This is a genomic window from Nostoc sp. FACHB-152, from assembly GCF_014697475.1.
Classification (GTDB): domain Bacteria; phylum Cyanobacteriota; class Cyanobacteriia; order Cyanobacteriales; family Nostocaceae; genus Nostoc_B.
On record NZ_JACJRV010000001.1, the window covers coordinates 346,029 to 461,371 of the forward strand.

At 39.6% G+C, this 115,343-nt stretch carries 94 protein-coding genes and 3 pseudogenes (2 of these 97 cut by a window edge); 63 read left to right on the forward strand and 34 right to left on the reverse strand.

Going from position 1 to position 115,343, the window contains the following annotated elements; genetic code table 11:
* The 4 genes from H6G76_RS01350 to H6G76_RS01360 form a co-directional block, all read left to right on the forward strand.
* Positions 1-1,197, forward strand: the final stretch of a protein-coding gene (locus H6G76_RS01350) for a GTPase (protein WP_190694482.1). 1,335 nt of this gene lie to the left of the window's left edge; the window shows 1,197 of its 2,532 coding nt (coding positions 1,336-2,532); its start codon lies off the left edge, out of view; its stop codon occupies positions 1,195-1,197.
* A gap of 10 nt (positions 1,198-1,207) precedes the next feature.
* Entirely contained in the window at positions 1,208-2,197 is a 990-nt protein-coding gene (locus H6G76_RS36835; protein ID WP_242056283.1) for a GTPase, read from the forward strand.
* Between the two features lies 1 nt (position 2,198).
* Positions 2,199-2,972: a LeoA/HP0731 family dynamin-like GTPase gene (locus tag H6G76_RS36840; RefSeq protein ID WP_242056284.1), complete on the forward strand. Its 774-nt coding sequence runs from the start codon at positions 2,199-2,201 to the stop codon at positions 2,970-2,972.
* A gap of 187 nt (positions 2,973-3,159) precedes the next feature.
* Positions 3,160-4,455: an APC family permease gene (locus H6G76_RS01360; RefSeq protein WP_190694485.1), complete on the forward strand. Its 1,296-nt coding sequence runs from the start codon at positions 3,160-3,162 to the stop codon at positions 4,453-4,455.
* A 12-nt stretch (positions 4,456-4,467) separates the two neighbouring features.
* Here the strand turns inward: H6G76_RS01360 and H6G76_RS01365 are convergent, their stop codons facing one another.
* Positions 4,468-5,091 (reverse strand): Uma2 family endonuclease, encoded by a 624-nt coding sequence (locus tag H6G76_RS01365; protein WP_190694486.1) that lies wholly within the window; start codon positions 5,089-5,091, stop codon positions 4,468-4,470.
* 366 nt (positions 5,092-5,457) lie between these two features.
* Here H6G76_RS01365 and H6G76_RS01370 point away from each other — a divergent pair, with 366 nt between their 5' ends.
* The 4 genes and pseudogenes from H6G76_RS01370 (at position 5,458) to H6G76_RS01385 (ending at position 9,815) form a co-directional block, all read left to right on the forward strand.
* A complete protein-coding gene (locus tag H6G76_RS01370) occupies positions 5,458-6,318 on the forward strand; it encodes an HNH endonuclease (protein WP_190694488.1) in 861 nt (286 codons plus the stop codon).
* A 217-nt stretch (positions 6,319-6,535) separates the two neighbouring features.
* A complete protein-coding gene (locus tag H6G76_RS01375) occupies positions 6,536-7,510 on the forward strand; it encodes a GTP-binding protein (protein WP_190694490.1) in 975 nt (324 codons plus the stop codon).
* 100 nt (positions 7,511-7,610) lie between these two features.
* Positions 7,611-8,654, forward strand: a pseudogene (locus tag H6G76_RS01380) (WD40 repeat domain-containing protein); the annotation flags it as partial.
* 171 nt (positions 8,655-8,825) lie between these two features.
* The gene (locus H6G76_RS01385) at positions 8,826-9,815 is read left to right on the forward strand and encodes a metal ABC transporter solute-binding protein, Zn/Mn family (RefSeq protein ID WP_190694496.1); all 990 of its coding nucleotides are present in this window, start codon (positions 8,826-8,828) and stop codon (positions 9,813-9,815) included.
* 89 nt (positions 9,816-9,904) lie between these two features.
* Here the strand turns inward: H6G76_RS01385 and H6G76_RS01390 are convergent, their stop codons facing one another.
* From H6G76_RS01390 to H6G76_RS01405, 4 genes are all read right to left on the reverse strand, one after another.
* Positions 9,905-10,378 carry a tryptophan-rich sensory protein gene (locus tag H6G76_RS01390; RefSeq protein WP_190694499.1) on the reverse strand — a complete coding sequence of 158 codons (474 nt, stop codon included), beginning with the start codon at positions 10,376-10,378 and terminating at the stop codon, positions 9,905-9,907.
* Between the two features lie 103 nt (positions 10,379-10,481).
* The gene (locus tag H6G76_RS01395) at positions 10,482-11,054 is read right to left on the reverse strand and encodes a CAP domain-containing protein (protein WP_190694501.1); all 573 of its coding nucleotides are present in this window, start codon (positions 11,052-11,054) and stop codon (positions 10,482-10,484) included.
* Between the two features lie 224 nt (positions 11,055-11,278).
* Positions 11,279-12,481 carry an MFS transporter gene (locus tag H6G76_RS01400; RefSeq protein ID WP_190694503.1) on the reverse strand — a complete coding sequence of 401 codons (1,203 nt, stop codon included), beginning with the start codon at positions 12,479-12,481 and terminating at the stop codon, positions 11,279-11,281.
* Positions 12,482-12,499: 18 nt separating this feature from the next.
* A complete protein-coding gene (locus H6G76_RS01405; RefSeq protein ID WP_190694505.1) occupies positions 12,500-14,050 on the reverse strand; it encodes an iron uptake porin in 1,551 nt (516 codons plus the stop codon).
* A gap of 365 nt (positions 14,051-14,415) precedes the next feature.
* Between H6G76_RS01405 and H6G76_RS01410 the strand changes: the two genes are divergently transcribed.
* The 9 genes from H6G76_RS01410 (at position 14,416) to H6G76_RS01450 (ending at position 23,070) form a co-directional block, all read left to right on the forward strand.
* Positions 14,416-15,633 carry an ABC transporter substrate-binding protein gene (locus H6G76_RS01410; protein ID WP_190694507.1) on the forward strand — a complete coding sequence of 406 codons (1,218 nt, stop codon included), beginning with the start codon at positions 14,416-14,418 and terminating at the stop codon, positions 15,631-15,633.
* Positions 15,634-15,640: 7 nt separating this feature from the next.
* Positions 15,641-16,591 carry a branched-chain amino acid ABC transporter permease gene (locus H6G76_RS01415; RefSeq protein WP_190694509.1) on the forward strand — a complete coding sequence of 317 codons (951 nt, stop codon included), beginning with the start codon at positions 15,641-15,643 and terminating at the stop codon, positions 16,589-16,591.
* A 5-nt stretch (positions 16,592-16,596) separates the two neighbouring features.
* Positions 16,597-17,535, forward strand: coding sequence for a branched-chain amino acid ABC transporter permease (locus H6G76_RS01420; RefSeq protein WP_190694510.1), 939 nt, complete (start codon positions 16,597-16,599; stop codon positions 17,533-17,535).
* Positions 17,536-17,643: 108 nt separating this feature from the next.
* Positions 17,644-18,435 (forward strand): ABC transporter ATP-binding protein, encoded by a 792-nt coding sequence (locus H6G76_RS01425; protein ID WP_190694513.1) that lies wholly within the window; start codon positions 17,644-17,646, stop codon positions 18,433-18,435.
* Between the two features lie 107 nt (positions 18,436-18,542).
* Positions 18,543-19,289, forward strand: a complete 747-nt coding sequence (locus H6G76_RS01430; protein WP_190694515.1) for an ABC transporter ATP-binding protein — start codon at positions 18,543-18,545, stop codon at positions 19,287-19,289.
* Positions 19,290-19,746: 457 nt separating this feature from the next.
* Positions 19,747-20,394: a histidine phosphatase family protein gene (locus tag H6G76_RS01435; protein WP_190694517.1), complete on the forward strand. Its 648-nt coding sequence runs from the start codon at positions 19,747-19,749 to the stop codon at positions 20,392-20,394.
* Positions 20,395-20,514: 120 nt separating this feature from the next.
* Positions 20,515-21,543, forward strand: a complete 1,029-nt coding sequence (locus H6G76_RS01440; RefSeq protein WP_190694519.1) for a glucokinase — start codon at positions 20,515-20,517, stop codon at positions 21,541-21,543.
* Positions 21,544-21,586: 43 nt separating this feature from the next.
* Positions 21,587-22,189 carry a hypothetical protein gene (locus H6G76_RS01445; RefSeq protein ID WP_190694521.1) on the forward strand — a complete coding sequence of 201 codons (603 nt, stop codon included), beginning with the start codon at positions 21,587-21,589 and terminating at the stop codon, positions 22,187-22,189.
* Positions 22,190-22,248: 59 nt separating this feature from the next.
* Entirely contained in the window at positions 22,249-23,070 is an 822-nt protein-coding gene (locus H6G76_RS01450; RefSeq protein ID WP_190694522.1) for a methyltransferase domain-containing protein, read from the forward strand.
* Here H6G76_RS01450 and H6G76_RS01455 read toward each other — a convergent pair.
* Together H6G76_RS01455 and ilvN are read right to left on the reverse strand one after the other, a co-directional pair.
* Positions 23,067-23,216 carry a hypothetical protein gene (locus tag H6G76_RS01455; protein WP_190694524.1) on the reverse strand — a complete coding sequence of 50 codons (150 nt, stop codon included), beginning with the start codon at positions 23,214-23,216 and terminating at the stop codon, positions 23,067-23,069. The two genes, H6G76_RS01450 and H6G76_RS01455, sit on opposite strands and share 4 nt — an antisense overlap.
* An 11-nt stretch (positions 23,217-23,227) precedes the next feature.
* Positions 23,228-23,746, reverse strand: a complete 519-nt coding sequence (ilvN, locus tag H6G76_RS01460) for an acetolactate synthase small subunit (protein WP_190694530.1) — start codon at positions 23,744-23,746, stop codon at positions 23,228-23,230.
* Between the two features lie 278 nt (positions 23,747-24,024).
* On the opposite strand from ilvN, the gene H6G76_RS01465 reads away from it, so the two are divergent.
* Positions 24,025-24,387, forward strand: coding sequence for a BON domain-containing protein (locus tag H6G76_RS01465; protein WP_190694532.1), 363 nt, complete (start codon positions 24,025-24,027; stop codon positions 24,385-24,387).
* Between the two features lie 54 nt (positions 24,388-24,441).
* Here the strand turns inward: H6G76_RS01465 and H6G76_RS01470 are convergent, their stop codons facing one another.
* On the reverse strand, positions 24,442-25,371 hold the full coding sequence (locus H6G76_RS01470; RefSeq protein ID WP_190694534.1) for an alpha/beta fold hydrolase: 930 nt from the start codon (positions 25,369-25,371) through the stop codon (positions 24,442-24,444).
* Positions 25,372-25,889: 518 nt separating this feature from the next.
* Between H6G76_RS01470 and infC the strand changes: the two genes are divergently transcribed.
* Both infC and H6G76_RS01480 read left to right on the forward strand, forming a co-directional pair.
* Complete coding sequence (gene infC / locus H6G76_RS01475) at positions 25,890-26,423, forward strand: translation initiation factor IF-3 (RefSeq protein ID WP_190692985.1); 534 nt, start codon at positions 25,890-25,892, stop codon at positions 26,421-26,423.
* A gap of 317 nt (positions 26,424-26,740) precedes the next feature.
* On the forward strand, positions 26,741-29,761 hold the full coding sequence (locus H6G76_RS01480) for an MFS transporter (RefSeq protein ID WP_190694536.1): 3,021 nt from the start codon (positions 26,741-26,743) through the stop codon (positions 29,759-29,761).
* A gap of 26 nt (positions 29,762-29,787) precedes the next feature.
* Here the strand turns inward: H6G76_RS01480 and H6G76_RS01485 are convergent, their stop codons facing one another.
* A complete protein-coding gene (locus H6G76_RS01485) occupies positions 29,788-30,984 on the reverse strand; it encodes an FAD-dependent oxidoreductase (protein ID WP_190694537.1) in 1,197 nt (398 codons plus the stop codon).
* A 413-nt stretch (positions 30,985-31,397) separates the two neighbouring features.
* Here H6G76_RS01485 and H6G76_RS01490 point away from each other — a divergent pair, with 413 nt between their 5' ends.
* Complete coding sequence (locus H6G76_RS01490; protein WP_242056285.1) at positions 31,398-32,009, forward strand: pentapeptide repeat-containing protein; 612 nt, start codon at positions 31,398-31,400, stop codon at positions 32,007-32,009.
* A 206-nt stretch (positions 32,010-32,215) separates the two neighbouring features.
* A complete protein-coding gene (locus H6G76_RS01495) occupies positions 32,216-33,682 on the forward strand; it encodes a pentapeptide repeat-containing protein (RefSeq protein WP_190694541.1) in 1,467 nt (488 codons plus the stop codon).
* A gap of 136 nt (positions 33,683-33,818) precedes the next feature.
* On the opposite strand, the gene H6G76_RS01500 is transcribed toward H6G76_RS01495, so the two are convergent.
* The 8 genes and pseudogenes from H6G76_RS01500 to H6G76_RS01530 form a co-directional block, all read right to left on the reverse strand.
* On the reverse strand, positions 33,819-36,143 hold the full coding sequence (locus H6G76_RS01500) for an NACHT domain-containing NTPase (protein ID WP_313934735.1): 2,325 nt from the start codon (positions 36,141-36,143) through the stop codon (positions 33,819-33,821).
* 423 nt (positions 36,144-36,566) lie between these two features.
* Positions 36,567-37,745 carry a response regulator gene (locus tag H6G76_RS01505; RefSeq protein ID WP_190694543.1) on the reverse strand — a complete coding sequence of 393 codons (1,179 nt, stop codon included), beginning with the start codon at positions 37,743-37,745 and terminating at the stop codon, positions 36,567-36,569.
* A 189-nt stretch (positions 37,746-37,934) separates the two neighbouring features.
* The gene (locus tag H6G76_RS01510; protein WP_190694545.1) at positions 37,935-39,152 is read right to left on the reverse strand and encodes an EAL domain-containing response regulator; all 1,218 of its coding nucleotides are present in this window, start codon (positions 39,150-39,152) and stop codon (positions 37,935-37,937) included.
* Positions 39,145-42,678, reverse strand: a complete 3,534-nt coding sequence (locus H6G76_RS01515; protein WP_397333973.1) for a PAS domain S-box protein — start codon at positions 42,676-42,678, stop codon at positions 39,145-39,147. Before H6G76_RS01515 ends, H6G76_RS01510 begins: the two co-directional genes overlap by 8 nt.
* Positions 42,658-44,253, reverse strand: a pseudogene (locus H6G76_RS38195) (PAS domain S-box protein); the annotation flags it as partial. The pseudogene H6G76_RS38195 and the gene H6G76_RS01515, both read right to left, overlap by 21 nt.
* A gap of 398 nt (positions 44,254-44,651) precedes the next feature.
* Positions 44,652-47,384, reverse strand: a complete 2,733-nt coding sequence (locus H6G76_RS01520; RefSeq protein WP_190694550.1) for a family 10 glycosylhydrolase — start codon at positions 47,382-47,384, stop codon at positions 44,652-44,654.
* Positions 47,385-47,481: 97 nt separating this feature from the next.
* A complete protein-coding gene (locus H6G76_RS01525; RefSeq protein WP_190694552.1) occupies positions 47,482-48,822 on the reverse strand; it encodes a TIGR03279 family radical SAM protein in 1,341 nt (446 codons plus the stop codon).
* Positions 48,823-48,950: 128 nt separating this feature from the next.
* On the reverse strand, positions 48,951-49,904 hold the full coding sequence (locus H6G76_RS01530) for an undecaprenyl-diphosphate phosphatase (protein ID WP_190694812.1): 954 nt from the start codon (positions 49,902-49,904) through the stop codon (positions 48,951-48,953).
* A gap of 438 nt (positions 49,905-50,342) precedes the next feature.
* On the opposite strand from H6G76_RS01530, the gene H6G76_RS01535 reads away from it, so the two are divergent.
* Entirely contained in the window at positions 50,343-51,122 is a 780-nt protein-coding gene (locus tag H6G76_RS01535; RefSeq protein ID WP_190694554.1) for a DUF3120 domain-containing protein, read from the forward strand.
* A 3-nt stretch (positions 51,123-51,125) separates the two neighbouring features.
* Here H6G76_RS01535 and H6G76_RS01540 read toward each other — a convergent pair whose 3' ends face one another.
* The gene (locus H6G76_RS01540) at positions 51,126-51,299 is read right to left on the reverse strand and encodes a hypothetical protein (protein ID WP_190694556.1); all 174 of its coding nucleotides are present in this window, start codon (positions 51,297-51,299) and stop codon (positions 51,126-51,128) included.
* A gap of 379 nt (positions 51,300-51,678) precedes the next feature.
* On the opposite strand from H6G76_RS01540, the gene H6G76_RS01545 reads away from it, so the two are divergent.
* The 4 genes from H6G76_RS01545 to H6G76_RS01560 all read left to right on the forward strand — a co-directional run bounded on the left by H6G76_RS01545 (position 51,679) and on the right by H6G76_RS01560 (position 59,402).
* On the forward strand, positions 51,679-51,864 hold the full coding sequence (locus H6G76_RS01545; protein ID WP_190694558.1) for a hypothetical protein: 186 nt from the start codon (positions 51,679-51,681) through the stop codon (positions 51,862-51,864).
* Positions 51,865-52,116: 252 nt separating this feature from the next.
* Positions 52,117-52,686, forward strand: coding sequence for a hypothetical protein (locus H6G76_RS01550; RefSeq protein WP_190694560.1), 570 nt, complete (start codon positions 52,117-52,119; stop codon positions 52,684-52,686).
* 58 nt (positions 52,687-52,744) lie between these two features.
* Positions 52,745-54,805, forward strand: coding sequence for an SIR2 family protein (locus H6G76_RS01555; RefSeq protein WP_190694562.1), 2,061 nt, complete (start codon positions 52,745-52,747; stop codon positions 54,803-54,805).
* Positions 54,806-54,809: 4 nt separating this feature from the next.
* Positions 54,810-59,402, forward strand: a complete 4,593-nt coding sequence (locus H6G76_RS01560; RefSeq protein WP_190694564.1) for a hypothetical protein — start codon at positions 54,810-54,812, stop codon at positions 59,400-59,402.
* A gap of 8 nt (positions 59,403-59,410) precedes the next feature.
* Here the strand turns inward: H6G76_RS01560 and glgX are convergent, their stop codons facing one another.
* Positions 59,411-61,546 carry a glycogen debranching protein GlgX gene (gene glgX, locus H6G76_RS01565; RefSeq protein ID WP_190694566.1) on the reverse strand — a complete coding sequence of 712 codons (2,136 nt, stop codon included), beginning with the start codon at positions 61,544-61,546 and terminating at the stop codon, positions 59,411-59,413.
* Positions 61,547-62,130: 584 nt separating this feature from the next.
* Here glgX and psbU point away from each other — a divergent pair.
* Both psbU and nadB read left to right on the forward strand, forming a co-directional pair.
* On the forward strand, positions 62,131-62,559 hold the full coding sequence (gene psbU / locus H6G76_RS01570) for a photosystem II complex extrinsic protein PsbU (protein ID WP_190694568.1): 429 nt from the start codon (positions 62,131-62,133) through the stop codon (positions 62,557-62,559).
* Positions 62,560-62,758: 199 nt separating this feature from the next.
* On the forward strand, positions 62,759-64,420 hold the full coding sequence (nadB, locus tag H6G76_RS01575; protein ID WP_190694570.1) for an L-aspartate oxidase: 1,662 nt from the start codon (positions 62,759-62,761) through the stop codon (positions 64,418-64,420).
* 151 nt (positions 64,421-64,571) lie between these two features.
* Here the strand turns inward: nadB and H6G76_RS01580 are convergent, their stop codons facing one another.
* The 4 genes from H6G76_RS01580 to btpA all read right to left on the reverse strand — a co-directional run bounded on the left by H6G76_RS01580 (position 64,572) and on the right by btpA (position 70,414).
* Complete coding sequence (locus H6G76_RS01580) at positions 64,572-64,850, reverse strand: hypothetical protein (RefSeq protein WP_190694572.1); 279 nt, start codon at positions 64,848-64,850, stop codon at positions 64,572-64,574.
* Between the two features lie 820 nt (positions 64,851-65,670).
* Positions 65,671-67,866 (reverse strand): CHASE2 domain-containing protein, encoded by a 2,196-nt coding sequence (locus H6G76_RS01585; RefSeq protein ID WP_190694573.1) that lies wholly within the window; start codon positions 67,864-67,866, stop codon positions 65,671-65,673.
* Between the two features lie 577 nt (positions 67,867-68,443).
* Positions 68,444-69,430 (reverse strand): vitamin K epoxide reductase family protein, encoded by a 987-nt coding sequence (locus H6G76_RS01590; protein WP_190694575.1) that lies wholly within the window; start codon positions 69,428-69,430, stop codon positions 68,444-68,446.
* Positions 69,431-69,565: 135 nt separating this feature from the next.
* Positions 69,566-70,414 (reverse strand): photosystem I biogenesis protein BtpA, encoded by an 849-nt coding sequence (gene btpA / locus H6G76_RS01595; protein WP_190694577.1) that lies wholly within the window; start codon positions 70,412-70,414, stop codon positions 69,566-69,568.
* A gap of 655 nt (positions 70,415-71,069) precedes the next feature.
* Between btpA and rimO the strand changes: the two genes are divergently transcribed.
* Complete coding sequence (rimO, locus tag H6G76_RS01600; RefSeq protein ID WP_190694579.1) at positions 71,070-72,389, forward strand: 30S ribosomal protein S12 methylthiotransferase RimO; 1,320 nt, start codon at positions 71,070-71,072, stop codon at positions 72,387-72,389.
* Between the two features lie 55 nt (positions 72,390-72,444).
* Positions 72,445-73,980 (forward strand): DEAD/DEAH box helicase, encoded by a 1,536-nt coding sequence (locus tag H6G76_RS01605; protein ID WP_190694581.1) that lies wholly within the window; start codon positions 72,445-72,447, stop codon positions 73,978-73,980.
* 177 nt (positions 73,981-74,157) lie between these two features.
* Here the strand turns inward: H6G76_RS01605 and H6G76_RS01610 are convergent, their stop codons facing one another.
* The 3 genes and pseudogenes from H6G76_RS01610 to H6G76_RS01615 all read right to left on the reverse strand — a co-directional run bounded on the left by H6G76_RS01610 (position 74,158) and on the right by H6G76_RS01615 (position 75,911).
* Positions 74,158-75,108, reverse strand: a complete 951-nt coding sequence (locus tag H6G76_RS01610; protein WP_190694583.1) for an aldo/keto reductase — start codon at positions 75,106-75,108, stop codon at positions 74,158-74,160.
* A gap of 87 nt (positions 75,109-75,195) precedes the next feature.
* Positions 75,196-75,354, reverse strand: a pseudogene (locus H6G76_RS38200) (DUF6887 family protein); the annotation flags it as partial.
* Between the two features lie 221 nt (positions 75,355-75,575).
* A complete protein-coding gene (locus tag H6G76_RS01615) occupies positions 75,576-75,911 on the reverse strand; it encodes a hypothetical protein (protein ID WP_190694585.1) in 336 nt (111 codons plus the stop codon).
* 509 nt (positions 75,912-76,420) lie between these two features.
* Here H6G76_RS01615 and H6G76_RS01620 point away from each other — a divergent pair.
* The 5 genes from H6G76_RS01620 to H6G76_RS01640 all read left to right on the forward strand — a co-directional run bounded on the left by H6G76_RS01620 (position 76,421) and on the right by H6G76_RS01640 (position 81,111).
* Positions 76,421-76,693: a hypothetical protein gene (locus H6G76_RS01620; RefSeq protein ID WP_190694587.1), complete on the forward strand. Its 273-nt coding sequence runs from the start codon at positions 76,421-76,423 to the stop codon at positions 76,691-76,693.
* Positions 76,694-76,923: 230 nt separating this feature from the next.
* Positions 76,924-78,357, forward strand: coding sequence for a BCD family MFS transporter (locus H6G76_RS01625; protein ID WP_190694588.1), 1,434 nt, complete (start codon positions 76,924-76,926; stop codon positions 78,355-78,357).
* An 89-nt stretch (positions 78,358-78,446) separates the two neighbouring features.
* The gene (locus H6G76_RS01630) at positions 78,447-79,253 is read left to right on the forward strand and encodes an inositol monophosphatase family protein (RefSeq protein WP_190694589.1); all 807 of its coding nucleotides are present in this window, start codon (positions 78,447-78,449) and stop codon (positions 79,251-79,253) included.
* Positions 79,254-79,460: 207 nt separating this feature from the next.
* Positions 79,461-80,030: a hypothetical protein gene (locus tag H6G76_RS01635; protein ID WP_190694592.1), complete on the forward strand. Its 570-nt coding sequence runs from the start codon at positions 79,461-79,463 to the stop codon at positions 80,028-80,030.
* A gap of 124 nt (positions 80,031-80,154) precedes the next feature.
* Positions 80,155-81,111: an alcohol dehydrogenase catalytic domain-containing protein gene (locus tag H6G76_RS01640; protein ID WP_190694814.1), complete on the forward strand. Its 957-nt coding sequence runs from the start codon at positions 80,155-80,157 to the stop codon at positions 81,109-81,111.
* A 52-nt stretch (positions 81,112-81,163) separates the two neighbouring features.
* Here the strand turns inward: H6G76_RS01640 and H6G76_RS01645 are convergent, their stop codons facing one another.
* The 4 genes from H6G76_RS01645 to H6G76_RS01660 form a co-directional block, all read right to left on the reverse strand.
* Positions 81,164-81,451 carry a hypothetical protein gene (locus tag H6G76_RS01645; RefSeq protein WP_190694594.1) on the reverse strand — a complete coding sequence of 96 codons (288 nt, stop codon included), beginning with the start codon at positions 81,449-81,451 and terminating at the stop codon, positions 81,164-81,166.
* 314 nt (positions 81,452-81,765) lie between these two features.
* Positions 81,766-82,815, reverse strand: coding sequence for a chlorophyll synthase ChlG (gene chlG, locus H6G76_RS01650; RefSeq protein ID WP_190694595.1), 1,050 nt, complete (start codon positions 82,813-82,815; stop codon positions 81,766-81,768).
* 138 nt (positions 82,816-82,953) lie between these two features.
* On the reverse strand, positions 82,954-84,054 hold the full coding sequence (locus H6G76_RS01655; protein WP_190694597.1) for an ArsA family ATPase: 1,101 nt from the start codon (positions 84,052-84,054) through the stop codon (positions 82,954-82,956).
* Positions 84,055-84,140: 86 nt separating this feature from the next.
* On the reverse strand, positions 84,141-84,332 hold the full coding sequence (locus tag H6G76_RS01660) for a DUF2862 domain-containing protein (RefSeq protein ID WP_190694599.1): 192 nt from the start codon (positions 84,330-84,332) through the stop codon (positions 84,141-84,143).
* A gap of 116 nt (positions 84,333-84,448) precedes the next feature.
* On the opposite strand from H6G76_RS01660, the gene H6G76_RS01665 reads away from it, so the two are divergent.
* The 15 genes from H6G76_RS01665 to H6G76_RS01735 all read left to right on the forward strand — a co-directional run bounded on the left by H6G76_RS01665 (position 84,449) and on the right by H6G76_RS01735 (position 99,631).
* Entirely contained in the window at positions 84,449-85,177 is a 729-nt protein-coding gene (locus tag H6G76_RS01665; protein ID WP_190694601.1) for a Uma2 family endonuclease, read from the forward strand.
* Between the two features lie 10 nt (positions 85,178-85,187).
* A complete protein-coding gene (locus H6G76_RS01670) occupies positions 85,188-85,943 on the forward strand; it encodes a Uma2 family endonuclease (protein ID WP_190694603.1) in 756 nt (251 codons plus the stop codon).
* A gap of 315 nt (positions 85,944-86,258) precedes the next feature.
* Positions 86,259-87,107, forward strand: coding sequence for an ABC transporter permease (locus tag H6G76_RS01675; protein WP_190694605.1), 849 nt, complete (start codon positions 86,259-86,261; stop codon positions 87,105-87,107).
* 92 nt (positions 87,108-87,199) lie between these two features.
* A complete protein-coding gene (locus tag H6G76_RS01680) occupies positions 87,200-88,390 on the forward strand; it encodes an ABC transporter ATP-binding protein (RefSeq protein ID WP_190694607.1) in 1,191 nt (396 codons plus the stop codon).
* A complete protein-coding gene (locus tag H6G76_RS01685; RefSeq protein WP_190694608.1) occupies positions 88,387-89,226 on the forward strand; it encodes a glycosyltransferase family 2 protein in 840 nt (279 codons plus the stop codon). Before H6G76_RS01680 ends, H6G76_RS01685 begins: the two co-directional genes overlap by 4 nt.
* Positions 89,223-90,650 (forward strand): hypothetical protein, encoded by a 1,428-nt coding sequence (locus tag H6G76_RS01690; protein ID WP_190694610.1) that lies wholly within the window; start codon positions 89,223-89,225, stop codon positions 90,648-90,650. The genes H6G76_RS01685 and H6G76_RS01690 overlap by 4 nt, the downstream gene beginning before the upstream one ends.
* A gap of 39 nt (positions 90,651-90,689) precedes the next feature.
* The gene (locus H6G76_RS01695) at positions 90,690-91,649 is read left to right on the forward strand and encodes a glycosyltransferase family 2 protein (protein WP_190694613.1); all 960 of its coding nucleotides are present in this window, start codon (positions 90,690-90,692) and stop codon (positions 91,647-91,649) included.
* Position 91,650: 1 nt separating this feature from the next.
* Complete coding sequence (locus H6G76_RS01700) at positions 91,651-93,000, forward strand: glycosyltransferase (RefSeq protein WP_190694615.1); 1,350 nt, start codon at positions 91,651-91,653, stop codon at positions 92,998-93,000.
* Positions 92,990-93,955 carry a bifunctional 2-polyprenyl-6-hydroxyphenol methylase/3-demethylubiquinol 3-O-methyltransferase UbiG gene (locus tag H6G76_RS01705; RefSeq protein ID WP_190694617.1) on the forward strand — a complete coding sequence of 322 codons (966 nt, stop codon included), beginning with the start codon at positions 92,990-92,992 and terminating at the stop codon, positions 93,953-93,955. The genes H6G76_RS01700 and H6G76_RS01705 overlap by 11 nt, the downstream gene beginning before the upstream one ends.
* A gap of 97 nt (positions 93,956-94,052) precedes the next feature.
* Entirely contained in the window at positions 94,053-94,982 is a 930-nt protein-coding gene (locus H6G76_RS01710; RefSeq protein ID WP_190694619.1) for a glycosyltransferase, read from the forward strand.
* Positions 94,983-95,057: 75 nt separating this feature from the next.
* Positions 95,058-95,603 (forward strand): dTDP-4-dehydrorhamnose 3,5-epimerase, encoded by a 546-nt coding sequence (gene rfbC, locus H6G76_RS01715; RefSeq protein ID WP_190694621.1) that lies wholly within the window; start codon positions 95,058-95,060, stop codon positions 95,601-95,603.
* On the forward strand, positions 95,596-96,480 hold the full coding sequence (gene rfbD, locus H6G76_RS01720) for a dTDP-4-dehydrorhamnose reductase (protein ID WP_190694623.1): 885 nt from the start codon (positions 95,596-95,598) through the stop codon (positions 96,478-96,480). The genes rfbC and rfbD overlap by 8 nt, the downstream gene beginning before the upstream one ends.
* A gap of 5 nt (positions 96,481-96,485) precedes the next feature.
* On the forward strand, positions 96,486-97,562 hold the full coding sequence (locus H6G76_RS01725; RefSeq protein ID WP_190694625.1) for a glucose-1-phosphate thymidylyltransferase: 1,077 nt from the start codon (positions 96,486-96,488) through the stop codon (positions 97,560-97,562).
* The gene (locus H6G76_RS01730) at positions 97,559-98,413 is read left to right on the forward strand and encodes a glycosyltransferase (protein WP_190694627.1); all 855 of its coding nucleotides are present in this window, start codon (positions 97,559-97,561) and stop codon (positions 98,411-98,413) included. The genes H6G76_RS01725 and H6G76_RS01730 overlap by 4 nt, the downstream gene beginning before the upstream one ends.
* Positions 98,414-98,515: 102 nt before the next feature.
* On the forward strand, positions 98,516-99,631 hold the full coding sequence (locus H6G76_RS01735) for a glycosyltransferase family 1 protein (protein ID WP_190694629.1): 1,116 nt from the start codon (positions 98,516-98,518) through the stop codon (positions 99,629-99,631).
* Positions 99,632-99,671: 40 nt separating this feature from the next.
* Here H6G76_RS01735 and H6G76_RS01740 read toward each other — a convergent pair whose 3' ends face one another.
* The gene (locus H6G76_RS01740) at positions 99,672-99,884 is read right to left on the reverse strand and encodes a helix-turn-helix transcriptional regulator (protein WP_190694630.1); all 213 of its coding nucleotides are present in this window, start codon (positions 99,882-99,884) and stop codon (positions 99,672-99,674) included.
* Positions 99,885-100,039: 155 nt separating this feature from the next.
* Between H6G76_RS01740 and H6G76_RS01745 the strand changes: the two genes are divergently transcribed.
* A complete protein-coding gene (locus H6G76_RS01745) occupies positions 100,040-100,525 on the forward strand; it encodes a hypothetical protein (RefSeq protein WP_190694816.1) in 486 nt (161 codons plus the stop codon).
* Positions 100,526-100,590: 65 nt separating this feature from the next.
* Here the strand turns inward: H6G76_RS01745 and H6G76_RS01750 are convergent, their stop codons facing one another.
* Both H6G76_RS01750 and H6G76_RS01755 read right to left on the reverse strand, forming a co-directional pair.
* Positions 100,591-101,493 (reverse strand): S1 RNA-binding domain-containing protein, encoded by a 903-nt coding sequence (locus tag H6G76_RS01750; RefSeq protein WP_190694632.1) that lies wholly within the window; start codon positions 101,491-101,493, stop codon positions 100,591-100,593.
* A 103-nt stretch (positions 101,494-101,596) separates the two neighbouring features.
* Entirely contained in the window at positions 101,597-102,340 is a 744-nt protein-coding gene (locus H6G76_RS01755; RefSeq protein ID WP_190694634.1) for a dienelactone hydrolase family protein, read from the reverse strand.
* Positions 102,341-102,736: 396 nt separating this feature from the next.
* Here H6G76_RS01755 and H6G76_RS01760 point away from each other — a divergent pair, with 396 nt between their 5' ends.
* A complete protein-coding gene (locus tag H6G76_RS01760) occupies positions 102,737-103,720 on the forward strand; it encodes a GntR family transcriptional regulator (RefSeq protein WP_190694636.1) in 984 nt (327 codons plus the stop codon).
* A gap of 38 nt (positions 103,721-103,758) precedes the next feature.
* Here the strand turns inward: H6G76_RS01760 and H6G76_RS01765 are convergent, their stop codons facing one another.
* Positions 103,759-104,295 carry a nucleotidyltransferase family protein gene (locus tag H6G76_RS01765; protein WP_190694637.1) on the reverse strand — a complete coding sequence of 179 codons (537 nt, stop codon included), beginning with the start codon at positions 104,293-104,295 and terminating at the stop codon, positions 103,759-103,761.
* 609 nt (positions 104,296-104,904) lie between these two features.
* Between H6G76_RS01765 and H6G76_RS01770 the strand changes: the two genes are divergently transcribed.
* From H6G76_RS01770 to H6G76_RS01815, 10 genes are all read left to right on the forward strand, one after another.
* Positions 104,905-105,174 carry a hypothetical protein gene (locus H6G76_RS01770; RefSeq protein WP_190694639.1) on the forward strand — a complete coding sequence of 90 codons (270 nt, stop codon included), beginning with the start codon at positions 104,905-104,907 and terminating at the stop codon, positions 105,172-105,174.
* A 412-nt stretch (positions 105,175-105,586) separates the two neighbouring features.
* Positions 105,587-106,207: a hypothetical protein gene (locus tag H6G76_RS01775; protein ID WP_190694641.1), complete on the forward strand. Its 621-nt coding sequence runs from the start codon at positions 105,587-105,589 to the stop codon at positions 106,205-106,207.
* Positions 106,208-106,224: 17 nt separating this feature from the next.
* Positions 106,225-106,608: a hypothetical protein gene (locus H6G76_RS01780; protein ID WP_190694643.1), complete on the forward strand. Its 384-nt coding sequence runs from the start codon at positions 106,225-106,227 to the stop codon at positions 106,606-106,608.
* On the forward strand, positions 106,556-109,303 hold the full coding sequence (locus H6G76_RS01785; protein WP_190694645.1) for a hypothetical protein: 2,748 nt from the start codon (positions 106,556-106,558) through the stop codon (positions 109,301-109,303). The genes H6G76_RS01780 and H6G76_RS01785 overlap by 53 nt, the downstream gene beginning before the upstream one ends.
* A 198-nt stretch (positions 109,304-109,501) precedes the next feature.
* Positions 109,502-110,350, forward strand: coding sequence for a hypothetical protein (locus H6G76_RS01790; protein WP_190694647.1), 849 nt, complete (start codon positions 109,502-109,504; stop codon positions 110,348-110,350).
* Between the two features lie 374 nt (positions 110,351-110,724).
* Complete coding sequence (locus tag H6G76_RS01795; RefSeq protein ID WP_190694648.1) at positions 110,725-111,768, forward strand: hypothetical protein; 1,044 nt, start codon at positions 110,725-110,727, stop codon at positions 111,766-111,768.
* A 37-nt stretch (positions 111,769-111,805) separates the two neighbouring features.
* Positions 111,806-112,618, forward strand: a complete 813-nt coding sequence (locus H6G76_RS01800; RefSeq protein WP_190694650.1) for a hypothetical protein — start codon at positions 111,806-111,808, stop codon at positions 112,616-112,618.
* 112 nt (positions 112,619-112,730) lie between these two features.
* On the forward strand, positions 112,731-113,411 hold the full coding sequence (locus H6G76_RS01805; protein ID WP_190694653.1) for a hypothetical protein: 681 nt from the start codon (positions 112,731-112,733) through the stop codon (positions 113,409-113,411).
* Positions 113,412-113,433: 22 nt separating this feature from the next.
* The gene (locus H6G76_RS01810; RefSeq protein ID WP_190694655.1) at positions 113,434-114,972 is read left to right on the forward strand and encodes a TrbI/VirB10 family protein; all 1,539 of its coding nucleotides are present in this window, start codon (positions 113,434-113,436) and stop codon (positions 114,970-114,972) included.
* 230 nt (positions 114,973-115,202) lie between these two features.
* Positions 115,203-115,343 carry the start of a hypothetical protein gene (locus H6G76_RS01815; RefSeq protein ID WP_190694657.1) on the forward strand. 435 nt of this gene lie beyond the right edge of the window, so only the first 141 of its 576 coding nucleotides appear in the window; it begins with the start codon at positions 115,203-115,205; the stop codon falls past the right edge of the window.

The following is a 115,343-nucleotide window of genomic DNA, read 5'->3' on the forward strand; positions in this document are numbered from 1 at the left end:
ATTATTCCGATCATGCTTCTAGCAGCGCAAATGTCCCGCGAACCAGAACATGAAGAGATTAAAGACAAGCTATTTCAATCAAGTCAGATGCAAAAATTTTTAGACTCTATTCGCTTGTCTTTAGTTGAGTATGGCAAAATTAGGCGATCGCAAACTTTATTAGGTTCTACGGTAGGTTCAATTGACAAACCTCATCAATGGGTAATACAACAAGAGCAAGTTTACCAACAGCTAGTAACTACCCTCAAAGATAAGTATAAAACTGTCCGCAAAGATATCCAAAAAGCTGTAAGAGATAACCAACAGCATTTGCTACAGCAAATTGAAGCTATTTTCCAAGATGTATCTAATTCTATTCCTTCTTTTGCTGAAGAATTTTGGGATGCAAATGATAATCGCTTAAATCAAGGATGGGAACAAAAATTAAAAGCAATTCGATTTGAGCAACGTTTAAAAACTACTTATGAAGAAAGTAGCCATAACTTTAATAAAGAAATTCAAGAAATTCTTGAGGAAGTAGGAAATGAACTACAAATTGTTACTAAATTGATTAATAGTAATTTTAAATTAAAAGAGCAGGATTCCAATTCCTTATTTCATGACTTCATGAAAATAGGCGGAAATATCCTTACGATAGCAGCACCTATTGTAGGTTTATTAGTTCCTACTATTGCTCCAATAGCAGCAGTTATAGGGATTATAGGTTTTGCTATTAACCAGATGTCTGGCTGGGCAAAGTCTAAAGAACAAAAGCGCCGCGAAGCTGTACAAAATATCTGTCAATCATTGTCTAATCAACTGATCAATCAGCAACAAAATACTATCCAGCAAGCAAAAACAGACTTCAATAAATATACTGATGCTGTATCTAGCAGTATTAGTGTTTATTTTGAAGAAATGATACAAGGATTAGAAATAATTTCTAATCAGCTTGAAACAGCCAAAAATAGATTAAACGAAAAAACTAATTATCTTAATCGTGCCTATGCCAAGCGCATAATCGATTGGTGTACTGATAAGTACGAACCTCTAAATGATGAAGTAATTATCAATACAATAAGCAAAGTAACCCGTGATTTTGGAAAGAGTATGGTAATTTCAACGAAAGTTGAATTACAGCTACGTAAATCTTCAAAAGATATTGCAAGAATTCTACAAGAAGAAGTATCTATTCAATCTACTGTCGCAACCAAATAGGAGCAAAAATATGAGCCATCAAACACAAGGTTTTAACGCTGCCCTTATCAATGATAAGTTTAAGAAGACTTTAGTAAAATTTGATGAAATTCTATCTGAAGGTAAACATCCTGAATTTTCAGCTATTCGTAAGAAGCTGCGAGAGGAATTAAAAGCTCATCACCAAGAAGGAATTCTGTCGGTAGCTTTTGTTGGTCAATATAATGCAGGCAAATCTACCACAATTTCTGCTCTGACAGGAAGACGGGATATTCGCATTGATTCTGATATTGCTACAGATACAACTGCTAGTTATGACTGTAACGGTATCAAAATTATTGATACCCCTGGACTTTTTACAGACCGTAAAGACCATGATGCGATAACTTATGATGCTATCAATAAAGCTGATTTGCTAGTGTTTTGCTTGACATATATGCTGTTTGATTCCGTAACGGTAGCAAATTTTAAAAAATTAGCCTACGAAAAAGGCTATCGTTGGAAAATGATGCTTGTTATCAATAAAATGTCTGATGAAGCAGGAGAAGAAGCCCAAAAGATTGCTAACTATCGTCACAGTCTAGAAGAAGCGATTAAACCTCATAGACTTGATGAATTTCCTGTATGTTTTATTGATGCTAAAGACTATTGTGAGGGAGTAGATCAAAGTGACGAATTTTTAATTGATATCAGTCGCTTCCAAACTTTTCTGCATGAACTGAATAAATTTGTTAAAAGCCGTTCAGTCTTAGCTCGTTTTGATACGCCTATCCGAATAGTACTCAGTTGTGTTGATGAAGCTCAGTTAAGTTTTACACGCAACTCTAACCAAGACTCGGCTTTTTTAGAAGTATTAACACGCTTATCTCGCACAGTACGTAAAGAACGCGATCGCCTGCGAATTACAGTTAAAAATATAGCTCTACAAATAAATGTCAGCAGGAGTCGCCAAGGAAGGGACAAACCTTGCTACTGCTGTAGGAAGCGATCAAGATTTTACTATCTTGAACCAGCAGACTGAGATGAATGTGCAACAGCACTATGAAAAAGCAGAAAAAAAACTGCAAGATGCTATTAACACAGCAGTAGGAGATATTCGGCAAGAAGTTGAAGAAGTACTGCAAGGTAATCTAGTACAAACTTTCATAACTTGCTTAGAAAAAAATCAAAATATCTCTGCTAGTAATGTCAATGCTGATATAGATGTAGACCGAATTAAAGGTCAAATTAACTGGCTAAAAGATATCGGCGAGAAAGCAGGAGTCGAGTTAAGCAATTTTGCCAAGCGAGAATTCATATCTACGGCTAGTAGTAGCGGTGGTTTTCTACGTTCTATGGATGTAGCAGGTAGCGGTTTACATCAGACTGTTTTAGCAGTAGGAAAATTTGTTGGCTTTGATTTTAAACCTTGGCAAGCAGTTGGGATAGCTAAAAATCTCGGTAATGCAGCTATGTTTCTTGGGCCTGCACTGGCACTTGTCTCATTAGCGTCAGATGCTTATACAGCCCAACAAGAACAGCAGCGAGAAAAACAAATGGCAGATATTCGTAGTGATATTACCAGCCAGTTTCAAGCAATTGCTAAAAACTTAGAAAATCAGATGGAATTGCAATTACGTGAATTTGAACAACAGGTCTATGGAGAGATTGAACAACAAATTATCAATGCTCGTCAACAAGAAGAAAATGCGATCGCAGCTTCAAATACTTGGGTTAAAAGAGTTTTAGAAATCCGCCAAGATTTTGAATTAATGCTTCGCTACATAACAAAGGCAACAGAAAATCCTGGAACTTAAAGAAAAGCTAATAGCAAGCGATCTCACTACATGAGACTTTAGAGATGGGCGATCGCAGATCATAAAATTAATCCTCTTGGCAAAATACCTAGTGAATTAGACTTTTTGTTTTTGTATCGCCGCCACTATCGACCAATCTTGATGTAGTGATATCCTTTCTATCAATCTAAATCAGGAGATCTCAAAGATGTCCGTTAGCAATTCACCGCCCCAACTTAAACGCGAGTTAGGGGTTTTTGGTGCAACCTTAATGGGATTAGGTTCAATTGTTGGTACGGGTGTATTTGTCAGTATTGGTATTGCTGCGGGGATAGCTGGGCCAGCCGTAATTCTGGCGGTGATAATAGGGGCAATTGTGGCGACTTGTAATGGACTGAACAGCGCCCAGTTGGCTGCTAATCATGCTGTTAGTGGTGGTACATATGAATATGGCTATAAATACCTGACTCCCGCCTTTGGTTTCACCGCAGGTTGGATGTTTTTAGTAGCGAAAACTGCTTCCGCAGCTACCGCCGCTTTAGGTTTTGCTGGGTATTTCCTGAATATTTTGGGGTGGAATAGCAGTTGGGTTGTACCTGTGGCTGTATTAGCTGTGGTAGTTATGACCGTGATTGTGTTAAGTGGGATTCGACGGTCTAATATAGCTAATACGGTAATTGTTTCAGTAACTTTACTATCTTTAGGTTTATTTATTTTGATTTGTTTGCCCCGTGCTGCGACTACGGGTATGGCAAATTTGACACCTTTTTTTACTACTTCTCCGGGGGCAATACTTCATGCTAGCGCGCTGATGTTTGTTGCTTACACTGGATATGGTCGCATTGCCACAATGGGAGAAGAAGCGCGATCGCCTAGAGATACAATTCCTAAAGCGATGATTATTTGTTTGCTGCTGACAATGTTGTTATATATAGTTGTCGCAACCGTGGGAATTGGGGCTGTTGGTGTAGATTTTTTAACTAACGCTACAGAACAAACAAAAGCAGCACCGTTAGAAGTGGTAGCCCGCAGTGTAGGGGGTTCAGGTGCAGCTTTGGTTTTAGCTGTTGGTGCAATGACAGCTATGTTGGGTGTGCTATTAAACTTGATTTTAGGATTATCTCGCGTGTTATTAGCAATGGGTCGTCGTGCGGATGCGCCCAGATTTTTAGCTAGATTAAACCGCGAACAAAATTCACCATACTGGGCTGTAATTGTGGTGGGAATGGCGATCGCTTTTTTAGTATTGATAGGTAATGTAAAAACTACTTGGTCGTTTAGTGCGTTTAGCGTTTTAATTTATTACGCCATTACCAACTTAGCTTCTCTCAAACTGAATTCATCTGAAAGACTATATCCTGCATGGATAGGCTGGTTGGGCCTGTTATCTTGTTTATTTTTAGCCTTTTGGGTAGAGTCTGCTATCTGGCAAGTTGGTTTAGGATTGATTGTGGCTGGGTTAATTTGGCATAAAGTTCGACGGGCTACATCATCGGTAGTGTAAAAAGCCCAAAGATTAAGATACCAAACCAGCTTGAAAAATTTGGCTTGGGGTAAGATTCAATTCGGTAAAAGTTTGAGAGATAATACGCTCATCATCTCGAAACTTACTGATTTGATATTCCCCATCTACTAAGTTACAAACAGAGATTGTCGGTTGTTTGGGATTACCGATAAAATTACGTCCACCCAACGCCGCATAATCTATAATCCAATATTCGGGTATACCCATTTCTTCATAATCAGCATATTTTATGTAATAGTCATCCCGCCAGTTAGTTGATACAACCTCAATTACCAAAGGTATTGATGCACCTAAACTGATGGTAGATGCTTTTTTCCATAATGGTTCATTTGCAAGATTTGCCTGATTTAGCACCAAAACATCGGGAAAATAACCAGAATCTTTTTCCAGAGGTCTAACCATAGCTTGATTAGGGACAATGTAGGGTAGTCCTAAACGTTTAATTTCAAAAGGAATTTCGATACCTAAAAACCCTTTGACTTCCTCGTGGTCTCCTACTGGTTGTGCCATTTCAACAATACTTCCATTATGCAGTTCGTAGCGTACCCTGGAATTTTCAGGTAGCCAATCGACAAATTCCTCAAAAGTTACTAACTTGGGTATGGCTTGAGTCATAAATATTTAGAGAATTGCTGCTTTAGAAATGCTAGCTATTTGACGTAAAAACGCCAAGTCCAATCTTAATTAGCTTTGAGATATTTTCTTTTTAATGCGAGTGAGCAAACTTAGACCATGATTGACATATTTTTATTCGAGCAACAGTTTCAACGATTCAGAGAACAAGTCATAAAAGAAAGTGGATTAGATTTGACATCATTTAGTTCAAATCCATATACAGAGAGGGAAGAAGGTTATAAATCTGATATCTATCATACTGCCAGAAAATTAGTACAATTTGAAACTTGGTGAGAAGCAGATATCGGGAAAGGAAGTATTTCTCGTTCTGTTATTGCAGCAATTGAGTTACCTAATAACAATTTAGTGCAATGGCAGTCAAGATATGGTGACGAAAAAAGACCACATCACAATTTACATACTGCTTTTGAAGATTTAACAAACATTGCCGCTTATGATTTAACATTTTACTCCTTGTATCGCAAGTCTGATGACCTTAATGCTTTTGAGAATTTAGTTAACCTGTTTGGTCGTAAATATGCATTGATTGCATACTTACTATTTCTCAAGGATCGAACTCGTTATATGCCGATAGCTCCTAAGTATTTTGATCAGGCATTTTATTTGCTAGGAGTTGATTTCTCAACATATTACAAATGTTCTTGGGAAAATTACTTAACTTTTAATAGAATTCTATCAGAGCTAAAAGTTTTGCTTGCTGATAAATTAGAAGGAGAGGTTTCTCTGCTTGATGCCCATTCCTTTGCTTGGATAATTTCTAGAACAATAGATGACAATGGATTATCTAAAAATACTAGTGAATATTTAGAGTTGTCGGTAAACCAGAGGGAAACAGTTGTAAAAGCGAGAATTGGGCAAGGAAAGTTTCGGGATGAATTAGTTAATTATTGGAGAGTTTGTGCGGTTACTGGATGCCAAGAACTTTCTTTGCTGAGAGCATCACATATAAAGCCTTGGGCAATGTGTGACGTGAAGGAATCTATTGATCCTTTCAATGGCTTGCTTCTGTCACCTTCATTCGATGCGGCTTTTGATGAGGGTTTTATAACTTTTGACAATGCAGGAATAATGGTGATTTCAGCATTTTTACGTGAATCAGATGCTAAAGTATTGGGAATTTCTCCCTTATTAAGCTTGAGTCAAATAGATCCTCAACATCAACGCTATCTTAATTATCATCGAGAGTATATTTTCCGAAAAAGCTAAATATTCTAGCGCAATGGAGTGAGCGAAGCCGCTTAGGTGGAATGTAAACGGATCTGCTACCTCTGGCTGCAACAACTTCCGTTATTTAAATACTACTCAAGATAGTTGTTAAATTTTTTAATATCTAAATTATCTGTAAATTCACACAAAAAAATAAAACCGCTTATCATGGGTGATAATGATTATCCATCCAGGTGAGACAAGAGGGTTTAATAATATGGTGGCTGATGTAATGACAGATTCAGCAGTTCCTGTTACTGTTTTGACTGGCTATTTAGGCGCAGGTAAAACAACTCTACTCAACCACATCCTCACCTATGAACACGGTAAAAAAGTTGCTGTGATTGTCAATGAATTTGGGGAAGTGGGCATTGATAACCAATTGGTGATTGATGCCGATGAAGAAATTTTTGAGATGAATAACGGCTGTATCTGTTGTACAGTACGCGGTGACTTAATTCGCATCATCGGTAATTTGATGAAACGACGTGATAAGTTTGACCATTTAGTAATTGAAACTACGGGTTTAGCTGATCCTGCACCTGTAATTCAGACCTTTTTTGTTGACGAAGATATGCAAACTCAACTGTCTTTAGATGCAGTGGTGACAGTAGTAGATGCCAAGCATATCTGGCAGCATTGGGATGCAGATGAAGCCCAAGAACAAATTGCATTTGCGGATGTGATTTTACTTAATAAAACTGATTTAGTTAAACCAGAAGAGTTAGAAGAATTAGAAAAGCGGATTCGGGGGATGAATGCGATCGCCAAAATTTACCGCACTCGCAACTCCGAATTATCAATGGATGCATTATTGGGTGTACAAGCTTTTGACCTCAACCGCGCTTTAGAAATTGATCCAAATTTTTTAGGCGAAGATGCCCACGAACATGACGAAACTGTTTACTCTGTGGCTTTAGTAGCAGAAGGGGCAATAGATGGAGATAAATTACATACTTGGATGAGTGAATTATTGCGTACCCAAGGCCCAGATATTTTTAGAATGAAAGGTATCTTAAATATTGCTGGACAAGATAACCGTTTTGTCTTCCAAGGGGTACATATGATATTTGATGGCAGACCCGATAGACCTTGGAAACCAACCGAAACCCGCAAAAATGAACTAGTTTTTATTGGTCGCAATTTAGACGAAGCAAAGTTAAAACAAGATTTTCATACTTGTTTAGTATAACTGAAGGCAGGAGGCAGAAGGCAGGAGGTTAAAGGATAAAATTTAAGACTAGCCTGCGGCAAGCCGCTAAAAGCGTCTACATACTTCACACTTCACACTTCAGATTATGAACTTGACAACCAGCAAATTCCAGGATTTTGAACAACATTATTCAGGAACACTATCAGACTATGTAACAGCAATAACTTGGTCGCCACAAGGTAAAACTTTAGCTGCTACTTCTGCGGCTGGAGAAGTTGTTTTATGGAATGATGGCGAATTAGTGATTTTGCAAACTGGTAATGGCAAGTCTGTAGATTGCGTTGCTTTTTCGCCCGATGGAAAATTTTTAGCGGTTGGTGGACAGGACGGACAGGTAAAAATTTGGCAAGAAAATGAACTAATTGCCACTTTAGAAAATGCCCCCACCTGGGTGGATAAGTTAGCTTGGAGTCCTACTAGCAACCAACTAGCTTTTAGTTTGGGGCGTTATGCACAAGTGTGGGACGCAAATCGGCGTGAGATAGTTGTCACCTTGAATTTTGATAACTCCTCAGTCTTGGGTATAGATTGGCGCAGGGATGGACAGTACTTAGCCATTAGCGGTTATCAAGGAGTCAAGATTTGGCAGAATCAAAACTGGGATGAAGAACCATACTTTCTCAGTATGCCGACTGTTAGTGTAGCGATGGCTTGGTCGCCCGACGGCAAATTTTTATCTTCCGGCAATATGGATCGCAGCGTTACAGTATTGGAATGGGAAAACCCCGACCCTTGGGTGATGCGTGGCTTTCCGGGAAAGATTCGTCACCTGGCGTGGTCAGAAGCGACTACCCAACTAGGTGCGCCCATATTGGCATCTTCTAGTGTTGATGGGATTGTAGTTTGGGAAAAGTTAGAGGATGATTCTTTGGGTTGGGAAGCGCGAGTGTTAACTAATCATATGGATGTCATATCTGCGATCGCATTTGCACCCCAATCCTTTTTGCTGGCTTCGGCGGCTGCTGATGGCTTATTGTGTTTGTGGCAAGAAGCCCAGCAAGTCTGTCAAATTCTCACAGGTGTTAACGCCGGGTTCTCTACCTTAGCTTGGCATCCTCAAGGCAAGATTCTCGCCGCAGGTGGTGAACAAGGCGAATTACTTATCTGGTCAACTGAAGTCTGAAGTATAACGTATGAAAATAGAAAAAAGTTGAAGAGGTATTTTCATGTATCCTGGTTTACCCATTTTCTGTCAGCTACTTAGTTTATAGCTTAGTCCTGAATATCTAACATTTCACTGTTATTAAATAACAATGATTATTGTTAGCTTCAGTAAAGCTTGTAAAACTTGATTATGCTCAAAAAATTACTATTGAATAATTCTTTACGTGTTGTTGTTTTAGCCTTGGCAGTTGGATTTGTTGGGTGTGGAAACCAAGCTGCTAGTAACTCTTACACTCAAACTACAACAGTTGATCAGAGTCTTCCTAATGTTGTAGCTACAACCAGCGTACTGTGTGACTTAGTTAAACAAGTTGCGGAAAATACAGTTAACCTTGCCTGTTTGATACCTCCAGGTACAAATCCTTATACTTATGAACCAAAACCAGCAGACCGCCAAGCTATTGACCAAGCTAATCTAGTTTTCTACAACGGTTATAATTTTGAACCAAGCTTGATCAAAATTATTAAATCAACTAGCAATACTGCACCAAAAATAGCTGTTAGTCAGGTGGCAGTTCCTAAACCACAAAGATTTATCGAAAATAGGCAGCGAGTTACAGATCCCCATGTTTGGCACAATGCTAAAAATGGTATCAAAATGGTGGAAATAATTAGCAACAATTTAAAAAAATTAGACCCTAGTAATGCAGAAATTTATACTAACAATAGTAAACAAGTTAAGAATGAATTAACCCAATTAGACAGTTGGATAAAATCAAGAATTGCTACTATTCCTCGTGATAAACGTAAATTGGTCACATCCCATAATGCACTAGCTTATTATGCCAAAGCTTATGGCGTTCCATTGGTAGGGGTGATAGCTGGAATTAACCCAGAAAAAAGACCGACAGATGCACAGGTAGATAATTTAGTTAAAAATATTCAAACAGCTGAAGTACCGACAATTTTTGCTGAGACGGCAACTAACTCTAAGTTACTTCAATCGGTAGCACAAGCAGCAGAAGTAAGAGTTTCCGAAAGAAGCCTGTATACAGATGGACTTGGTGAACCGAAAAGTGATGGTGATACTTATCAAAAAATGATGGAGGCTAACACACGCACAATTGTTGAAGGTTTAGGTGGAACTTATTTGATATTTCAGCCCAAAGTTAGTAACTAGTAGATAGGACTAGTATTTGATTTTTGAAAATAATCAGTACATTGTTACTTGCCTTCTTTTGGGTTGCCTATTGCCTGACTACAAAAGTATCATTTGATAGGGCTATTGAGTTGTAGTAATAACCAAGTTAGATATGTACCAAATGGCCCCCAAAGTGCATAGGGAAGAAATAGCCAGGAAGCTTTTTGAGAAATTGGCTTGATGATAAAAGCCAGAATATAAACTAACAGCGTTGCTAAACCGCCAACAATGATTCCACCCGTCAGGCTGCGAAATTCTACCACAACGGGGCTGTAAAGGGATGTTAATAAAGCGATCGCTGCATAAATAGCCATCAAATGCCAAGGACGCGAACCTTTTCTGGCGCTTTTCTCCCAAACAATAATTGCAGAGATGGTGAGGCACAGCCAGATGAAAGTCCAGATAAAGGGGATGAGAAACTCAAAGGTCAACCAACTCGGACGTTGCAGGTTTTGAAACCAAGGGTCGCGCAGGGAGGTGAACAAACTACCTCCAAAAAACAACGCAGCTGAAACTGCTGTGATGATCCATCTTGTTTTCACGAGGCGTTCCTGCAAATTAATACTACACTTGTAGTTTAATCTTAAGTTGCGATCGCTGCACCTATCCTCAGACAGTCAACAGTTAACAGTCAACACCCAGTACCTAACCTCGCAGAAATAACTGCGTCATGTAGTATGTATTACCTACTCGCCAGATTCCTACACCTGTTTCTCTAAACATAGGACGTAAAATATTTGCTCGGTGTCCGGGGCTGTTCATCCAACCCTGAATTGCTGCTGGTACAGGTCGCGGAACATTCGTGCAGGTGAATAAGTTCTCACCAATCATCCAATAAGTGATACCACCCGCACTTACTCTATCTGGCAAAGTGCTACCATCTGCGCCTGTGTGACTAAAAAACTTTTTTTGGGCCATCTGACGGCTGTAGTTACGGGCAACCTGCGCTAGTTTCTCATTATTCTTTAGAGGTTGGAGTCCATTTTTTTGGCGTACTTGGTTGATCCCTTGACGCACTGCTGCTTCCATATCGGCTGCTTTAGACGATTGAGTAGGTAGAGAAGGCTGTGATGCTTGAGGTGGTGATAATTCCAGATTTGGTAATGGTGGCAAATATTCAATTAGTTCTTCGCATCCTGTAGTTAACATGGCGATCGCTACCCATCCTAACCCCATCATGTAAGGTAATTTTTTTTGGGGTTTGTGTTTCTGATACATTGTTGCTGTCCTACCCACAAAACAAAACCCCACAAAAAAGTGGGGTTAGTTTGATCATAGCTTTTTGTATAGCAGGGGACAGGTAACAGGTAACAGGCTTAAAAGCCTTTTGGTGTCTAAGTTGTATCATCTGTTGATTCCCTAAGCTCTACTTCGATTGCTATACAGATGTACTAGAAAAATCTAGACAATCGCAAAATTTAAAGACTTGCAGTTTCACCTTTTTACAGTGCCTTAGCAGCCGTGAAATTTTTGACCTGTCGTTTCATCACAGTAAAAGCAATTGCCAAAACCACTAATAGACCACCGGATAGGGTATAAGTCGTACCTAAACCAAAGTTTTGGCTGATAGGCTGGCTGAGAATTGGTGAAAGAAACTGTCCCAAAAACATTGATGTAGACAGTCCACCTAACGCCCTGCCGCGAATGGCATCTGGAACGCTGGCAGATAACCACACATTCATATTGGGCATGAGTAAGCCTAATCCTAAACCAGCGATCGCTAAACCTAAAAGTATTATTGCATAGCTATTCGCTGTACCGATAATCGTGTAGCCAATGCCTAAGAAAGCGAAGATAATCGGTAAAATAGTTACAAAGTCTAACCGTCGTTTCACAGCACCATAACCCATCGAAGCAAAAGCACTAAAAAGTGTAATGAGTGCGATCGCCAAGCCACTTTGCACTGGGGTTGCTTTGGTTAAAGTGCGGAGATAGAAGGGCAACTGGACAGGAATTAAGTAGAAAATTATTTGGGAGAGTGTAGTTATCCCAAAAATCAGTATTAGCAGATTGGTAGGCGTAGCAAAATTAACGTTTTCTTGATTTTCTTGCGGTTGCGTCTCCCAATTATGACGACGCGGTTCGTAAATTGATATCAGAATTAAAGGCAATAGCACCCAAGCAAACAGATAAATCAAAAAAGGGTAACGCCAGTTAACCTCAGCTACAGAACCACCCACAGATAAAAATATCACTCCTCCCAAACCCATAAAGGCGGCTTGCAAACCCATAAAAGTCGCTCGTGCCGCCCCTACGTAATAGTCGGCAATTAGGGTTGTAGCACTAACCATAATCCCCGCCACGGCTAAACCTAAAAAAGCACGACCGCCCAAAATCGCAAACAAAGAGTTGAGAAAAAAACCAGAACAGCCTGCAAAACCATACAATGCAGCACAGGTTAACAGTAAAGGTTTACGTCCTAGTCGGTCAACAATTATGCCAGCGATCGGCGAACCAATCACGATAAACAATGCTGGCATAGTTAAAACCAATCTGACCCAAAATTCGACATTCGCAACTTCCGTAAAATGGTCTTGCATTGCTGGTAGAGAAGGGGCAATAGTTGCACCCGCCATCACAGTTAAGGAACTGACCGCCAGCAAAGTCGCTTTAGTCAACAGAGACTCGGAATTTGGCTGTGTCATAGGTTTTTTAGTAAATACCTAGAAGGAAAACACTGTCCGTAAAGTGCCAGAAATAATCGTACCGTTAGCATCCTGGTTAGCAGGATTGGCGATGACTTGAATTAACGGGGTAACCCGGATATTGTTACTGATAGGAAAGTTATAAAAAGCTTCAAAGTTTGTTTGGGTAGCATCTCCTACAGCATTGTCAATCAAAGGTTGACCAATTGCCAGCCCAGCGATCGCGCGATTCACAAATAAATCTCGGAACGCCAACCCAGCCATCCAATAGTTAGGATTAAGGTCGCCTAATGTGGTGTTGGGATAACTTGCATAACCGTAGCGACCAAATACTCCCATACGCTGGCTTAATGCTAGGTCAAAATTCACCCCTAACCCTTGAAAACTACTGCCAAACAACCTGCCACCACTGTATTGCAGCCGCACTGCCAAAGCTTGACTCGGCGCATATTCCAGTTCCACAAATCCCTGGTAAGGATCGCCAAATAAACCACCATCAGCACCACCGCCGGCGATTGGGAATAGTCGAATATCTTCTGCTGCACCACCGCCAACTAATCTTTGGTTTTCTGGTAGTGAATTTGTGGCATCACCTGCCACATATAATGCTCGTAATTTAATTGGGATAGCTTTGGGTTGCCAATCTATCACAACACCACCACCCCCTGGACGGGGAAGCAAAATATAGTTGGCGACGAAAGCTTGTGTGGAAAAATCTAAAAAGCTGATGTTAGCATAACGATTTTTATCGACAAAATCAGGGCCAATAATAGCTGGCCCAATAGTTATATTTAAATCTTGAGTAGGTTGAAAGGTATAGTACAATCGCGCCAAACTAAATTGACCATTTCGTCCTGGAATAGAAAAGTCTAAGGTACTACCTAAGTTAGGTTCCAAAAAGCCAGCCGCGTTATCATTCGCCCCATCACTACCAGTCACCAACCGGATTTTAAGTAAGTCTGTACCGTGAAAACTAGTATTTAAATCTAAGTTAGCTCGATAAATAAAAGTGGGATTGGGGTTATCTTCCGCGATCGTTATACCTCTAGGGGCGATAATTCTCTCACTATCAAAACCTCCTGCATTCACCGCAAAGATAACTTGAGCTTGTAGCTTAGTAGTCGTGGAAAACTGATTTGCTTCTATTTGGGCGGTGTTAGCTTCGAGAGTATCTACTCGCCCACGTATTCCTACTAACTCTGCGGCGAATGCTTCTTGAAGTCGCTGCAAAGTTTGTAAGTCTTCTGTGGTAACTAAATTTTCTTTTCCTGTATTAATTAATTGATTGACTTTCTCTAAAACAGTACTCACACCAGCCGCAAATTCATAGCGACTCATGGCACGATTCCCGCGAAAAGTGCCATCAGGATAACCAGCGATAACGCCATAACGTTCAACCAAAGATTGAAGAGCGACAAAAGCCCAATCTTGCGGTTGTACATCTTGTAGTTGGCTGACTGAGGTTACTTGATCAGCCAATGTCGAGATATCATCAGCATTTTGAGAGGACTGAGCCAGTACGGAACTGCTTTGGAATATCAAGCCAACACATAATAGCCACTTCAGCATTGCGATCGCCTACGGTGATATCTGCATGATCAAACTCACGAACAGAATATCATCAACTGTGCTTTCCACCTCAATAGATTGCACCAATTTAGGATTTTTACTCAGAATTTATTTAATTATTTCCATATATATAGCCATCCGATTTGATTTCTAAAGTAAAGATTTCAAGTTGAGATCACAAATTTTGCATCTTAGTATCTGCAATAATTTGTATTGGCTAACACTCTGGTCTTGGCCTTTGCATGGTCAAATAAAAATGCTTTAATAAATTTCTTGCAACCCTATAAATAATCTCAAATGTTAACCATTTGAGATTATTTACCACTTTTTTGTAAAATCTCTAACAACAGTATAATTATTTATCAATGAAAAACGCGATCGCTCGTTCCACAGCATTATTATCTACTTGCGCTCTTATATTGACCGCCTGCGGTGGTAACACTAGCACAAATACAAATACTTCTACTACCACTACAACTAATACCTCAGCCACAGTTCCTATCGGTATTGCTGTCGCTCAAACTAGCAACGTTGCCTTACTCGGTCAAGAACAAGTTGCTGGAGCTAAAATTGCCGAAAAGTATTTTAATGATCAAGGTGGTGTCAATGGCACACCAATTAAATTAGTATTTCAAGACACTGCTGGTGATGAAGCTGGCACAATTAACGCCTTTCAAACTTTAATAAATAAAGATAAAGTGGTGGGAATAGTAGGCCCAACATTGTCGCAACAAGCCTTTAGTGCTGACCCCATTGCAGAACGTTCTAAAGTACCAGTGCTTGGCCCATCAAACACAGCTAAAGGTATACCAGAAATTGGTGATTATGTGGCTCGTGTTTCTGCACCTGTTTCTGTGGTTGCGCCTAATTCGGTAAAAGCTGCACTCAAACTCAATCCTAACATTAAAAGAGTTGCAGTTTTTTATGCCCAAAATGATGCATTTAGCAAATCAGAAACCGAAATTTTTCAACAAACAGTTAAACAGCAAGGTTTGGAATTGGTCACAGTCCAAAAATTTCAAACTAGCGATACAGATTTTCAAAGCCAAGCTACCAATGCCATTAACTTAAAACCAGATTTAGTGATTATTTCTGGTTTAGCTGCTGATGGTGGTAACTTAGTCAGACAATTACGAGAATTAGGCTACAAAGGTGTAATTGTTGGTGGTAACGGCCTCAATACCTCAAATATACTCCCAGTTTGTAAAGCATTATGTGATGGTGTATTAATTGCTCAAGCATACAGCCCAGAACATCCAGGTGCGATTAATGCAGCATTTCGTAAAGCTTATGTAGACCAATATAAAAAAGAACCCCCACAATTTAGCGCACAAGCTTTTGCGGCTGTTCAGGTATATGTCGAAGCACTGAAATCTTTAGATCAAAAAAACAAAGTCAATAAGTTGCAATTGCCAGAATTAAGAACCGAATTAAACAAACAAATTCTAACAGGAACATATAATACACCCTTAGGTGAAATTGGATTTACACCCTTGGGTGAGGTGGTACAAAAAGATTTTTATGTAGCTCAAATCAAAATGGAAGCAGACGGTAGTAAAGGCAAATTTACATTTTTAAAATAGTAGCTACATGGATATTAGTCTGTTTTTGCAACAATTATTAAATGGGTTATCAATTGGCAGCGTTTATGCAATTTTTGCTTTAGGATATACCCTAGTTTATTCCATTTTAGGCATCATCAATTTAGCGCATGGTGCAATTTTTACATTGGGTGCATACTTTACCTATGCACTCATGGGTGGAACTTTTGGATTTAACGGGTTACTGGCTAATGCTACCTTACCTGTGCAATTACCATTTGCTGTTGCCCTAATTATCGGTAGCACCTTAGCAGGACTGGTAGGGGTAGCAATGGAACGTGTTGCTTTTCTACCTTTACGCCGTCAAGGATCTGACCCATTATTAACAGTGGTTTCTAGCTTGGGTGTCGCAGTAGTAATTGTCAATGTAATTCAGTATTTAGTAGGTGCAGAAAGCTATACTTATCCGGCTAATACTTTTGGTAATTTACCACCTGCAATTAATTTTGGTAATGTCGATAAACCAATACCCATTCGTAGCGTACAAGTATTAATATTTGTGGTGTCGGTGATAATTGTGGCAATTCTTACCTATTTTATTAATCGAACAAAATATGGTAAGGCTATGCAAGCGATCGCGGAAGATCAAACTACAGCCAGTTTACTTGGAATTAACAGCGATCGCTTTATTGTTCTGACATTTTTCATCAGCAGTTTTTTAGCAGGTTTAGCCGGAACTTTAGTCGCCTCTAGTGTGAGTATTGCTGGCCCCTACTTTGGGATAGCCTTTGGGTTACGGGGTTTAGCTGTGATAGTTTTGGGCGGTTTAGGTAGTATTCCTGGTGCAGTGTTGGGAGGTTTATTAATTGGATTAGTAGAAGCTTTTGTACCTAGCGAATATTCTGGTTACAAAGATGCTGTCGCTTTTGGAATATTATTTATCATGCTGTTAGTTAGACCGCAAGGTTTACTAGGTCGCCGATTCATTCAGAAAGTCTAATTAATATGGCTGAATTTTTTTCAACTTATGGTTCGTTAATCGTCTCTATGGTATTAGGGGCGTTACTCGGACTTTCACTTTATTTACCTTTAATGACTGGGCAATTATCATTAGCCAGCCCAGGATTTTATGCTTTGGGTGGATATATTGCGGCAATTTTATCGACACAGGTTTTTAAAAGTAACAGTAATTTTTATCCTATACCTTTACTGTTATTAGAGATGCTCATTGCTGGGTTAGTCTCTGGTATATTGGGTGCAGCCGTAGGGATTCCAGCTTTAAGATTACGCGGAATTTATTTAGCGATCGCTACTATTGCTTTTGTCGAAGTTTTACGAGTTCTTTCTTTAAATTTAGACATTACAGGTGGGGCTGTTGGGATTTTTGGTATCCCGCAACCCTTCCAAACACAAATCGAATATTTATGGATTGCTTTGCCATTACTATTAATGAGTATGGTGCTATTTTATCGTTTAGAACGCATTCGCACAGGTAGGGCTTTTACTGCAATCCGCGAAGATGAATTAGCCGCAGGCGCGATGGGAATTAACCCCACATACTACAAAGTTTTAGCTTTTACTCTCGGTGCAATTCTAGCAGGAATTGTTGGGGCAATTAGCGCACATTTTCTCAACACCTGGAATGCCCGACAAGGTACATTTGATGCCAGTATTATTTACTTAACCTTTGTTTTAATTGGTGGTTCCAGAACATTTTTAGGTTCGATAGCTGGTGGGATGGTGTTTACAGCTTTACCAGAAATTTTACGGGGAATAGCAGATACAGGTGGTTTACCGAATTGGCTGGCGCAATTTTTACGAGATGGCAGATTAATTATTTTTGGACTACTAATTGTGATCGGAACTATTTTCTTCCCTCAAGGTTTAGTAACTCCTGATATTTTCAAAATAGGTAGGGCAAGAAAGGTAAGAGGGGACAGGTAACAGGTGATAGGTGACAGGTTATAGAGTTAAAAGTTTTTTGGTTTTTAAGTTTGATTATCTGTTGATGTCATAATCACCTTGGCGGTTGTTATAGATGCAAAATTAAAGATGTCACAAATTAACCTTATAGATAAACACAAAGTTATATTAGAGGCAAATTCGTTAACTCGCCGTTTTGGGGGTTTAGTAGCAGTTAATAATGTATCTTTTACGGTTAAACAACATGAAATTTTTGGTTTAATTGGCCCTAACGGTGCTGGGAAAACAACATTATTTAACTTAATTACAGGCTTAATTCCCCCATCTAGTGGCGGATTAGTTTATCAAAACAAAGAAATTTCGCAACTGCGCCCCCATCAAATTGCAGCTTTAGGTATTGCTAGGACTTTTCAAAATATACGTTTATTTGGAGAATTATCGGCGTTAGAAAATGTCATAATTGCCCGACATTTGCATAATAAAAGTAACATGATCGCCGGAGTTTTGGGGCTACCACCTGCTTTTAGGGAAGAGTATAACAGTCAGCAAAAAGCCTTAGAATTATTAAAATTAGTTGGCTTAAGCGATCGCACCGCAGAAAAAGCCAAAAACTTCGCCTACGGGGATCAGCGTCGTTTAGAAATAGCCCGTGCTTTGGCTTTAGAACCGCAAATCTTACTCCTTGATGAACCAGCAGCCGGGATGAACCCCAGCGAGAAACAACAACTGAGTGAATTTATCCGCAATATCCGCGATCGCTTCAATTTAACAATTATTTTGATTGAGCATCACGTACCATTAGTTATGGGTTTGTGCGATCGCATTGCCGTTTTAGATTTTGGACAACTGATTGCTTTAGGTGAACCATCCGTAGTGAGAAATGATCCGGCGGTAATTGAAGCGTATTTAGGAAATGAATAGATTTATTACTAAAATCTAAAAACAGAAACAATTATACTTAATGGATAATAAGGAATAGGAAAAATTTTTGAATTAACAAATAAGTAGAACGACTGGGAAAACCGCCGATGAACTCTGATGAACGCCGATATGAAGATAAACAAGGTTTTAAAATTTTAGAATTAGAAAACCTTGATGTTAATTATGGCGGTATCCAAGCCCTAAAAAATATTAATTTAACTATTAATCAAGGTGAAGTAGTCACTTTAATTGGTGCCAATGGTGCTGGTAAAACTACTACGCTTAGAGCAATATCAAAAATAGTTAATCCTAAGAATGGTAATATTATTTACAGTGGACATAATATTACCCGCCGCCAGCCTCACGAAGTTGTTCAGCTAGGTATTGCTCATTCTCCTGAAGGACGCAGAGTATTAGCAAAGCAAACAGTTTTTGATAACCTAATGTTGGGTGCTTATATTCGTTCTAATCAAGCAGAAATCAAAGCAGATATTCAACGCCAATTTGAAATATTTCCGCGTTTGTCACAAAGGCGTAATCAACTAGCAGGAACTCTCAGTGGTGGTGAACAACAAATGTTAGCGATCGCTCGTGCATTAATGAGTAGGCCAAAGCTGTTATTGTTAGATGAGCCAAGCTTAGGTTTAGCACCCGCAATTGTTAGAGAAATCTTCTCAATTATTGAAAATCTCCGCGCTACAGGCGTGACTATTTTATTAGTTGAACAAAACGCTAACCTAGCTCTCCAAATAGCTGATAGAGGCTATGTACTAGAAGCTGGTTCTATCACTTTAACAGGTGCAGCATCAGAATTAATTAGTGATGAGCGCGTGAAAAAAGCTTATTTAGGATAATTATATTTAGGGGCTAGATAAAGGCTAGAGGCTAGGGACTAGATCAGAAAATTTTTAGTGTTTGGTTGTGAGATTTTCTCGTAATTAGCTAAGTTGAAAAATTACTGAGTCAAAAATTTTATTTTCTAATATTCCCTAGGGATTATTAGAAAACTCTGTGATCCCCCCAACCCCCCTTAAAAAGTAGGGCTAAGAAACTCTTAAAGTCCACGGCAGATGCTTCAAGTCGCGGAACCCGCCCAACGCACTCCCTCCCCTTTTTAAGGGGGATTTAGGGGGATCTAAAAAGTTAGGAGGCAAAATGAAGAGTTTGAAAACACGCCCTAACCTCTAACCCCTAACTTCTTTGAGATTGATTACAAAACATTACAAAATATGTCATATATTTAGTTTGCACCCATCTTTTAAAATACCTATCCATCCATAGGTGTGAACTCAACTTGCCTTAAATAAACCCATGAGTCAAATAGTCTGGATCGCAAGACACGCCAACCGCCTCGATTTTGTTAACCCTGATTGGTTCCTTACCGCCAAACGACGCTACGATCCGCCACTGTCTGATGATGGTTTCGTGCAGGCAAAACAATTAGCCCAACGCTTGAAAACAGAGAAAATTGCCCATATTTTCGCTTCTCCCTTTCTGCGAACTGTACAAACAGCGAATGCAGTGGCAGAAATGCTAGATTTGCCGATTAATTTAGAAACAGGCTTGAGTGAATGGCTAAACCCTGCCTGGATGACAGAAGAACCAGAAAGGCTTTCAGTTTCAGCCTTAAAAGAGTTATTTCCTAGAATAGATACCAGCTACACACCTCGCATTGCTGCGAAATATCCTGAAACTCACGAACAAGTGCGATCGCGTTCAGGACAAACGGCCAGATGTTTAGCAACAGAATTTTTTCCTGAGAATATTTTATTAGTCGCTCATGGTGCTTCTGTTTTAGGAGCAGCAATGGGGTTAGTGGGTGAAGTTGCTAAAACCGAAGTGAAGGCTTCTTTATGTTCCTTAGTCAAGGTTGTGCTTCAAGGCCCCGAATGGTTGCTAGAACTAAAGGGAGACACTTCTCATTTAACTGAGATAGAAGAAGTAATTAGATTTGCCTAAATTCTTCAACATGGCAGAAGACTGGAAACACAAAGCATAAGAAAATTCACTATTAATCAAGTCTCATTGTCAACTCCATCCTTTAATTAGGAATAGAACAACAGCAACTAAATTACTATTATGACTTTATTACTAGCAGGAGATATCGGCGGCACAAAAACCATTTTGCGATTGGTGGAAAAATCAGAAGAATCACCAGCGTTACAGAATATTTATGAAGAAAGTTACCGCAGCAGTGATTTTCCAGATTTAGTACCGATAGTGCAGCAGTTTTTGCACAAAGCTAATACACCAACTCCGCAAAAAGCCTGTTTTGCGATCGCCGGGCCAATAGTCAACAACACTGCTAAACTCACAAACTTAGCATGGTTTCTCGATACCGGACGTTTAGCCCAAGAATTAGGCATTGCGTCTATTTCTTTAATTAACGACTTTGCTGCGGTTGGCTATGGCATTTTCGGTTTGGGTAAAGATGATGTACTGACTCTACAATCTGGCAAATACATACCTGAAGCCCCTATTGCCGTTATTGGTGCTGGAACTGGTTTAGGCCAAGGTTTCTTAATCAAGCAGGGAAACCACTATCAAGTTTTTCCTACCGAAGGTGGACACACCGACTTTGCCCCCCGCACCGAGTTAGAGTTTCAATTGATGAAATACTTGCTGGATAAACATGATATTCAGCGTGTTTCTGTAGAACGAGTCGTTTCAGGAATGGGGATTGTTTCTATTTATCAATTTTTGCGCGATCGCAAACACGCCGTCGAATCACCCGAAATCGCCAAAATCGTCAGAACTTGGGAACAAGAAGCCGGACAGCAAGAAAAAAGCGTCGATCCCGGTGCAGCGATTGGTAAAGCCGCAGTACAAAAAAGCGATCGCCTCTGTGAACAAACTCTACAACTGTTTGTCGATGCTTATGGTGCAGAAGCCGGAAATCTTGCCCTAAAACTTCTGCCTTATGGTGGCTTATACATTGCTGGCGGAATTGCGCCTAAAATCTTGCCATTGATTCAAAACGGTAACTTCTTGTTGAACTTCAGCCAAAAAGGTAGAATGCGTTCCATTCTCGAAGAAATACCTGTATATATTATTCTCAACCCCCAAGTAGGATTAATAGGTGCCGCTTTGTGTGCTGCTAGGTTATAACACTAGCATCATCAGTGATATCTGCATCGGCAGAGCAAAATCTATGACATTTAAAAGATTGTTCCCATTAATTGCCGCCGCATTTGTCTGCGGTGGTTCTTTCGTTGTGGAAGCGAGTCAGCCTAAGCCACCAGTCACCCAAAAGAAAGTAACTCTAACTCAACCAGTCCAACCAAAATGGCAGCTATTCCGTGCGCCGGATGGACGTTTCACCGTTTTGATGCCTGGGGTACCTAACCAGAAAACCCAAACTCAAAAAACCCAAATAGGAGAAATTGACTTAGAAATATTTGCAGCTGAACCACCAAAGCAAGAAGTTGCCTATTTAGTTGTTTACAATGATTTTCCCCATAGTTATGGCAAAATGACCAATCCCCAAACTATTTTGGATCAAGCCCAGTATATGGCTTTAAAAACTACGAAAAGCAGTTTAATTCGTCAGCGTAATATTCGTAGTTCCAATGGTCATCCAGGTAAAGAAATTGAGTATGTTAATGGTAGAGGCAAAATTATCAGAAGTAGGATGTATGTTGCGGAAGGGAGACTTTATCAAGTCATGGTAGTTACTACTAAAAAGCAACAAAAATTCTTAGATAGAACTATTACGGGATATTTAAATTCTTTCCAAGTAGTTTTGAAAAAATAAGATAATTGACCTGCCTTGGATAAAAATCCAAGGCATTCCATATAAAGTTACTAGTAAAGATGAATAATCAAATAAACCTAGATGACTATAAGCAACAAATAGTTAATACTTACAATGATAGAAGTCATAAATATGATGAAAGTGAATGGCATAGAAAAATAGCCTATTGTCTTGTGGAGTATGCACAAATTAGTGATAGGCAACAAGTGCTAGACATTGCCACTGGGACGGGTCATGTTGCCTTAAAAGTAGCTCAAATAGTTGGAGATGGTCACGTTGTTGCTGTAGATATTTCTCCAGCAATGCTTGACCAAGCTAGGCGCAAAGCAGAAAAATTAAGTCTGAGCAATCTTGAATTTAAGTTAGCCGATGCTGAAGCCCTCAATTTTTCTAACAACAGTTTTGACTGTATTTTGTGTGCTAATGCTTTTCCTTTAATGACAGATAGGTTGGCTGCATTACGGCTTTGGCATAAATTGCTTAAACCAAATGGATTAATTGCTATCCATGTACCCGGAGATAGAGCATTTACAGTAGGTATTGTTTTACAAAATGTATTAGAAAAATATGATGTAAAATTTTCAGCTAACGAGTCAATAGGTACTGTTGAAAAGTGTGCTGATTTACTTACAAACGCTGGCTTTGTAGCAATTAAAATTTCAACCCAGCAGTATGGTAACTATATTACTTTGGAGCAAGCAAAGCAAAGATGGACTATCAATTCCAGCCTGACATTCCCTAACCCGTTATCGCAGCTATCGCCACAACAATTAGCAAAAGCCCAGGCGGAATATGATACCCAATTAGAAGCATTAGCCACAGAACAAGGTATTTGGAATGATGGGACTAGCCTTTTTGCGATCGCCCGCAAACCAGCCTAAAACCACAGATAATTGACCTGTGGTTCAACATCCCAAAACCTGATTGGTAAGAGTGCGATCGCTCTTATAGCAACAGCCAACACAATATTACACATTACAGGACTTTTAACCCTGTCACCTGTCACCTGTCCCCTATCACCTATCACCTATCACCTACCTAAACCTTTGCTTCCAAAGACTTCAGCAATTCAGTATTTACACCCGATTCACGAGTGAGGGAAATTTTGCCAGTCCGGGCTATTTCCTTAATACCAAATTTTTGTAGCACCTGCACAATCGCTACCATCTTCCCTGGATCTCCCACCACTTCCAAAGTGAGGGAATCTTCAGCCACATCTACGACTCGCGCCCGGAAAATTTGAGCCAATTCAATCACTTCTGAGCGGTTGATGCTAGTAGCATTCACCTTCACAAGCATCAATTCCCGCTCTACACAGGGAGTTTCAGTAATATCCTGTACTTTCAGGACATTGATCAACTTGTATAGTTGCTTGGTGATTTGCTCGATTATGCGATCGTCACCAGCCACCACCATCGTAATGCGCGAAATTCCTCCCTGCTCGGCTTGACCCACAGCAAGGCTTTCGATGTTATAGCCCCGACGGGCAAACAAACTAGAAATGCGGGACAGAACACCCGCCTCATCTTCTACCAAAACAGAAAGGGTATGTTTCATCTTTGCCAACACAGGCTCAGGCAGCTATTACTAACGCAAGCATTAGCTAATCGCCACCTTACACGTACTGTTAAACTAAATTTTTGCATGAATAACTCAGATTTCCTATTCTAAACTTATAGCGGCACTCATTCCACTAGCTAAAGAAAAGTTTTGGATAAATCATACTGAAAGCAGAATCCATCTTGAGAGCAAATCTTTTCCTTGACAGATGAAGATTAGGGCTAAAAACCTATATTCTCAGAATGTTATAGAACTTTCATAGGAGAGCAGCATATATGAGTTGGTTAAAAAGATTGTTTGGTTTAGAAAAACCTCAAAATGCCCAAGTAAATCCGGAACCGCAGGCAGTACCACAAGGTGTTTCGGCTGCACCTACAGCTACTCAGTCTATTCCACCAGAAAGAATTGGGTTAAATGGCGAATATGACCAAAGTGGTTTAGCCAAGCGTGTAGCATTAGCTTTTGATCAAAATCAGGAGCTTGATGACGTAGATACTCTCTGGGTTGCTCAAACAGGTGGGACTGTAGTCCTAAAAGGCAAAGTTCCTAGCCAAGACATTCTCAACAAAATGGTTTCTGTAGCTCGTTCAGTGAATGGTGCTACCGGCGTAGATACAAATCAAGTTCAGATTGGCTAAGTTTTCTAGATAGGAAAATGAGGGGTTAATTACCCATGAAAGTTAATCCTAATTTTATGTCTGGGATGGCTGGCGATCGCCAAGACATCGGTTAATCCAATCTAAAATGGCTTGGTTAACCTGTTCTGGGCATTCATCATGGGGACAATGCCCCACATTATCTAGGTTTAGTAGTTCTAATTTCTCGTTGTATTGAGCAAACTGACTAGCCAGGGCTGGGGGAACAAATCGGTCTTTTTGTCCCCAAATTAACAGCATCGGAATTGTTAATGTTGGCAATACAGCTTTGACATTAGGACTAAAATTAACCCCAATCGCAGCTTTAAATAAGGCACTAAATGCCCTTGCTGAACCCCTATCTTGGGGAGGCCCAGCCAAAATTTCTATCAATTCATCGGTGATGGCTTCGGGGTTAGCATATGCCAAACTTGCCCAGCGACGTACAAAGTTAGGTTGGCGTACAAAGTGAAATACTGGTTTCAATATCCACGGTGAAGCCACAATATTTTTGATGGCTGTGACAACGGGGCGTAAAACAGGAGGTATCGCTTCTTGCTCTAATGATGGGTCAGGTAAACTCATCATCACAATTCCCTGCACCATATCAGGATGCGCCGCCGCCGCCGCTAAGGAAATCAATGAACCATTAGAATTTCCTATCAATACAGCAGGTTGACGAATAAATGTCCGCCAGAACTCGTACACCTGCTCTACCCATAAATCTATGCTGTAATTTGCTGGAGCTTTTTCAGAAGCACCAAAGCCCAACATATCTAAGGCATAGACCGTGTGGTGTTGTGCCAAATCCTCTAAATTATGCCGCCAGTGACCAATAGAAGCACCAAATCCATGTAGTAAAATTAAGGGCGTTGTCTTGTCGTCACTTTGGCTAGGTCTGATATAGGTATAACGAGTTTGCCAGCCCCGCCAAACCCAATCTCTTTGATTACCGACTCGTTGCTGCCAGTGTATTGCAGTTGTCAAACTTGCCTCCCATGTATCAGCACTGTACTAATACCCATCATAAAAGCTGAACATAGAGAAGAGGCAGGGGGCCGAATTTGGTAGGGTCTGTTATTGATGTCCTAACGCACCGCGAATCTCGGATGATGCGTTGCGCTAGGCGACAACACACCCTACTACTACATACTTTTGGTTATAGTATAAATGTATAGAATGTCACCTTTACCGAAGAATTGAAATTTGCTCAAAACTTGATATCCTGGGAACATCCATAGCCTTTAAGCTGTCATTAACTAGTAAAATAATTGTTACAATAGTTAATGCTTCTCTAGATTATTTGATTTTAGTTAACTATTGCAGAGAAATTATCTCAGAATGAGTAGAATGACAAATACAGCCATTGGTAACTAGGCTATAGATTAGTTACTCTATAATCAGAGTCTCATTTTTAAGTCCTCAGTTATTTAAGTATTGTGCTTCTGAGGCATACCAACCAAAACCTAAACCTTATTCTAAAAAGAGAGCTCCCACAAATCATAATGCCAGTGATTGAGAAAAAAAGAACTCGCGATCTGCCCCAAATTAACGAAAGAATCCGCTTTCCGAAAATTCGAGTCATTGATACTGATGGCTCCCAACTCGGAATTATCACTCCTCAAGAAGCACTGCAACTAGCAGAAGAAAAGGAGCTAGATTTAGTGCTGCTGAGTGATAAGGCTGACCCGCCAGTTTGCCGAATCATGGACTACGGTAAATACAAGTTTGAACAAGAGAAAAAGGCGCGGGAAGCCCGGAAAAAGCAACACACGGCTGATGTCAAAGAAGTCAAGATGCGCTACAAGATAGAAGAACACGACTATAACGTGCGTGTTAAACAAGCAGAACGCTTCTTGAAAGACGGTGATAAAGTCAAAGCCACTGTGATGTTTCGGGGTCGAGAAATTCAACACAGTGACTTAGCAGAAACATTGCTCAAGCGCATGGCTACAGATTTGGAGCCTTTTGGGGAAGTGCAGCAAGCACCCAAAAAAGAGGGAAGAAATATGATGATGCTGATTTCTCCCAAAAAGTAATGTTTTAGCTTTTTAAACACAACGCATATTGACTGCTAGCAATAGCATAACGACCGAAGAGTCGGAGAAGTTTATCTAAAATTGATAGTCCTGAGTGCTGAGAGGGAAACATAATACTCAGTTGCTCAGGACTCTTGCTTTTTTAGAGTTGGATAAGGGAGGAAGAGTAGAAAAGGAGGCTAAGAAAAAGGAAAGGAGACAAGAAAAAATTTCTTCTCCTGCTTCCCCAGCCTTCTCAGCCTCCCCTGCTCCCATTGCTCCTTCATCCCTCATCTTTGAGCAGCCTGTTGCGGGGTGATATCAGAAAGTTAAACGGCATGGAACTGAAACGTCACTCGTTGGGTGTCAATAAAGGTGTTCTCTCACGGCTACTACAGTGGGTAAATCTTCGACCAGAAGAAGGCGAACGGACTCTGATCATGTTTGCCTTTTACACAACTGTATCTATCGGGTTGCGATGGGCAGAGGATAGTACAGTCGCACTGTTTTTAGATGAATATGGTGCTGGGCCGTTGCCTTGGATGTACATTGCCAGTGCAGCAATGGGTGCAGGATTGGTGTTTGTCTATTCTTGGCTGCAAAGGATATTTCCTTTGCGCTGGGTGGTAGTAGCGATCGCACCTTGTATGATCGTGCCTTTAATGTTCTTGGTAATATTGCGTGATGGATTACACATTTCCTACCTGACAGTGATTTTGGTGTTTGTCCTGCGGCTATGGGTAGATGGACTTTATGTAGTTAACGACCTAAACACCTCAATCGTAGCTAACCAAATATTCAACATCCGCGAGATTAAACGCACATACCCATTAGTTAGCAGTGGCTTGCTAGTAGCAGATGTAATTAGCGGCTTTAGCTTGCCGTGGCTCTTACAATTCGTCAAACTTGAGCAAGTTATTATCCTGTCCTGTGGATTGATTATTTTAGGCTCAGGAATTTTAGCTTATTTAAGCAATCAGTACAGAGCTGCTTTTCCTGAAGCACCACAACGAGAAGTTCCCCATGAACAGGCTTCTCGATATCGGCGCATTCAAGCACCACTACGTCGCTATACTTGGCAGTTATTTGCTTTTGTTGGTCTTTTACAAGTAATTGGGCTGTTAGTAGATTTTCAATATCTGCGAGAATTGAAATCTAATTTAGGCGATCGCGATCTCGCTAGTTTCTTGGGTCTATTTGGCGGGATCGTGGGTCTATGTGAGTTGGCAACTCAATGGTTTGTCTCCAGCCGACTCATCGAGCGCAGAGGTGTATTTTTTACAGCCATGCTGCTACCCATTAGTGTGGGTTTTGTTGTACCATCTGCGATCGCCTTATTAAATTTATTTCCCGCTTTGCACTCCTATGGCATTTTTTGGGGATTGGTAAGTTTAAAATTTTGTGATGAACTGCTGCGCTATACCTTTGTTGTGAGTAGCGGCCCAGTGCTATATCAACCCATTCCAGAACGACTACGCAGCCGGATGCAAGCGTTATCTGGCGGTACAGCCGAAGCGATCGCCACTGGAGGCACTGGGATAATAATTTTGGGAACTTTGTTTGTTTGCCGCCGAATTTTGCCTCCAGGGCTACAAGAATGGGTATTTGTTTTTGAAACAGTATTGGCTGCGGCTATCTGTTTAGCGGTGATTTTTGTGCTGCGATCGCGTTATGTTGAGTTATTGGTTTTGAGCGCAGAACGAGGAGAACTGAGTGCATCCAATGTGGGCTTGCGTGCCTTTAAGCAAGGGGTAGTTAAAGCTCTAACTGAAAAAGGTAATGCTACAGATAAACACTCCTGTATTGAATTATTAGCTCAAATTGATCTCCAAGGCGCAGCGCAAGTTTTAGCACCACTACTATTTAAGTTATCGCCCCAGTTACAGCGTCAAAGTTTAGAAGTCATGTTCATGGGTGGGGCAAATCCTGCATATATCCCAGAAGTACGACTGTTAATCCAACAGCCCCAAGAAAAAATTGATCCCGAAGTATTAGCATTAGCATTGCGTTATGTTTGGCTGGCTGAGGAAAATCCCAATTTAAGCCAACTAGAAGAATACCTACAAGCACGACACCATTCTCTCATCCGCGCTACTGCCGCCGCCCTCATCTTACGTCAGGGAACACCGATGCAAAAGGTTGCAGCTACCAAAACTATGCAAAGGATGCTCACCCATAAGCAAGAACGAGAACGGATTAATGGAGTCAAAGCCCTCAGAGAAACTGTTTATCTGCAAGCACTGCGGATTCACATCCCGAATTTGTTGCAGGATGAATCGTTACGGGTGCGCTGCGCTGTCTTGGAAATGATTGCAGCTACTCGTTTAGAAGATTACTATTCGGCATTAATAGCGGCACTTTACTATAAATCAACCCGCAGTACGGCGATGCGTAGCCTGATCAAACTAGAGAATGAAGCTATAGATATGCTGTTACAACTGGCTACTAATACTTATAAACCCGAAGTAGTACGGATGTATGCGTGGCGGACTATTGCTCAAATTCCTACTTTAGAAGCGATCGAGGCTTTATGGTTACATTTAGAAAAATCTTGGGGTGCTACCAGATATCAAATTTTGCGTAGCTTATTGAAAGTACAAACACAACCAGAAGCCGACAATAGAGTAGACCGTTTCCAACAGACTAGGGTAGAAGGTTTAATTGAGCAAGAATTGAAGTTTTTAGGCGAAATTTATGCGGCTTATCTTGACTTGCAAACACCACAAACTCTAAATAACCATCCATTACCAGAGAGAGCGGTAGTTGTTTGCGATTTGCTACAACGGTCATTGTTAGAACTAGAAATGGATGGTAGAGAGAGGTTATTGCTGCTGTTGAAACTGCTGTATTCTCCAGAAAAGATGCAAGCTGCGGCGTTTAATTTGCGATCGCCTTCTGGGGTGAACATAGCCAGGGGATTAGAAATTTTAGAACATACTATAACTCTGTCCATAAAACCCCTATTGTTGAATATTTTAGACAAGCGATCGCACCAAGAAAAGCTCCATTATTTGGTAGAAGCTGGTTTAGTGGAATATCAACCACTGCCAATTAGGGAACGATTAAAGAAAATGCTCAGTTTAGAGAATTTTCTCTCTGATTGGTGCTTGGCCTGCTGCTTCCATTTAGCGCAAGCTAGCCACATCCGCCTAACGAGTCACGAAATTTTAGTAGCTTTACGTCACCCGACTGGCTTTGTGCGCGAAGCTGCGATCGCATATTTAAGTGCAGTTTCACAGCGTGTTCTGCGAGAAATCTTACCTAAGTTACAAAAAGATTCACACCCACTGGTAGCGACTCAAGTTAAGGAATTAATGGAAAAATTTCGTAGGAAACAGGCAGTAGGCAATAGGAAATAGGTAATAGGCAATAGGTTTGAAGCCGCTTAGTATCTATCTATTTCTGGTAAATTATCGAAGCGTTTCATGAAGCGGCGATCAATCCAATCTTTCCAGCACCACAATAAAGGGTGAGGTGGTAAAGTGAATGCTCCTTTAGTGGCGATCGCTCTTTTGTCACCTGTACCAATTAAACTTAAATATTGTTGCTGTGGTTGATAAGGTTTGAGTGGTTTGCCTAATAAAATTCGTTGCAAATTTTCAAATAAAGGCTTACCTTGACGCACTGCAAACACTCCAGCTTTCGGACGCGGATGATTTATCATTGTGGCAACGTCTCCAGCTGCAAATACCTGCGGGTGAGTTTGAGATTGTAATGTATCTTTTACCAAAATAAACCCTTTTTCATCAGTACCTAAGCCTGTGGTTTTTAACCAGTCTGGTGCTGATGCTTGTGTTACCCAAAAAACTTTTTGACACTCTACTGTTAATCCAGATTCACATTTAACTTCAAATAATTCTTCAGCAACTTGAGCAATTTTAGATACAGATTCCCCTAAATGCAGCTGAATATCTCGACTGCTCAAAATTTGTTTTAACTGTCGCCGCACTGAAGCATGATGTTGCGGTAAAAGTTCTTTTTGGCGGTGAAATAAATGAATTTGGATATTTTGGATAGGTTGTTGATTTGCCAACAAAATCTGCTGCAAATGTGTTTGCATTGATAACGCTAATTCCACCCCGCCAGCACCGCCACCGACAATCGCTAGCCTAATTTTTTGTTGAGGATTAGCTGCTAAACTTTGGAGTAATTCATCCCAATGTTCTAATAATTTTGCTACTGGTTTAGCTGGAATTGCATACTCTGTGGCTCCAGATACAGATATTGTCGATGGAGTACTGCCAATATCAATAGACAGCACATCAAAATCTACAGCAGGACAGTTAGCACAAATCACTTTGTGATTGTTTAAATCTAGACCAATCACTTTGTCTATATATAGTTGTGCATGAGCAAAATTCGCCAATTTACGCAAGTCAATATGGCACTCATCATGACTATACAACCCAGCAATGTGTCCTGGTAACATTCCAGAATAGGGTGTATCTGATGCTGGGGTAATTAAGGTTAAATGCACATCAGGTAATTGTTTTATGCCGAACATTCTCAGCACTATGGCATGACTATGACCACCACCAACTAATACTAAGTGTTTAATTTTTGGCTGGTAATTTCGCTGCATTTCTCAATTGATTGACGGCTGCTGTATCTTCTGAGGATAATTTAATAGTATTAATTAATTTCGATTTTATTATTCAACTAGTGATTATACAGGTATACATAAATATTATTTTTTAATGATTTTTCTTATTTACTAAACTTAATTCCACACAAAACCATAAGAATCAAAAGATACACTACTATACATTTAGTAATATTTTATGATGGCAATTTTCCAATAATCATTAGATTTACTAATGACGAAAATTAAGGAATGCATAGACAATAACCTATATCAATCATGCTCATCTGTAAATGTTAACCCATCTGTTAAATGCTTATAATATAGCAAAGAAGCATTCAAATGATAAAATTATCTTTAAAAAGATTTTTCCAGGGATAGGTTACATATCAGATAAAAAACAACGTCTAGAATTGACAAAAAGATTAAGTATTGCCAGTGCATATCTAGAACATCAAATAATAGATGAAAGAGTGATTGGAATTTATAAGTTAGAGCAAATTATTCAAGAATATCCTCAATATCAGCAAGAAGTCGTTAAACTTCTCACTGCTTTTGTGCGTCAGAATGCTCCTCATATAGCTCAAAAAGAGGTGAAGAGTATGCCATCATCCAAAATTGATCCTGATATTCAAGCTGTTCTCAGTATGATCAGGAAACTAGATACCCAAAAATGCTTGGAAAACGAACAAATTGATTTAAGTTATACCGATTTGCAAGGCGCAAATCTCAGTGCAGCCAACCTGGCTGCATCAAACCTTTATCAAGTTAATTTATCTGGTGCCAACCTCTCTGGTGCCAACCTTTCAGGTGCAATTTTGAGTGCAGCTAACCTCGTTGGTGCAAACCTCTCTGGTGCTAACCTCTCTGGTGCAATTTTAAGTGCAGCTAACTTGTCTGAGGCTAATCTGTCAAAGGCAAATCTGATCAGAGCGAATTTATATCTGGCCAATTTGCAGCAAGCTAATCTACAGGAAGCCAACTTTGAGCAAGCCAATCTCCGAGAGGCGAAATTTTCCGGATAATAGTATATAAACTCTGTATAGATAAATATTTTGCAAATAAATTAAGAGTACCTAAAGGGTTTAGTCAAAATATCATTACAAAAACAAGTTCAAGAAGACAATAGCATCAATAAAAATCTAGGAATACATATTCAAATTTTTGGCGAAATGGTATACTCATCCAAATCTCTAAGTAATAATTCTATGTTGTGAGGAATATTACTGCTATGTCTGCAAATAAGACAGACAAAATATTGCGTTGGTTGATAGCTACGACAGTTATATTTACTCTGGCGTTAAATCTAATTGTTTTTGCTGCCTCTAATAAAAAGGAATTATCAATTCCGCAACAAATGCAATATAGAAGCCAAGCATTAACAAGCACTGCCATTATGTTTTTAGGATTGGCAGTCATGATTAATGCTTATTATGCAGGCAAGCGCGCGGCAGCAATGCATAAAAGTGCGATCGCTGCCGAAAAAAACGTAGAATTGAGTATCCAGAATGCCCAAATCTCTCAAGACAGGTTGATTGCCGAACGCTTTATGGCTGCAATTACTCAACTTGGTCATAAGAGGATTGAAACTCGGATAGGTGCAATTTATGTTTTAGAACGCATTGCCCAAGATTTTCCGAAAGAACATTGGACAATTATGGAAATCTTGGCTGCTTTTGTGCGTGAGAATACTGGTATTTCTCAAGAAAACATAGTTACAGAAGATGCAGCACCAGTATATTGGGGCAAGCAAACACGTAAGGTATTAAGCACAAAGCAGCCAGAACCTCATCCCCATGAAGAAGCACCGAAAATTCGCCGGGATGTACAAGCGGCACTGACAGTCATTGGTAGGCGTAATTCTTTATTAGAGTTAGAAAACCAAAAACTAGATTTGCGTAACACAGATATTAGGCAAGCAGATTTACTAGGAGCCAATTTAGAAAGAGCCGACTTACGCGGTGCAGATCTTTCCGGTGCAGATTTGCGCGGTTCTCACTTGTCTGGTGCTAACCTTCATGGCGCTAAACTGGCTCGGTCGATGCTTTATGAAACCAATTTGCTCAAAGCCAACCTCCGGGGAGCCAACTTACAAGGTGCAAACTTAAATCGCGCCAATCTTTGTGGCGCCAACTTACGTGCAGCCGACTTACAACAGGCAAGTTTACGTGCAGCCAACTTGCAAGGAGCGAATCTTTATAAAGCCAACTTGCAACAGGCGACTTTGAAAGTTGCTAACCTCTCCGGTGCAAAATTGTTTCTGGCTAACTTACAAGGAGCAAAATTAGGTAAAGCCAATTTAAGTCTTTCAGGATTAATTGGTGCTAACCTGCAAGGGGCAAACCTCAATGGTGCTAACCTCCAAAGAGCAAATTTAAATGCTGCCAAACTCCAACAAGCAGAAGTTTTCTTTGCCAACCTGACTGAGGCTAGTTTGACGGAAGCTGACTTACATCAAGCTAACCTCATGGGAGCTAATTTAAATCGGGCAATTCTTTATGCGGCTAACCTGTCTGGTGCTAACCTAATCGGCGCAAATTTATTTGGGGCAAACCTTTGCGATGTCAAGTTAGAAGGTGCCATCTTGACGGGGGTGAAAAACTTAGACTCTCAACAGATTGGCATGGCAGTAGGCGATCGCACAACTCGTCTACCGGATGATGTTGAAGCCCCAACCCACTGGCGACAGTCTGGTTAAGTTAGGGGTTAGAGGTTAGAGGCTAGTGGTCTAACAAACCAAAATTTCTGTGTGGCGGCAGCAGGGATGCAGGGGAGATTAGGCTATAACCTCTCCTCTGCTCACCACCACACATGGGTTGCCAGACTACTAGCCTCTAGCCCCTAGTCTCTAACCTCTTTTCCTCATCTACTAAAAACAAAGTTGTCTCTAAAGAATTGCGGAGATTAGGAGAAATATCAGCAGCACTTTTAAGACAATCTAACAGTAATTTGTTAGCATTCCAATACTGTTGTATGTGATGTAAATCTTGTTGATTGAACTGCCAATTATGGCCAATTTGGCGAGTATTAATCATCAAAGTGCGTAATGCTTCAGTCCATTCTTTGCCATTTGCTTGCCACCAGAGTTTTAAAACTTCTCTACCTTGGCTTGGTAAGGGTAGCTGGTTTTTCAGTTCTTGGAGTGATGTTTGTAAATGTGGTTGGTTCACTAATAAATGTTTCAAATCAAGGGCTAAACTTAAAGCAGAAAATCTCACAGAAAATATATCAGCAGTTATTCCTAAACTGACAGTCAAGGCATGAATCAAAGCCAGGTCTAATGCCAAATCTTCTGCTAAATTACCAGCCAACTGATGATCTAACAATATTGCTAAATCTTGGTTTCTAGCTAAAGGATGTTCTGAAGGTAAGGCAAGAGTAAAGTAAAAAGCACGTACACCAGATGGATGATATAAGGCATTTGCTGAGGCTGCTTTTTTCTCTAACCAAGTGAGAAATCCATATAATTTGGCATTTTTGACAGCTAAACTATTAATTTTTTGTTTTATTGCCAGTAATAAATCATCCGCAGGTTTTAATATACCTGCACTTAATAAAAATACTTCCTGCCAATGCTTTTCGCTCAAGTGATTTAAAAATTCTGGCAGTGTTTGAGTATTGATGTTAGTAACTATTCCCCTAGCTGCAAGATATTTTTGCAAGCTTACATGAGAAAAAGAGTAGATACCTCGCGCTCTTTCAATTAATATTCCATAATGACTTTCTAGTACTTTTAATACAGATGCACTTTCTATTTCTAAAGCCTCTAAATCAGTTGGCTCGGTAGAAATTTGCCGTAAATAATCAGTAATTAGTTGCCTGAGTTTAGCTTCGGATTGAAAATAACTGCCTTGAGCTAAACTATTTACAGCTAAATAACTGAGCAATTTAATTTTATGTAACAACGATAAATTATTATCTCTTTTAATACCTCTAACTTCATCCCAACGCACCAGCAATAAATCCAAGGCTTCTTTATACAATTCAGTACGATTTGCTGGCAAGTCACCATTAAACAGAAATACTAAGCAAATAAAACTCAGTAACAGTGGTGTAGCTGCTAAATCTAAAATGGGCAAATTTTCTGCTAGTTCTAGCTTTTGCATCAATCGATGCGCTAATTCTGACGCGGCGGCAGAATTTTTGGCAGTGGCGCAAAACCACTTTTCGGCGAATTTGGCTATTTGTGGTTGATTAAAATCAGCAATTTCTACTTCAGTAAAACCCTGAAATTTGTAATTTTGGCTACCTAATCTGCAAGTAATAATTAGTGGATTTTTGTAATATTTCTCAGTAAATTGACGAATTTTATGAACTATTTTTTCGCAATCTTCTTCAATCACTTCATCTAAGCCATCTAATAAAATTAAGGCTTTACCATGAGCCAAGACTATAGATAGTTCTCGTTCATGAATACCAAAATTGAGAAAATATTCCTGTAGATATTGCCATAAACTAATTTTTGTACGCCCTTGAATATCCTCAGCAAAGTTTTGCAGACGAATAAATATGGGTAGATGATCAGCTTGATATAGCCCTTGATTACAACTGTTAGCTACTGCTTGCAAAAATGTAGTTTTCCCAGAACCTGGCTTGCCTAATACCATGAGTTTGGTATATTTACTGGCGGCTTCCAGTGCCGAAACTCTAGTTTGCAGCAAGTCAGTTACACCTAAGGCGCAATTTTCATCATCACACAAGTTACAAAATTTGCTAATTTCCAACCATTTTTGGCTGTTAATTTCTTCAAGGATATCAACATCAATATAGATATCGTTGATGTTAATAGGTCGCGGAATATCCAAAAGTTGCACAGTACCGCACTGCGCTTGAATATTTTCGTGAATAACAGACCGCAGTTTTTGGACTAAGGTTTCAATATCTAGAGGGATATCCAATAGATTTGATTCATCATCTGTTATGGGTTGGATAATTTCTGAGGAGTCGAGTTCCAAGACAAAGCAGATGTCATTGAAAACGTGACGGTCAATGGGCTTACCAGTAAAAAACTTCCAGATAGCTTGGCGAGTCTCTAAACCTACCTCAGCTGCTAGGTATTCTTGTGTCCAGCCTTTGCGCTTAAAAGCTTGTTTTGCTTTTCTGATACCCTCAGCTGATGCTTGGAGCGATCGCCTTGCCATACTTTTACCACTGTACACCGAAAAATTTACTTGTTCGTATACAACTTATACAAGTTATACGTTAATTTCAACATCAACCCTAACATGAATTCATACATCGGCTAGACATAATAGTATTCGAGTCAGCCAAATCTACATACCCAACTAGCTGAAGGCATTGCCCAATAAGCTATCGCTACTTGAGCGATGCCCAAGCTTTTATTTAAGTTGTATGTATAAGGCTTGATGTAGTTGTTAAGTTTTATTCTGAGAGCAAGGAATAAGAACAGGTTTGAAAGCCGCTTAGTCTCCGTGTTGAATGTTTAATTTTTGTTCTATCCTATACTTTGACTGCTATATATAGTAATTTTATTTAATTAATAAAAATATAAGAGGCTACAATCCCCGACTGTTTAACCAGTCGGGGATGTTTTTTTGCTATTTACGAATGATTGAGGAGTGCTATACCAAATAGGGGTAGATCGTATTGTTGGAAATTTCTGAACGTGTTTGATGGTAAGGCTGGTCATTTTTAATCGATGCTTCTCGTGGGCTACAGGGAAGTGTAACGGTAACAATAGTCTGTTCTTGCGGTTTACTGTAAATTTTGAGTGCGCCACCATGTAATTCGGCTAACCGTTTGGCGATGATTAATCCTAATCCTGAGCCTTGTTGTTCATGTAGTCTGCGGTCAAATTGCTGATAAGCACCCAACTCAGCAATTTGATCTGCGCTCATACCTCGCCCGCGATCGCTCACTGTTAACTTAAAATTATTGTTAGTTACTTGATTTGTAATGGTAATTGGCGTTCCATTGGTTGAAAATTTTAAGGCATTATCAATTAATTCTTCTATAATTTTAGTAATTTTATTTCCGGAAATATTGATGCGGCAGGGATCAAACTTTACTTGGATATCTGCCTCTCTACCAGTATTTTTGGCTCTTTCCATTAGCAAACTAACCAAATTTTCTGTAGGAAAATCTATTGATTTGCTTTGAATTTCATTGAGACGCTGCGGGTCGGTGGCAATAATTTCTAATTCTGCATATAAAAGGAATTTTTGGATTAATTGAAATAAACGCTGACTGGATTGATGAATAAAATCTGCCATCTCTTTAATGGAATCTGTATCTAAACGCTCACTTTCCTCCATGAGGAGTTGAGAAAACCCTAATATTCCATTGAGGGGAGTTCGCATTTCGTGAGGCAGAGATAGAGTAATTCTATTACGCAAATTATCTAATTGTTCTTGGGCCCGTTGATAAATTACTGTTTGTTTTTCTAATCTGCAAGTAATGGCAGCCAATAACTCAGTTCTAGAAAAAGGCTTGATGATGTAATCATCTGCACCTAATTCCATACACTTGCGAAAGTCTGTTTTTTCCGATTTAGCAGTTAAGAAAATTAAAGGAATAATTGCTGTTTTGCGGTTTTGACGTAATGCTTTGACGAATTCATAGCCATTTAATTCTGGCATCATTACGTCACAAATTATTAAATCAGGAATTTCTGTTTGTGCTAATTGCAGACCGAGATAACCATTTTCTGCTGTGATAACGTTAAAATTCTCAGCCTGAAGTAAATCTATAATATTAATACGTACATTTATATCATCTTCAATTACTAAAATTTTACTCATATATATATAATTGCATTAATAAAATTTTAAAAATAAACATATCATAATTGAGAAAGTATATTAATTTTAATTTTATTAAAAACTAAATAGTTAACACTTGATTTATAAAAAATTATATATTTATGTTGCCTAGAGTAAAACAAAAATTCTATATAGTTAACAAGTTTAAACTTAAATTTTCTATAAATTTCATATATATAAATGTCTATTACTCCAAAGAAAGTTTTCAAAGTCTGCTGCTGGTAATGGACGACTGAATAAAAAACCTTGGAGAGCATCACAGTGATTGTCACGCAGAAAATTTAGTTCTTCTTCTGTTTCCACACCTTCAGCAACTACCTGCATATTAAGGTTATGGGCCATTTCAATTAAAGCTTTAGTAATAGCAGATTTTTGAATATCTATAGATACGTTATGAATAAAATAACGGTCAATTTTCAAAGTATTAATAGGTAAATTTTTTAAATAAACTAGCGAAGAATAGCCTGTTCCAAAATCATCTATGGCAATTTTAACTCCTAAAGATTGTAATTTATTCATAGTTGCGATCGCACTATTTATATCTTGCATAATCATGCTTTCAGTTAGTTCTATTTCTAAATATTGTGGTTCTAGATTATTTATTTGGAGAAATTCCTTTATTTTGGCAGTTAACTCTATCTGATTAAATTCAATTACTGATAAATTAACTGTCACTGTCAAAGAACCAATCCCAACATCATGCCAGCTTTTAATTTGTCGGCAAACGTTCTCTAACACCCATTGATCAATTGGGACAATTAAACCTGTCGATTCGGCAATTGGGATAAATTCTGTTGGTGAAACTGAACCTAATTCAGGACTTTCCCAACGTAATAAACTTTCGGCTGCAATTATTTGTCCAGAATCAATATCAACTATAGGTTGATAATAAACTTCAAATTCATGAAATCTCTTGTGTTGAATAACTTTTTGCAAGGTAATTTCTTGTAACTGGATTTTTGGGGATAAATGTCTAGTTACCTTTTCTTTTGGTGCGGATAAATACTTTTTTAAAGTAGCTTGTCTTTCTAAGCGGTTAATAATTGCACTTAATAATTCAGCCCTTGTAAATGGCTTAGTGAGATAGTCATCTGCACCCATATCCATACCTTGGCGAAAATCAGCTTTGGCAGATTTTGCAGTCAAAAAAATAAAGGGAATTGTTGCTGTTAAGGGGTCTTGCCGTAATGCTGTTAGCACTCCATAGCCATCAACTTCCGGCATCATCATATCGCACAAAATTAAATCAGGAATCTCGGATAAGGCTAAATTTACGCCGATTTTGCCATTAGCGGCGGCAACAATTTCAAAATCCTCTGCTTCTAGCAAATCTAAGAGGTTTTCTCGCACGGATTCTTCATCTTCAATGACTAAAATTTTAACCATCTTGTTTCCCGATTTGCATTGCATAATTTAACGGCAGTATGATAGTAAAAGTTGTGCCAACTCCTAATTCACTGGTGACAGAAATTTTACCTTTGTGTAAATATACACACTTTTTGACAATTGCTAACCCTAATCCCGTCCCGACGATGTTACCCACATTCCTAGCACGATAAAAAGATTCAAATAAATGTGGTAAATCCTCAACAGGAATGCCTATTCCTCTGTCTTGGATTTCCAAAATTGCTTGCTCATCCTCACAAGCAAGCTTAAAGTTAACAGTGCTACCCTCTGGAGAATATTTAATTGCATTTAAGAGTAAGTTACTCAGAATATGGCTTAATAATCTCTCATCCATGCAGCATGGTATGGATGGAAATTGACTTTTAAACGAAATTAAACACTTATTATTCTGATTCAGGTGTGCTTCTTCGACAATATGTAAACAATATTTAACTAAGTCGAAAGCGGTTGGTTTATATTCTAGTTTTCCTGCTTCTGCTTTACCGATGACTAATACATCATTTAGCATCTCATTCATCCGTTGTACTGCGGCTTGAATGCGGTGCAGGTGGGTAAGTTGTTTTTCCTCAGTCCATTTATAACGATAATGTTCGAGTAACTCTGAGGAAGAGAGAATGGTACTTAGCGGTGTGCGAAACTCATGGGAAGTCATAGAAACAAAGCGAGATTTGAGTTCGTTAAGTTCTTTTTCTTTTTCTAGTGCTACTCTCAGTTCTTGTTCTAATTGCTTGCGTTCTGTAATGTCTGCCATATAACCAACTAATTCTACTGGATTACCAGCCTCATCCTTAACTAATTTGCCTTGGTCATATACCCAACGGTAAGTGCCATCTTTGTGGAGAAAGCGATATTCTAAGCTGTAATTTTCTTGCTGCAAAATTTTTGCTAGTTCGGCAAGAACATAGGTTACATCTTCTGGATGTATATGACTCACCCAAAAGCTACTCTCTGTTGTAAAGTCTTGTGGTTGATGACCAGTGACGATGCTAACATTGTCGCTAATAAAAATAGCACTAAAATTTTCATTAACTTTAGTCGTATAAATAACAGCAGGACTGGAAGATAGTAAATATTGCAGTCTTTGTTGGCTAACTAGTAGGGCTGTTTCTGTCTGTTTACGCTCAGTAATATCTGTTTGAATCCCAATGTAATGAGTGAGCGTACCATCGTTATCATACACTGGAGAAATGTTGAGTTCATTCCACCACAAGCTACCGTCTTTACGATAGTTGCGGAAAATAAAAGTGCAGTTTCTCCCTGCTTGCATGGCAGCACTCAGATCTTTTAACCTTGATTGCTCGATGTCTGCACTTTGGAATAACTGAAAGTTTTGACCGATAACTTCATCTGCACAGTAACCAGTCATGCGCTCAAATGCAGGATTCACATAAATAATTGGGCCGTTGGGAATGCTGGCATCGGCAATAATAATACCATTACTACTGGCGGCGATCGCGCGATCTCGTAGTCGTAAACCTTCTTCTGTTTGTTTGCGTTGGGTAATATCAGTATGAATAGCCACTAGCCCGGTAATTTTGCCAGTAGTATCTTTAACTGCATTAGCACGTAAATAAATATCTAAAAGCCGACCATCACGGGCTTGCATTGTCACTTCACCACGCCAAGACTCACCACGTTGAATAACAGCTAATACTTTATTTAATTCTGCTCGATACTTGAACAGACCAACTGCTCCACCAGCAGCTTGATATTCTGCTAAAGCGTATCCATATATTTTAGTAAACCCAGAATTGACATAAATGACGTTACCAGTGACTTCTGCCATACAAATACCGTCACTAGTGCCATCTATCGCTTGATGAAAGCGAATTAAAGACTCTTCTACTAATTTACGGTCGGTAATATCTGCTGAAATTCCACAGACAGCATAAGGAACACCATGAGCATCTTTTAAAGGAAATTTAACACTGAAGTAAGTGTGCAACCCATCATCAAGGGGGAGTACTTCTTCAACTTTTATGGGAGTATTATTAGTAAGTACTTGCTGGTTATTTACTACAAATTCATCGGCAATTTCTTTAGGCAATATATCGTACATACTTGTGCCGATTATTTGCTCTTGGGTTCTGTTTAATAGTTGTGTCCCATGACGATTAATCAACACATATTTATTGTCAGTATCTATTACATAAATTGCCGTCGGGGAGTGATCTAAAATTGCCTGTAACTGCTGTTGAGTCTCTCGTAATGCAGTTTCAGCCTGTTTTCTAGCTGTGATGTCTCGATTCGTGCCGCGATAGCCAATGAATTTACCAGATGTATCAAAGACTGGAACGCCACTGGTTTCCAAAATTACTTGATGACCATCTTGATGAACTTGGATGTTTTCTAAGCATTGAAATGGTTGTGGGTCAGCCAAAATTGCAGCAAAACCTGGTGCTAATACTTCTTGTAGTTCTGGTGGCATAAAATCCAGAGGTGTTCTGCCCAGAACTTCTTCTGGTTCGTAACCCAAAATATCGCGGATTTTGGGACTAACGTAGGTGTATGCACAATTTTGATCGACTTCCCATATTAAATCGTAGCTAGATTCAACTAAGTTGCGGAAGCGTTGTTCGCTATCTTTGAGAGCTAGTTCGGCGGTAACGCGATCGTGAATGTCAGTAGTAGTACCAAACCAAGTGTTGATTTTACCTTCTTGATCACGCCAAGGTATGGCACGCATCAGATGCCAGCGATAGGTTTGATCAGCACCTCTAAGCCAGCGAAATTCTCCTTCAAACTCTTGTCCTGTGGCTAAACATACTTGCCAGCGAGCTAAACATTCGGGTAAGTCATCTGGATGTAGCCATTGCTGCCACGCCCAACCAAGAATTTGCTCTGGAGTACAACTACAATAGTCTAGACCCCTTTGGTTAACATATTCGATGTTGCCATTGGCATTAGAAATCCATACTTGTTGAGGAATAGATTCTGCCAAAAAGCGAAAACGTTCTTCGCTTTTTTCTAAAGCTGCTTGTGCTTGTTGGCGTTCTGTGATGTCTTCAACCGTACCCAGAACTGCAACTACATTACCTGCGGCATCATGCAGTGGGATTTTATGAATTTCTATCCAACCTTGTCTACCATTGACTTGCCGCAGGTGTGTAATTATGTAATGCTCAGGTTTATTTGTCTGGATGACTCTAACATCACACTCTCGATGAAAATCTGCTTCTGATTTGTCATGCAGAAAATCATGGCCTGTTTTACCGATAATTTCTTCTGGTTTTTCGACACCAACTAATTTGGCAAAGTTACGATTACAACCCAAAACAACAGAATTGCGGTCTTTCCAGAGAATGCCTTGGGGAATAGTATCCATAACTAAATGCAACATTTTTTGGGATTGCCGTAGTTGCTCTTCTATGATTTGGCGTTCGGCAATCTCAAATAATAATTGCTGATTTGTCTGCTGTAAAGCCGTGGTTCGCTCAAAAACTCGCTTTTCTAGCTCTAAATTTGCTTTTGTGAGGGCTGCTTGTGCTTGCTTCAGTTGAGTGATATCTCGGCCTTCGGCAATTAAGAGTATGATTTTACCTGTTTCATCTGTGAGGGGCTTAAGGGAAAAATCTAAGGTTTTTACTGTTTGGTTAGCACCGAGAATGTCAACTTCGTAGCGGATAAATTCGCCCCTAGTAGCGATCGCAATTGCCTGTTTTAATTTATCTTGTGTTTGTTTTGAATTGCTCCACCATTGGGTTTCCCAAAATGGTTTCCCGACTACATCCTGCAACTTTAGTCCCCCAAAGTTAAGTAGGGCTTGATTAGCTTCAAGTACAATTCCTTCCGATGTCAGTAATCCAGAAAACTGAAATGTACCGTTAAAAATCGCCCGAAATCGTCGTTCGCTTTCCTGCATTGCAGCTTTTGTGCGGATACGTTCAGTTATATCGATATCTATCCCGACAAAGCGGTAAATTTGACCATCTTCATGAAATACTGGAAAAATTTTGCTAGAAAGAGAGCGTATTTCACCATCGGGGCGAATAATTTGATATCTTTCTGTGACAGATTGGCCAGTTAATAAACGTTGAAAGGCCGCAACTATGCGATCGCGGTCTTGGGGATGAATTGCCGCAAAATATGATTGGGGATTTTCTAACAGGCGATCGCAACTTCTACCCCAAATTTTTTCATAAGCTGGGCTAAGATAATGGATTTTTTGCTGATTAGCATCCCAGACATAAAAGACTTGGGGAATATTTTCTGTCAATAGCCTTAATAGTTCTTCACTAAACTTGAGCTTCTCTTCTGCCAGTTTTCGCTCTGTGATGTTACGATGTACAGCCACAAAGTGCGTGATACGTGCTTGAGAATTCCGAATCGGCACTAGGTTCATATCCGCCCAGTATGTTGAGCCATCCTTGCGATAGCTAAGTAACTCTGTTCTAATGGGCAACCCAGCTTCCACTGCTGCAAACAGTCTTTGCATTTCAGCCCGACAAGTCTTTTCCCCATGTGAAAACTTGGGTGATTTGCCAATTACTTCTTCTAGGGTGTAGCCAGTCATCTTGGTGTATCCCGCATTGGCATACACTATCCGAGGTTCTATTTTGCCATTTGAAACATGAGCTTGAGTGATTAATATAGAGTCATTAATATTTACCACTGCTGACTCTAGCAAACGCAGTCGCTCGGCGTTTTCTAAATTTTTATCTCCGGTCTGCTCAACTGATTGTTCTAATGCCTGACAAATACTTTCAGGTGTAACTATGCCAATTAATCGACCATCATCGTCAACAAACGACACTATATTGACTTGATGCTGACGCAACAGTGAAAGTACTGTGGTTAAATTGTGAAATTCCGATAACTTCAATGTAATTACTGAAGTTTGCATTACCTCAGCGATTCTGGTAGTTTTGCAGTCAATACCTGAAGCTATTAGCTTGACGACATCTTTTTCTGTTAGCCATCCTACCACCTGCGAAAAGGATTCTACCAAAACTCCGACACCCCTCTTAGCCATCAGTGCGATCGCCTCTAACACTGATGTTTCCGGCTGAACCGTGAGTGGAGAAAAATCAATTACCGACTCTAAACTTTGTTGCCAGAGAATTTGTTTGAGGGTATGCATAGATAATCAGGATAGCTATCATAAATTAATAGTTATCTAACGTTAGTTTATTCCAGTATGTTTGAGGATTTAATGACTAAATTAATAATTTTATACTAATGAAAAATACTGCAAATCAACTGTAAATTTTATATAAAGAAATTAAAAGCGTGAACTTGATAAAGTGTGCAAATACACGTATAGTGCAGCAGAATCAATAGACTTCTTGCAGAAGTGGGGAAAAGGGTAAGGGGAAAGGGGGAAAGGTGTTGTATTTTTCCCTTCCCCTTTAACCTTTAACCTTTTCCCACAAGAGTGCAAAAACCACTTTTGCAAGATATTCAGTTAAATAACTTTCATAGCCACTCATCAATACAAGTCTTTCCCTACACCCCACACCCTACACCCTACACCCTGCCTTATCGTAACTGCGATCGCCTTTCGCCATAACGCAATAGCCTTTCTATAGTTGCCAGCCGATTTTCCCAAACTTTGACTTGATAAGGGTTATCAATAGCTGTTTGGCGCATCCAAATGCGAAATTGTGAGTTGAACCGCGTTAAGGAGGCTTTGGCTGTGAGCAATTTACTTGCAGAAGGTGCAGCCGCTAACTGAGTAAAAGCCTTTTCTAACAGTTCTATCTGGTTGTTAAAATCAGCAACTTTTGTGGCTGGTATTTGCAGTTGGTCATTTTGGATGAGAAACTGCCATTCTCTTTTTAAAGCAGCGTAACGAACGGCTACAGTTTGAAAAGGCTGGCGATGGGGAATTGGTTCACTAGCTACAGCTTGTACCTTGCCTTGAGTACTATTAAATATTTTTAGTAAATCGTTGTTCAAATTCTCGGCAGCGAACAGCGCATAACCACTAGCTGGCAAGTCTCTGATAAGTTGCAGTTGGTCAAACGCTCCCAAATTTGGTAAAGATAGCAAACGAATCCCTGGCACTAATAAGGTAGAACCCAATTGTGTAGAAGCTATCCAAGGTTGGGCAAGACGTTGAAAACGAGCAGTATCTTGGGCATAAGTCATCGGCACAATTAAATCTATATCTCCTCGCCTCGCCCAAACTTCCCAATGCTGTTGTAGCTTTTGAATGCGTTCTCTTTCTGGTAAGGGAAATACAGCCACCGACAAAATCAAATTTTCCCGCTTTTTTCGCAACATCTGTGACACATCAGCAACAAAGCTATCAACTTGTGAGGTGCGAAAATCTGTCCACTTTTGCCATAAATCTGCTTGTGCTGGAGAAATAGTCAAAGGATCAACACCAGTCAATTGCTGAAATTGCGCCCTAGCAGCTTTACCATAACCATATGTCCGACCCGCATCCTGATCTTGGAAAGGATAGCGAATGTAATCTAGCTGTAAACCATCGACTTGATAATCAGTGACAATTTCTTCAAATAATTTGAGGAGATATTGGCGTAACTGCGGGTTAGCTTGGTCGAAAAATGGCTTGGTCTGTCCTAAGGGAATAGTGTTGCCTTTGTTATCGTAATTTGCCCAATCAGGATGTGCTGCCAATACTGGCCCTGGGTAATTAGGATTAACGTTGATTACTTGGTTGTGGCGTTGGTTCCCAGCCGCAAAAGTCCATACCCAGGCGTGTAACTCTATGCCGCGTTCATGGGCTAACTTTACCGCTACTGCTAAGGGGTTCCAGCCACGGATGAGGGGGTTTTGCTGGGGTGCAACTTGACTGGGGTAAATTGGATAACTGGCATTGAGAGTTTCAAAAAAAACAGTGTTAATTCCTGACTGTGCCAAGCTATCAAAAATTTTCGCTAATCCTTTTTCACCACCAGCCCGAACAATTGTGCCTCTGTCTAACCACACAGCCCGAATTTCTGCCGATGCTAATCTGCGATTTATCGGAAAATTCTTCCATAAATTCGCCCTTGTCGCTAACCATTGCTGACGCGCTAGGGCATAGTTTTTATTAGCAATTAGCTGGGGAATGTTTTGGGCAACTTGCCGCGCCTGTGCAATAACTTGTTCTTTACTTGCAGTAGGAAATCCTGGTCTAGTGGAAGCTACTCGCGTTTCTTCTTCTTTTAAAGATTGGGGGTTGCTGGTAACAGCTACACCAACATTGGCAGGATGAACTGCGGCAGCTAAATAAGCACTTTCTACCCGACTAATTAAATTTTCTAACTCTTGTTGCAGAGCGATCGCTTCTTTGTCATCAATTGGCACATTGGAATCTGGTTGCACATTCCACCGCACTGTTTGTTCCAATTGGTCAATAGCCTCCTGTTGGGGAGTTGGCTGTTGATTGTTGACTGTTGACTGTTGACTGTTAACTGTTGACTGAAAAGTACTTCCTCTGCTCCTCTGCCCCTCTGCCCCCCTGCTCCCCTGCTCCCCTGCACTCGCTATCGTCGTAGCGCAGTTTGAAGCGGCTCCAGGGATTTTTTTTCTCGCACTAGATGCTGTTGTGAAATGTCGATTGATAGCCGCTTTTAGCCAAGCATTATCTAACTCTAATGTTGAGGCGGCATCTGTTCCCCAACGCCAACCTAGTAGGGTAGAGCTTTCTGTTGTTACCACTGCGGCAGGGCTATCTTGAGTATTCCACACAGCAGAGACTTGACTGCTTATGCCATCAGCAATCAACACACCACCACGAACTTTGCCAAACAGTTCGGTTTGGTTAGCCCATGCTTGTGATTTAGTTTTTGCTGGTTTGAGTTGTTGTGTACCATCAAGACCAAATCCCCAATAACTGCCGAGGAGCGATCGCAAGAACTGTCGCACTCCTGGTGCTGATAAACTGCCAACGGGGCCACTAGCGATGACCTTGCCGCCTTTGCTTGTCCATCCTTCTAGGGCAATTACTTGTGCTGGTGTTAATGTCTCGACGTTGGGCAAAAATAATATTTTGCGATCGCCCCAATCTGCGGCACTCTTAATTTCAGATAAGGGAATGACGCAATACTTGAACCCACTGCTCTGCAAGCGTTTAGTTATTCCTGTCCATTGCTGTGTGTTTTCTGGACTTTGAACTACGCTTAATACAGGTTCTTCAGTTGCCGCCTTAACTGGCAAAATATTCAGATTGCTTAAACAATTAATAATTAAAAGGTTAAAACTAATGATGAAGAATCTGGCTTTTTTTGTTTTTACTGTTGCAGTTTCCTGACTCTTCACCACTTAACCTCACTTAATTTAACATTAGACTTCCTTTATTATTTATTATCCAATTCCACAACTAAAAGCCTCCGAAAATCGACTGAATATTTTAGATTTATATTTTTATTTTCTCTGTACTACAGGTGTTGATTAATTCTGTAACTCCTGCTATGGGAAAGATTTTAGTATTTAATTGTCTCTCTAATTCCTCAACACTGACATCATCTAGAAATACTAATTCGCCATACTTAAGCATGACATTAGGCAGCAAAATTCCATCACCTAAATCTTTGTCTTTTAAGTTTAAAAGTAAGTCATGTCCTGTTAGTAATCCGGTGACACTAATAGTTTGTCCCCAATAATCACTGGCTAAGGCGTACATATTTACTTCTAAACCCTCAACAGAATTTAAGCGTTGCAGTATAGGTTGAAATGCTTTTTCAACGGCGTTACCTACTACCCAAGTCAATTTTCTTTGAGGATAAACTTTTGCTGGCAGTAATTCAGCAGCAGCCGATGCAAATTGCTTGAGAAATAACCGAATCGAACCGACACCGTTATCGATTTGCGGATATTCTTCGTATTCTGATTCTGTGGGTAGTTCTTCCCTAGCAATTAAATACCATTCATCGGCTAACCAAACAACATTCGAGCCGAATTGCTGGCGAAATTGCTGGGCAAGCGATCGCACCTGTGATATCACTTCTTGCGCTTTTTCTTTTGTTACTGGTATGAGTTCGTCTTCTTGGGGACGAAAACGCGTCAAACCAACTGGCACGACTGCTACTGATGCCACAGCAGGCACATCACCAGTATAAAATGACGCTAAATCTTTGATTGTGCGTTCCAGATGTTCGCCATCGTTAATCCCAGGGCAAACCACAACTTGAGCATGAATTTGCAGCCGTCTTTCTTGGAACCAGCGTATTTGTTCCATTATTTGTCCCGCACGCTGATTTTTCAACAGCCGGATTCTCACTTCCGGTTCGGTAGCGTGAACGGACACAAACAAGGGAGACAAGCGCATTTGTTCAATCCGTTGCCATTCCCGTTCTGGTAAGTTGGTTAAGGTCAGGTAAGAACCATACAAAAAGCTCAAACGATAATCATCGTCTTTTAAATACAAGCTGGAGCGTTTACCTGGAGGCTGTTGATCGATAAAGCAAAACGGACATTTATTATTGCACTGAATTAAAGCATCAAAGAGGGCAGTTTCAAATTCCAGCCCTAAATCATCGTCGTAATCTTTTTCAATTTCGACTTGGTGGGTTTTGCCAGCAGTGTCTAAAACTTCGAGTTCGAGAAATTCATCAGCGCAGAGAAACTGATAATCAATTAAATCGCGGGGACGTGTACCATTGATAGCAACGATCGCATCCCCAACCTCAAAGCCAATTTCGGCGGCGATTGAGTCTGGTAGTACTTTGGTAATTTTGGCAGGACGAAGGTTAGTCATGAGTCAATAGTCAAAGGTCAATGGTCAATAGTCAAAGTCGTTACTACAAACTCTGGGCTATTGACTATGTTAGTCATGAGTCAACACTCAATTATTACTATGGACTCTGGACTATTGACTTTTGACTACTAAATATTTTTCAGAAGCCCCGCACTGATAGCACCTAAAATTGCTACGCCAAATGCTAGGCGATACCAGATGAATACCCAAGTGCTTTGGGTTTTGAGGAAGCGCAGCAATCCGGCGATCGCAATATATGAGAAAATCGCCGCAGAAATTACTCCGGCAATTAAGGGTGCTATCCCTGCACCAGTAACTGCGCCTAAAGCACTTTTTAACTCAACTAATCCCGCTAAGGTAATGGCGGGAATGCCGAGTAAAAATGAGAATCTGGCGGCTGTTTCTCGTTGTAAGCTCATAAATAACCCGGCTGTCAAAGTAGAACCGGAACGCGATACCCCAGGAATTAACGCCATAGCTTGCGCTAAACCCATTAATAGCCCATCATTCATGGTTAGGTGTTCAAAGTCCCGTACCCGTTTGCCGAGTTTTTCTGCTACTCCTAACAATAAGGACATGACTATCGAAGCGATCGCGATCGCACCTAAGCTTCTAATAGGTGAATTATCAAAGTCGGGGATAAATCTTTTAATTAAAAGTCCAAAAAAGACGATTGGTACAGTTCCTAAAATAATGCCCAGCAACAAGCGTAAATCATAATCAGCATAATCTTTTTGGGCGATCGCTCTGGTTGCGCCTTTGACAATTCTTGATAAGTCTCCCCAGAAATACCATAGTACGGCGGCAATACTACCTAACTGAATCACAGCTGTAAATGCGACTCCCGGATCGCCCCAACCGAGGACTACAGGTACAACTTTTAAATGTGCTGTACTGCTAATTGGCAGGAACTCAGTCATTCCCTGGACAAAGCCTAAAACAATTGCTTGCAAAATATTCATTTGTTGTACCCCAGTTTCCCCAACGTTGGGTGAGGCACTCAGTGCTGGAAATGCTGCACTTGAGACAATTGCAGATGCTGCAAATAAGCACACTAACCATTGACGTTTAAATAGAGTCATTATTCTACCTGCGATCGCTGTGATTACTACCATTTAAAGAAACATCTTTCTAGGAAGTTTACAGGATACTAGCTTGAAAATAGATAGAGGTTAGAGGTTAGAGGCTAGAGCTAGAGAAGAAAGTTTTTCATCTTTGGTTGTGGGTTTTGACGGCGATCAAAATCCGGTTTGATTACTGAACATACCTGTGTAGTCAGGCAATAGGCAACAGTTTCTAAGGCAGGTAACAATGTACTGAATTTTTTCAAAAATCAAATACTAGTCATAGAGTAGCTGACTAGTCCCTAGCCTCTAGCCCCTCAGTTCTTAATTATTTCTGCTTTTTTCCCAGAAATCTCAAAATTACGTAAAATCTAGGTAGAATAAAAATGCCCTAGGGGGGGATTTATGGATATGGTATCTTAAATAAAATAAAGATTAGTTACAATTATTAAAACTTTGATTAATACTACATTGTCATCTTACAAAGCTTCTACCACCTCTATAGCTGAGGAATTACCCATAAACGATGCTGGGCAGCTAGGTATACCAAAATTAGAATCTACTCTTGCCGCATCGCCATCTTTACCTTTATTAATATCAACTCGACAAACTTGGTTAGTATTTGCCGCAGCAGTATTTCTAGTATCAGTACCAGTATTCATCGAAGCACCGCTAGTGCGATCGCTTCCTAGCCTTAGTTTAGCGATGACAGGGTTTTGGGTGTGGCTGAGTTTTCGCTTAATGTCACGTCCTGCAACTTACCTCTGGGGGGATTTGCTTTTAGGCTTTAGCTGGAGTTGGTTAGCAGGCGCAATTTATTGGGGCTGGTTGCGTTGGGAACCTGTATTGCATTTACCAATAGAGTCTATCGGCTTACCATTTGCTTGTTGGTGTCTAGTGAGAAATTGGGGCAAGGTTGGTACCTGGTTTTATTTAGGTTCCTTATTTGGCACAGTTTTAACAGATGTGTATTTTTATATAGTTGACTTAATGCCTTACTGGCGGCAAATCATGCAGGTAGAACCTGAGAATGTATCGCCAATTTTACAAGCTGCTGTCATTCAAGTTCAAACTCCTTGGGGGCAAGCTTGGGCAGTATTTCTCGCACTAATGCTAGCAATAACCGGGATTTTACCTTTACTCAACCAGCAGCGACATTGGTATGCTTTTGGTGGCGCGGTGTTAAGCACTATTTTAGTAGACAGTTTATTTTTACTAGCGGCTCTAGCAGCATAAAATCTAATCAACTGCTTCTAGTGCTTTGATAGTAGGTATCATGGTTGGCGTTAATCTGGTAACACCTGGAAGATTCATGCCTTCGTAGGGGCGATCGCCCTGCAAAATTCTGGTATCTTGACCTGCCCCAACTCTGAATACTAAACAAAATAATGAATTAGGCGATCGCCAGCCCACTTGATCATTTAAACATTCTTGTTGCGAAGAGTCCTAAAAATAGGAGCTACAGATTATTCTCTGCCTATGTAAAAAAATATGGATTAGCCCTAAAATAATAAATTAAAGCGAATTTAGAAACCCTTATGGGAGCACAGGTGTTTTTAATTAACATCAGACGTAAATTTTAATTTAACAGAGAATTTTTACTTATTTTAATGCTCACAAGTTCCTCACAAATTTGTCCTTATTTTATGTGATAGATAACGATAGCTATGATTATCTTTGACAGCACTGGGCAAGGTTGCGAAGGTAAAATTTAAAAAATCTGTCATAAGCAAACATAGCTTCTCGTTAAGGACAAATACAACAAACTCTACTCTGTTCTAGGGAAGTGGGTATGTGGTTAGATATTGATTTTGGCACTTACAACTCCAGTAAGTCTCTGCTGTTGGATGGCACACTGAAAAGGATTGCAGAACCTCTCAAGCATGGCTATTGTTTCCCATCTAGTATTTTTATCACAGCACAGGGACAAATTTTCATGGGACACGCGGCGGAAAATGCTCGTCCTAATCCGTTATAAGACGGTAAATTTTCTTTCAGAAAAACATACTTTTATTGCTATAGTGATACTTTTTTAACGGAGATCACTAAAATATTTTCATTGGAAATACACACCTTCATTAACGTTTCCAGCAATATCTAAATTGCGAAAGCTAGCACTAGGTTGATTAGGGAAACAAGCTACTACCTAATCGATCAATTAACTGAATAATTGTTAAGACAAGTCTCTAAGATTCTATTTCCTACTCAAGTTTACCTAGAGGGGGTTTCTATGGCTTGTGAACAGCAGGAGATGCTAACTGTGTATCTTCAGGAATACAGCAAGCTCAAGGATGAGCAGGTACAACGTATTGGCTTCCGTGACAATCTACTATATGTGACGCTGGCTTTATTTGGTACGGTGCTGGCGTTGGCTATAGGCGAGAAGGCGAATCCCTATGCTCTGTTAGTTCTTCCTTGGGTAAGTCTGGTGCTGGGATGGACTTATGTGGTGAATGATCAGAAGATTACCGCGATCGGTCAGTATATTCGCTACACGCTGGTTGAAAAAATCAGCACCTTGGCTTGTAGGGCAGGTGCAGATATTGGAGAAATTGAATCTATTTTTGGTTGGGAAATCGCTCACAGGAGTGATAAACGTCGCAAGCGACGCAAAATTGAGCAACTAATTATTGATGAGATTGCGTTTGTCTTCTCAGGGATTGTGGGTTTGGTCGCATTTTGGATTTTCGTGCGTCAGATTTTTTGGTTTGTTCAAGTTTTTTGTGTAGTGGAATTTATCCTCTTGGTGATTTTGGGAGTAGAAATTTTTATTTATGCTGACCTAGCAAAGGGTCGGTAGTTTAAGGTTTAACAAACAGCAATATGTTTATTGTTTAACCTAAGGAAAAACTGTATTTATGGCTACTAAAAAATTACTCCCTCATGTTGATGTTCTTCTTGTAACGGTTACAGAAGTTGAAGCTTCAGCAGTAATTAAAGAAGTTAACAATCAAATTTCACAGGGTCAAATCCAAAGAGAGCCGAACCACAATGACACTTGGCACATTCCTAATATTAATAATACTTACCATGATTTTGGTTATATTGGCGGAGCAAGAACCTTTATGGTTCAGTCAGGGATGGGATCTGGGGGGCCAAGTGGCTCAACACTCACTATTCATGAAGCTATTAAAGAATTATCTCCATCCGCAGTAATCATGGTTGGGATTGCCTTCGGTGTTAATAAATACAACCAGAATATAGGTGAAATTTTAGTTTCCCAGCAACTACAAGCCTACGAGCTTCAGCGACTTGGTACAGCACCTAATGGAGAGTCAAGTACTATTCTTCGAGGCGATTGTTCGTCGGCTTCACCAAAGCTGCTAGAGAAATTCACAGCTAGCAGCCACAAATGGAATAAATCATCTGTGAAATTCGGAAAAGTTCTCTCAGGTGACAAGCTTGTTGATAATCAAGACTTTCGAGACCAATTGCTGAAGCTCGCACAAGAAAGCATTGGTGGCGACATGGAGGGGACAGGACTTTATGCTTCAGCATTTAGAAGTCAAGTTCATTGGATTTTAGTCAAAGCTATCTGTGACTGGGCTGATGGGCAAAAAGATGTTAATAAAGATGAATATCAGCAAAAAGCAGCTCAAAATGCCGCAGAATTCGTCATTTATACGTTGCTACAAGGTGGATTTGATTCAGGTAAGAAGCACAAAAATAATTCACACTCAAACCTCAGCTCTGCTCTTAAAGAGCATTTCAAGGAAGTCACTGAATCTATACGTAACGGCAGATTAGTTTTCTTCCTCGGTTCAGGCATTAATTTCTCGAATACGCCAAACGATAACCTACCGCCCAACGATATCCAAATTGCTGAAGAACTACATGAAAGTTCTAGTTTCAAAACTAAGGAATTAATAGGATTGCCCTGTGATGTATGTCCTTATAAATTAAAAGATAGACCTGACGATCGCAAAAGGCAAACTTCTCTTTGTCCAATCAAGAAAGACCTTGCAAACTTCCCACATTTGCAGTATGAACAAGATCTAGTAGTTGCTAAAGTCGATATTCGTTGTTTGTCACAGTACATCATTACTGACACTAATGCGAGTGGTCTGATGGACAAACTTAGCCGTTATTTTAGACGTAATTACAGTCCAAATAAATTTCAATATTTATTCGCTTCTCTTGCTGCTTCTATGGAGAAAAAGCAGTATAAATTCCCTTATCAATTAATTGCCACAACTAACTATGACTTGGGATTAGAATGCGCTTTTGAGAAAGCCTTTGACGGTAGTCAGACAACATTTGATGTTGTCTCCTACATTGCAGAAGGAGATGATTGCAGTCGTTTCAAACATATATTTTCCGAGAACGGGAACAGGAAAGTAGAGGTGATTGGCAGACCAGAACAGCCAACAAATCAGTATGAAAAACTTCCACTTGCAGAAAACTTATCTAACAACTTACCTACCGTTGAACGTCCAATCATTCTCAAACTTTTTGGTGGTGCGCTGCACAACTCACCAAACCCAGGGGAAGACAGTTTTGCGATCGCTCCAACTCATCTCCTTAATTACATGATCGGCAAAGATGGAAAAAAACCAATCTTGTCAGAACTGCTTCCACAGAAGTTAATTCAGCGATTGAACCAGAGCGATATCTTATTTATTGGCTTTAGTGCGAATGATAGTGATTTGCAGATGCTTCTAAGCCGTGTTTGCCCAGGCAGATTTGGGATTGCGATGGATACATCCAAATCCAAAAACGGAACACCCAAAGCTTGGCTGATTCATCAATCAAGCCCTGGACAACTCAGTAATAAATATTTTTCGGAACATAAATGGGCAGTCGAACTAGTCGAGTGTCCCTACGAGGACTATGTAAATAAGTTACAAGCTCATTTGGAAAAGGTATTAAATCTAGACTTGTCAAATTGTTCCGCTCATCGAAATTATAATAAGAGATAGCGATATGCTAGATAAATTTGACCAGAACATACAGCAACAGCATTACCTTGCTCCTCCCTACAAAGGCTTAGATCCCTACACAGAAGAAGACGCTTTGTTTTTCTTTGGACGAGATAAGTGGCAAAGAATTATTACCGACAACCTCTTAAATTCCCGATTGACAGTTCTCTATGGTGAGAGTGGTGTTGGTAAAAGTTCACTCCTCCATGCTGGTATTGCCAATCGCCTACGCGTATTTACAGAAGAGAACCGAAAGGAATCAAATTCTCCAAAATTTGCTGTTGTTGTCTTCAAAAATTGGAATCCTCAACTACTGGATAGCCCTAAGCTGCTAGATAAGTTATTGAAACAGAGCCAGAAAGCTGTTGCTGAGGCATTAGGACTAGATCAAGACTCTTCAAGCCTAGAAAGACGGTTTCAAAAACCTATCTGTAATAGAGAAAAAAACGATAAAAAATCAAAGGCTTCTGCATCATCCGAGTTCATTCAGGAATTACAGGTATTGTCAGATATTGTTAGTGAAGAATACTGGGGTAGTAAACTATTGATCATTCTGGATCAGTTTGAGGATTACTTTTCTTATTATTTTGAACAAGATGAAGGCAAACAGTTTATTAAAGAACTTGCCAATGTACGTAATTATTCCACTTTAAATGTTAATTTTCTTATTGCAATTCGTTCGGATGCTTATTATAAACTTGAAGAATTAAAAGGTTATCTGCCTAGTATTGTTGATAATTGTTTGGAACTCAAGCATCTTGATCGAAAATCAGCAGAAGAAGCTATTCAAAAACCGCTTGCTCGATACAATTGCCGACAAACTATTATAAATAGGTTAAAGGAATTTCGTTTAACCGTTCTGGCGGGAGAAAGCAATGTTGGCAAGAGTTTTATGCTAAGAAAGGGAGTTGTCCCGTATCTAGATTCGGAAGTTCAAGAAAGCCTTGAACAGCATAATAGTCCAATATTACCCGTTGTTCTTTTTGACGCTTGGGAAGACAATCCGCTTTCCAAACTTATTGAAAAAATCAAAAATAAAATTAGTTTATATTTAGATCAAGAGTCGAAAGATTCATTATCACATATACGCAAGTTAGACAAGATTTTAAAAGCTTGGGATAATTTCCTTAAAAAACAACAATACAACGGCAAGCTATTAATTATATTTGACCATTTTGAAGAATATTTTCGCCATTTAGCAAAGCCAGAATTATTTGCTGAGTCACTGAACAAAATACTCACTTGTGATGACTTGCCAGTTCATTGTTTGATTTCTATTAGAGAAGATAATGATAATTTTGATAAATTTGGTACCTTTATTTCCAATCTAAAAACTCAAATTTCAGCATGGGATGAGCAATATTTCCAATTGTCTAAAGATTCTCTTTGGGATAAATCATTTAAAGACAAAAAGCAGCGATCGCCCAATTCCAAAACAGTTGATTTTAAAGACAGTTTAGTTAATCATATTTTAGACAAATTAACCGATAAGAAGAGTGAAGCATCACAAAAAGTTCAAATTGCTGCTCCTTATCTTCAAATTGTGATGACTCGACTTTGGGAGGAAAGAGAAGAGGTAGACGGCGTTGATTGCATAACTTTTGAAAAATTTGAAAACTTAGGCTTTGTAGAGGGAATTGTCAAGGAATACGTATCTACAAGAATAGAGAAGCTATTTCCTGAAGAAGATCAAGATAAGCGACGAACGGCAATGCAAGCAAAGCACGTCCTTTCGTACTTTTTAACCCCATCTCTTCGCAAAAACCTCTTGTCTGTAACTGATTTAGTTAAATATGCCCAAGAAGAATCTGAAAGTCTAAACCTTCCAACAACACTAGAGGAGGAGAAAGTCAATGGAATTTTGAACAAACTAAGTCAAGCAAGGATTCTTAGGTCAGTTGGATTATCGCCACCACGTTACGAACTTTACCTTAGCCAATTGGCTCCAGCAATTCAAGAGGTGCGGACAAAGTATATTCAATATGTTCACAGCCTTACAATCGCACAGAGATTGCCAACCGAATCTATACGACAGCTAAGACGTAGGCGAGATGATTTAGCTGCTTTACTCGCACTTGAAGCATATAATTTTAATAAAGAGCATAATTTAGGAATATTAGATCAAGTTGATGAAGCATTACGTGAAGCTTTGAGTGTAAAGCATTTCAGCATCACCTTGAAAGGTCATCAGGGAGGCGTTACATCAGTGGCGTTTAGTCCAGATGGGAGACTGGTAGCTTCTGGTAGCCATGACGGACAGATAGGTGTTTGGCAATTAACCCCTCCCTATGAACATCAACCTAAATATTTTCTTAACGCTCCAAATTCTGTTCAAGGGGTAGATCGTTCAGTTTGGTCGGTTACGTTTCACCCAGATGAGCAGCAGCAAATTATAGTTGCAGGAAAAGACTACGGAAATGTAGAACTATGGAATCTGAAAAAAGATTTAGATCCACAAAATCCACAAAATCCAGATAAAATTCTGTGGACTCATCATTACTACAAAAAACAAGACAATGGTAAATTTTTTGAAAAAACTGATCATACTTGCATATTTTGGTTGAAATGGCACCAAAAGATAAGTCAAGAACAATCAGTCGAAAAATTTGATTTGTGGGCTAAAAGTTTTTTATATTATTTGGATAGTAAGTCTGAGCAAGTTAAATCAGTAGTATTTAATAAAGTTAAATCAGTAGTATTTAACAGAGATGGTTCAATCTTAGCTTCCGGTGGAGAGGACGGTAAGATCCAACTCGTGAATTTGCATCAAACTGAACACCCAAATCAATCTTGGGAAGATTACGCCAACTCTGATGATGACTTTTTAATCAATCTCCTTTCCGGTTTTACCGTATTAAGGGTTGTCGAAGGAGAAAAACTAAAGGAAGTTTTATCGCTAGCCTTCGATCCTCAAAAAAATAGATTTGTTTCAGGTCATAATGATGGAACTATTTGGTTATGGAATTGGAATTCACATAGCTGTAATTATGAACATACTCCACTCAGTTCACCGCATAACGAAGCTGTCAAATCGTTAGCTTTTAGCCCAGATGGTAAAAAATTAGCTTCAGGTAGTGCAGATAGAACTATTAGACTATGGAATTTGGATGATCAAGATAAAGATTTACTACCTGATATGCTTGGGCAAGGTGTCGATTTGGATACTGTAAATTCTGTTGCCTTTCTTCCTGATGGAAAACACCTAATTTCAGGCGGCGAAGATCAAAAAGTTAGACTCTGGAATGTGGAGGATTTCAAACTTATTGAAGAACTTCCAGGTCAATATTTTGGTATTAGTTCGGTTGCCTTTGCTCTTAATAAAAAGTGGATAGCAGCAGGAAGTTGGGATAATACAGTTAGACTATGGAATTTACTTCCGTCCGTAACTGAACCGAAAGAAATTCAAGCGCAAACCAAGAGAACTCATGAAGATAACGTCATGTCGGTTGCCTATAATTCAGAACAAAAGATGCTGGCTTCGGCTAGTTGGGATAAGAAAGTTCAATTATGGACACTCAACTCGTTTGATGAACCACAATTTCACAAAACTCTTATAGGTCATAATGATTATGTTTGGTCAGTTACATTTAGTCAAGATGGTAAGCTTTTAGCCTCTAGCGGCACAAAAAATGATAAAACAGTTCGGTTATGGAACTTAGAGAATCTAGATGGATCGCCGATAATTCTGACAGACGAAAAAATTAAAGACGGTATCAGTTCAGTCGCATTTAGCCCTGATTGCAAAATTCTCGCAGCAGGTGTTTGGGATGATCAAGAGCAAAAAAACGATACAGTCTACGATACAGTTTTTTTATGGGATTTGAGCCAACTAGACAAAAATGATTGGGAACAAGGCAAGCTCAAAAATCAAAAAGTTATTTCTTTACCAGGACACGGACAAAGCATTACATCGATCGCCTTTCTTGTTGATGAAAATAAAAAAATACTAGCTACTGCTAGTAATGACTCGACGATTAGACTATGGGATTTAAGTCAACTTGATTGGGGAAAATCTTCATCTAATGCTAAATATTGTGTTTTGAAAGGTCATACTAAAAGAGTTTGGTCAGTGGCATTCCATCCCACTGAGAAAATACTAGCATCGGGTAGCGATGACACAAATATTAGACTCTGGAATCTTAAAGATTTAGATCAACTGAATTGGAGAGATATTGATGAAAGAACTCCCGAAGATGACTATGAAAAAGTTGTAATTTTGTCAGGTTATAATTGTCACAACTATTGGGTAGCTTCAGTAGTTTTTAGTCACGATGGGAATACTTTAGCTTCAGGTAGTTTTGATGGAACAATCAGGTTATGGAATATAGAAACTGCAAGCAAGCCAGATTTTGACTGGCAGCAGAAGGAATACAAGGTTAAACCTATTGTTTTGAGAGGACATGAGCAGAGTGTTACATCCGTGGTGTTTATTACTACTAATTCAGGTGAAAAACGACTAGCTTCTGGAAGTTATGATAATACTGTCCGCCTTTGGATTACCTCCACTGACAGATTAGCGGCAATGGTTAAAGAACAAGTACCTAGAATTCTTACTGCAGAAGAAAGGAAGCGTTTTATCGGCTCTGAAAATTCTTAGTAGTTGATTTAGTTCGCGCTTTTTAACACCATCAGCGCTCGCCCCTCAAGCATCACTACCTCATCTCCCCGATACAAGCGTTCCTCTTCAATAAACCGTGGCTCGATGGTATCTATCACAACCCGCCATTTTCCATCCTCTAACTCAGGAGGCAAGAGGAATTCAACCATTTGATCATGGGCATTGAAGCAGAGCAGAAAACGATCCTCAATGCTACTTTTCTCCTGCCCATTGCCAGTTAAAAAAAGACTCATTGCACTAATATTGTCCTGCCACTGTTTTTCAGGAATCTCACTACCATCCGGGTTAAACCAGCGAATATCACCTTGATTTAAACCATGCTGTACCCAATCGCGCTGCCGAAACACCGGATGCTGACGACGAAACTGAATTAATTGACGGGTAAAGTCTACCAATGCCGTCTTCTCCTCCGTCAAATCCCAGTCAAACCAGGAAATCTCATTATCCTGGCAATAGGGGTTGTTGTTGCCGCGCTGCGATCGCCCCATCTCATCTCCCCCCAACAACATGGGAACACCCTGCGACAGCATCAAAGTAGTTAGGAAATTACGCTTCTGCCTTTCTCGTAACTGCAAAATTTCTGGGTCATCAGTCTCCCCTTCCACACCACAATTCCAAGAGCGGTTGTTATTGTCTCCACTCTCCTCCTGATTATCTTCATTGTGTTTCTGGTTATAACTAACCAAATCATTCAACGTAAAGCCATCATGACAGGTGATGTAGTTGATACTGGAACAGGAAAGCCGACCCGTACTCTTGTATAAATCCGGGCTGCCCATCAATCGGTGAGAAAACTCCTTGAGCTTGATGTCTTCACCGCGCCAGAAATCCCGCATTACGTCTCGATACTTATCATTCCACTCCGACCACCAAACAGGAAATTTCCCCACCTCCGATCCAACTTCGGCAATCAACTTCACTTGGGAAAGAACTGGGTCTTGGTGAATAATGTTAAAAAAGGATGCTAAAGGGTCGAATTCGTGGTCTAAAACCTTGATTGTCCGTCGCTTAGAACCTCGCCAGACATCTACTTCAATTAATTCTCCTCTGGTTAGTGCGGGAGCTATATCAAACCGAAAACCATCGATATGCATTGCCAACACCCAATAACGCAGACTATCCATTACTAACTTCAAGACTTGGGGGTGGAGAGTATTGAGGCAATTGCCACAACCAGTAAAATCTTCGATGTAGTAGCGAGGATTTCCCTCTACCAACCGATAGTAAACTGCATTGTCGATACCCCGAAAACAGAGAGTCGAACCTAAATGATTCCCTTCTCCGGTGTGATTGTAAACCACATCTAAAATCACTTCGATGCCAGCAGCGTGCAAGCTTTTGACCATCTGCTTAAACTCAGTCACCTGTTGACCGAAAATGCCACTAGCACTGTAGCCGGAATAAGGAGCAAAATAGCCGATGGGATCGTAACCCCAGTAATTGCTAAGTCCTTTATCGGCGAGTAATCCTGCGTAAATAAAGAAGTGATGGGTAGGTAACAATTCAACGGCAGTAATGCCGAGAGACTTCAGGTGAGCGATCGCCGCAGGATGGGCAATTCCGGCATAAGTACCGCGCAGGTTTTCTGGAATGTCTGGGTGTAACTGGGTAAAGCCCTTAACATGAGTTTCGTAAATCACCGTGTTACACCAGGGAAGTTGCAGCAGGCGATCGCTTCCCCAATCAAAGGATTCATCCACCACAACTGCCTTGGGAATCAAATCTGCACTGTCTGTCTTAGATTGGCTTAAATCTCTTTCATCCTCCGGTGCATCCCACAGATAGCCAAAGAGTTCCGGTGCATGGCTGAAATCACCAGCGATCGCTTTCGCATAGGGGTCAAGTAAGAGTTTAGACGAATTAAAGCGATATCCCTGCTCAGGTTCATAAACTCCATGAACCCGAAATCCATATTTTTGTCCTGGCTTAATCCCTGGTACATAACCATGCCAGATATAGTTTTCTACTCTTGTTAAAGGCAGGCGTTTCTCCTGTTCTTGTTCATCAAACAAGCAAAGTTCAACACCCGTCGCGTTTTCTGAAAATAAAGCAAAGTTTGTTCCCTCACCATCCCAAGTAGCTCCGAGAGGATAAGGTTTCCCATGTTCCAGAAGCACATTCATAAACATAAAAATTTGAAGAATATTTTGCTTTATTCTCGCAATACCTTAGCCAATTTACGAGAGTTCAGCACCTGTAGAAACGTTATGAATACGTCCGCCTTAGGTTTTTTCAAGCGGTTACCACCCAAAGTTAAGCCAGAATCAGCGAATTTAGGCGTTAGCGGTTGTCTTTTTGCAGCTTTGTTGCAGTAATTTATTAGCTGTTGGATATTATACCTGCCTGAAAAATTGGTGTACAGGTGGCAGGGGAAGAAACCTTTCCCCCTTGCCATTTAACCCTTAGCCTAGTAAAGAGCATCCTAACGGGTGCGGTGCTTCACATAGCACTGTTATGGCAATGCAAGCACATTAGACAAGTAAATTAATTTTTGACAAAACTAGAGTCAAACCTAGTGGTAGTAAATATTGTGGATATTAATAAGCTGTATATTAGTTTCTGATGACTGCTGTGTGTTGATGGAGCTATCAGCTCGTAGTCAAGGGAGAATAATCTATTGTCATAAGTGTGACTCAAAGATTATAAACTGTTGACAGCTGTCTGCTTAGTGCCATTATTCAGTTTGATGGAAAGAGGTAGAAAAATCGTGAAAAGATTGGTGCGTTTATTAACAGTATTTAGTTTGTTGATTGGTTGCTGGGGATGGTTAGGTACAACAGGGATAGCCCAAGCTGCTGGTATTAACAGTTTGGCGTTGCCACAAGTGCCTGTTTTGGCAGTGGAATTCCGCAATCGTGCAGATGATAAACTGGCAACGGAATTTGGTAAAAAAATTGATTTAAATAACACCAACGTCCGAGCTTTCCAAAACTATCCAGGTTTGTATCCTACCCTGGCTAAGAAAATCATCAAGAATGCTCCTTACCAAAAGGTAGAAGATATTTTGAATCTACCAGGATTGAGCGATCGCCAAAAACAACTTCTACAAGCTAATTTCGATAACTTCACCGTTACCGACCAAGAAGCTGTCTTCAACGAAGGTGACGATCGCTTTAACAACGGTATCTATAGATAAGCTAATTTACCGCTAATCTAGGAAACAGTAAGCCACTCTCTTTATTTAGGGAGTGGTTATCTTCATACAGCAGGAAACAGGGAACAGAGGACAGGAAACAGGGTTTTAACCTGGTATTTTACCTGACGTAGTTTAGAAAAAATTTCCTTACCTCCCCTGCACCCCTGCACCCCTGCACCCCTTACTTCCCTCTCCAACCTTGCCTGAAATAGAAACTCCCCGCCAATTTGATGTTTTAGTAGTCGGTGCTGGCGCAGCTGGATTATATACAGCACTGTGTTTGCCAGAGTCACTGCAAGTCGGCTTGATTACTAAAGAAACGGTTACGTTGTCAGCGAGTGATTGGGCGCAAGGCGGTATTGCAGCTGCGATCGCCCCAGAAGATTCGCCACAGTTGCATATTGAAGATACAATTCAAGCTGGTGCAGGTTTGTGCGATCGGCAAGCTGTGGAATTCCTTGCCCAAGAAGCCCCTAGCTGCATTCAATCGTTGGTAAATTTAGGCGTAGCTTTTGACCGTCATGGTAACGCCTTAGCTCTCACTTTAGAAGCTGCCCATTCTCGTAATCGTGTTCTCCACGCTGCTGACACCACAGGTAGAGAAGTCACAACAACCTTAACCGCGCAAGTATTACACCGTAAAAATATTCAAGTTATCCAGCAAGCTTTGGCGTTAAGTCTGTGGCTAGAACCTCAAACAGGTCGCTGTCAAGGAATTAGCCTGTTTTATCAAGGTAAAATTACCTGGGTAAAAGCCAAAGCTGTAATTCTCGCAACTGGTGGTGGTGGTCAAGTATTTGCCCAAACTACTAACCCGGCTGTGAGTACAGGCGATGGTGTGGCGATCGCTTGGCGGGCTGGTGCTATATTACGAGATTTGGAATTTGTGCAATTTCATCCTACAGCCCTGACCAAACCTGGGGCTGATCGCTTTTTGATTAGTGAAGCTGTCAGAGGCGAGGGCGCGCATCTGGTGGATAATGCTGGGCGGCGATTCGCTTTTGACTATCACCCGGCTGGTGAACTTGCACCTAGAGATGTGGTTAGTAGAGCAATTTTTAGCCATTTACAACGTACAGCCGCAGATCCGGCTACGGCTAATGTGTGGCTAGATATGCGTTCCATTCCCCCTGAAAAAATTCGGCATCGCTTCCCCAATATCATCAAGGTTTGTCAGCGATGGGGAATTGATGTGTTTAATGAGCCAATTCCGGTTGCGCCTGCTGCTCATTATTGGATGGGTGGTATTCTTACAGATTTAATGAATCGCACTAATATTGCTGGGTTATATGCTGTCGGAGAAACTGCTAGTACCGGAGTACATGGTGCAAATCGTCTAGCCAGTAATTCTTTGTTGGAATGTATTGTGTTTGGCGCACAGATGGCACATATTCAACTGCCAGAGATCGAGCCGGAACCAGAAATATCATTGCCTTGGCGTGAGTTTAGCTTGGATATTAATGATGGGCAAACTCAGCAAGCCCAGCTAGAAGCATTGCGCGAGAAGTTACCGCGATTAGTTTGGCAGAGTGCTGGTATTTGTCGAGAAGAGTCACGATTAGATGAGGCGATCGCTACTGTTGAATCTTGGCAGCAAGACTTTGCTATTCTACCTTTAAGCCAATTCTTACTTTCTTTACGTGCCGAAGAACCTGTCAGTTTCAAAATCCCGGATGTAGAACGACAATTAAGGCTTTGGGCAGAAACTCGTAATTTATTAGATGTAGCTTACTTAATTCTCAAAAGTGCTGCTTTTAGGACAGAAAGCCGGGGCGGACACTACCGCATCGATTATCCGCAACCTGATCCTAATTGGCAAGTTCACACTTTAATACAACACCTTTCCTGGGAGAAATCTTAAGCTTTCCACTAGTACAAATAGAGCAACCGTTTAAAATTCCGAAAAAGCCTATTCAATAATACTTTTGACTTTTGACTTCCGCCCTGCGGTGCTAGTCTCCACTTATCTTAATACCCATCAGTACTAAATTACTGGTTCAGCAAACCTGGTATTAGCGCGTACCGCTACCGTATTCACTACTGTCAGGGCCGCCAAAATTAGGTGGGATGTAGATATTTTGTAATTCTTGAGAACTCTTAGAAGGACTAGTTAAAGTACTGTTTTCTGCCCTACTCAAACCCTTTTCAACTATCATACTCAAGTTACCAGCTGCATCAGCAATTGTGGGAATGCTCAGACAAGTACCGACACACAATATTACAACAGTCGCAATTCTTAAATTAATTTTCATAAAGCCTTTATCCATTTCCTGAATTCTGATATTTTCCACAGCTTTTCTACTTACACTAGATTCAGTTTTTTATAAAAAAATTATATTTAGATTCAAGTTCTTACGTATAAAAAGTAAGTATGTGAGTGAAATGTGGTTATTAACTGCTAAAGTCGAGGAATCGATACTTAGGCGTAGAATCTGCTCGACACTATAAAAAAATATCTTCCAGAAACCTTAATAAACATCAGTCTAAAGTTAGAAATGTGACTTCCCAAAGTGATAGATGCTTATTAATTACCTCTATAATGAACCCCCTCAAACATATTAAGTTCATAAAGCGTTTGTTTATATACGTCTAATTACGATAGTAGTAAGTTTAAAAAAATACATTGCATTTTAAAGTTTACTGAATAAATGCATACACATCAGCAAAGATAAGGAGAATAATTCCGAAAAAGTAACTACTTTATCAATTTTTAATTAATTTTAACATTTAAACCTAAGTATAATCATAGAAGAGTTTAAGTACTATTACGTATATATAAAAAAGTTATAATTAAATATAAAATTTATATGATAAATTAATGTTTTTGACGCAGCTATTTTTGCTTAGATTAGGATGTTGCAAAAAAAATGCCTTAGCTGAATTAACCAGATTTTAGTACATAGATACTATTGTACCTAATTCCGGCTCATCCTTAAACCACCAAAGCGTTTTTACCTAACTAATACCAATTCTCTAAAATCGGTCAACACATATTCGCCCTGAAACCTAGACCAGATCTGATGCATCTTAATTGCCTTAGCGGTAGCGAGCCTGCGAGCGTCCGCCGCAAATTGGGATAGCAATATGCAATTTCAATGGGGAGTCGATTAATCAAGCCAACTCATATCGATTTTTCCCCAAGTGCTTGGCACGGTACATAGCAGCATCTGCTTGTTTAATCAAGGTTGCTGAATCTTGGCTGTTGATGGGATAGATACTGATGCCAATACTGGCAGAAATTTTAGTAGTATATCCTCCCAACACAATTGGCTCAGTAATGCTAGCTAAAATTTTGGCTGCAACTTTTCCAGCAACTTGCATATTAGGAATAGCCCGTAAAATCACAGTAAACTCATCGCCGCCTAAGCGAGAGACTGTATCACCACCCCGTACACAGTTAGTCAGCCTTTGGGCTACGATCACTAACAAGCGATCGCCCATATCATGCCCTAAGCTATCATTTATCTGTTTAAAGCCATCCAAGTCAATAAATAATAGTCCCATTAATAAATTGTTTTGGTCTGCCCAATGCAGGGATTCATTAAGTTGTTCCGTAAAAAATTTGCGATTGGATAAACCTGTCAGGGGATCATGGTAAGCCAGATAGCGTAAGTTATCTTCTTTAAGTTTTAGTTCAGTGTTAGAGCGAAACAATTCAGCCGCAGTGCGCTTAAGTTCTTCTTCCATTAACTTGCGCTGGGTAATATCTCGAATTACTCCCACTAAAAAGAAATTCCCCGCCGCATCTTTGTGGAGCGATCGCTTAGTAGCAATTAAATGAGTTTCCCCTTTAGAATCAGTGAATTCTTCCTCATTTTCCTGCGGTTTTTGCGTTAAAAAAACTAGCTCATCTTGCTGGCGAAAAACATCGGCTTCATGTTTCGGAAAAAAATCATAATATGACTTTTGAAGTAATACACTGCCAGGATAACCAATGAACTGGCAATAAGCTTCATTTAATACAATCAACTGATGTTGTTCATTTTTTACAAAGATGGGATCAGGGATTGAATTGATAATTCGATGTAGGAACTCTCTAGAACGTTTCACCTCTTCTTGCATATAAACAATGCGAAAAAGCATCAATAATGACGTGCTAATAAAGCTTAATAATCCCGGAACAAATGGTATCCAAAATCCTGACAAGAATGCCAAATAACTAATAGAAACTAATAATAATAAAGATAGTAAAAGTATATAAATAATCTTGCTTAATGATTTTATTTTCCAAATTATTGCAGACCCCATATAAGACCAAGCAAAAACCCATAAGTACTCCCAAAATTTCGGGCAAACTTTTAATAAAGGTCGTCCTGTAAGGGCAGATGATATTAACTCACTGATAAAATAAGCTTGCAGTTCGATACCAGCAACAGGCTTGGCTGCACCCTGTATTTGACTAGAGTAGGGAATAAAGACAAAATCTTGTAGACTCGTTGCAGTGGAACCAATTAAGACGATGCGATCGCGTATCCAACTGATGGGAACTTTACCATCAAGTACATCGCTCAGTGATACTTGGCGGAAACTACAAGATTTTTGATAATATTTTTCACAGGAAGGCTTGGGGAAATTAGCTAGAATTTGATAGCCTTTATCATCAGCCCCGACATAACCGCCATCATTCTTTTGAAAACGGATAAATACAGCCTTACCCAACTTTAAGTAATCAGAGTTAGCTGCTTTTTGAGGTGAAATTCCCTCATTTTTTAAATATAGTAAAGCTAACTTCAAGGCAAAACTTTCGTGGTCTTTATTGTTGATATGCCAATAGAGCAAACTACGCCTGACTTTACCATCGGGATCATACAATACGTTATTAAAACCTACTTGCTGCCGAGCTAGTCCTAGTGGGGGAGAAACTTGAGTCTTTTTGTTACTGTTCAATACTTCAATGCCGACCAAGTTTGGCATTGAGCGATAAACATTCACTAAAGCTTCATGACCTGGCTTGACTTCTAAATCCCTGTATATATCTAAGCCAATAGCACGAGGTTGATATACTTGTAATTTTTGTAATAACTGAGCAATTATCCCATCTGGGATTGGCCAGTCTTTCACTCGGCGCAAAGAAGGTTCATCAATCGCTACGATTGTGATGCGATTATCTAGTGGCTCGTTTGGACGTAAAAGAAAAAATTGATCTAATCCTGCTAATTCTAAGGATTGCAAGATTCCTATAGATCTCAAGATTAAAATGCACGCTGCAACGCTCAAAGAGACAATCAACTCTCTATATTTTCGACCAAGCGGCTGTTTCAGCCTCAAAGCTAATTTGACAAAATTCTTGCCTAGCTGCTTACTCATTCCCATTACCTAGTGGGGAGAAATATTTCTATTTTGTATAGCCATCACTTAGCTAATAAATAACTAGCAAATATAGCTTGTATATCACCGTATTCATTTTTTAAGAAACTTGGCAGTTAAGTTAAGTTACACAAAACAAGTTGAAGTATTGTTAAACAAGTATTCCTCATAATGGTTTATTCTTAAGCCGAATGTCATCAGTATTACTGAACTGATTAAGAATAAGTTGAGGATAAATATTGTTTACTATTAATAAAAATATATTTTTGTTTGTTTAAAAGTGACATTTTTTTGCTAAATCAAAAGGAAAACATTTATTGTTATATAGCAAACTATGTAGGAGATCCAAACAAATCTGTTGCAAGAGTGCCTATTGCCTGACTCCAAGACTAGTTTGTAAATTCAGTAGGATTGCTATAGCTTATTTCAAGCTTCCTTTTACCTATTCATAGTTCCCGAAGATGAAATTTATTAACCTGAAAAAATAAATAAGTCAACTGGCAGTAAGTTGGTACTTTTAGCCAGTTGACTAATTAGGAAGAGTTTTAATTTCACACAACCGTCTTGGTGACAGTGATTATTTAAAGTACTTGAAATTAGTTGGCCCTGTATAACCAGTAATTTTTGCTAGTTCCGCTAGATTTTGGACTCCACTGTACGTTTGACCATTAATAATCCATGTCGGAAAAGATTGTATTTTTGCAGCTTGACATAATTCTGGTTTACCTTGAGGGCTATCTGCCATACATTCTACTTTGACATTATTATCATTAATAATTTGATAAGCTTCTTTACCAAAGATGAGCTTTTGTTCGTGGCAGTGCGGACACCAATAAGCAACGTATTCTTTCGCTCCAACCTTCACTAAATGTTTTGCTAAAGCAATTTCTGCCTCACCAGAGGTTGTCGTAATTTCCCAACCAAATGCTGGGTTAGGGTCTTGTGTTGGTGTGAAGGTAATTTGTTGTGGCGCACCATTTGAGCCAGTGGCATCAGGTGTTTTATTAACACCTGCGTAAACGCCCAAAGTACCAATCAGCGTCACCATCCCCACAATAATAGCGGTAAAGAAGATTTGCCCAATATCTTCCCAAGTACGGCCGAGAATCGTCAGTACTAACATACTGGTGGAAAATAGAGCCGAGGCTATGCAGTAAGGACAAATAGCTTGAATTCGGAAAGCCAACACATACATTAAGTAGCCACTGAAAACGGTCATGGCGATCGCGCCCACCAACAATAGAAACCACGTATAGTTTTCTATTTGTTTGCGCTGGTTGTTGTCTCCTGATTTCCAAGCGAAGGGAGCCAAAGCCAGGATCACCATACTGATGTACGCCAAACATCCAAATAAGGCTAATGGCTGTCCAAAAACGGTACCCCAAGGGCTAGAAAGTACGTCATTACAACCTCTAGTGCCAACTTGCGCTACACAAGCTGCACTGCCTCCTGTTAACTTTTCGATGGTGAGATAGCCTGTGACTATCGCACCAAATCCGGCGATCGCGGCAATTATTGGGCGCGACCATTTATGAATCCAAGGAGTAGAACGGCGGCGAATCATAACTGCTGTTGAGAATTGGGGAATGGGGAGTAGAAAGAGGAAACGGGGCAGGGGGCAGGGGGCAGGGGGGATGAAATTACAGTAATGCTGTTTGTCTCCGTTGCCTTTTCTTCCCCACTCCCCACTCCCTACTGTCTAAGAATGTAACTTTACTTGTTCCGTAGATTTGCTTGTGCTTTTAGAGTTCCAACTCCGACGCGCAGCTTCGACAAACTGACTAACACGAATCGGATCGATTGGTTGGTCAATCCGACCATGACGTTTTAAGGAACTCGAAACTATCACACCATCTGCTGCCTGCAACAGTGTAGCAATATTTTCCCAATCGGCTCCACTACCTATAAATACTGGTGTTCCGTTGGCTGCGCCACAAGCTAGTTCTAAATCTTCCTGGCTAGGAGGGCTACCTGTAGCCCAGCCAGATAAAATTACTGCGTCGGCTAAACCTCTTTCTATTGTGTCTTTAACGGCAACTGTGAGATTAGGAGAACTTAAAGGCCGGGCGTGCTTAACTAATACATCTGCCAGGATTTTGACATCAGAGCCTAATTCCCGACGATAACGTAGTAACTGATGGGCTTCGCCTTCAATTAATCCTTGATCGGTTGCCATTACTCCTGTTAAGACATTCACACGGATAAATTCCGCCCGCACACAACTAGCGATCGCGATCGCGCTTTTGGCATCATTCCGCAATACATTTAAACCTAGAGGCAAGGTTACTAAATTTTGTATCCTTTGCACCACCACAGTCATAGCACTCACAACTGCCGGATCTACCTGATTTTTCGTAAATGGTGCGTCGAAAAAATTTTCTACAATAATCCCATCTACTCCGCCACTGGCAAGAGCAGTTGCTTCTTGTTCGGCACGGTCAATCACCGCTTTTAGGCTCCCTCCCCAACGGGGTGAGGTGGGTAATGGCAGTAGGTGAACTACGCCAATAATTGGTGTACGAGTTTTAAAGATCTGATATAAGTCCACGTCTTCAAATATTATTCAGAGATCAAGGAATAGGGAATGGGTTTTAGGATAAATTCACCTAGCTCCCATTTTCTCGTCTCACGTCCCTAGTTCCTTGATTAGCATTAATGTGTTCGCTGGTACTGGTTTTACTACTTCCATCTGCGGATGGAATTTGGCATAAAACGTTCCATAAGATATGTTAAGATAAAACCTGGCTACAAGAGGAGTTTGCCACTCACAAGACGCAAAGCAGTTTCCCTTCGTTTAGGCATCTTGTCTAAGCATCAGGGCAGCATTACTGCTTGATTAGGCGTAGTCGCAAGCGCGATTTCCCTGAGGGTAGCGACTTCTCACAACCAGCCTTTTGGGCGGCTTCCCGATGGGTAAATTTACAACGCATACGCTGCGGTAGTGTAAAATACTAACAGGCGAATTGTTAAAAAATATTACAAGTGTCCAAAATATTCAAAGACACTCTGATTTACCCTGGGAAACAGACTAATAGTAGACATAATCATAGCATGACCGCAAACTATCCAGGTCATAACTCCACTCTCCAGTTACTGATAGTGGAAAATTCTACCTGGGCGTTGTCAGCAAAAAGGTGTGCATTACAAAGCGCAAAGTCACCGCCCTTTGTGTGACTAGAAGAAAAAACCTCAGAAATTAAAGTATGGGTGAAAAGCCAACAATAGCAATATCTCATTTAGGCTGCGAAAAGAATAGAATAGATACAGAACATATGCTAGGGCTGCTAGTAGAAGCAGGTTATGGCATAGATACAAATGAAGAATTAGCTGATTACGTTATCGTTAATACTTGTAGTTTTATTGAAGCAGCTAGAGAAGAATCTGTCAGAACTTTAGTAGAATTGGCAGAGTCCAATAAAAAAATCGTAATAACAGGCTGCATGGCGCAGCACTTTCAAGAGCAATTATTGGAAGAGTTGCCAGAAGCAGTAGCAGTGGTAGGGACAGGCGACTATCATAAAATCGTCAATGTCATCGAGCGGGCGCAACAAGGAGAGCGTGTTAAACAAATTACCGCCGAACCAACTTACATCGCCGATGAAACCACACCGCGTTACCGCACAACAACAGAGGGTGTTGCCTACCTGAGAGTGGCTGAAGGATGCGATTATCGATGTGCGTTTTGTATTATTCCTTATCTGCGAGGTAATCAGCGATCGCGTACCATTGAATCGATTGTGGCGGAAGCCGAGCAGTTAGCCAGCCAAGGCGTAAAAGAAATCATTTTGATTTCGCAAATCACTACTAATTATGGATTGGATATTTACGGCAAGCCGAAACTAGCCGAATTACTCCGAGCTTTAGGAAAAGTGGATATACCTTGGATTAGAGTGCATTACGCCTATCCCACAGGATTGACCCCAGATGTAATTGCGGCAATCCAAGAAACGCCCAACGTATTACCTTACTTGGATTTGCCCTTGCAACATTCTCATCCTGAGATTCTGCGCTCTATGAACCGTCCTTGGCAAGGGCGGGTAAATAATGAAATTATCGAGCGCATCAAAACTGCACTACCAACAGCAGTATTGCGGACAACATTTATTGTTGGTTTCCCAGGAGAAACCGCAGAGCATTTCGAGCATCTACTCAACTTCGTGCAGCAGCATGAATTTGACCATGTTGGTGTCTTTACTTTTTCACCAGAAGAAGGAACCCCCGCTTACAGTCTGCCCAATCAGTTACCCCAAGAACTCATGGACGAACGGCGGCAAAGACTTATGGAACTTCAGCAGCCTATTTCTTGGCGGAAAAATCAACAGGAAGTCGGCAAAGTAGTTGATGTCCTGATTGAGCAAGAAAATCCTGAAAGTGGAGAATTAATTGGTCGTTCAAGCAGAAGTTCGCCAGAAGTTGATGGTCTGGTGTATGTCACAGGCGTAGCGAAATTAGGAACAATTGTGCCAGTAGAAATTCGCAGTGCCGATACTTATGACCTCTACGGTCAAGTTGTCCTGAATTAGAGATAGATTTCGATTTTTCAGTCTAAAAGTAAAAAAACAAAATCTAGGAGAATTGATGACTCTTTCGTTTATTGAACTAGGAATTTCCCAAGAACGCGCTGAACTATTAGAAAAGATGGGCTTTACTGCGCCGACTAACATTCAAGTCCAAGCCATTCCTCAACTGTTGGCGGGAAGAGATGTAGTAGGTCAGTCTCAAACAGGCACAGGCAAAACAGCCGCCTTTTCTCTACCAATTTTAGAGCGATTGGATGTCAACCAAAGAGCAGTGCAAGCTGTAGTTTTAACACCAACTCGTGAATTAGCAATTCAAGTCCATGATGCTATCAGCCAATTTATTGGTAATAGTAGCTTACGGGCTTTAGCAATTTACGGTGGTCAATCAATTGACCGTCAGATTATGCAACTCAAACGGGGCGTTCACATCGTTGTCGGTACTCCCGGACGGGTGATTGACTTGCTAGAGCGCGGTTGCTTGAAATTGGATCAAGTGAAGTGGTTTGTATTAGATGAAGCCGATGAAATGTTAAGCATGGGCTTTATCGATGATGTTGAGAAAATTCTTTCTCAAGCACCCCAAGATCGCCAAACAGCATTGTTCTCAGCTACAATGCCACCTTCAATTCGGATGTTGGTGAACAAGTTTTTGCGATCGCCTGTTACTGTAACAGTTGAACAGCCAAAAGCTGCACCCAATAAAATCAATCAAGTAGCTTACTTAATTCCCCGCCATTGGACAAAAGCCAAAGCATTACAGCCAATTCTGGAAATGGAAGATCCAGAAACAGCCTTAATCTTTGTGCGTACTAGAAGAACTGCGGCAGAATTAACCAACCAACTGCAAGCAGCAGGTCACAGTGTTGATGAATATCACGGTGATTTGTCGCAACAAGCCAGAGAACGTCTATTAACTCGCTTCCGTAATCGCCAAGTGCGTTGGGTAGTAGCAACTGACATTGCTGCACGCGGTTTAGATGTTGACCAACTATCTCACGTAATTAACTACGACTTACCTGATAGCGTTGAAACCTACGTGCATCGCATCGGTCGGACTGGCCGCGCTGGTAAAGAAGGTACAGCAATTACCTTAGTTCAACCTTTTGAGCGTCGCAAACAGCAAGTATTTGAGCGCCATAACCGTCAAAGCTGGCAATTACTTACAATTCCTACACGGGCGCAAATTGAAGCACGACACATCAATAAATTGCAAGAACAAGTAAGAGAAGCCCTAACTGGTGAACGGTTAGCTTCATTCTTACCCATTGTCAGCGAATTGATTGAACAGTATGATGCTCATGCGATCGCTGCTGCTGCATTGCAACTTGCTTACGATGAAACTCGTCCCGCTTGGTTAAGTTCAGATGTGGAAATTCCTGAAGAAGTTCCTGTTGCTAAACCTAAGATTGTTAAGCAGCGTCGGGAATTTTCTGGCGACAGAAACCGTTCTTGGAACAAATCAGATGCTCACAACAGTGACGATGACAGACGTTCCACTCCCAAGCCAAAACTGCGGACAGGCGGCCGTCGTGAAGCTCCCGTTTCTGCCAATCAAAAGCTAGGTTCCTCTTCAGCTAGAGAATCAGCTTCTTAGTCAAGAGTCCAGAGTCAATGGTCAATAGTGATTAGTTACTGACTATTGATCGTTAGCTTTGACTGCTAATCGATTTCATCAGCTTGTAGGAACATAGATAAATACATATTTTAATATTCTTATGTTCGCTATTGCAGACTTAAAGCAGCTACAAGCTGAATATTTATAATTTAAGAGTTAATTCAGCCAAGGGCGAGTAATTTTTTCTATTTCTGCGATTTCATCGTTATTTAATTTCCAGCCTAAAGCACCAGCATTTTGTCTGACTTGTTCGGCTGTTTTTACCCCAGCGATAGGAATCACATTACCTTGGGCAATTAACCAGTTGAGTGCTACTTGAGCCGGAGTGCGATCGTATTTTTCTCCGATGTTACGTAGTAAAGATATCACTGGTGCGATTTTTTGCAAGCCGTCTTTACTAAAATTAGGGTTTAGCTTTCTCGCACCGCTTAGTGTTTCGAGATTTTCCGGCGTGTATTTGCCTGTAAGCAATCCTTGAGCTAAAGGACTATAAGCTAAAAGGGTTACGCCAAGCTCACGGGCAGTTGCGATAATACCATTACTTTCTACTTGGCGAGTAAGTAGAGAATAACGTACTTGGTTTACAGCTAAAGGAACTCCCCTAGCTGCTAATAGTTGATGTGCTTCTCGCATTTGATCTGCTGAGTAATTACTCACGCCGACTGCGGCAATTCTTCCCCGCTTCACTTCATCAGCTAAGGTGTTCATTAATGTTTCTTGACTCAACAAAAAGGCAAATGGCCAATGCACTTGATACAGTTCAATTCTTTCTAGTTGCAAGCGTTTGAGGCTTTCTGTTAACGCATCACTAACAGACTGTCCTGTAAATCTCCAAGGAAGCGGGCCAAATTTAGTCGCAATTTGCACAGGTTGCTGTGTCTGCTTGATGAATTCCCCTAAGAATTTTTCTGACAGTCCCATTCCGTAGATTTCGGCAGTGTCAAAAAAGGTAACACCCGCTTCTAAGGCTGCTGTAAAGGCTGCTTGTAGTTGTTCTGGGCCGTAGTCGCTGCCATAATTCCAGAAAAGTTTATCACCCCAAGCCCAAGTACCAATACATAGGGGTGGAACAGTCGGGCCATTTTTACCTAATGTGATGGTTTCCACGATCGCAATATCTATAGATTTACACTTCTTTACTTTTTTAGTGTAGCGTTGGTCAGTAGGATGTGATTTTGGTGCGATCGTGGTTGATTATGCCAGCCTTTTTCTTAACTCAGCCTCTAACTGTTCACCAGTGCTAACCACAACCCGATTTCGCTTGGCTCTAATAATGCTCAGATAGTGTTGAAAGGCTTCTTCATCTTGGGTATGATGCTTGATATATTCCCGTAATTCTGCTTCAGTTAATTGCTGATAATTTGTCTCACTCGTGGCACATTAATGTTTTAGTGTAGCGTTAGCAACAAAATTCTGAATCTGATATATATCAAAAGTAAAAAACGCTTGTGGTATCAAAGATGAAAACTACACACAAGCGTTTTTGAAGTTGGTGAAACTATAACGAGGTAAAAACTTTACTCTGGTTGATAAATTATCTCTTAAGCGTTGGTCTTCAGTAGATTGAGCAAATTCTAAATTTTAAATTTTTTCTTTAAAATTTCTCTAAGTGTCTGGCTCGCTCGTTCTACGAATTCTTGTTCTGTTTCATTATCCCTTGGCTTACCTATTTTTTCGCTCAAAGAAGAGATAACCTCATCACTTGTAGCATAATTGGCAACACCTTTGCTAAATTCCTCTGCTTTTTGTGTATTGGCAAGTCCGAGCGACAATCCAATTGCAGGTAATAAAGCTTGTTGAATATTAACAGCTACAGTGGCTGAGAGTTCTTGAGTAGTTGAAAGCTCTTCTGTAGTACTACCACAAGCTAATTGTTTGAAGTTTTTATAAAAATCCTCAAAATTATCCATTTATTCTACTCAATATTTTTAGATGTTTACAAATTTTTGTAGTAATTGTAGAATTTTTCAAAAAATTCTACAAAACTTAAGATGACCATCTCAATAATTTCTTCCTTCATCTCGTTTGATAATTCATCCCAAACCGAGAATAGCCAATTGATAATAAACTACCGAATTACCATAAAGCTTTTCCTACTCTGGGTTTTGTGAAATTACAGGGAGTTGGATCCACTGGAGAGAAAAAATGGAGGTAGCACTTGAAGGGTTAAGCAATATCTCTATAAAGAAGGTAACATCACTACGTGTGGTCGCATTACTATTGGCACAAACGCGGAGAGTGCGATCACACTTTTAAATTCTTACATAAACTCAAAAATACTTGTTTCAGCAAGCTTGCTTTAAAACTCCGTTTGCACTGTGGAGTGATTTAATCTTACTATCAACTACAAAATTAATATTTGTAACTTCTGCTCTACAATGAAGTCAAGAATCTAGCAGCTTAAGTAAGGGATTTATTTATGTCCCACCCTACACTCAGTAGCCAAGAAGTCGCCCGGCGTGGAAAAGAACTTTACGAAAAAAGTATCCGTGCCAAAGTTGAAACGGAAGAAAACATTGGCAAAATTATCTCGATTAATGTTGAAACTGGAGATTACGAAATCGGTGATGATTTAGTCGCAACCAGTCTTCGATTACGAGCCAAGCAACCCGATGCGGCACTTTGGGGAGAAAGAATTGGTTTTGATGCCGTTTATGCAGTTGGTAGTACATTACTCAGGACGGCACAGTGAATGGGTCGTCGTCCGCTCATTGGAACTGCCTTGCTTGAAGATTATCATCTCAGCATAGATTTTTGTGAGAGTGGTAAGGTTCTGGTGGATAAAATTCTATAGCTTGAAAGCATCTCTAACGGTTACATCCAAGAAATTCATGCCCCTAAATTACTGGTTTTTTTGGAATATCGAACAGTTTATCTTTAATTAAAGAGAGACTATTTTGATAAACCAGAGAAAAAACAGCTATGGCAAGCGGTGAAGTGTTTGATAGCGAAACAAAATACCCAGTTACGTCAAGGGTAAACTTGTTCACGATGTTTCGGCTTGGCCTGTTTCAAATGGGCTTAAGCATGATGTCTATTTTGACTCTGGGGGTACTCAACAGGGTCATGATTCAAGAAATTGCGATTCCGGCGACTTTGGTAGCTTTGGTGCTGGCTTTACCTGCATTTGTGTCACCTTCGCGGATATGGTTTGGTCAGATGTCTGATGCTAAACCTTTAGGGGGTTATCACCGAACAACTTATGTTTGGGTGGGGGCGGCGATATTTGCGATCGCGGCTTTTTTAGCGGTACAAGTAATGTGGCAGTTAAATCTCGCCGCTAGTAGTGCTGGTGTTTGGGTTTGGACAACTGAAACTATAGGCTGGACAGCAGTGCTGTCTTTAGTTTTTGCTGTGTACGGTTTGGCAATTTGTGCTAGTGGTACAGCTTTCGCGGCTTTGTTAGTAGATATCTCTGAAGAAGATAACCGTTCTAAAGTTGTCGGTGTTGTTTGGTCAATGCTAATGGTGGGAATTATTGTGGGAGCAATCATTAGTTCTAGCTTGCTCAAGCAATTAACACCAGAAGCAACTGTCGAAACGTTGCAGGCATCAATCAACCAATTATTTATCATTGTCCCAGCTATTGTATTTGGGCTGTCGATTGTTGCTACTGTGGGCGTTGAGAAAAAATATTCCCAATATGCCAGCCGTTCCACAATGGTAAACCGAGAAGACAGCATTACTATAAGTGCGGCTTGGAAAATCTTAACGGCAAGTCCCCAAACAGGATTGTTTTTCACCTTTTTGGTGGTGATGACGCTGTGCTTGTTTATGCAAGACCCAATTTTAGAACCTTATGCTGGTCAGGTGTTTAAGATGCCTTTGGCGGAAAGCACCAAATTAAACATTTATTATGGTATGGGTTTGCTGGTTGCTTACGCTGTAGCTGGCTTTTTAATTGTGCCGCGTTTAGGTAAGCGCAAAAGCGCTCGTTTAGGCTGTATGTTGGTGGCATTATGTTCAGTATTGCTAGGGATTTCGGGATTCACTGCTAATGCAGCTTTCCTGAAATTTGGTTTGGTATTGTTCGGTTTAGCTACCGGGTTCTTAACTACAGCCGCAATTAGCTTGATGCTTGATTTAACAGCAGCCGAAGCCGCAGGTACGTTTATTGGTGCATGGGGACTTGCACAGTCTGTCTCTAGAGGTGTAGCAGTAGTGATTGGCGGTACGCTTTTGGATATTGGTCGTAGAACGCTACCTAGTCTAGAACTAGCTTATGGATTAGTATTTTTGCTAGAAGCTGTGGGAATGGTGGTGTCGATTTGGTTCCTCAACCGCGTCAATATTACAGAATTTCAAACTAGTACCAAGCAAGCGATCGCTTCTGTCTTAGAAAGCGATCTAGACTAATTAATACTTGATGTATGGGTATTAGGGGCTAGAAGTTAGAAATTCCATCCCCACTACCAACTCTCTATTCCCTACTCCCAGCTAATCAAATGAATGATTTTTGGCTAACAGTTCTTGATTTTGCCCACACTACCACTGCCAGAGTCGGCAAACAACTAATGCAAGATTTTGGGCAAGTGCAAGCTTTACAAAAAGCTGATGGTAGTTTGGTGACACGCGCTGATAAATGGGCAGATCAAGAAATTCGGGATGCGATCGCCGCTAATTTCGCTGGTTATGGTATTTTGAGCGAAGAAGCTGACAAAACATTTCCGGGTACAGAATGGTGCTGGGTAATAGACCCTTTAGATGGCACAACTAACTTTACTCGTGGCATTCCCATTTGGTCGATTTCGATGGGTTTACTGTATAAAGGTACGCCTGTTTTTGGTTACATCCACGTACCCCCACTAGGACAAAGTTTTCACGGTTTTTGGCAAGGTACATCTGGTTTAGCTACACCTACTGGAGCATTTCTCAATAATCATCCCATCTACACTAGTGCTGATGCTCCTAGCAATAATCACTTTTTTAACCTTTGTTCGCGGAGTACATCTGTTATCCAAGAAGGCTTTCCCTGCAAAATTCGGATGTTGGGTGTGGCTAGTTATAACTTTCTCATAGTTGCGACTGGAGCAGTTTTAGGTGCAGTTGAAGCGACACCCAAAGTTTGGGACTTAGCAGGTGTTTGGGTAATTGTGCAAGCGGCTGGTGGTAGTTGGAAATCTCTCAAATCTGAGCCTTTTCCTTTAATTGAAGGAGAAGATTATAGCGATCGCTCTTATCCTACCCTAGTTATCAGTCGCGCAGAACTGGCTCCTGTGTTTGAACCATTTCTCAAAGAGTTGAAAATTTAATATCTATCAAGTGATTTGCGCTAAAAAGCCTATACCCCTGTTTTGGGTATAGGCTTTTATATTTTTATTTAAGGAAAATTTGAACCAATAATGTTTTTAGTATGAATCAGCTTGTAATTATCCTGATTGACGTGAAAGACTAGTGTAGCTACTAAATTACAACGTTGTGGTTGATATCACATTGAGTAAATTAGTATAAATAACTCTATGTTGACTAATTTAGATTTAATTCATGAGTTTGTAGAGAAAACCATCCAAAAAAAAGATGTTTTATTATCAAACTCTGCTTTAACAGCACAAACTGTATATAAAACTAACCAACTTACTGCTAAGTCTCAAGGTGTTATTGCTACAGCACATTTAGATAGGGAATTTTCGGAGTTTCTAATTCTAGCAAAATCTTCCTATTGGGAATTAATGAATCAGGTTTTAGCAGAGTCAAATTATCTCTTAAAAGGAGAGATAGACAATCGAGGTTTCTATCGATATATATATTGCGAAGTGCCTCAAGGATATCAGATGAACTGTACTAAATCTGTTTTTTTATGGCGTGCTTGGTGGAAACATCGCAAGAATGTCTTAAGAGGCGGTATCCCTTTAGATCTTTTAATTCAAAATCGTGATTCATGGTATCCAATCAGAGATTTAAATATTAGCGATGGGCTGCTTTATATCAAAACTTTAGGAAGCGAAATCGCAGTTCATTCAGAAGATTTGGTGATTTGGTTAAGTAAAATTGAGGTGAATTCTCAACAGGAGAAGACTGAGTTTGCTTAGTTCTGGAGGAATTTGGCAACGCAGAGGAGCGCGGAGTGAAACGCGGAGTTACGCAGAGAGTAGAGTGATTGAAAAATTGTTATACTGTTCACCTGTTGGTGCAGTATATACCAGTGAGATAGCGATGAAAGGACTCTGGCTCGAAAACAAACAACTGCAACTACGCACAGATATTCCAGTTCCAGAAGCACAGTCAGGAGAAGCTTTGGTGCGTGTTTTGCGTGCTGGGATTTGTAATACTGATTTGGAATTGACTAGAGGTTATTACCCTTACACTGGTATTTTGGGCCATGAATTTGTGGGTGTTGTGGAACAAGGCCCAGATAACTTGGTAAATAAACGGGTAGTGGGAGAGATAAATGCAGTCTGCGGTCATTGTCGTTTCTGTCGTCAAGGACAGCCGACTCACTGCGAAAATCGCACAGTTTTAGGAATTGTTAATCGTCACGGGGCTTTTGCAGATTATCTGTGTTTACCCGTAGAAAACTTACATCCTGTACCGGATAATGTATCTACAGACATTGCCACTTTTACCGAACCTCTCGCAGCAGCATTAGAAATTCAGCAGCAGGTGGCTTTGGATGAAGATGACCAAGTGCTAGTGGTTGGAGATGGTAAGTTAGGTCAACTGGTAGCACAAACACTGGCTTTAACTGGTTGTGACTTATTAGTTGTGGGTCGTCATCATGAAAAACTTGCTAACTTAGCGGCCAGAGGTATTAAAACTGGTTTGGTTGATGCAGTTAGAGATAAAGCTTTTGATATTTCAGTAGAGTGTACTGGTAATCCTGAAGGATTTGCGATCGCTCGTCGCGCTTTACGTCCTCGTGGTACGCTAGTGCTGAAAAGCACCTATGCAGGCAATCTCAGCTTAGATGCGTCTTCTCTAGTTGTAGATGAAATTACCCTCATTGGTTCCCGTTGTGGCCCTTTTGGGGCTGCACTGGAACTGCTAGCACAAGAAAAAGTAGACGTAAAACCCCTAATTCATGCTCATTATTCGCTTACAGATGGGATTTCGGCTTTTGAAGAAGCTCAACGACGAGGGGTGTTAAAAGTATTGTTGGATGTTAGTCAATAGTCAATAATCAATGGTCATTTGTCATTGATGATTTTCCCCTATACTCTCACCTTTAATACAAATAAGGATTAGTCTTGGGTTGATAGTCCATACAGTTGATTGCGTCTTCGGTGTTAGCGAGGGACGGGTGGACAGTGCATTTGAGGCGGTAGTCGGCGGTAAAAAATTGGCAGCCAGAACAGGGAATTTGATGCATTTGTTTGGCTGTAGCCACACCATCTCGTGCCGCAGTCCACAGACTCCAAGCAAAGAGAGTAGTCAAAGTCCATGCACCAACAAAACAAATGGGTACTAAAAACTTTTGAATCCCGTGAATGACAAATATAATTGCTTCCAACACGGCCAGTCCTGATAAAAATCAACAGTTAGAATTCATGTTACCGCAGTGCTGAGGGCTAAGTGCTGAGTCTTAGGTAGTATTCAAACACCCTGATTTGTAATCAACAGAAGTTATGAGTTACACACTAGGGGTGTCAGGGTGCAGGCAATACGGTTCGGATAAGCATTTTGAACTCAGAATTGGTTTGGGGAAAAGGTTAAAGGGTAAGGGTTAAAGGTTTTTTCTTCCCCTTTCCCCCTTCGCCTTTCCCCTTTAACCGAACCGTATTGAGGGTGTAGGGATGTAAATGTTTTGCAGACTTACACCCTTTTTCATTAAACTCCAGCATGACCTAATGCTATACCTACAACCAGCATTCCAAGAACGAGAAATGGTTGGGCGCTGGCTTGATATTTCACGTCATTCTTTAAGGGGTCACGCAGGAAATACATATCCTGGAAGGTGATTTGGGGAATGATTAACAGTACCAATATGGCGGCGTATAAATTTTCGTGAATGCTGACGAGATAAGCAGCCATAAAGCCTTGAAATATATCAATCATTAGTACACAAATCCAGGCGGCGGTGGTAACACCAAACATTACAGGTAATGATTTTAATCCTAACTGGCGATCGCCTTCGACACTCTTGAAGTCGTTAACAATGGCAATCCCCAATCCTGCCAAGCTGTAAATTAAGGTGAGAATCAAAACTTTCCAATTGAGTTCGCCGAATAAAGCATGACCAGCCCACCAAGGTAAGGCGATGTAGCTTGCGCCTAAAGCATAATTTCCCAGCCAGCCATTTTGCTTTAGTTTCAGGGGAGGGGCAGAGTAGATATAGGAAATAAATGAGCCGAAAATCGCTAGGACTGCAACAGTGGGAAATGAGTGACCCGCCCAAACATCCAGTACATAAGCTAAACCAATCCCAGATACTAACAATACTAAAATCTGGGTAACAACTTGGGGTACAGAAATTGCGCCGGAGGGAATGGGACGATAGGGTTCGTTGATGGCATCAATTTCGCGATCGTAAAAATCATTCATGGTCTGGGTGTAACCTGCCAACAGAGGCCCAGACAGTAACATACAAGCTGCGGCTTTCAGGACATTTTCTAATGTCCACGTATAGTTACCCGATGAAGCCGCGCCGCAGACTACGCCCCAAATTAAGGGAATCCAGGTGATGGGCTTCATCAATTGCAGGCGGATTTTCCAAATAGAAGTTTCTCCGGGTGCTGCACCTTTCATCCCCAGTAGCTGCCGAGTTTTGGCACTACGTTCGCTTGCAGCTAATGTTCCTGCTTCACTAGTATTATCTAATACTGAGTCTACTGCCTCAGCCGGGTTGGAATTAGGGGGTATGGGAGTTGATTCAGACATAAGATTATGTGTTGGAAAGTATGAAGTATGTAGCCGCCTTAATGGCGGCTTGCCGGAGGCTAGTATGAAGTATGAAGTATGAAATTTATTGTTCATGCTTCAGGCTTCAGGCTTCATCCTGAAAGTAATTCTTACGGTCTAAAAAGAAATAATCAAATAGTTATTTTGGAATTTCGCTCCCGTTACAGGTCTACCACTCAAAGCTGGTGGTAAGAAGATATTACGGCGTTGGTCGCCTGCTTCTACTGTTACTTCTGGCCCAACTTGGGTGAGTTTTACCTGCTTTTTATCAAATCCAGGTAAGAATAAACGTACCTGGCGGTTGTGGACATCAATTTCAATTGGTTTAGGTGCTTGGCGTGCTTGCTCAACAAAGTTGGGTAAAGCCTCGATCAGCCCTTGCCAATCACCTTGCGGTACATCAGGCACAACACTGACAGCTAAAGGTGCAAATTCCGCCGCTAAGTTAGCTGTTGTCTGGTCAGAAATCTGGACAACACCACCCACTGTTAGACCAACTTGTTGCGCGCTACCCCACAAATAACGCGCAACTGCCATTTCAATGGGGTCATTGGTAGTTACCAAAAAGGCGGCAACTCTGTTGGGGTCTGCTAAAGCAGCTTTTCCCTTTTCTAAGAAATCGTTGACTTGGTTGGTGGGTTGAGCGAAGTTATTTTCTGTCCAATTAATGTTGAAGAAACTGCTAATTAGTGGTTGAATCAATGGCGATTCTGTAAGTGTTTTGCCTAAATCGGAGTTGACAAATAACTGTCGAAATCGCCTGACATACCAACTGAGAGATTCTGGCAAACCCAACAGCCGCACTGTAAAAGAATCACCCGTGCCATCGTAAATAATTGCATCATATTTACCACTGGCATCATATTCACGGATAGCATTTAAGGCGAGGGCGCTGTCCATTCCTGGCAATGCTACCAGTTCTTGGCCATAAACCTCTTTGAAGATGGGTGTACGGAGGTATTGCGCCTCAAGTTTTTTTACTTCTTCCCAGTTGCGTTCTAGTAGTACAGATGCTGGTAACTGTACTGCTTGCAAATTAGGAGCGATTTGTTGAGGGTCAGCAGAGAGTGTTTGCTCTAAGAGGAGAGGTAACACTGGTTCTGCCAGTCCTGCCAATAGTACACGCTTACCTTGACTTGCCAATAGCTTGGCTGCGGCGATCGCAATTTTGCTACGAGCGATGCCGTCTTTGCCCAAAAATGTCAATATTAGGGACATTTCTTGATTTCCAATTACCGCCTGTCGTTTCTACTTCAACTTAGCACTAGGCAAATACTGTTAGCTTCCACTTTGAGTGAGCATCACTAGATTGGTTTGATTTCGTCTTCAAAAAACCAAGTGGCAGAATTATCTTCAAACTTGACCACTACACCAATGCCACCACCATCGGTTACTTTGTAACCTTCAATAATGCCTATTTTGCCTAATTTTTGAGCAACTGAGTTTGGTACGCGATCGCGTAAACGAAACACCTTAACCTTTTGTCCGATTTCCATGCTGCCTGATTACAATGCAATAAACCAAGTCTCAGTTTAGCGGAATCCGGTACTCATCTGTCACTTGGTTCCACCCCAAATTAAAATTAAATCAACAAGCAATCAGGTATAGAACCATGTTTGTCACAGCGCAACAGCTAGAACAACAAATGCCCGATGCAACTCGACTTTTGAGTGATGAGCCAGAAATGGAAACTTCGTTGCATTATATGCAGTTATTGCTATTAGTAACTTGCTTAGAATGGCTATGGCGTGACCAAAATGACTACTTTATTGGTGCAAACCTGACAATATACTTTAGCCGGCAACAGTTACGAAATCGAGATTTTCGTGGCCCAGACTTTTTTCTGGTGAAAGATACAGAAAAACGCCCCCGCAATTCTTGGGTAGTTTGGGAAGAAGATGGTCGTTATCCTGATTTGATTATTGAATTACTTTCAGAAAGTACGGCTAATATTGATCGGAATTTAAAGAAAAGTCTGTATGAAAACCGATTTCATACACCTGAATATTTTTGGTTTTCGCCAGAAAGTTTAGAATTTGCTGGTTTTGAGTTGGTAGGTAATAAATATCAACCAATCGTACCTGATGCTCGTGGCTGGTGTTGGAGTGAGGTACTGGGTCTGTATTTAGGTGTAGAGAATGGTAAACTTCGTTACTTTACTTCTGAAGGCGACTTAGTGCCTACACCAGAAGAAGCGGCTCTAACCTCACAACAGGAAGCAATTGCAGCACAGCAACAGTTATCTGATGCTGAATTAAGGTTGCAACAAGAACAGAAGCGATCGCAACGGTTGGCAGAATATTTGCGTTCTCTAGGTGTTGACCCAGATAATATGAGTTGAGGTAGTAGCTATGTATCAAACTGACCCACCCCGTCCCCCACGAGAAACCATGCCAACAATGTATGATTTACCTAGTGAATTAATTGGGGAATCAGGGTTGCCAGATGAATTTCATTGCATTCAAGCAGACTTACTCAGTGAAACTTGTCAACCTCCTAACTACTCATCTGCGGAAATTCTACTTGCTAGTGATTTAAACCTTTACTATGATCCCCGCCATACATTGTGGTACAAGCGCCCAGATTGGTACATAGTTTTAGGCGTAACGGGTGCTAATCAACAGCAAGACTTACGTTTAAGTTACGTCATTTGGCAAGAGGGAGTTGCGCCATTTTTGGTAGTGGAACTACTTTCACCAGATACAGAACAGGAAGACTTAGGGCAAACATTACGCGAAGTGAACAAGCCCCCAACAAAGTGGGAAGTTTATGAACGGATTTTGCGTGTTCCTTACTACGTTGTCTATGACCGCTATGAGAATAATTTCAGGGCGTTTCGACTTAATGGCACTCGGTACGAGGCCATATCTTTACCAGAACAGCGATTTTGGTTAGAAGAAATAGAATTAGGTTTAGGTCTGTGGCAGGGAACTTATCAGCAGTCCACAGGTTTATGGTTACGCTGGTATAACACGGCAGGTTGGGTACCAACACTAAAAGAACAAGCCCAACAAGAACGCCAACGGGCAGAACAAGAACGTCAACGGGCTGATAGACTAGCAGAATATTTGCGTTCCCAAGGGATTGATCCTGATAGCGTTAGTTAATTCAAAATCTGCTTTAAAATATCAAATTTAAGACTACATCTGATGAGCTTATTTTTATAGCCAACAGTGATTCGTTTTAGTTAATTCATTGTATGATTACACAAAATAATTCATGTTGAATTAGAATATAAAGTTATTTGAGACTTGATAAGCTGTTAGAAAATTTAACTATCTTGCACACCTTGGTTATACAAATTAAAAGTCAATTAGCTGATCAACAATTATTTTGAAGGGAACTTTCATCAATAGTTAGCTTCATTGAAGGCAATTAAATTGTGTGAGTAGTGAGTGAGGTAACAAAAATTGGTACAGATAATGCGGCGAGCTGTACGCAAAGCTGGGAAACTGAGGCGTATACTGCCTATAAATGAACAGTTATGGGCAAAATTCGATTTACTGAGAACTTTAGTCAGGCGAGATTTAGAAGCGCGTTATAAAGGTTCTGTTTTAGGAAATTTGTGGCCTTTACTCAATCAGCTATCACAGTTATTAATTTATACTTACGTTTTTTCAATTGTATTAAAGGTAAAGCTGCATACTTTAAAGGGTTTACCAGACAATAATTTTACCTTTGGTTTATGGCTATTTGCGGGTTTACTGCCTTGGATTGCTTTTACAAGTGGATTGTTGCAGTCTGCTGGTTCAGTGGTAGGACAGCCAAATTTAGTTAAAAAAGTGGTGTTTCCTCTAGCATTATTACCTTTAGTACCGATTTTCTCAACGTTTATTGAAAGTGCCTTTGGCTTAATGGCGTTGATTTTTTTTGTAGCTTTAACATCTCAAACTTTACATACGACCTTGGCACTGTTACCCTTAGTTTGGCTGACGCAGTTGATGTTAACAGCAGGATTAGGTTATTTGGCTGCGGGATTAACAGTTTTTTTGCGAGATATTCCGCAAACTTTGGTTGTAATTGTCAATCTTTGGTTATATATGACACCAATTGTTTATCCAGCAACAGCAATTCCTGAAGCCTGGCGGGGTTGGGTATTTTGGTTAAATCCCATAACTGCGATCGCAGAGGTTTATCGTGATTTAATCTTAGTCGGGGAGGTAAAACACTGGGGAGAATGGGGTGTAGCGACGGCGATCGCATCTGTTATATTTTGCTGTGGGTTTTTTGTATATAAACGATTGCGTCCCGCTTTTGCTGATGTATTATAGCAACTTTCACTCTTATTAACGGCTCGTCAGCCTAATGATCGTGTGAAATATGCGGTACATCATGACTGTGCTATGAGGAGTGTGGGGTTGGTATGGGTGAAGAGATTGCTATTTCACTAAAGAATATCTCTAAATGCTATAAGCGTTATGCTCGTCCAGTAGATCGCTTAAAAGAGATTTTATTGCCTGGAAAAAGTAGGGCAGATACATTTTGGGCGCTACGCGATCTCAACTTGGAAATTCCTAAAGGACAAACGATAGGAATTATAGGACAAAACGGCTCAGGAAAAAGTACACTACTACAAATTATTGCTGGGACACTAACTCCAACAGTGGGAGAAGTTCAAGTAAATGGTAGAGTCGGGGCGTTATTAGAATTAGGTAGTGGATTTAATCCTGAGTTTACTGGCAGGCAAAATGTATTTTTTTATGGTAGGTTATTGGGTTTAAGTCAAAGAGAAATTGAAGAACGTTTTCATAAAATTGCTGAATTTGCAGAAATAGGTGATTTCATTGATCAGCCTGTTAAAACTTATTCTAGTGGTATGTTTGTCAGACTAGCATTTTCAGTGGTGACTCAAGTTGATGCCGACATTTTAATAGTAGATGAAGCATTAAGTGTTGGTGATATGTACTTTCAATCTAAATGCATTGAGCGGATGAAAATGCTCAAAGGCGAAAAGACAATTTTGTATGTTAGTCATTCCATATCAAGTGTCCGTAACTTCTGTGATCGATCTATTTGGATTAGAAACGGAAAAATGGAAAAAGATGGTATATGTTCAGTGGTTTGCGAAGCATATCAAGACAGTGTTACTGAGTCACAAGAAAAGCTGTATGCAATTAATAATCAGCAGCAAGATAACAATTTATTAGAAAAAAAAGATGTAGTTATTAAATATATAAAAACTGATAAATCATCATATTTTAGTGGTGAAAATATAACAATTACATTAGGATTAGAATTTATAAAAGTTCCTGAGAAATATGGTGTTGGAATATTAATAAAAAATTCTGTGGGTGATGTAGTCACTTTATTTAATACAATTAGAGATAATTTTGTGATTTCAGGAATTTACGAAACTGTAAAATTATATATTCCTAAAAATAATTTTACGAGAGGTACTTATTTCATTTCTGTTTCTTTAGTAGACGATTTGGCTATGTATCCCTATGATAAGCTTGAATATGCAACAAGCTTTTTTGTGGATATGCAAAAAAACAACAGTGGTATACCTGTTGCTGAAGGTTATTTCCGCGCAGAACATGAGTGGATTTTATGATAAGACTTATTTCTAACTTATTAGAAAAAAAAAAGAAAATATATAGGCTAAAAAATCCGAAAAAACAAAAACTTTTAGCTATTTTAAGAGTGCGCAATGAAGAACTGATTATTGCGGATACTTTAGACCATTTAGCAAGTATCTGTGATGGAATTATTTGTTATGACGATGCTAGCACAGATAAAACATTTGACATATTACGTCAGCACAGAAAAGTATATGCTATTATCAAAAACTACGATTGGTTACCCAATCCAGAGGAGCGCATTTATCGAGAAACGCAAGATAGAGCGGAACTTTTGCAACTAGCAACTGAGTATCAACCTGAATGGATTTTGTGTGCAGATGCAGATGAAAGGTATTTAGGAGATATTCGACCTTTTATTGATAGTGATCAATCTCAAGATATAGATGCCATCAGAATCCAACTATTTGATGCTTATATTACCATTGAAGATAGAGAACCGTTCAAAAAAGGACAAAAACTCTTAAACTTTAGAAAATATTTTGGTATAGAAAGACGAGATATTTTGATGCTATGGAGAAATAGCTCAGATGTAGTATTTCAAGGTTTAGATTCACGCGAACCTACTGTCCCTTCATCCAAAAATATTATAGTGAAATTTTATTGCCAACATTACGGTAAATCACTTTCAGTTCAACATTGGGAAGATACTTGTGACTATTATATAAATCATTTTCCCTTTGAAGTTTATGGAAAAAAATGGCTAGAAAGGAAAGGAAAGGCTATTCATCTATTATCTGACTTTGATACAGAGTTACAGATTTGGGGAGAACAGTTATTTAATCAAGCGAAGGTAATACATCCAGTATGAGTTTAGGCAGAGTTTTATTTACAAATCATCAGCTTGTTCATTTTTCTGGCTCTGAGCTTGTTACGCTTGATTTAGCAACTGAATTTAAAGCCCAAGGATGGGATGTATATGTAGCAACTTTTATCTTTGATGGGGAAATAGAAAAATGCTTTAAACAAAATAACATTAATGTTTTTAATATATTAAATGAGCCAATCCCCATCAAAGAATTCGATTTATTTTGGGCGCATCACTTTCCTGTTGTAATTAAATGCTTATTAGAAGATAAAATCAAAGCAAAATCAATTGTATTGAGCAGTTTATCTCCATATGAACCTCTAGAAACAGTACCTTTTTTTCATAACTATGCAGACTTAATTGTATGTAACTCAGAAGAAACAAAAGCAGCCTTATCATTAAGCTCTGAAAAGGAGAATCTAGAGAAATTATTTGTATTTAACAATTCTGTGCCTGCTAACTTTTTTGAATTTTCTGTAACGCGCAAACCTCAGGAGTTACCTACTTTATCTAAGGTGGCTGTAATTTCTAATCACCCCCCCCAAGAAATTTTAGATACGATTAAAATATTGAAAAAAAATGGTATTATTGTTGATTTAATAGGGATTGTAGGCAAACCTGTATTAGTTAACAAGGAATTATTAAGTACTTATGATGCAGTTATAACTATTGGGCGTACAGTACAGCATTGTATGGCATTAAAAATACCAGTATTTTGCTATGACCATTTTGGTGGCCCTGGCTGGCTAACTCCAGAAAATTATAAACTAGCTGAATGGTTTAATTATTCCGGTAGATGTTGTAATTTACGCCTTTCTAGTGAAGAGTTAGCCACAGAAATAACAGTTAACTTTTTAGCAGCTATACAGCATACAAGCTTTTTTCAAGATTATGCCTCAATACATTACTCACTCGTAAATAACATTGATAGAGTTTTGGAGAGGATTGGTAAAGATTTTTTATCGAAACCCTATATAAACATTGAACTACCTCAAACATTTGCAAAAATAGGTCATGCTTACAGACGAACATTGAGTGAGCGTGAATTATGGCACACAGAATTAGAGCGATCGCAATCCCAACTTCAGCAAACTCAAGCTGAACTAGCGCGATCGCAATCCCAACTTCAGCAAACTCAAGCTGAACTAGCGCGATCGCAATCCCAACTTCAGCAAACTCAAGCTGAACTAGCGCGATCGCAGTCTCAACTTCAACAAACTCAGGCTGAATTAGCGCGATCGCAGTCTCAACTTCAACAAACTCAGGCTGAATTAGCGCGATCTCAAGCCGCAGTGAAACAATCCTATGAAGAAATCATAGAAATAGAGAATAGTAATGTTGGTACAATCAAAACTGTTTGGAATAAATTTAAGCCTATACTTATATCTTTTAAAAAAATGATAAAAGCATTATATATTAAGCCTTAGTATAACTTATTTATTAATCAATAGCAACAAAAAATTACAATGTCTACCCTAGTTTCAGTAATTATTCCGGTTAAAAACGGTCAAGAATTTTTAGATGAAGTTCTAACAGCTACTTTGACTCAAAAAACTGAATTTAAATATGAAGTTGTTGTCATTGATTCGGGTTCTAAAGATAATTCATTAGAAATTATTAAAAAGCATAATGTTAAATTAATTCAAATTCCTCCTGCACAATTTAATCATGGCTTAACTCGTAATCTTGGTGTACAAGAATCTCAAGGTGAATTTATCGCTTTTATAACTCAAGATGCTACACCAGCTAATGAGTATTGGCTAAGTAATCTCGTAAAGCCTTTTTTGGAAGATCCCCAGATAGCTGGAGTTTTTGGTAAGCATATAGCTAGACCTAAATGTGATCCAATAGTTGCTTTTAACTTAGATTACCATTTTGAAAAAACTATATCCCTAGTTAGAAAAACATGGAAAAAAGATGAGAGCTATGAAAGCAACAAAGGTATTTATGTATTCTTTTCTAATAATAACTCTTGTATTAGGAAATCAGTTTGGGAAAAAATACCGTTTCGACAAGTTGAAATGTCCGAAGATCAGATTTGGGCACAAGATATTTTAGAACAAGGCTATATAAAATGCTATGAACCCAGCGCAGTTGTTTATCATTCGCATACTTATTCTCCAATAGAGTGGTTCAAAAGAAGTTTTGATGAATATCGTGCCTATATCAAAATAGGGCTTGTTCAAAAAGATTCAATTCTAAGTTCTTTCAAAACAATTTATGGTCTATCTGTTGGAGATATTCAAATAATTAGAAAAAATCCGGAATTATCGGTTCAGCAAAAATATTATTGGATGCTTATGCGCGTATTAAATAATATGGGCAGAATCAGTGGTCAATTTTTAGGAGTTCGACACGATAAAATTCCTGATTACTTTGCCCAAATGTTTTTTTCTGGACAAGCACAAAAAATGAGGAATAAATAGAATGATTTCTAAGCAAAGATTTTTGTTAATAGCATTCAGAAAATTTTTAACAAAAATAAATCAAATAGGTTTGCAGGCAACTATTTCGCTAATAATTAAGAAACTTTCACCGATAGTAGAAATGCCCCCGGAAATTGTTGTTGCTGAAAGTCAGCCTGTTAGCATAGAAGCCATTCAAAATAATTTATCAGATACTCATCAAATCATACTGGAAGGATTAAAACATAGAAGTAATTCTATATTGCTCAATAATAGAGCTTTTAATAACAAGAGTGTAGATATCCATAATTTGTCTTTTACCTGGCTTGTACCTTTTTTCTCTAAGGGTTCTGGTGGACATAAGAACTTGTTTAGATTTGTTAAAGGATTAGAAAATTTAGGTTGTAAATGTACTATCTACATAGTCAAAGAATTTGAAATTGGCTTAACTCCTGAAGAAATTAAGGAAAAAATCTGCGATTATTTTGAAAATATTGATGCGGAAGTCAAAATATACAAGCCTGGCGCAGAATATGAAAAAGCTGATGTTTTGGTTTGTACTTCTTGGATTACAGCTTATGCTGGACTAACGTTTGATGCTAATTTAAAAGTCTATTTTGTTCAAGACTATGAACCCCTATTCTTTTCAGCAGGAAGTTATTGGTACTTAGCTGAAAATACCTATTATTTCAACTACTACCATATCACCTTAGGCCCTTGGCTGACGCATCTACTGCGACAAAAGTATGGCGTAAAAGCTGATTATTATGACATTGTAGTAGATAAAGACTTATATATTCCTCAAACTACAATTTCAAATGAAAAAATTAAATCCATTTGTAACAATAAAAGTTTTAAAGTTTGTTTTTATGGTCGTAGCGTAACTCCTAGACGCTGTTTTGAATTAGTATTAATGGCTTTATATTTGTTCTCTAAAAAAGCAACAGATATTACTATAATTGCTTATGGATGGAATGAGCTACCTCCTGTACCTTTTAAATGTTACAATTTAGGTATGCTAACTACTAACGAACTATCAGAACTTTATTCATTATGTGATGTTTGTATTGCTCCATCTGCCAGTAATCTTTCTTTAGTAGCTCGTGAAGTAATGGCTTGTGGATGTGTATTAATGGATTTAGATGTAGAAAATACATCCTATGACTTATTACATCTTGAGAACAGTTACCTTGTTAAGCAAGATCCACAATCTATGTGCGATGGATTGATGCATTTATATAATGACAGAAATTTATTGTCAAATTTAAAAAATAGTTCTCTGAAATATATATCTAAGTTAAATAATTGGAATTACCAAGTTAATAGTCTTTACAGTTTAATTAAACAACAATTGCAGAACAATGCTTCATAAAAATCAACTAAGCAATTTTATAAAACGGGAACAAAGAGCTTATCAATTAAGTCATAGTGAAGTTACAAATACTCTTTTTTCTCGTCTAGATACTGATGATATTGCAATTGTTGAGAAACATTTAAACACAGAGCATCTTGAGCTTGTAAAAGATATACCGACTGATTCAATAGGTTACAAATATACAATTCTGCATCTTGGAGTTTATTATAGCGTACCAATTCTTTTAGAAAAAACTGGATTGAGTAGTGCAATGCCTCCAGAAAATGTACATTCTATGGCTCGTGGGCCTTTTAGTGCAGGAGGTAGCTTCTATTATGCTGATTTAATAACGGAAGCTATGCACAAAGTTGGAGCAAAATTAAAACCTAGTTCTAGTGTATTAGATTTTGGATGTTCATCAGGGCGTATTCTAAGAGTTCTCAATACTGCATACCCCGAAATTAATTTTTATGGTTGCGATCCTAATGAGGTAGCCATAGACTGGGCAAAAAATTACCTGCGAAATATTAATTTTACAGTTAGCCCACAAGTACCACCACTGGCATATTCTACAGGAACTTTTGATCTAGTTTATGCTATTTCAATCTGGTCTCATTTTTCCGAACTTGCTGCATTAGAGTGGTTTGCAGAAATGAAACGTATAATTCGTCCTGGGGGTTATCTTATATTTACAACTCATGGCTATCAGTCATTAAATTGTTATGCAAAGAGTGGACGACACTCGGCACAGACATTGAATAAGATTGAAGAAAATTTGTACAGTAAAGGATTTTCCTTCATAGATATATTTGGACCAAAAGGAGATTGGGGAGTAGTTAGCTCTAGTTGGGGTGAAGCCTATATTTCACCAGAATGGTGGTTAGAGAATCTTTGTTCTGATTGGTATGTTTCTTTGTTTTTGCCAGGAGGGGTTGAATGCAATCAGGATTTAATTGTACTGGAGTCAAAATAACTATTTGTGGTTGTTTGATAATTAAAGAAGCTATTTAATTCATGAGTTGCTCAGTACCAAAATACTCATTAGAAAAATAAGCCATTTTGGACAAAAATTGAAAAGCACACCTAAGATATTAGTATGTGTGACTGCTTATGAAGACCCGGAGGCAGTTGCATCTTTTATTTCAGCAATTAAAAATCAATCAACCCCAGTAGAAAAAATTTTAATTGTAGACAACTCCAATGATAAAAAAGTATGTCTGCAACCTTCAGTTAATAATAGTAATTTAGAAGTTATTTATTCTCCCGAAAATTTAGGAGTCTCTGGTAGTTTAAAAATTGCCTATAAAAGGTTATTCTCTTATAAATATGATTTTTTATGGACTTTTGATCAAGATAGTATTCCAGCTTTCAGCTGTTTAGAAAATCTTTTAAAAGTTTATCGAGAAGTATCTCAAAACAACTATAAAGTTGGCATTATCGCGCCTTTATCCATTGATCTTAGAAATAATAATATTATTGAAGGGGCAAATTTCGTTAAAGATCATTTTGCTGGATGTCAGCATCAGCAGAAGAAGTTGTATGAATGCGATGCACCTATAACTTCTGGTACTTTGATTTCTTTAACAACTGCTAAAACTATTTCTATTCCAAGAGAAGATTTATTTATTGATGGAATTGATCTCGATTATGGATTAAGGCTAAAGCAGGCAGGTTATCACAACTTTATTGTTACTGATGCCATTATGCATCACAATTTTGGCCATCCTAGCGAAATTAAATTTATCAATAGAAATCTCTTAGTACAAAAATATCCGCCTATACGTCACTACTATATTTGTAGGAACCATACTTATTTGGAGACTCGCTATGCTCAAGGCTTGTATAAAGTGACGAGCAGTTTAAAACGAATCAAATATTTAATTTTTACTATAATAAAAATTATACTTTTTGACCATGAATATAAAAACATAAAGATATGGGCATGTTTGTTAGGAACGTTTCATGGTTTTATCGGTAAACTTGGTAAATTGTGGCACTGAAGTTTAATTACACTTTAAGTTGGAGAAAGATTACGTGCTAAATTATTCTTGCCAATAACAGTACCATCAATACCCGTGAAACTTATACCCACTGAAATCTCTAACGTTTACCTCATCGAACCGCAAGTATTCACTGACTCGCGCGGCTTTTTTTTTGAATCTTATAATCAGCAAAAATTTATTGATAAAGCTGGCATTACTTTTAACTTTGTTCAAGACAATCATTCCTGTTCCAAAAAAAATGTTCTGCGCGGACTGCATTACCAAATCATTCAACCTCAAGGTAAATTAGTCCGTGTTGTGGTTGGTAGTATTTTTGACGTAGCTGTAGACATTAGAAAAAGCTCGCCTACCTTTGGACAATGGGTAGGGTATGAACTCAGTGCGGAGAATAAACGCCAATTGTGGATACCACCTGGCTTTGCTCACGGTTTTGTTGTACTTTCCGAAGTTGCAGAAGTTCTTTACAAAACTACAGATTACTATGCGCCTGGTGGCGATCGCACTATTGTATGGAATGATCCAGATTTAGCTATAGACTGGCCTATCAAAGAACTACCAATACTATCAGCTAAAGATAGCAACGGTCAGGCATTTAAAAGTGCAGAAGTCTATGAGTAAATCAATCTTACTACTGGGTAGCAATGGTCAAGTTGGTCAAGAACTACAACAAATTCTCGTACCGCAACATAAAGTTATTCCACTTGTACGCCCTGACATAGACCTGACTCAACCTGATAGCCTACGTCGAATCATCAGAGAAATCCAACCACAAATAATTATTAACGCCGCCGCTTACACGGCTGTAGATAAAGCCGAAACCGAAACCGAACTAGCTACAGCCGTCAATGCGACAGCACCCGAAATTATCGCCGCAGAAAGTCAAAAAATCGGCTCGTTTTTAATACACATCTCCACAGACTACGTTTTTGACGGCCAGCAATGTCGCCCATACCAAGAAACTGATGCAACTAACCCATTAAGTATTTACGGTAAAACTAAACTAGCCGGAGAAATAGCAATTGGGGAAACTCATCCCCATCACATCATTCTCCGTACAGCTTGGGTTTATGGCAGTTTTGGTAAAAGTAACTTTGTCAAAACTATGCTGCGGTTGGGTAAAGAACGCCCAGAAATTCGTGTAGTTGCAGACCAAATTGGTAGCCCTACTTGGGCGTATGATATCGCTGAGGTAATCGCCCAATTTATCCCCCAGTTAACACCAGACATTGCTGGTACATACCACTACACCAACAGTGGTGTTATTAGCTGGTACGACTTTGCTGTAGCGATTTTGGAAGAAGCACAACAGCTAGGTTTTCCTCTGACAGTCCAAAACATTGTTCCTATCACCACCGCCGAATATCCCACCTTAGCCCGTCGCCCTGCATATGCTGTCCTGGCTTGTGGGAAAATATCACAAGTTCTAAAAACTTACCCACCCCATTGGCGACAAAGACTGAGACTAATGCTTAAAGACTGGCTCTCTAAATCTTGATCATTATGAAAGCACTAATTCTCTCTGGCGGTAAAGGTACACGTCTACGCCCACTCACCTATACAGGTGCAAAACAACTGGTTCCTGTTGCCAATAAACCAATTTTATGGTATGGGATTGAAGAAATGGTTGCGGCTGGGATCACTGATATTGGGATTGTGATTAGCCCAGAAACGGGGACAGAAGTCCAAAACAAAACTGGAGATGGCGAACTTTTTGGTGCGAAGATTACCTACATTGTACAAGACCAGCCAGCCGGACTAGCTCATGCTGTGGCGATCGCCCGTCCCTTTTTAGCAGATTCACCCTTTATTATGTATCTGGGTGATAACCTAATTCAGCAAGGTGATTTAAGTTACTTCCTACAAAAATTTACCCAACAACAACCGGATGCGTTAATTCTTTTACGTGAGGTTGTCAATCCTAGTGCCTTTGGTGTGGCGAAGGTGGATGACGCAGGGCGGGTATTACAATTAGTTGAAAAGCCCAAAATTCCCCCATCAAATTTAGCATTAGTGGGTGTATATTTCTTTTCCCCGATTATTCATCAGGCGATTTCGCTAATTCAGCCCTCAAAAAGAGGCGAGTTAGAAATTACCGATGCTATTCAATGTTTAATAGATCAGCAAAAGCAAGTTATAGCCTGTAACCTAGAAGGCTGGTGGCTAGATACTGGTAAAAAAGATGATTTGCTAGAAGCTAACCGGATAATTCTTGACACTTATTTAACAGCATCTAATGACGGTGAAGTTGATGCTAATAGTCAGATTATTGGGCGAGTGCAAATTGGGGCTAATTCTCAAATTATTAATTCTACAATTCGTGGCCCGGTGGTAATTGGTAGCAATTGTTATTTAGAAAACTGCTTTATTGGCCCTTATAGTAGTATTGCTAATAATACAACCCTAATCGATACAGATTTAGAACATAGCGTAATTTTAGAAGGTGCTAAAATTGCCGGAATTAATCAGCGTATTATTGATAGCGTCATCGGTCAACGTGCAGAATTAACAATTGCACCCCGTCGTCCTAAAGCATTGAGATTTTTGATTGGTGATGATTGTCAAATTGAACTGACATGATTTACTTTTTAACTGTTAACTATTACTCCACAAAGTTAGTAGTAAAACTAATTAATTCGTTACCATCTAGTACCGAAATCAATTATAAAATAATCATCATCAATAATTCTCCAGAAGATACTGAGATTAATAATTTCAAAAATCAATCTGTACAGATTATTAATGCTGAAACTAATATCGGTTTTGGTAAGGCTTGCAATTTGGGCATAAAATATATTTACCATCAAGATAAGCAAGCAATTGTTTGGATAATTAACCCTGATGCTTATTTAGCAGAACCTTGTTTAGCCACAGCCCAAATATTTGTTGATTCTCATCCCGAATTATCAATTATTGGTTCTATTATTTATACACCTACAGGTGAAGTATGGTTTGGTGGTGGTAATTTTATTCCTGCAACTGGTGCTATTATCAGCCAAGACTTATTAACAAATACAGATAAAGACTATATAACTTGTGATTGGATTTCCGGCTGTAGTTTAATCATTAATTTACGCAATTTTTCGGAAATACCTCTATTTGATCCTGCGTACTTTCTATATTATGAAGATTTCGATTTTTGTAGACGCTATGCCCAACAAGGGCATTTAATTGCAGTAACTAAACAGTTTAGTGTTATTCATCAACCATCTTCAATAACTAATAAAAATATTTTTCTAAAAATTAAACACAGTACATACAGCTATTTATTAACTTTAGAGAGATATACAAATAAAGAAATACAAATAGTTAGATTAACCAGACTCATTTCGTATTCCCTCGTTTTATTCCTTGTTAAACCACAAGTAGCACTAGGAAAAATTAGTGGTGTGTTAATGTATTTGCGGCGATATATGGGTGATAGACATTAGTGCTGCTAAAAGAAAATTCCAAGTAATTATTTCCAAATTTTTCCGGTTGTTTACGAACAGAGAACGTATTGAAGTAGCACGGATTTTATAAACAATTATTTAATGAATACAAAAGATAATTACTCATCCCCTCAACTAATTGTTAATTTATCTATACTATTAGATAAACCAACAGGCATTAGTAATTATGCCCAAAATATTTTTCCTTATTTAAAATCTCTGAATCCTACTTTATTAACTGCCTACAACTATCCGGAATTTAATTGCTATTCCATACCAAATAATCTTACTCCTGCTCATGGTACAGCAGGACATTTTCGCCGCTTAGTGTGGACACAATTTCAATTACCACAGATTTATCAGAAATTACGTGGACATAGCCAGTCGCAGACATCGCAACTTTTATTTTCACCCTTACCAGAAGCACCGCTTCATAGCAACTGTCGTTTTGTAGCTATGGCGCATGATTTAATACCATTACGCTTTCCTAAACGCTTCTCACCGTTGACACTCTACCATAACTACTATATTCCCCAAGTCCTAAAGCAAGCGCAACACGTTGTTTGTAATTCCCAGGCTACTGCTGACGATATTATTGATTTTTACCAAATTCCAGCTAGTAAAATTACCCCTATTCATTTAGCACACGATCGCACCCACTTTCACTATCTCAATTTACCAACTCGCAACTACTTTCTTTACATTGGTAGACAAGACCCTTACAAAAATCTCCACCGCCTGATCAGTGCTTTTGCTACGTTACCAAATTATCAGGATTATGAACTATGGCTAGCAGGGCCAACAGATCCGCGTTACACTCCAGCCTTGCAGATGCAGGTTAAGGAATTAGGAATAACTAATCAAGTAAAGTTCCTTAACTATGTTGATTATCAAGAGTTACCAATAATTATTAATGGTGCGATCGCACTTGTCTTTCCTAGTCTCTGGGAAGGCTTTGGTTTCCCTGTTTTAGAAGCAATGGCTTGTGGTACACCAGTGATTACCTCGAATATTTCTTCTTTACCCGAAGTCGCTGGTGATGCCACAATTCTAATTAATCCTTACAACAGTGCAGAAATTACCGCCGCTATGCAGACAATAGCGTCAGATGCACAATTGCGATCGCAACTTTCCCAGCAAGGTATCGCCAGGGCGAATTTATTTAGTTGGGAAAAAACCGGAAACGTAACTGCTGAAGTGTTATCACGCTATTTATGAGAACTAGGGAGTAGGGAGTGGGGAATAGGGAGTAAGATATTTATTCTTGAACGACCTCAACTAATTCCTCAATCATCACATCAAAAGTTCTGGCTAACTTCTGAATGGCGGTAAAATCTACAGTGGCTAATCCAGGCGATCGCGCGTAAGTTCTGAGAGTGCTGTAAACTACACCAGAACGGTCAGATACTTCTTTCAAACTCCAACCCTTGTCTGCTGCAAACTCTCGAATCTTGAGGCGAATCATTCCCATAGTTTAATTGACAATTGACTTGTATAAGTCTTTTACCTATATTATATAAAATGATCGCCCTCCGGCCTGGAAAACTGAAAGGCGATCGCATTGTTTACAAAAAGCATCCCGTAAACACCGACAGGGTAAATTCTACCGAAGTTACAGGTATTTTCATGGTATCATCACTCAAGCCAACAGGGCTTGTCATCCGTGCATCTAAAATTATTCACAAATCTTCACTTCAGCATCCACTAGCACGATTTGTTACAGAAGAAGCAATTTGCTTGATGTTTCGGATTGGCTTTGGTGATATATATACAATCGAATGCTGGCGTTATATGGTTTACGTCCACGCCAAAGGTATTAGCAGATTTGTCAGTTATGCAGATTTTCCACCAATTTTAGGGGTAACGCCACCCAGACCAGCCGACTTTATCAAATGGCGTAGGCGGTGGCGCAAGCAACATGACTATGCTTATCGAAAGCAAGCACCTGAGTGGTGGGCAGAATTTTATGCCAACGAGTTTTGGCAAGCTCTTTCGGAACCTATGTTGCAAAGCTGGGGCGAACTAGTGGGTTTAATTAAATTTGCCTTCCCTGAAGACACTTTGCAGGAACTACGAAAGAGTTATCGCTTGGAAAAATCTTCTTTAAACTAGAACACACGAGGTTGTTAACTGTTGACGGTTGACGGTTAACCGTCAACCGTCAACACCATTAACAGCTATTCAGCCATTTTATTAGCAGCGCGATGAGCGCGTGCTTCTGCGGAAGCCATGACTTCATCCATATTTTCCAGCACTTCGCCAGGGAAATTTTCTAAAATTCTGGTAGAAAGTGCAACTCTACCTTTGCCTTCATCCAAGTCAATAATGACGGCTTTAATTGTTTGACCGACTTGGAAGACTTTTTCGAGAGATTCAATGAATTTTTGGCTAACTTGCTTAATATGCAGCAAGGCACTTGTGCCATTTAAATCGATAAATACACCAAATGGTTTAATGCCAGTTATTTTACCTTCAACTAACTGACCGATTTCTAACAAGCTGAAGCTACTAGAACGAGTTGCTAAACGTTGAGAAAGTACAAGTTTTTTATTGTTGCGGTCTACTTCCAAAAAACCAGCAGTTAAAGTATGACCTTTAAGTGCTTCTAAGTTATCACGTTCAGCTAAATGCGATCGCGGAATAAACCCACGTAAAGATTGAAGATCAACGGTGACACCACCTTTATTCACACCTGTTACCCTGACTTCCACCGTTTGGGAATTTTCCTGCATTTGCGCTAATTTTTCCCAGATGTGCTGAATTTCTAACTGTTTTCGAGATAGAGTTACTTGACCCTCTGCATCCTGTTCTCGGATAATCAAAAACTCTAGTTCTTCTTGCAACGGCAGAACTTCCGATAAATCAGTTACCGCTCTCAAAGAAGCCTCATCGCGGGGAATATAAGCAGATGCCTTACCACCGATATCGACATACGCGCCATCCGGGTCAAGTTGGAACACTTTGCCGTGAACCACCTGTCCTTTTTGAAACTGGTAGTCGTGTTTTTCTAGTGCTTTGGCAAAATCGTCCATTGTAAAAGACGAATTGGCTTTTTGAGATAGATTCGATTCGGAATTCATGACTATTGAAAATTAATTGTTATTTAGCTAATACCACTGATTTTTAAATGGTCATTTGCCCTTGGTGATTACTAATGACCAAAAGACTAATGACCAAAGACATTCAGTTTAACTGACTAAACAGTTGTTGTACCTGAATCCAAGCATCAGCAGCAGCTTTTGGATTATAGCTGGCACGCTGATCGCAAAAAAATCCGTGGTCAGCTCCATCGTAGCGGAAGATACGATGCGGAATTTTGTATTTTTCTAACTCTGCTTCAATCTCGTTTGTCTGTTCTTGAGGAATGCTGGCATCTTTCATGCCAAAGAAAGCGTAGAGTGTACCTTGAATTTGAGGGGTACGCGTTAAGGTAGCTTCCCCGCCGCCAGGTGTAGTAGTAGTAATCCTTGCACCATAAAAAGATGCTGTGACTTTGATATCTGGTAAGGTAGCTGCCAGATATGCGACATGACCACCAAAGCAAAAGCCAATACAACCCAAGGCATCCTGTTTTACTTGTGGCAAGGTTTTAAGATAATCAATGGCGGATTGAACATCGCTGAGTAATTCTGATGCTGTAGTTTGCATCCAAGCGTATTTTCTGCCAACCTCAATATCTTCTGGGGTGTAACCAGCTTCAAAACCGGGTGCTGTACGTTCAAATAATGCTGGTGCTATTGCTATATACCCTAAATTGGCAATTCGTTCTGTCACATCTCGAATGTGGCTATTAACACCAAAAATTTCTTGTATAACCACAATTCCAGGGTAAGCACCTGGTGCTTGTGGCTGTGCTAGGTAAGCAGAGATTTGCAAACCATTTTGCAAAATTTTAACCCATGAAGTGTCGATTGCTAGCTCTGTCATAATAGGATTTACCAATGCTGTGTGATTGTTTGATATAACTATGCCAGTATTAGGCTATTTTTCAGGCAGGAATCAACTAAGCTATTAAACACCTAAGAGAACAGTTTAGACCGTAGGGGGGTAGGGGAGCAGGGGAGAGGGTTTGAGTCTCTTATTCACAATTTCAATAGAGCAACTTGTAAGCCCAATAGCTTACCAAAAGTGAATCAACTAAAAATTTCTTAGTTAAAAAATATTTCAATATGTCAAAAATTTAACAAGTAGTTAATTGAGCTAGTAAACCACGGCGTAAATAAGCAGACCATTAAAAAGTTCTAAACAGCTTATTCCATAGTACTTTTGACTTCCGCCTTGCGGTACTAGTGCTTGTTGCTACTTGATTTAGGAGCTTTGGTAATGATTCAATTTCGTATTCAGCCAGATAGTGAGATTCCCGCATCTACGCAGTTATTTAATCAAATTCGGTTTGCGATCGCATCTCGGCAATATCCACCCGCTTACAAATTGCCTAGCACAAGGGCGTTAGCCATGCAAACTGGATTACATCGTAATACCATTAGCAAAGTATACCGACAGCTAGAAGATGAAGGTTTAGTAGAAAGTCTGGCAGGTTCGGGAATTTATGTCCGCGCTCAAGGTCATGAGGGTGGTAGCAGATTGCAATCACCAATTATGCAAGAACACCCAGCAGCCTATAAAGTTGTGCAGCAAGCACTTGACCAACTTTTAGCCCAAGGCTGCTCTCTTAATCAAGCGCGTGAGTTATTTTTAGCCGAAATGGATTGGCGTTTGCGTTGTAGTTCTCAAGTGCTGGTAGCCGTTCCTTCTCAAGATATTGGGGCTGGGGAATTGATGGTGTATGAATTAGAACAAACACTAAAAATCCCCATTCAGTTGATCCCAATGGAAGAATTAGCATCTGTATTAGAAAAGACTAACTCAGCAACAGTAGTTACCAGTCGCTATTTCATTAGTGAAGTAGAACAAATTGCTGCCCCAAAAGCTGTGAGAGTAATTCCCTTGGATATTTATGATTACAGTAAAGAATTAAATCTGGTAAAAAACCTGCCAAAAGACAATTGTATAGGCATAGTCAGCCTCAGTACAGGAATCGCCCGTGCTGCCGAAGTCATCCTCCACGGTTTAAGAGGAGAGGATCTATTAGTAATGACTGCCCAACCAAAAGATACTTATAAACTTCAGGCAATTGTAAAGCGGGCTGAAGTCATCATCAGTGATATGGCAAGTTTTAAAGCAGTACAAACAGCAGTACAAGCTGCTGTTGAAGATATCATCCGCCTACCAAAACTAATTAAGGTAGAAAATTATATTGGAGCGAATTCTATTAATTTGCTCAAACGAGAATTGGGATTAAGTTAACTGTTAACTGTTAACTGTTAACTGTTAACTGATTACTGCTATGCCATCCAAAGATGGGGACACTTTGCGAGAAATGTTGATGCTTTGTTAGAAGCATCAGGGTTATTTATATGTGCTGGTGTTGGTCGAATAATGCCATTAAATAAATCATCTAATCCGTAAGGAGTGAAGAATTCCCACTCTCCATGAACATTTACGCGTACACCGACGGCTGTGGCTGTGTGCAACCAATCTTGCACACCATCTTCTGTACTGGTGTAGGGACGGCGGCCTGGTCGCCAACGGGCAAAACTCGCTTGATTTTTGACATCAAACTGGTAATTTGGAAATTTTTCTGTGAGTTTAGCTTTGGCTGCTAGTTCTTGAGAACGATCGCCGGCTTCGTCAAAAAAGGCAATATCAAAGTCTTTGATAACTAAGGCGCAGGTATCGCCAAAGATAGAACGCCAAACGCTGTTACGTACTGCGCCCCCTGCTAACCACCAGTTGGGCAGGTTGAGTTGAGCGATCGCTGGTAATACAATAGCAACAGATGTATCAGCTAAAACTGTTTGTAAACGAGTATTGCTATTCATTTCCAATTTCTGAAACTAGTGCTAAAAGGTAAAAATATAGGCAGCCAGTTGAATTACTGAACTGTTTTCTCTTTACACGAATATGTTCAGTAATCAAAGCGCATTCCTAGATAAATTATTCTCTAAATTTGATACTTGCCAATAAATTTATTTTTTCTAGCTTTTATTACTTGTAGGAATAAGATTTGATATTTGCAAAAATCAGTAAATTTTTACCTACGTTCTTTGCTATTTCCTGTTGCCTATTACCTATTGCCTCCTTACACCAATATGTTCAGTAATCTAACGGGATTTATATAGTCTACCACCACTTTTTTATCTAGCTTTTATATTCCCTGTCTTGGTATCAGTTTATTTACGGATAAGTTTGCATAAGTTAGGTAATTAACCCAGATAAATCAAAAACTCAGTTCTACAGTCACCGTATATTCTCCGATTACAACTGTGCTATGCATGAGTGTAGGCTTGAGTTGACAAATGAGGCTAATTGGCTGATTAGCTCGATCAATGGCAAACTGTTTATTCTTCTCGTATAAAAAATACAGTTGCAATTGTGCTAGACTTGACAAAATTACTGACAAATTCAATTCCTTTAACAAAAACGTGCAAATGCTCCACATCAACCTCAATCAAATTGCGGGTAATCACGTAGGGCAAAGCTCATTTACTGATAATTCAAACCAGTATCAATTGCGATCGCTCACTGACGACAAAACTCCGCAATTGTGTCTCAAAATAGAGCAGCATCATAGAGAAACCATGCAGTATTTCTCTGAGGATGGACAGACAAATTCAGGCGATCGCTGTGTAAAAATTAGCCATCAGTTCAGTAAACAACATTTAATAACCTTATTGACAAGAGTTGCACAATTACACTAGTTTTCTAGTGCAGTACAAAATAGGAGTGAGACAAGGAGGAATGTCAATCAGAAAATTTTTAACCTATTTTGCAGTTATCTAAACAACAAGGACACATTAAATGCTAAAAATTTTGTTGTTCATAACTAATGACACAGTTAAAAGTTATAGCTCAGACAAATAATTATGAAATAAATCAATGACAAACAGAACAGTATTATGGACAAAAACTTGATTAGCGATTGTTAAACACCCTGATTTTACCCAAGGTTAAGAATTTATTAACTTATTCTTAATAATTACTAATAAGATGAATCAATATTATAATCTTGACGCATAATTTTTATTAAATGAACTATTGTTTGGATGAAAAATCCAGGCTTTCTAAGGTGCAACAACTAATCTTTTTGACAAATAACTAAGGAATTGACAGATGTTTAGACAGGGTTATCGAGCAAGCAACCTTCACAAAAAACTAGATAATAATACCAATAAAACCTCTTCTAAATTGAGAGGTATATATGAAGTAGCGCGAAGCAAATTCATAGAATCAGTTCCCTTTTTGCTGGCTTGCGCTGTATTTTTGAGCGTCATCAGTTTAAAAAGTCCTGTGCTGCTTTTTTGTTTAATATTCGGCAGTTTAATCGCTATAGTTATACAGCAAATAGGGCAACAAGTAAATTTACCTCAACGCTGGCGAGTAGCGTTACAAATCTTGACACCAATCATTATTCTGAGTTTATTTTGGTTAGATTACCTTGCAACTCCTGCACAAGCACAATTTTTTAAAAGAGCCGAAGATTTTTTCAAAAATAACCTCGCACCAGCAGGAGCTAGTAATGCTGCTGGCGCACAAACAGCAGTTAGTTTAATCTTTAATGTCTTGCGGGGAATTTACTTGCTTTATATTGCAGTTTCTTTGATTGGTGTAATTAACGCAGTGCGTAAAGATGAAGATTGGCAAAGTATAGCCAGAACACCTCTATTAGTTGTTCTAGCTGTTACTATTGCTGATGTACTGACAGGCTTCGTGATTGGTAGTGGTGGGCAGTAATTGATTAAATTGATTGTATGTCTGAAGAACGAGAACGAGAGCAAGATTTTCGTCCAGTCAATCAAATTTTAGGAGCGCAACCGTCATTAGGGCCAGTTCCTGCTGATCAAATTTTTCCTTGGTTAGTAATTGCCCTAACTTCGTACTTCCTGATTAATGGGATTTTTGGTGGTTTATTCACTGATGATTTTCAAAAATGGTTGTGGACTATCTTAATCGCCGGTTGGGGAATCGCAACTTGGTGGATATTGTCTGGTGGTAGGAGTTGGCGTTTTTTAAGTAAATTTATCGGAGTTCCAACTTGGACTAGAGGCTTTGCTCGTTATCAAAGCTTGCTGGAAATTAATCATGAAGCAAAAAATCGGAAAAAAGAGCGTCGGCACCCCAGGACAAGAAAGTAGATTAACGCCATTTGAAGATGCTTTACACTTAGCGACCATGCTACGCATTGCATTAGATGGGCGTGATATTGGCGCATACCTTTTAACCAAAGGAACTCAAAAAGATAGATTTTGTTTTGTCTTTGGGTTTGAGTGTAAAGGTATCCATACCACTTTAAGAAGCGAACAAATTAATACTATTTTTAATAACCTTGAGTCTGGTTTAAAAGATATCCCCGAAGGCGAAAGAATGACCTTACACATGGGGTCTTTTAGTTCTGACAAACAGCGTCAACAAGAACTAGGAGACTTAATCAAGCGATCGCCATCGAGGGATATTAAGTATCTAGTCATGGCAGAACGAGCCAGAATCAGAGAACTAACTGCTGCTGGGATTCGCAAGCCGAAATTTTTGCGTATTTATGTAACTTATACAATAGAACCAAATTCTACTAATGCCGATGATTGGATCGAAAAACTATTAGGACGAGCCGAATCTTGGTGGTTAAAATTTAAAGGCGAACTAGAAGATATTGAAAATCAACGGATAGAAACTGTTATTGCTAACGCTTATCAGCAAGGCTTTTGTCGTTGGGAACAGTTATTATCTAACAAAATGGGTTTAGATATTAAACCGTTAAATTCAGAAGAACTTTGGGAAGAAGTATGGTTAAGATTTAATGAAACAACACCTATAGAAATTCCCCAATTAATTACATTAGATGAAAATGGACTACACGAGCAAGTTAATCCTGATTTAAGTAGTAGCAAATTGCTGGTTGAAAATATCCACAGCACAACTTTGCTAATGGAATCGAGTGTACCTACTGCTGATCGCCGTTGGGTACATATTAACAATCATTACATCGGGGCGATGTCATTTCTCGAAAAACCGGGTGGTTGGCCGAATAAATTTGCCCAACTGAGGTATTTATGGGAACTGCTGGCTAGGGAAACGGTAGTTGATACAGAAATTTTTTGTCAGTTAACCGCAGCGAACCCGGCTATAGTCAAAACCACATTGCAACGGGTGCTGAAACAGTCGAATATGTCAGCACTGATGGCGCAAGAAAAAAGTAAAACAATTGATGTTAACGCGCAATTAAAGTTAAAAAAATCGGTTGCAGCCCAAGAACAGTTGTATGAAGGAGCCGTACCGATTTATACAGGAATTGCAATTTTTGTGCATCGTCGCTCACCAGAAAAATTAGACGAAGCGACTAGATACATCGAAAACTGTTTTCAACGGCCTGCACAGGTAATTAGAGAAACAGAGTACGCCTGGAAAGTTTGGCTGCAAACTTTACCCATAGTTTGGGAAGGCTTATTAGTCAAACCATTTAACCGCAGACAGTTGTATTTAACCAGTGAAGTGCCGGGATTAATGCCTTTAGTGATGACCAAAGCCGGAGATAAATATGGCTTTGAGTTAGTAGGAGAAGAAGGTGGCACACCCATACATTTAGATATGTTTAACCAGCACAAAAACTTGGCACTGTTTGCCACTACCCGTGCAGGTAAATCTGTTTTAGTGTCGGGAATCTTAACTCAAGCATTGGCGCATAATATTCCAGTTGTCGCCTTAGACTTCCCTAAACCAGACGGGACATCTACGTTTACCGACTACACCGAGTTTATGGAGGGGAATGGCGCATACTTTGATATTTCCAAACAGTCGAATAACTTATTTGAACAACCAGATTTAAGGTCGCTCTCAGCAGAAGATCAAAAAGATCGCTTGATTGATTATATCGGCTTTCTGGAATCAGCCTTAATGACAATGGTTTTAGGCTCATCTACCGAAAATCAGCTACTCGCGCAAACCGTCCGTTCTCTGCTCAACTTGGCTTTAGGAGCCTTCTTTGCCGATGAAGGCATTCAAGAACGCTATCGCCTAGCTATAAACGGTGGTTTTGGTAGCCCAGAATGGGAAAAAACCCCCACCTTAAAAGACTTTCTCTACTTCTGTTCGCCAGAACATTTACGCCTTGATTCTGTCAGTGGCAGAGTTGACGATGCACTTAGTCAAATTCAACTCCGCTTAAGGTTTTGGCTTTCCAGTCGTGTTGGACAATCGATTTCTGCACCCTCTAGCTTTCCTACCGATGCTCAACTTTTGGTCTTTGCTTTGCGGAACCTCGCTGATAACGAAGATGCAGCCGTCTTATCTTTAAGTGCATATTCCGCCGCCCTGCGACGTGCGTTAAGTAGTCCAGCTTCTATCTTCTTTATTGATGAAGCCCCAATTTTATTTGAATTTGACCAAATTTCAGATTTAGTAGGCAGAATTTGCGCCAACGGTGCAAAAGCCGGGATTCGAGTCATCCTCTCAGCCCAAGACCCCGATACGATTGCTAAATCAAAGGCATCATCCAAAATTTTGCAAAACTTGTCAACCCGATTAATCGGTCGTATTCAACCAGTTGCAGTTGATAGCTTCGTCAGTATTTTGAAATATCCCCGCGACATCATTTCGCGCAATGCTTCCGAAAGCTTTTTCCCTCGCAAAGAAGGAGTTTATAGCCAATGGTTATTAGATGATAACGGCATTTATACATTCTGCCGTTACTATCCAGGGTACGAACAATTAGCAGTAGTTGCTAACAACCCCCACGAACAAACTGCACGTAAAAAAGCTATGCAAGAACATAGAGATAAATATGAAGCGGTATCTATATTTGCGCGTCAGTTATTAGCTTCGCTGCGGGGGAGTTAAATAGGGTAAAAAGTAATGAAAATTATTATAAATATAAAATTTCTAAAATATGTTGTGTTGTAGGCATCTTGCCGCCCTTATAAGATGAATATCTTGTCTTAATCTAGGACAGATGAAAAACCCAAACCACAAGAAAAATCGCTAGGTTTATATTAAAAAATATCATGCTTTGACTTACACAATTTTAGGCAAAAACTTATGCGGAAAACAACCTTACTTACACTGGCATTCTCTAGCTTATTAGTCTTACCCGCAGTAGCTATAAGATTGGGTGAACAAGGGGGACTGGGGGATGTTTTATCTGATTTTGAACAATACTCTAAAGATTTCCAAAATTATCTCCAGTATAATGTTCAAAGCAATTTTGGCCAGCAAGATTATATAACGCCATTTGCCCTGAAAAATAACAGTGAACCAGTACTATTTAACATACCCGATCCAGTGGCTGCGGGACAAGAAGCTCGCGATCGTATTTTTGATAATTTCATATCAAATAAATTTGAAAACAACCCTGTAGTTAATGGTGCAAGAGTTAGTAATGAAATTAATCGGATAGTTACTCGTAGTGCTGTAACCGGAGTGCTTGGTCTAAAGGGACAACGGCGTTTAGCATTCAAGTTGAACGAAGCACAAGAGAGTCTAGAAAATATTACACAATATGCAGCTGATGCTGATCAGGGTGATTTAAGTAATTTAGTTAAAGGCCTTACAAATGATTTGTGTCGTGCAGTGAGCTCAGGAGGGGGCGCAGGAGGGGGCGCAGGCGCAGGGGCGGCTGCGGCACAGATTTCGCCTTTATGCCAAGCGAATGTACAACTACAAATTGTTAAAATCCTTGCCGAACAATCAAAAATTAACGCCGAAACTCTTGGTCAAACAGTGCAAACAAACCAAGCTTTGCAATACTCAAATTTAAATTTAACTAATATTTCCCAACAAGTTGAAGAAACAAATCGCGCGCGCAGAGTTGATTCATCCGCAGAAGCCGCCAGACTTTTACGCACCACTTCCCAAATCGATTTATTTGGCAGAAAAGAAGAAAAATAATCAATTAATATATAGAGATTTTATTTCTAAGAGGTTGTTAGAAAAGTGGTTTACTGTGATAGGCACTTATCGAGTCCCCCTAGCCCCCCTCAAGAAGTTCCCGTGTACACACAAGTTATCGAATCACTACCAGTTCTGGAATTACCCCACCCTAACCCTCCCCTTGGAAAGGGGAGGGGACAATTTCCCCCCTTTATAAGGGGGGATTAAGGGGGGTAATAATGTGATTAATATCACAGCTAACACTTTTCAAACAACCTCTAAAACAAGGCACTCGTAGAAGCAAGCAATAGATAACAGTAAACAAAGAAGAAAAATTTACTAAGTTTTTTCAACAATTAAATATGAATCCTAGACAAACAACGTGAATCAAAATGCAGCTTTATCTTTTACAAGCATTTACCGACACCCTTAGAGATGGTGCTGTCAACGCCAGAAGTATTACTGAAGGTTGGGACGCTCAATGGGTTAGTTTATTACAAACAGACACCCAGAATAACTTATATGGTGCGCTCACAAATTTGGGAGTGTTTTTCGCTGTTGGTACTCTTTTATTTTTTATGGTGCAATGGCTGAAAGATGTTATCTACAGTGAATATTCTCGTCCGATATCTGGTTTGATTTGGCCTTTTGTTGTCGTTGTTTTATTAAGTAACACTGGTAGTGGTAGTATTCTTTCGGCATTAACTTTAGGGTTAAAAGATTATATCAATTTTGTGAATCAGCAAGTAGTAACCACAGCCGATATTAATAGGAATTATCAGCAAGCCATAAATATGAGTGTTGCGGAAGAAATAGCTGGTTCTTTATTGCGTCCTTGCCAAGCACTAACTGGTGAACAACAAATTAGATGTTTTGATAGAGCAAATGATCAATTGACTGACCTTTGGCAGGAATATAGAAATGTATACGGTAAAAATAATAGATGGATAGATAGATTAGAAAATCAAGTTAATCAAATTCAATTTGGTAGTATCAGTGATGCAGAATTTAATGCCCTATTAGGAAACACAGCCCAAACAACTATTAAAAACTTTTTAATTTCGTTGCAATTTGCTTTTCAAAATTTGCTGGAAGCTACGATGTTATTAATAGCAGTTTTAGGGCCAGTGGCAGTAGGTGCTTCATTATTGCCAGTGGCAGGCAAGCCGATTTTTGCATGGCTTACAGGCTTTTTATCTGCTGGGATTGCCAAGATTTCTTTTAATATTATTGCTGCATTGACAGCCACAGTAATTGTTGATGTTGTTAATAGCCGAACTATAGATATCAACTCTAATAATCCTGATTTAATGTGGTTTATAATTTTTTTGGGAGTTTTAGCACCTTTGTTATCTTTATTATTGGCAGCAGCAGGAGGGTTTGCAGTTTTTAGCGCAATTAGTAATACAGAAACTTTGGTAAAAAATAGAGTTTAAACTGGGTATTTTTTAAGGTTGAATAGGGGGTGATAATATGGTCAATATCCTTAAAAAGAAACACGAAAAGCGAATAGGAAGTGTGCTGACAACTTTTGCGATCGCCACTTTTAGTTTGCAAATTTTAGTACTACTTCTATTCATCATTCAAGGCTTAAATATTCGCCAACTGAGCCTGAGAAAACCACCTAACTTTGTGCAAATGGTAGATGGTCAAACAGTAGGTGCAATTGATGATTTAGAAAGAGATCCCGAAACCATCCTGCGATTCGTATCTAAAACAATGGTCGCCATGTTTAACTGGTCGGGAAAGCTACCACCTCAATCTATTGAAGAAGTCGCCAAACCAAAACCAGATAAAGGAATTCAGGTCAGAAATAGAAATGTCACTACTAGCACTTGGATAGCTAGTTTTGCAATTTCAGAAGATTTTCGTCAAGGTTTTTTAAGTGCGATCGCCGACCTCACACCGCCAGAAGTTTTTAATAACAACCCCAGCCAAAGCATTACAGCACAATTAATTATTAAACGCCTATATCCCCCCGAAAAAATTGCCCCCGGAAAATGGCGCGTTGGTATGGTAGCTGACTTAATTCAAACCAAACGCTCAGATAACCGCAGAAGAGTTACATCATTTAATAAAGATTTATTAGTCCGTGCAATTGATTATTATCCTTATCCCCTAAGCGAAAATAGCACCGACCTCCAAAAAGCAATCTATAATACACGCACAGACAAACTAGAAATTTACGAAATTCGTAATTTGTGTTTGTTGGATGAGTACGGTAATCAACAAGATAAAACCGGTCAATGTCTCAATAGAAGACCAAGAAGTAGTTTTCTAAGATAAACTTTTCACAAATAATCAAATAAGCTATTGCACCTACAAGTTGCACAATTGACATTTTGGGTAAAAACTTCAAACCCTCTCCCCCGCTCCCCTGCCACTCTGCCTTTGAACCATGCAAATCCTCAAGACAGAAAATAAAAAAAGTAACATTCTTCCTTTATTTGCAGTCGCCACATTTGGCTTAAATGTGTTCGCCTTACTGCTGCTCTTTTTTCATGGGTCTATGTTACAAGCTCTTAAACAACAATTAACACCGCGAAGTTTAGTACAGCTGATAGACGGTCAAGCCATTACCGTAGATCCTAAACCAAGTTTTGAGCGTCATCCTGAGACAATTCGCCGCTTTGTAGGCGAAACCATGAGCTTAATGCTAACTTGGTCAGAAAAACAACCACCAAAAACAGTCTGGGATACTAGCTCCCAAATGTTATCTAATAATATTAAGCAAAAATTATTGCTAGAACTGACTAATTTAAAATCAGCTTCCCAATTTGAAACTATTAATACCGGCTCTGAATATGTATTAGTGATTGATAGCATTTCCCAGCCAACCCAAATAGCAGAGGGAGCATGGAAAGTAGAGTTGTTTGCTCATCAATTAAGTTTTACTAATTATGACAAATTAGGAGATTCAAGTTCATTTAATAAGCAAATTTTAGTTCGATCCGTAGACGAATCAGCCACAACATTACCACAAAAACCAACGCTGTGGCATTTAGCAGCTTATCGCCTTGGCGAAGCTCGACTAGAAATTTACAATATATGTGACATAAAAGACAAAAATTGTTCCTGAAATTATCAGCAATCTATATACTATGACTTCATATTCCATTTCATCAGAAATTCCGCCTCAAAGTCTGGCAAACCACCCCAGCACGGAGCCGCCAAAACCAGCAGAATACTCCGACTGGGAATCTAAAATAGCAAGACTAGTAGGTTTTGAAGACGAATCAAAAACTGTGAATGTCGAAGCCACAGAAGAACTAGACATTCCAGAAAGTTTAACTGCTGACCCACAAGAACTTAAAGCTAAACAACCGCTATCAACTAATCCCTTTGCCAAATTAACCCTAGTAGCATCGGCTACCTTTGTTGTAGTTATGCTAACTGGAGTGTTTTTATCACAACTTATGGGTGGAAGCGGTCAAAAGGCGAATAAGATTGCTACCATTACTACCCCACCAACCACGGCTCCCCGCCAGCGAAATTTAGAACAAGAAATCGAGACTTTAAAAACAAAATTAGCTCTTGCCGAACAAGCACAGGATCTCACAGCCGCTCAACAAAATTTGAGGAATGGAGACACACTGTCAAGGTTAGATGGCAGAACAAACTCTCGTAACAATGTTGCTACCAGAACACAAGCAGTACCAACACCCGCACCAACAGTTTATCTGCCTCGACCAACAGCACTAGGCGATCGCATCGCTACTCGACCCGTTACGCCAACCGTTGTGCTACCTCCTGTGACCCAGGTTTCCCCACCATCACAACCAGCAGTTACTACCCCACCACCTCCACCAGACCCCTTGCAAGAGTGGGCAAGGTTAGCTAAATTAGGCAGCTACGGTATGATATCCCTCACTGGCACATCTGCTGTGAATGTCGCCCAAGCTGCCCCAACACCCAACAATGCCAATGACAATGTTGTGGCACCAGAACTATCACAACCTCAGCCAAACTCTGAAGCACAAGGGACGAGATCTGTACCCGTTGGAACTAGTGTCAAAGCGGTAGTAGCCACAGCAATTTTTGGAGAAACCACTAGGTCAAGAAATAACGACAAAGATGATGAAGACAAAAATACATTTGTCATCCAATTAAAAGAACCCTTAAAGTCAGCAAATGGCGAAGTTGTCATCCCGGCAAAAACCGAATTATTAGCTGAAATTAAGTCACTTTCAGAACAAGGTCTGGTGCAGCTAAATGTAAATAAAATTGTCACTGTAGATAAGGGCAATGTTATACAAAAAGCCTTACCCAATAATGCAATTACTATTCGCGGTGTCAGAGGTAAACCATTAATTGCAAATAAATTTCCTAATTCCAGTGGATCTATTGCCAGCATGGACTTAGGAGTATTTATCTTGGGTGGTATTGGCAAAGCCGCAGAGTTATATAACAGAACCGATTCTAGAGTTGTGTTTACAAATAATACTTCTTATGTAGATAATAGTAATCCCAAACGTAACATTGTAGCTGGTCTTTTTGAGGGTGGTTTTAACTCTGTAATTCCGCAGATTTCACAACGTAACCAACAGGCGATCGCTCAATTAAGCCAACAAACTAACGTCTGGTTGATTCCTGCTGGTAAAGAAGTGGAAATATATGTAAATCAATTATTGCAGTTTTAGTCATCAGAATTTATAACTTATACTAAGTTGCGTTCAGAAATAGTATTCCTACTATCAGCCCAATTTACTATCTTTGATTGCAACTTGGTATTAGCAGTCAGAAGTCAAAATTGCTCCGATTGTTGCAGATATAAACTCATAATTTTGCATCTGTTCTAGCTTTTTAACTCTGGCTTATAAATTCTTTTAAATTTTGAATTCTCTACTCATCCATTTTGGCGTTTACAGCCATGAAACAAGTCAAACTTTCAGAAAAAATTTTCAGTTCTTCTTATTTCTCATCACTGGCATCCTCGATTATATCAGTAGGAATTTTATTACTAGCAGGGCGTGCTTTAGCTCAGAATGCTGTTTTGCGTTCCATATTTTCT

Excerpts from the sequence above, each read along its gene's own strand:
- H6G76_RS01430 (WP_190694515.1), top strand. The coding sequence starts at position 18,543 with ATGAACTCTGATGAACGCCGATATGAAGATAAACAAGGTTTTAAAATT.
- H6G76_RS01790 (WP_190694647.1), top strand. The coding sequence starts at position 109,502 with ATGCGGAAAACAACCTTACTTACACTGGCATTCTCTAGCTTATTAGTC.
- H6G76_RS01800 (WP_190694650.1), top strand. The coding sequence starts at position 111,806 with ATGGTCAATATCCTTAAAAAGAAACACGAAAAGCGAATAGGAAGTGTG.
- H6G76_RS01510 (WP_190694545.1), bottom strand. The coding sequence starts at position 39,152 with ATGGTTAAAATTTTAGTCATTGAAGATGAAGAATCCGTGCGAGAAAAC.
- H6G76_RS01810 (WP_190694655.1), top strand. The coding sequence starts at position 113,434 with ATGACTTCATATTCCATTTCATCAGAAATTCCGCCTCAAAGTCTGGCA.
- H6G76_RS01545 (WP_190694558.1), top strand. The coding sequence starts at position 51,679 with ATGTGGTTAGATATTGATTTTGGCACTTACAACTCCAGTAAGTCTCTG.
- H6G76_RS01425 (WP_190694513.1), top strand. The coding sequence starts at position 17,644 with ATGTCACAAATTAACCTTATAGATAAACACAAAGTTATATTAGAGGCA.
- H6G76_RS01625 (WP_190694588.1), top strand. The coding sequence starts at position 76,924 with ATGGCAAGCGGTGAAGTGTTTGATAGCGAAACAAAATACCCAGTTACG.
- H6G76_RS01660 (WP_190694599.1), bottom strand. The coding sequence starts at position 84,332 with ATGGAAATCGGACAAAAGGTTAAGGTGTTTCGTTTACGCGATCGCGTA.
- H6G76_RS01780 (WP_190694643.1), top strand. The coding sequence starts at position 106,225 with ATGTCTGAAGAACGAGAACGAGAGCAAGATTTTCGTCCAGTCAATCAA.
- H6G76_RS01735 (WP_190694629.1), top strand. The coding sequence starts at position 98,516 with ATGAATACAAAAGATAATTACTCATCCCCTCAACTAATTGTTAATTTA.
- H6G76_RS01685 (WP_190694608.1), top strand. The coding sequence starts at position 88,387 with ATGATAAGACTTATTTCTAACTTATTAGAAAAAAAAAAGAAAATATAT.
- H6G76_RS01670 (WP_190694603.1), top strand. The coding sequence starts at position 85,188 with ATGTATCAAACTGACCCACCCCGTCCCCCACGAGAAACCATGCCAACA.
- H6G76_RS01440 (WP_190694519.1), top strand. The coding sequence starts at position 20,515 with ATGACTTTATTACTAGCAGGAGATATCGGCGGCACAAAAACCATTTTG.
- H6G76_RS01680 (WP_190694607.1), top strand. The coding sequence starts at position 87,200 with ATGGGTGAAGAGATTGCTATTTCACTAAAGAATATCTCTAAATGCTAT.
- H6G76_RS01495 (WP_190694541.1), top strand. The coding sequence starts at position 32,216 with ATGTCTGCAAATAAGACAGACAAAATATTGCGTTGGTTGATAGCTACG.
- H6G76_RS01605 (WP_190694581.1), top strand. The coding sequence starts at position 72,445 with ATGACTCTTTCGTTTATTGAACTAGGAATTTCCCAAGAACGCGCTGAA.
- H6G76_RS01690 (WP_190694610.1), top strand. The coding sequence starts at position 89,223 with ATGAGTTTAGGCAGAGTTTTATTTACAAATCATCAGCTTGTTCATTTT.
- H6G76_RS01485 (WP_190694537.1), bottom strand. The coding sequence starts at position 30,984 with ATGCAGCGAAATTACCAGCCAAAAATTAAACACTTAGTATTAGTTGGT.
- infC (WP_190692985.1), top strand. The coding sequence starts at position 25,890 with ATGCCAGTGATTGAGAAAAAAAGAACTCGCGATCTGCCCCAAATTAAC.
- H6G76_RS01435 (WP_190694517.1), top strand. The coding sequence starts at position 19,747 with ATGAGTCAAATAGTCTGGATCGCAAGACACGCCAACCGCCTCGATTTT.
- H6G76_RS01405 (WP_190694505.1), bottom strand. The coding sequence starts at position 14,050 with ATGCTGAAGTGGCTATTATGTGTTGGCTTGATATTCCAAAGCAGTTCC.
- rfbD (WP_190694623.1), top strand. The coding sequence starts at position 95,596 with ATGAGTAAATCAATCTTACTACTGGGTAGCAATGGTCAAGTTGGTCAA.
- H6G76_RS01560 (WP_190694564.1), top strand. The coding sequence starts at position 54,810 with ATGCTAGATAAATTTGACCAGAACATACAGCAACAGCATTACCTTGCT.
- H6G76_RS01505 (WP_190694543.1), bottom strand. The coding sequence starts at position 37,745 with ATGAGTAAAATTTTAGTAATTGAAGATGATATAAATGTACGTATTAAT.
- H6G76_RS36835 (WP_242056283.1), top strand. The coding sequence starts at position 1,208 with ATGAGCCATCAAACACAAGGTTTTAACGCTGCCCTTATCAATGATAAG.
- H6G76_RS01375 (WP_190694490.1), top strand. The coding sequence starts at position 6,536 with ATGGTGGCTGATGTAATGACAGATTCAGCAGTTCCTGTTACTGTTTTG.
- H6G76_RS01395 (WP_190694501.1), bottom strand. The coding sequence starts at position 11,054 with ATGTATCAGAAACACAAACCCCAAAAAAAATTACCTTACATGATGGGG.
- H6G76_RS01620 (WP_190694587.1), top strand. The coding sequence starts at position 76,421 with ATGTCCCACCCTACACTCAGTAGCCAAGAAGTCGCCCGGCGTGGAAAA.
- H6G76_RS01480 (WP_190694536.1), top strand. The coding sequence starts at position 26,741 with ATGGAACTGAAACGTCACTCGTTGGGTGTCAATAAAGGTGTTCTCTCA.
- H6G76_RS01755 (WP_190694634.1), bottom strand. The coding sequence starts at position 102,340 with ATGACAGAGCTAGCAATCGACACTTCATGGGTTAAAATTTTGCAAAAT.
- H6G76_RS01400 (WP_190694503.1), bottom strand. The coding sequence starts at position 12,481 with ATGACACAGCCAAATTCCGAGTCTCTGTTGACTAAAGCGACTTTGCTG.
- H6G76_RS01745 (WP_190694816.1), top strand. The coding sequence starts at position 100,040 with ATGGTATCATCACTCAAGCCAACAGGGCTTGTCATCCGTGCATCTAAA.
- H6G76_RS01530 (WP_190694812.1), bottom strand. The coding sequence starts at position 49,904 with ATGACTCTATTTAAACGTCAATGGTTAGTGTGCTTATTTGCAGCATCT.
- H6G76_RS01725 (WP_190694625.1), top strand. The coding sequence starts at position 96,486 with ATGAAAGCACTAATTCTCTCTGGCGGTAAAGGTACACGTCTACGCCCA.
- H6G76_RS01630 (WP_190694589.1), top strand. The coding sequence starts at position 78,447 with ATGAATGATTTTTGGCTAACAGTTCTTGATTTTGCCCACACTACCACT.
- H6G76_RS01555 (WP_190694562.1), top strand. The coding sequence starts at position 52,745 with ATGGCTACTAAAAAATTACTCCCTCATGTTGATGTTCTTCTTGTAACG.
- H6G76_RS01465 (WP_190694532.1), top strand. The coding sequence starts at position 24,025 with ATGAGTTGGTTAAAAAGATTGTTTGGTTTAGAAAAACCTCAAAATGCC.
- H6G76_RS01365 (WP_190694486.1), bottom strand. The coding sequence starts at position 5,091 with ATGACTCAAGCCATACCCAAGTTAGTAACTTTTGAGGAATTTGTCGAT.
- rimO (WP_190694579.1), top strand. The coding sequence starts at position 71,070 with ATGGGTGAAAAGCCAACAATAGCAATATCTCATTTAGGCTGCGAAAAG.
- chlG (WP_190694595.1), bottom strand. The coding sequence starts at position 82,815 with ATGTCTGAATCAACTCCCATACCCCCTAATTCCAACCCGGCTGAGGCA.
- H6G76_RS01615 (WP_190694585.1), bottom strand. The coding sequence starts at position 75,911 with ATGGATAATTTTGAGGATTTTTATAAAAACTTCAAACAATTAGCTTGT.
- H6G76_RS01550 (WP_190694560.1), top strand. The coding sequence starts at position 52,117 with ATGGCTTGTGAACAGCAGGAGATGCTAACTGTGTATCTTCAGGAATAC.
- H6G76_RS01445 (WP_190694521.1), top strand. The coding sequence starts at position 21,587 with ATGACATTTAAAAGATTGTTCCCATTAATTGCCGCCGCATTTGTCTGC.
- H6G76_RS01635 (WP_190694592.1), top strand. The coding sequence starts at position 79,461 with ATGTTGACTAATTTAGATTTAATTCATGAGTTTGTAGAGAAAACCATC.
- H6G76_RS01765 (WP_190694637.1), bottom strand. The coding sequence starts at position 104,295 with ATGAATAGCAATACTCGTTTACAAACAGTTTTAGCTGATACATCTGTT.
- H6G76_RS01655 (WP_190694597.1), bottom strand. The coding sequence starts at position 84,054 with ATGTCCCTAATATTGACATTTTTGGGCAAAGACGGCATCGCTCGTAGC.
- H6G76_RS01805 (WP_190694653.1), top strand. The coding sequence starts at position 112,731 with ATGCAAATCCTCAAGACAGAAAATAAAAAAAGTAACATTCTTCCTTTA.
- H6G76_RS01770 (WP_190694639.1), top strand. The coding sequence starts at position 104,905 with ATGCTCCACATCAACCTCAATCAAATTGCGGGTAATCACGTAGGGCAA.
- H6G76_RS01415 (WP_190694509.1), top strand. The coding sequence starts at position 15,641 with ATGGATATTAGTCTGTTTTTGCAACAATTATTAAATGGGTTATCAATT.
- H6G76_RS01590 (WP_190694575.1), bottom strand. The coding sequence starts at position 69,430 with ATGATTCGCCGCCGTTCTACTCCTTGGATTCATAAATGGTCGCGCCCA.
- H6G76_RS01450 (WP_190694522.1), top strand. The coding sequence starts at position 22,249 with ATGAATAATCAAATAAACCTAGATGACTATAAGCAACAAATAGTTAAT.
- H6G76_RS01750 (WP_190694632.1), bottom strand. The coding sequence starts at position 101,493 with ATGAATTCCGAATCGAATCTATCTCAAAAAGCCAATTCGTCTTTTACA.
- H6G76_RS01585 (WP_190694573.1), bottom strand. The coding sequence starts at position 67,866 with ATGAGTAAGCAGCTAGGCAAGAATTTTGTCAAATTAGCTTTGAGGCTG.
- H6G76_RS01525 (WP_190694552.1), bottom strand. The coding sequence starts at position 48,822 with ATGACTAACCTTCGTCCTGCCAAAATTACCAAAGTACTACCAGACTCA.
- glgX (WP_190694566.1), bottom strand. The coding sequence starts at position 61,546 with ATGAATGTGCTTCTGGAACATGGGAAACCTTATCCTCTCGGAGCTACT.
- H6G76_RS01695 (WP_190694613.1), top strand. The coding sequence starts at position 90,690 with ATGTCTACCCTAGTTTCAGTAATTATTCCGGTTAAAAACGGTCAAGAA.
- H6G76_RS01705 (WP_190694617.1), top strand. The coding sequence starts at position 92,990 with ATGCTTCATAAAAATCAACTAAGCAATTTTATAAAACGGGAACAAAGA.
- H6G76_RS01760 (WP_190694636.1), top strand. The coding sequence starts at position 102,737 with ATGATTCAATTTCGTATTCAGCCAGATAGTGAGATTCCCGCATCTACG.
- H6G76_RS01675 (WP_190694605.1), top strand. The coding sequence starts at position 86,259 with ATGCGGCGAGCTGTACGCAAAGCTGGGAAACTGAGGCGTATACTGCCT.
- H6G76_RS01665 (WP_190694601.1), top strand. The coding sequence starts at position 84,449 with ATGTTTGTCACAGCGCAACAGCTAGAACAACAAATGCCCGATGCAACT.
- ilvN (WP_190694530.1), bottom strand. The coding sequence starts at position 23,746 with ATGAAACATACCCTTTCTGTTTTGGTAGAAGATGAGGCGGGTGTTCTG.
- H6G76_RS01795 (WP_190694648.1), top strand. The coding sequence starts at position 110,725 with ATGCAGCTTTATCTTTTACAAGCATTTACCGACACCCTTAGAGATGGT.
- H6G76_RS01740 (WP_190694630.1), bottom strand. The coding sequence starts at position 99,884 with ATGGGAATGATTCGCCTCAAGATTCGAGAGTTTGCAGCAGACAAGGGT.
- H6G76_RS01730 (WP_190694627.1), top strand. The coding sequence starts at position 97,559 with ATGATTTACTTTTTAACTGTTAACTATTACTCCACAAAGTTAGTAGTA.
- H6G76_RS01420 (WP_190694510.1), top strand. The coding sequence starts at position 16,597 with ATGGCTGAATTTTTTTCAACTTATGGTTCGTTAATCGTCTCTATGGTA.
- H6G76_RS36840 (WP_242056284.1), top strand. The coding sequence starts at position 2,199 with ATGAATGTGCAACAGCACTATGAAAAAGCAGAAAAAAAACTGCAAGAT.
- H6G76_RS01385 (WP_190694496.1), top strand. The coding sequence starts at position 8,826 with ATGCTCAAAAAATTACTATTGAATAATTCTTTACGTGTTGTTGTTTTA.
- H6G76_RS01360 (WP_190694485.1), top strand. The coding sequence starts at position 3,160 with ATGTCCGTTAGCAATTCACCGCCCCAACTTAAACGCGAGTTAGGGGTT.
- H6G76_RS01410 (WP_190694507.1), top strand. The coding sequence starts at position 14,416 with ATGAAAAACGCGATCGCTCGTTCCACAGCATTATTATCTACTTGCGCT.
- H6G76_RS01700 (WP_190694615.1), top strand. The coding sequence starts at position 91,651 with ATGATTTCTAAGCAAAGATTTTTGTTAATAGCATTCAGAAAATTTTTA.
- H6G76_RS01640 (WP_190694814.1), top strand. The coding sequence starts at position 80,155 with ATGAAAGGACTCTGGCTCGAAAACAAACAACTGCAACTACGCACAGAT.
- H6G76_RS01785 (WP_190694645.1), top strand. The coding sequence starts at position 106,556 with ATGAAGCAAAAAATCGGAAAAAAGAGCGTCGGCACCCCAGGACAAGAA.
- H6G76_RS01775 (WP_190694641.1), top strand. The coding sequence starts at position 105,587 with ATGTTTAGACAGGGTTATCGAGCAAGCAACCTTCACAAAAAACTAGAT.